The 88,517-nt window shown below is 44.5% G+C and carries 76 protein-coding genes; 37 read left to right on the forward strand and 39 right to left on the reverse strand.

Features of this window, described 5'->3' with window-relative positions; all coding sequences use genetic code 11:
• The 7 genes from LN893_RS11380 to LN893_RS11410 form a co-directional block, all read right to left on the reverse strand.
• Positions 1–92, reverse strand: a 92-nt coding sequence (locus LN893_RS11380) for a galactokinase family protein (protein WP_229970232.1), incomplete at its 3' end; no start/stop codon positions are given.
• A 198-nt stretch (positions 93–290) separates the two neighbouring features.
• On the reverse strand, positions 291–2,162 hold the full coding sequence (locus LN893_RS11385; RefSeq protein ID WP_229970022.1) for a glycoside hydrolase family 2 protein: 1,872 nt from the start codon (positions 2,160–2,162) through the stop codon (positions 291–293).
• Positions 2,163–2,451: 289 nt separating this feature from the next.
• The gene (locus LN893_RS11390) at positions 2,452–3,450 is read right to left on the reverse strand and encodes a glycoside hydrolase family 43 protein (protein ID WP_229970025.1); all 999 of its coding nucleotides are present in this window, start codon (positions 3,448–3,450) and stop codon (positions 2,452–2,454) included.
• 136 nt (positions 3,451–3,586) lie between these two features.
• Positions 3,587–4,762 (reverse strand): cellulase family glycosylhydrolase, encoded by a 1,176-nt coding sequence (locus LN893_RS11395; RefSeq protein WP_229970027.1) that lies wholly within the window; start codon positions 4,760–4,762, stop codon positions 3,587–3,589.
• A gap of 174 nt (positions 4,763–4,936) precedes the next feature.
• Positions 4,937–5,083, reverse strand: coding sequence for a hypothetical protein (locus LN893_RS11400; protein ID WP_229970029.1), 147 nt, complete (start codon positions 5,081–5,083; stop codon positions 4,937–4,939).
• Positions 5,084–5,247: 164 nt separating this feature from the next.
• A complete protein-coding gene (locus LN893_RS11405; protein WP_229970032.1) occupies positions 5,248–5,505 on the reverse strand; it encodes a hypothetical protein in 258 nt (85 codons plus the stop codon).
• Positions 5,506–5,638: 133 nt separating this feature from the next.
• Positions 5,639–6,283 (reverse strand): RNA polymerase sigma factor, encoded by a 645-nt coding sequence (locus tag LN893_RS11410; RefSeq protein WP_229970034.1) that lies wholly within the window; start codon positions 6,281–6,283, stop codon positions 5,639–5,641.
• Between the two features lie 610 nt (positions 6,284–6,893).
• On the opposite strand from LN893_RS11410, the gene LN893_RS11415 reads away from it, so the two are divergent.
• Complete coding sequence (locus LN893_RS11415) at positions 6,894–8,180, forward strand: citrate synthase (protein WP_229970037.1); 1,287 nt, start codon at positions 6,894–6,896, stop codon at positions 8,178–8,180.
• 169 nt (positions 8,181–8,349) lie between these two features.
• Here the strand turns inward: LN893_RS11415 and LN893_RS11420 are convergent, their stop codons facing one another.
• Both LN893_RS11420 and LN893_RS11425 read right to left on the reverse strand, forming a co-directional pair.
• The gene (locus LN893_RS11420) at positions 8,350–10,272 is read right to left on the reverse strand and encodes an OmpA family protein (protein ID WP_229970039.1); all 1,923 of its coding nucleotides are present in this window, start codon (positions 10,270–10,272) and stop codon (positions 8,350–8,352) included.
• Between the two features lie 5 nt (positions 10,273–10,277).
• Entirely contained in the window at positions 10,278–10,931 is a 654-nt protein-coding gene (locus LN893_RS11425) for a 7-carboxy-7-deazaguanine synthase QueE (protein ID WP_229970041.1), read from the reverse strand.
• Between the two features lie 13 nt (positions 10,932–10,944).
• Here LN893_RS11425 and LN893_RS11430 point away from each other — a divergent pair, with 13 nt between their 5' ends.
• The 5 genes from LN893_RS11430 to thrC all read left to right on the forward strand — a co-directional run bounded on the left by LN893_RS11430 (position 10,945) and on the right by thrC (position 15,096).
• Positions 10,945–11,121 carry a hypothetical protein gene (locus LN893_RS11430; RefSeq protein ID WP_229970043.1) on the forward strand — a complete coding sequence of 59 codons (177 nt, stop codon included), beginning with the start codon at positions 10,945–10,947 and terminating at the stop codon, positions 11,119–11,121.
• 43 nt (positions 11,122–11,164) lie between these two features.
• A complete protein-coding gene (locus LN893_RS20555; protein WP_255710005.1) occupies positions 11,165–11,287 on the forward strand; it encodes a hypothetical protein in 123 nt (40 codons plus the stop codon).
• A gap of 102 nt (positions 11,288–11,389) precedes the next feature.
• On the forward strand, positions 11,390–12,799 hold the full coding sequence (locus LN893_RS11435) for an aspartate kinase (protein ID WP_229970046.1): 1,410 nt from the start codon (positions 11,390–11,392) through the stop codon (positions 12,797–12,799).
• A 12-nt stretch (positions 12,800–12,811) separates the two neighbouring features.
• A complete protein-coding gene (locus tag LN893_RS11440) occupies positions 12,812–13,774 on the forward strand; it encodes a homoserine kinase (RefSeq protein WP_229970048.1) in 963 nt (320 codons plus the stop codon).
• Positions 13,771–15,096, forward strand: a complete 1,326-nt coding sequence (gene thrC / locus LN893_RS11445) for a threonine synthase (protein ID WP_229970051.1) — start codon at positions 13,771–13,773, stop codon at positions 15,094–15,096. The genes LN893_RS11440 and thrC overlap by 4 nt, the downstream gene beginning before the upstream one ends.
• A gap of 185 nt (positions 15,097–15,281) precedes the next feature.
• Here thrC and LN893_RS11450 read toward each other — a convergent pair whose 3' ends face one another.
• Both LN893_RS11450 and lepA read right to left on the reverse strand, forming a co-directional pair.
• The gene (locus LN893_RS11450; RefSeq protein ID WP_229970052.1) at positions 15,282–16,163 is read right to left on the reverse strand and encodes a bifunctional 5,10-methylenetetrahydrofolate dehydrogenase/5,10-methenyltetrahydrofolate cyclohydrolase; all 882 of its coding nucleotides are present in this window, start codon (positions 16,161–16,163) and stop codon (positions 15,282–15,284) included.
• A 126-nt stretch (positions 16,164–16,289) separates the two neighbouring features.
• Positions 16,290–18,074 (reverse strand): translation elongation factor 4, encoded by a 1,785-nt coding sequence (gene lepA, locus LN893_RS11455; protein ID WP_229970055.1) that lies wholly within the window; start codon positions 18,072–18,074, stop codon positions 16,290–16,292.
• 215 nt (positions 18,075–18,289) lie between these two features.
• Between lepA and LN893_RS20560 the strand changes: the two genes are divergently transcribed.
• The 3 genes from LN893_RS20560 (at position 18,290) to bamJ (ending at position 23,887) form a co-directional block, all read left to right on the forward strand.
• Positions 18,290–19,000 carry a LuxR C-terminal-related transcriptional regulator gene (locus LN893_RS20560; protein WP_255710009.1) on the forward strand — a complete coding sequence of 237 codons (711 nt, stop codon included), beginning with the start codon at positions 18,290–18,292 and terminating at the stop codon, positions 18,998–19,000.
• A 245-nt stretch (positions 19,001–19,245) separates the two neighbouring features.
• Positions 19,246–22,632 carry a methylmalonyl-CoA mutase family protein gene (locus tag LN893_RS11470; RefSeq protein WP_229970057.1) on the forward strand — a complete coding sequence of 1,129 codons (3,387 nt, stop codon included), beginning with the start codon at positions 19,246–19,248 and terminating at the stop codon, positions 22,630–22,632.
• A 646-nt stretch (positions 22,633–23,278) separates the two neighbouring features.
• Positions 23,279–23,887, forward strand: coding sequence for a BamJ family beta-barrel-assembly machinery protein (gene bamJ / locus LN893_RS11475; protein WP_229970059.1), 609 nt, complete (start codon positions 23,279–23,281; stop codon positions 23,885–23,887).
• 79 nt (positions 23,888–23,966) lie between these two features.
• Here the strand turns inward: bamJ and LN893_RS11480 are convergent, their stop codons facing one another.
• Complete coding sequence (locus LN893_RS11480; protein ID WP_229970062.1) at positions 23,967–24,413, reverse strand: hypothetical protein; 447 nt, start codon at positions 24,411–24,413, stop codon at positions 23,967–23,969.
• Between the two features lie 324 nt (positions 24,414–24,737).
• Here LN893_RS11480 and LN893_RS11485 point away from each other — a divergent pair, with 324 nt between their 5' ends.
• The gene (locus LN893_RS11485; RefSeq protein ID WP_229970065.1) at positions 24,738–26,162 is read left to right on the forward strand and encodes a Glu/Leu/Phe/Val family dehydrogenase; all 1,425 of its coding nucleotides are present in this window, start codon (positions 24,738–24,740) and stop codon (positions 26,160–26,162) included.
• Between the two features lie 22 nt (positions 26,163–26,184).
• Here the strand turns inward: LN893_RS11485 and LN893_RS11490 are convergent, their stop codons facing one another.
• The 3 genes from LN893_RS11490 to LN893_RS11500 all read right to left on the reverse strand — a co-directional run bounded on the left by LN893_RS11490 (position 26,185) and on the right by LN893_RS11500 (position 29,343).
• Positions 26,185–26,604 (reverse strand): hypothetical protein, encoded by a 420-nt coding sequence (locus LN893_RS11490; protein ID WP_229970069.1) that lies wholly within the window; start codon positions 26,602–26,604, stop codon positions 26,185–26,187.
• Positions 26,605–26,986: 382 nt separating this feature from the next.
• Entirely contained in the window at positions 26,987–28,798 is a 1,812-nt protein-coding gene (locus LN893_RS11495; RefSeq protein WP_229970072.1) for a M61 family metallopeptidase, read from the reverse strand.
• Positions 28,799–28,926: 128 nt separating this feature from the next.
• Positions 28,927–29,343 (reverse strand): hypothetical protein, encoded by a 417-nt coding sequence (locus tag LN893_RS11500; RefSeq protein WP_229970075.1) that lies wholly within the window; start codon positions 29,341–29,343, stop codon positions 28,927–28,929.
• Positions 29,344–29,580: 237 nt separating this feature from the next.
• Between LN893_RS11500 and LN893_RS11505 the strand changes: the two genes are divergently transcribed.
• On the forward strand, positions 29,581–30,156 hold the full coding sequence (locus LN893_RS11505; RefSeq protein ID WP_229970078.1) for a C40 family peptidase: 576 nt from the start codon (positions 29,581–29,583) through the stop codon (positions 30,154–30,156).
• A gap of 1,251 nt (positions 30,157–31,407) precedes the next feature.
• Complete coding sequence (locus LN893_RS11510) at positions 31,408–31,839, forward strand: DUF2147 domain-containing protein (RefSeq protein WP_229970081.1); 432 nt, start codon at positions 31,408–31,410, stop codon at positions 31,837–31,839.
• A gap of 104 nt (positions 31,840–31,943) precedes the next feature.
• Here the strand turns inward: LN893_RS11510 and LN893_RS11515 are convergent, their stop codons facing one another.
• A complete protein-coding gene (locus LN893_RS11515) occupies positions 31,944–32,405 on the reverse strand; it encodes a GreA/GreB family elongation factor (protein WP_229970083.1) in 462 nt (153 codons plus the stop codon).
• Positions 32,406–32,970: 565 nt separating this feature from the next.
• Between LN893_RS11515 and LN893_RS11520 the strand changes: the two genes are divergently transcribed.
• Positions 32,971–35,487, forward strand: a complete 2,517-nt coding sequence (locus tag LN893_RS11520; protein WP_229970086.1) for a T9SS type B sorting domain-containing protein — start codon at positions 32,971–32,973, stop codon at positions 35,485–35,487.
• 3 nt (positions 35,488–35,490) lie between these two features.
• On the opposite strand, the gene LN893_RS11525 is transcribed toward LN893_RS11520, so the two are convergent.
• Positions 35,491–36,117, reverse strand: coding sequence for a cytochrome c oxidase subunit 3 (locus tag LN893_RS11525; RefSeq protein WP_229970089.1), 627 nt, complete (start codon positions 36,115–36,117; stop codon positions 35,491–35,493).
• 285 nt (positions 36,118–36,402) lie between these two features.
• Here LN893_RS11525 and LN893_RS11530 point away from each other — a divergent pair, with 285 nt between their 5' ends.
• The 7 genes from LN893_RS11530 to dapA all read left to right on the forward strand — a co-directional run bounded on the left by LN893_RS11530 (position 36,403) and on the right by dapA (position 42,880).
• The gene (locus LN893_RS11530; RefSeq protein ID WP_229970091.1) at positions 36,403–36,969 is read left to right on the forward strand and encodes a YceI family protein; all 567 of its coding nucleotides are present in this window, start codon (positions 36,403–36,405) and stop codon (positions 36,967–36,969) included.
• A gap of 177 nt (positions 36,970–37,146) precedes the next feature.
• A complete protein-coding gene (locus LN893_RS11535) occupies positions 37,147–37,404 on the forward strand; it encodes a hypothetical protein (protein ID WP_229970094.1) in 258 nt (85 codons plus the stop codon).
• Positions 37,405–37,411: 7 nt separating this feature from the next.
• The gene (locus LN893_RS11540; RefSeq protein ID WP_229970097.1) at positions 37,412–37,648 is read left to right on the forward strand and encodes a DUF4920 domain-containing protein; all 237 of its coding nucleotides are present in this window, start codon (positions 37,412–37,414) and stop codon (positions 37,646–37,648) included.
• A gap of 171 nt (positions 37,649–37,819) precedes the next feature.
• Positions 37,820–39,832: an NAD-dependent DNA ligase LigA gene (gene ligA, locus LN893_RS11545; protein ID WP_229970100.1), complete on the forward strand. Its 2,013-nt coding sequence runs from the start codon at positions 37,820–37,822 to the stop codon at positions 39,830–39,832.
• 308 nt (positions 39,833–40,140) lie between these two features.
• Complete coding sequence (locus LN893_RS11550) at positions 40,141–41,166, forward strand: sensor histidine kinase (RefSeq protein ID WP_229970103.1); 1,026 nt, start codon at positions 40,141–40,143, stop codon at positions 41,164–41,166.
• A complete protein-coding gene (locus LN893_RS11555) occupies positions 41,163–41,903 on the forward strand; it encodes a LytR/AlgR family response regulator transcription factor (protein WP_229970106.1) in 741 nt (246 codons plus the stop codon). The genes LN893_RS11550 and LN893_RS11555 overlap by 4 nt, the downstream gene beginning before the upstream one ends.
• A 107-nt stretch (positions 41,904–42,010) precedes the next feature.
• Complete coding sequence (gene dapA, locus LN893_RS11560; RefSeq protein ID WP_229970108.1) at positions 42,011–42,880, forward strand: 4-hydroxy-tetrahydrodipicolinate synthase; 870 nt, start codon at positions 42,011–42,013, stop codon at positions 42,878–42,880.
• Positions 42,881–42,967: 87 nt separating this feature from the next.
• On the opposite strand, the gene arsB is transcribed toward dapA, so the two are convergent.
• The 8 genes from arsB to LN893_RS11600 form a co-directional block, all read right to left on the reverse strand.
• The gene (gene arsB / locus LN893_RS11565; RefSeq protein ID WP_229970111.1) at positions 42,968–44,059 is read right to left on the reverse strand and encodes an ACR3 family arsenite efflux transporter; all 1,092 of its coding nucleotides are present in this window, start codon (positions 44,057–44,059) and stop codon (positions 42,968–42,970) included.
• Between the two features lie 235 nt (positions 44,060–44,294).
• A complete protein-coding gene (locus LN893_RS11570; protein WP_229970114.1) occupies positions 44,295–45,071 on the reverse strand; it encodes a metallophosphoesterase family protein in 777 nt (258 codons plus the stop codon).
• 85 nt (positions 45,072–45,156) lie between these two features.
• Entirely contained in the window at positions 45,157–45,687 is a 531-nt protein-coding gene (locus LN893_RS11575) for an ArsI/CadI family heavy metal resistance metalloenzyme (protein ID WP_229970117.1), read from the reverse strand.
• Between the two features lie 36 nt (positions 45,688–45,723).
• Entirely contained in the window at positions 45,724–46,059 is a 336-nt protein-coding gene (locus tag LN893_RS11580; RefSeq protein ID WP_229970120.1) for an ArsR/SmtB family transcription factor, read from the reverse strand.
• Between the two features lie 578 nt (positions 46,060–46,637).
• Positions 46,638–49,973 carry a UTP--glucose-1-phosphate uridylyltransferase gene (locus LN893_RS11585; protein ID WP_229970124.1) on the reverse strand — a complete coding sequence of 1,112 codons (3,336 nt, stop codon included), beginning with the start codon at positions 49,971–49,973 and terminating at the stop codon, positions 46,638–46,640.
• A 163-nt stretch (positions 49,974–50,136) separates the two neighbouring features.
• Positions 50,137–51,084, reverse strand: coding sequence for a UTP--glucose-1-phosphate uridylyltransferase (locus tag LN893_RS11590; RefSeq protein ID WP_229970127.1), 948 nt, complete (start codon positions 51,082–51,084; stop codon positions 50,137–50,139).
• Between the two features lie 286 nt (positions 51,085–51,370).
• Entirely contained in the window at positions 51,371–51,979 is a 609-nt protein-coding gene (locus LN893_RS11595; RefSeq protein WP_229970129.1) for a hypothetical protein, read from the reverse strand.
• A gap of 81 nt (positions 51,980–52,060) precedes the next feature.
• Complete coding sequence (locus LN893_RS11600; protein WP_229970130.1) at positions 52,061–52,750, reverse strand: hypothetical protein; 690 nt, start codon at positions 52,748–52,750, stop codon at positions 52,061–52,063.
• A 130-nt stretch (positions 52,751–52,880) separates the two neighbouring features.
• On the opposite strand from LN893_RS11600, the gene LN893_RS11605 reads away from it, so the two are divergent.
• Together LN893_RS11605 and LN893_RS11610 are read left to right on the forward strand one after the other, a co-directional pair.
• The gene (locus LN893_RS11605; protein WP_229970133.1) at positions 52,881–53,522 is read left to right on the forward strand and encodes a hypothetical protein; all 642 of its coding nucleotides are present in this window, start codon (positions 52,881–52,883) and stop codon (positions 53,520–53,522) included.
• A gap of 149 nt (positions 53,523–53,671) precedes the next feature.
• Positions 53,672–53,911 carry a hypothetical protein gene (locus LN893_RS11610; protein ID WP_229970135.1) on the forward strand — a complete coding sequence of 80 codons (240 nt, stop codon included), beginning with the start codon at positions 53,672–53,674 and terminating at the stop codon, positions 53,909–53,911.
• 85 nt (positions 53,912–53,996) lie between these two features.
• Here the strand turns inward: LN893_RS11610 and LN893_RS11615 are convergent, their stop codons facing one another.
• Positions 53,997–54,242: a hypothetical protein gene (locus LN893_RS11615; protein ID WP_229970138.1), complete on the reverse strand. Its 246-nt coding sequence runs from the start codon at positions 54,240–54,242 to the stop codon at positions 53,997–53,999.
• A 321-nt stretch (positions 54,243–54,563) separates the two neighbouring features.
• Positions 54,564–60,401: a carboxypeptidase-like regulatory domain-containing protein gene (locus LN893_RS11620; RefSeq protein ID WP_229970140.1), complete on the reverse strand. Its 5,838-nt coding sequence runs from the start codon at positions 60,399–60,401 to the stop codon at positions 54,564–54,566.
• A 487-nt stretch (positions 60,402–60,888) separates the two neighbouring features.
• Between LN893_RS11620 and LN893_RS11625 the strand changes: the two genes are divergently transcribed.
• Both LN893_RS11625 and LN893_RS11630 read left to right on the forward strand, forming a co-directional pair.
• Positions 60,889–61,263 carry an STAS domain-containing protein gene (locus LN893_RS11625; protein WP_229970142.1) on the forward strand — a complete coding sequence of 125 codons (375 nt, stop codon included), beginning with the start codon at positions 60,889–60,891 and terminating at the stop codon, positions 61,261–61,263.
• An 82-nt stretch (positions 61,264–61,345) separates the two neighbouring features.
• Positions 61,346–62,662 carry an erythromycin esterase family protein gene (locus tag LN893_RS11630; RefSeq protein WP_229970144.1) on the forward strand — a complete coding sequence of 439 codons (1,317 nt, stop codon included), beginning with the start codon at positions 61,346–61,348 and terminating at the stop codon, positions 62,660–62,662.
• Between the two features lie 111 nt (positions 62,663–62,773).
• On the opposite strand, the gene LN893_RS11635 is transcribed toward LN893_RS11630, so the two are convergent.
• The 6 genes from LN893_RS11635 to LN893_RS11660 form a co-directional block, all read right to left on the reverse strand.
• Positions 62,774–64,024: a pyridoxal phosphate-dependent aminotransferase gene (locus LN893_RS11635; RefSeq protein ID WP_229970146.1), complete on the reverse strand. Its 1,251-nt coding sequence runs from the start codon at positions 64,022–64,024 to the stop codon at positions 62,774–62,776.
• A 278-nt stretch (positions 64,025–64,302) separates the two neighbouring features.
• A complete protein-coding gene (locus LN893_RS11640; protein WP_229970149.1) occupies positions 64,303–64,836 on the reverse strand; it encodes a DUF4142 domain-containing protein in 534 nt (177 codons plus the stop codon).
• 281 nt (positions 64,837–65,117) lie between these two features.
• Positions 65,118–65,558: an ATP-binding protein gene (locus LN893_RS11645; RefSeq protein ID WP_229970152.1), complete on the reverse strand. Its 441-nt coding sequence runs from the start codon at positions 65,556–65,558 to the stop codon at positions 65,118–65,120.
• 24 nt (positions 65,559–65,582) lie between these two features.
• Entirely contained in the window at positions 65,583–66,431 is an 849-nt protein-coding gene (locus tag LN893_RS11650; RefSeq protein ID WP_229970154.1) for an alpha/beta fold hydrolase, read from the reverse strand.
• Between the two features lie 179 nt (positions 66,432–66,610).
• Positions 66,611–67,360 carry a metallophosphoesterase family protein gene (locus LN893_RS11655; RefSeq protein WP_229970157.1) on the reverse strand — a complete coding sequence of 250 codons (750 nt, stop codon included), beginning with the start codon at positions 67,358–67,360 and terminating at the stop codon, positions 66,611–66,613.
• Positions 67,361–67,364: 4 nt separating this feature from the next.
• The gene (locus LN893_RS11660; protein ID WP_229970160.1) at positions 67,365–68,120 is read right to left on the reverse strand and encodes a nucleotidyltransferase; all 756 of its coding nucleotides are present in this window, start codon (positions 68,118–68,120) and stop codon (positions 67,365–67,367) included.
• A 426-nt stretch (positions 68,121–68,546) separates the two neighbouring features.
• Between LN893_RS11660 and LN893_RS11665 the strand changes: the two genes are divergently transcribed.
• Positions 68,547–69,401: a hypothetical protein gene (locus LN893_RS11665; RefSeq protein WP_229970162.1), complete on the forward strand. Its 855-nt coding sequence runs from the start codon at positions 68,547–68,549 to the stop codon at positions 69,399–69,401.
• A gap of 151 nt (positions 69,402–69,552) precedes the next feature.
• Here LN893_RS11665 and LN893_RS11670 read toward each other — a convergent pair whose 3' ends face one another.
• On the reverse strand, positions 69,553–70,401 hold the full coding sequence (locus LN893_RS11670) for a glycoside hydrolase family 25 protein (RefSeq protein ID WP_229970164.1): 849 nt from the start codon (positions 70,399–70,401) through the stop codon (positions 69,553–69,555).
• Between the two features lie 199 nt (positions 70,402–70,600).
• Positions 70,601–71,749, reverse strand: coding sequence for an alanine racemase (locus LN893_RS11675; RefSeq protein WP_229970167.1), 1,149 nt, complete (start codon positions 71,747–71,749; stop codon positions 70,601–70,603).
• 151 nt (positions 71,750–71,900) lie between these two features.
• Here LN893_RS11675 and LN893_RS20740 point away from each other — a divergent pair, with 151 nt between their 5' ends.
• From LN893_RS20740 to LN893_RS11690, 4 genes are all read left to right on the forward strand, one after another.
• Positions 71,901–72,605 carry a coproporphyrinogen-III oxidase family protein gene (locus LN893_RS20740; protein ID WP_369427671.1) on the forward strand — a complete coding sequence of 235 codons (705 nt, stop codon included), beginning with the start codon at positions 71,901–71,903 and terminating at the stop codon, positions 72,603–72,605.
• Between the two features lie 44 nt (positions 72,606–72,649).
• The gene (locus LN893_RS20745; RefSeq protein WP_369427672.1) at positions 72,650–73,273 is read left to right on the forward strand and encodes an oxygen-independent coproporphyrinogen III oxidase; all 624 of its coding nucleotides are present in this window, start codon (positions 72,650–72,652) and stop codon (positions 73,271–73,273) included.
• A gap of 141 nt (positions 73,274–73,414) precedes the next feature.
• Positions 73,415–73,948: a CopD family protein gene (locus tag LN893_RS11685; protein ID WP_229970168.1), complete on the forward strand. Its 534-nt coding sequence runs from the start codon at positions 73,415–73,417 to the stop codon at positions 73,946–73,948.
• Positions 73,949–74,059: 111 nt separating this feature from the next.
• A complete protein-coding gene (locus LN893_RS11690; protein ID WP_229970170.1) occupies positions 74,060–74,692 on the forward strand; it encodes a hypothetical protein in 633 nt (210 codons plus the stop codon).
• A 160-nt stretch (positions 74,693–74,852) separates the two neighbouring features.
• On the opposite strand, the gene LN893_RS11695 is transcribed toward LN893_RS11690, so the two are convergent.
• Positions 74,853–75,764, reverse strand: a complete 912-nt coding sequence (locus LN893_RS11695; protein ID WP_229970172.1) for an AEC family transporter — start codon at positions 75,762–75,764, stop codon at positions 74,853–74,855.
• A 298-nt stretch (positions 75,765–76,062) separates the two neighbouring features.
• Between LN893_RS11695 and LN893_RS11700 the strand changes: the two genes are divergently transcribed.
• The gene (locus tag LN893_RS11700) at positions 76,063–77,391 is read left to right on the forward strand and encodes a DUF6600 domain-containing protein (RefSeq protein ID WP_229970175.1); all 1,329 of its coding nucleotides are present in this window, start codon (positions 76,063–76,065) and stop codon (positions 77,389–77,391) included.
• Between the two features lie 63 nt (positions 77,392–77,454).
• Here LN893_RS11700 and LN893_RS11705 read toward each other — a convergent pair whose 3' ends face one another.
• Both LN893_RS11705 and LN893_RS11710 read right to left on the reverse strand, forming a co-directional pair.
• Positions 77,455–78,420, reverse strand: coding sequence for a carbohydrate-binding family 9-like protein (locus LN893_RS11705; protein ID WP_255710015.1), 966 nt, complete (start codon positions 78,418–78,420; stop codon positions 77,455–77,457).
• Positions 78,421–78,666: 246 nt separating this feature from the next.
• A complete protein-coding gene (locus LN893_RS11710; RefSeq protein WP_229970178.1) occupies positions 78,667–80,448 on the reverse strand; it encodes an aminopeptidase P family protein in 1,782 nt (593 codons plus the stop codon).
• A 327-nt stretch (positions 80,449–80,775) separates the two neighbouring features.
• Between LN893_RS11710 and LN893_RS11715 the strand changes: the two genes are divergently transcribed.
• From LN893_RS11715 to LN893_RS11740, 6 genes are read left to right on the forward strand one after another with little or no spacing between them, the layout of a single operon-like run.
• Positions 80,776–81,186 (forward strand): Hpt domain-containing protein, encoded by a 411-nt coding sequence (locus LN893_RS11715; protein WP_229970180.1) that lies wholly within the window; start codon positions 80,776–80,778, stop codon positions 81,184–81,186.
• A gap of 45 nt (positions 81,187–81,231) precedes the next feature.
• Positions 81,232–81,603, forward strand: coding sequence for a response regulator transcription factor (locus LN893_RS11720; protein ID WP_229970183.1), 372 nt, complete (start codon positions 81,232–81,234; stop codon positions 81,601–81,603).
• Positions 81,603–82,847 (forward strand): YaiO family outer membrane beta-barrel protein, encoded by a 1,245-nt coding sequence (locus tag LN893_RS11725; RefSeq protein WP_229970185.1) that lies wholly within the window; start codon positions 81,603–81,605, stop codon positions 82,845–82,847. The genes LN893_RS11720 and LN893_RS11725 overlap by 1 nt, the downstream gene beginning before the upstream one ends.
• Positions 82,848–82,850: 3 nt before the next feature.
• A complete protein-coding gene (locus tag LN893_RS11730; RefSeq protein WP_229970188.1) occupies positions 82,851–83,948 on the forward strand; it encodes a HEAT repeat domain-containing protein in 1,098 nt (365 codons plus the stop codon).
• A complete protein-coding gene (locus LN893_RS11735) occupies positions 83,945–85,240 on the forward strand; it encodes a glycosyltransferase family 2 protein (protein WP_229970191.1) in 1,296 nt (431 codons plus the stop codon). The genes LN893_RS11730 and LN893_RS11735 overlap by 4 nt, the downstream gene beginning before the upstream one ends.
• On the forward strand, positions 85,234–85,386 hold the full coding sequence (locus LN893_RS11740) for a hypothetical protein (protein ID WP_229970192.1): 153 nt from the start codon (positions 85,234–85,236) through the stop codon (positions 85,384–85,386). The genes LN893_RS11735 and LN893_RS11740 overlap by 7 nt, the downstream gene beginning before the upstream one ends.
• Positions 85,387–85,425: 39 nt before the next feature.
• Here LN893_RS11740 and LN893_RS11745 read toward each other — a convergent pair whose 3' ends face one another.
• The gene (locus tag LN893_RS11745) at positions 85,426–87,060 is read right to left on the reverse strand and encodes a GMC oxidoreductase (RefSeq protein ID WP_229970226.1); all 1,635 of its coding nucleotides are present in this window, start codon (positions 87,058–87,060) and stop codon (positions 85,426–85,428) included.
• 359 nt (positions 87,061–87,419) lie between these two features.
• Here LN893_RS11745 and LN893_RS11750 point away from each other — a divergent pair, with 359 nt between their 5' ends.
• Positions 87,420–88,493 (forward strand): glycoside hydrolase family 88 protein, encoded by a 1,074-nt coding sequence (locus LN893_RS11750; protein ID WP_229970229.1) that lies wholly within the window; start codon positions 87,420–87,422, stop codon positions 88,491–88,493.
• The last annotated feature ends 24 nt before the right edge of the window (positions 88,494–88,517 follow it).

An 88,517-nucleotide genomic window follows, 5' to 3' on the forward strand; every position in this document is an offset into this window, starting at 1 on the left:
TCCCCGATCAGGTTCACCCTACCAGGAGAGCGGACAACAACTGGATCTGTCTTGTAGAGGTCAGTAAATTTTGCTATTATTTCTTGTTGCATTCTGTTACCTGTTAAGTACAGTTCAAAGACAATCTTAGGATTGATATCAAAAACTTAAAGCAATAATAGTTTAATCGCAGCGGAAAGGCAACCTGATTTCATGCTCAGTTGCTATTCTACTACGACTAAACTACCACAGTATATTTATCATTGATAAAACGAATCTCCCTCAAACAAGCTCTATGTAAAAGTAGCTTCCTATCGCGCTGTCGTCGCTTTCATATCAACTAAATTGCTGTTATAAAGCTTCTCATGAACTTCTTTCAGCTTTTCGGCAGGCACTTTTATCACCTTACGGTCATAGGTAATCAGGCCGTTGGTTTCTATTTCTACGTCAGAGGTTTGAGTATAAACAGCAGCCGATAAACCTTCATTTATCAATCTCTCCAGCCTTTCTGTAAAAGCTTTGTACCGCTCAAACAGTTCGTCGGCGTTCTTGAAGGTTTGGTAGCCCCAGTTATCTTTCTGCTGCCATGTATGTCCTGTCACAGGCAGTCCTAGCCCACCAAACTCACCCAACACAATGGCTTGCTTTGAACCAAAGATATCAGGTCGTGGCATGGTAGGGTCTGGATAATTATGCAGGTCGATGATATGCCCAACAGGATGAAAGTTACCACCGCTGGCACTATTGACTAGACGTGTCGGGTCGTGCTCCATCGTCCATTTCGTCATTTCTACAGTCTTGAACTGGCCCCATGCTTCGTTGAAAGGCACCCACACCACGATGCTCGGAAAGTTGTACAGGTCATCCATAATCTCTTTCCACTCCTGGCGAAAGATGCTTTCTGATTCTGGTGTTCTGTCTTTTTCGGTGCCTCTGCCTGTTACGCCTGGTCGGCTCTCCCAACGGTTGCCCAAGTCGCCGCTTGGCATATCCTGCCAAACCAGCATACCTAATTTATCGCAATGGGCATACCAGATAGCTGGCTCCACCTTCACGTGCTTGCGGATCATGTTGAAGCCCATCTCTTTTGTTTTCTCAATATCAAAAAGCAATGCTTCTGTGGTAGGAGCTGTGTAAAGTCCGTCTGGCCACCAGCCTTGGTCTAGTGGGCCGTACTGGAAAACAAACTTATTATTAAGCATCATGCGCAGAACACCATCCGCATCTGGTGCCACGCTAATTTTACGCATCGCAAAATAGCTATCCACCTCGTCCAGCACTTTTCCATTTCGTACCACCGCCACACGCAAATCGTAAAGGTTAGGACTGCCTGGTGCCCACAGTTTAGGATTCTTTACCTGCAGCACAGCTTCGTCGCCTGCATTTACCACCTTCTCAGCTACTTTCGTTTTGCCGTCCCAAGCTAAAATCCTCAATTTATCGTTTGCCTGTCGGTTTGCTACCTGTGCTGTTACTGATACTGTCTGCTGATCTATATCTGGGGTTTGCCTGGTAGAGGCGATATACGTTTGAGGCACTCCCTCCAGCCATACTGTCTGCCAGATTCCTGTTACAGGAGTATACCAGATGCTCTCAGGTTTTTTTACTTGCTTGCCCCGTGGCTGTGGGCCATCATCCGAAGGATCCCAAACACGGATGGCAACATCCTGGTTGTTTCCTCTTTTTAGCGCTGACGTTATATCAAAAGAAAAAGGATCGTAGCCGCCCTGGTGCGTACCAACTTTGTTTCCATTAACATACACATCGCATAGCCAATCTACAGCACCAAAATGAAGTAGCACCCTTTGCTTCCGAAGCTTTGAAGGTATGCTGACAGTTTTTTTGTACCACAGCACACTATCTTTTCCTACGGTTTTGCCTACACCAGATAAAGCTGACTCAATAGGATAAGGCACCAAAATTTTACCTGCAAAAGCAGAAGGCATGTTATCCTGCTGTGCTCTGGGAGCAATAGCATAACTCCACAGTCCGTTTAGGTTTTGCCAGTTGTCGCGCACCATCTGGGGACGTGGATACTCTGGCAGCGGATTAGCAGGATTAACCTTCTCGGCCCAAGGCGAGGTAATTTTCCCTTTAACAATGCTCCATTCCTTGTTTTGAGCATCTGCTAGATTGAAGCTGAAAAGAAACACTGACAAAAGCAGGAGGTATGTTTTCTTCATATAGAAAAGAATTAGTTAGCTGTAAATTAGTTGCTAGACGAGTATAGTAAAGAGCAAGATTGATAAGCTCGTTAAATTATCAGCATTGATGGAGCGATTCTAGGCTCAGGAAAGCCTGAATAGTTTTCGATATTGGTGTTTAGACTGTCAAAATCACCTGCTTTTTGCGCAAAAGTGTTTTGCAGGAAGAACGTCAGGAAAAAGATAAACAGTACAGGCTTCTTCATACAGAACGAATTGGTGGTGTGAGTATAGCTTTATTCATACTACATACTTCAAAACGGTCCGCCTACTTATTTCTCACCTTAGGAAAGAAAAAAGTGTTTGGCTCCATGGTTAACACATCTTGCCCTTTACTTTGATTTTCTTTGAAACTGATACGAACTACTGCTGTTTTTCTTGGCCCTACAGTGGAATCGGCTTGATGGGTATGGAAGACGTAGAACATGTCTCCTTTTTTGTCTTTTACGATGTCGACATGTCCAGTACCGTTCTCACCTATATTCTGTGTGCTGATGATTGGGTTGGAAGTAGACTTAAGCCAAGGTCCTGTTGGTCTTGAACTGATAGCGTAGCCAACGGCATAGTTCGGATTTCGAAAATCGTTGGCAGAGTAGGTAAGGTAATAGGCACCTTTGTGCTTCAAAACAGTTGGCCCCTCCGCCACCGACCACTTTACATTAGCCGTGTTCTCCCAAGGTTCAGTTGCCATAATACATTCCTGCAGCGTTTGCTCTTTTATCTTGCTCAGGTCGTCTTCCAACTCAGCCACAAAAATTCTGTTCCCCTCTTGCAGACGAACATGGTAAAGATACATTTTCCCATCATCATCTATAAAAACGAAAGGATCAATCTGCTTTACTGGCGCGGCTAAAGGCTGTAAAGTCTCCTGCGTAAAAGGACCTAAAGGACTGTTGCTTGTAGCAATAGCGATGTTTTCGTTAGCCGTATAAGCCATGTAGAACTTGTTGTTGTACCTGAAAACCTGCGGTGCCCAAAAGCCCTGCGTGCCAAAGCTGTCACCTTTCCTGAGCGCAAAACCCTCTCGTGCACCTTTGGATCCTTCCCAATTCTTAAGGTCTTTGGATGTATAAACCAGAAATCCCTCACCTGAATTACCCTCTACAGTGCCGTACAGGTAGTAGGTCCCATCATGCAAAAAAACTGTCGGATCAGCCAAGTTAATTTCCTTTTGCTGCCCCGACTGCTGTATTTTAGAAGAAGAACATACCGCTAAGGAGAGTACCAGGATAACAAGTATAAAACTTAGAGTAGAGCTGGCCTGCATGTGATAGTTTTTGTGATATGTTTTGTCGTTTCAGAAAGCCTTTTTTAGATTATTGTCATCTCGACGAAAAGAGAGATTTGATGTAAAAAATGTAGCAGATCTCTCCTTTCGTCGAGATGACAACTAAAATTTAACCTTAGTTTGAGGCAGTTCCTCTCGCCGTTAGGCCTTTTATGAGGGCTACCTCTTCCTGCCTGTAGGGTGTACCATCTGCCTTAAAGATGTCGTGGAACCACACTTCTGGCGCTGCTGTATATTGTTTCGTCCAGGTGTCCCAGGCGTATTTGGTTTGCGTTTTACCATCTACCAAGCCCCAGTTATACATACCCACATTATACTTTTTGGCCAGCGGCAGAAAGCCCTGGAAGGTGCTACCATTCGGACGTGCCATGTATTCAGTACAAAGCATCGGCCTTTCGTAGCGCTGCAGCCATTTTACACGCTTCTCAAATTCTTCAGGCGAATCATAGTTATGAAAAGAGATCACATCCGATTGCTCAAGCTGTACTTTTTGTATTGGGGTAAGCCCTTCGTGTGTTGCCCATTCACCAGCCCAAACGCCAGAGGTAAGCGGCTGCGACGGATTTTGCGATCTGGCCCAAACAAAGGATTTTTCCAGGAGGGGCAAGACTAAATCTACTTTGTTAGGCAGTTCCACTGCTTCGTAAGACGGGCCTGTCCCGTTGTCTGGCTCATTCCAAACGTCCCAACCCAAAATTCGGTCATCCTGTGCAAACCTGGCTACAATGCCTTTCACGTAGCGCTCCAGGCGCGGGTACTGCGTAGAATCTTTTAGAGCGTTGGCTCCAGGACTTTGCACCCAGCCCGAATTATGCACATGCGGTTTTGGCTGGCGCTGCGTGCCCAGTGCTGGGAAAGGGTCCCAGCAGGAGTCGAAGATAACCAACAGCGGTTTAATATTATTGCGTTGCGCCAGGTCCAGGAAAGTATCTATTCTGTTCACAAATCCAGCCGAATCCTGCCCGAAAGGAAGGTCGTGTAGGTACACACGGGCCGTGTTCATGCCTATGGAAGAGGCCAACCCTAGCTCTCGGTTTATGGTGGTTGTATCAAAGGTCTCTGCCTGCCACATTTCCAGTTGGTTTATGGCGCTGCTAGGTATAAAGTTACTACCCACCAGCCACTCCTGTTGGGCATACCAATCGTTTGCTTTTTCTTTTGTCCAGATTTCTCGGGAAGTTGCTTCTTCGCTCACAACAGCAAGGTCGCCCTCTTTTTGAGGAGAGGCACAATTCTGAAGTAGCGGCAGTAATAAGGCACAAAGGCCAAAAAAGGATTTGTGGAGTTTCATACGCATAGAGTGTAGTATGGCGTGAAAGAAGTTAGTTCATCTTTGTATAAACGAACAGGATCCGCTATTCTCACCTATTTTTTTAGTAATTTATATTATAGCGTTTTAGGGTGAAAACATCTGGATCTAGACTATTATTCTTTTAAAACACCTTGCTCATAAACCCTATCCCCTTTACTCCACCTCCCGCTCATTTCCTTTACAGTTAGTTATTACCACTTTCACTACCTCCTGGCCCTGCGGTGTCATACTGGATGACTTAGATAAGTATGTACTTCCGCAGAAGAATTTGTTTAAAGTAACTACAGAATTGTCTGACATTTCCGTTTACCTCAACTAAGTTGCATGCATCTACCTAGCATAATCTTTATTTCGTTCAAGAAACAACAAGTTGTAATTAACAGGGAAAACTGCAAAACATGCGTCACTAACCTTTGATGCTGAACTAGTCAGGAATAGGAAACTTCCTCCTCGGAATACCCTGCTCAAGAATCATTTGCAGTCAACTTTCCAGGATTTATAATATTCCAAACTTCAATGAAAGCACGGTTTGCCGCTATATCGCTCTTAAACCCTAGATCTACAATTACCTCTACTGCATCCTGTATATCAGACTTTTTAGAAAGATGTTCAGCTATCCAATTTTGCCAGAAAGTATCAGTTTCTTCATCAGAATATAGCACCCACTTTTGGAAGTAAGGGTCTATGACAAAATCATAAGTTGTATAATTATCATACTTCATTTTGCCTAGTCTGTTTGTATACTAAACAGTACCTGCAAAAGTATCTCATCATGTTTAAATAATATTTAAAACAAACAACTCATACACCCTTTGTTATGATTTAAAACATTGCTTGCCCTTTAATAGCGTGGTTTTAGGTAAGGATGATTAGCAACTGCCCCCAAAAGAGAAAACAGTAGGCTCTGCTCATGTTCTTCCTGAAATTTGATAAGGCTTTAGAAACTAAATTATAAACCCCTTCCACAGATATAGACATGTGCTTACCTATTTCGTCATTTGGCAAATTTTGATAGAACTTTAAAATAATTGATTCTTTCTGCCTGTCTGTAAGCTTTTCTAGCGCATGCAGCACTCTTTGTTTTTGCGCCTCTGAAGTTTGGGCTATTATGATATTGCTCTCTTCCGAAGCAACAGCCTCATTTATCAATTCAAAATCAGTAACGGCGATGTGTTTTGATGAAAACTTATAATTATCAATCAGTTTTCTTTTTAACGATTTATAAAGGTAAAACTTGATAGAGTTGGTAGAGGAAAGCCGATCTCTGTTTTTCCATATATGAATAAACAACTCTTGAATGCAATCCTTAACCACCTCCCGCTCCTGGCACATTTTTAAGCCATAACTATAAAGAGAAAAAAAGTGACGTTGGTAGATTAAAGCATAAGCACTCTCACTTCCGTTCCTAAAATCATCCCACAGCTGTTTGTCACCCACACTTTTCTGGCTTTGTGGATGGTCCGATTCCAAACGAGAATACTCTACCTGTGAATCTGTCATGGTAAAAGTGTTTTAGTTAATAACTCAGAAATAAAATGAACTCACAACCTCAGAAAACTTTCATCATGAAAGGACACCATAGCAGTAGCCAATCAGATAGAATAAACGTTTTAGCACCTTTAAAAAGGTAACTCTTGAAATTTCAGGTTCGATTGATGAACTTGATGCTAAACAAGCAATAATAAATCAAATAAGCAAGCACTCACTATATTTTAACTATGTTAGCATTTTTTAAACTAGATTAATAAATACCTATATAGACTATGATAGAATTAGTCATTCGTAATAACCAGTAGCAATGGGCATATCACGTACGGGAACTACCTTTCTAGCTAAAATAGTTTCAACCAAAAGAAGGGAAAAGCTTAATTCATAAGCTGTGTATTGATAAACCGATCCAAATTAATAGTGACTTTAAAGCCATAACAGGTTTTGAAACAAGGAGAAAGAACATCAAACCCTTCCTTGATGCTTAAATTTTTGATGAAAATGTTAAAGATTACTAGAGTATCTGCAATTTGCTAGATTAACTAATCTCCCGTTTCTTTTTAAAACAAAAATGCCTAATTTCGCTTTATAAGAAATTAAACAGACATAAACCAATATAAACATGTCAGACTTCGCTGAGATTATTCTGGATGGCAAAACCTACCAGATGCCTATAGTAGTAGGCACTGAAGATGAAAAAGCTATTGATATATCTGCCCTTCGTGCTCAATCGGGCTATGTTACATTAGACCCAGGCTATAAGAACACAGGTGCCACGACAAGTGCTATCACTTTCTTGGATGGAGAAGAAGGTATACTTCGTTACAGAGGCTATCCTATCGAGCAACTTGCAGAAAAATCATCCTTCATTGAAGTAGCGTATCTGCTGATTTATGGTCACTTGCCTTCTGAAGAAGAACTAAACGCATTCAGCGACAGAATTAAGCGCCACACACTGGTAAACGAAGATATGCGCAAAATCTTAGATGGCTTCCCATCTACTGCGCACCCAATGGGTATTCTTTCTGCTTTGGTAAGCTCCTTAACTGCTTTTTACCCAGAGTCGCTTAATCCTAACCAGAGCAAAGAAGAGGTTGATCTGTCTATTATCAGGCTATTAGCTAAAATCTCTACTATTGCAGCCTGGTCTTATAAAAACTCTCAGGGGCACCCAGTTATCTATCCAAAGAACAAGCTGGATTACTGCTCTAATTTCCTGAACATGATGTTCGCTTACCCTACAGAAGACTATCAAATTGATCCTGTAGTTGTAAGTGCTCTAAATAAGCTACTTATTCTGCATGCCGACCATGAGCAAAACTGCTCTACCTCTACAGTACGTTTGGTAGGTTCAGCCAATGCTAGCTTGTACTCTTCTGTATCGGCAGGTATCAGTGCTTTGTGGGGCCCACTTCACGGTGGAGCAAACCAAGCCGTGATTGAAATGCTTGAAGAAATCAAAGCTGATGGTGGTGACTCTAAGAAATTCATTGAAAAAGCGAAAGATAAAAACGATCCTTTCCGCTTAATGGGCTTCGGTCACCGTGTGTACAAAAACTTCGACCCACGTGCTAAGATTATCAAAAAAGCAGCTGACGAAGTGTTAACAGCACTTGGTGTGAAAGACCCAATTCTGAACATCGCCAAAGAACTGGAAGAGGCTGCTCTAAACGACCCGTACTTTGTAGAGCGCAAACTGTATCCTAATGTAGACTTCTACTCAGGTATCATTTACCGTGCAATCGGTATCCCTACAAACATGTTTACGGTAATGTTTGCCCTTGGCCGCCTACCAGGTTGGATTGCGCAATGGAAAGAGCTGCGTGAGCAAAAGGAGCCTATTGGCCGTCCACGTCAGATTTATACTGGCGAAACAGAAAGAGATTATGTTCCGATGGAGAAACGATAATTCTCCTATCAGGTATAAAAGCAAAAGCCCCGCTACTTTAGAGTAGCGGGGCTTTTGCTTTTATACCTGGAGTCACAGACTCCACTTCGTCAAACGTCATAAATTCGGAGATAGCGCCAGCGAATAAGCCATCCTGCCACTATCCAAAAGGCGAAAACGAAGAACGACACTAAAGTACTCTCATCTCGATCCGTCTGTTCTGGCTCCTGTTCTCTTCGGTAGTGTTGGGAGCAACAGGTTTGCTTTCGCCATAACCTTTGGAGCGGAGGCGCTGGCTGTTGATGCCGTTTTGGGCTAGATACTCCACCACCGACTTTGCTCTTCGTTCTGATAACAGTTGGTTGGCTTGCTCCTGCCCTACATCGTCGGTATGTCCTTCTATCTCTAGCTTTACATCCTTGTTCAACTGTAGGAACGATATCAGCTTGTTTAGTTCTGTTTTAGATTCAGGCTTTAGCTTGTACTCATTCGTATCGAAAAAGAGGTTGCTGAGCACTACAGAAGCTCCTGCTTTTATAGGTTTAAGATATACATCCAGCGCGACAGGCGTTAAAGCATTTGAGCTGGTATAGTCAAAGCTTAAGCTATTCATCAGGTAGTTTGGGGCAGTAACATACAAGGCATATTGCTTCCCCTTTGTCAGCACCACTGTATACTCTCCCGATTGCTGATCTGCCCTCACCTGCTGTTCCAGCGAATCGCTCTTTACATTATAAAGCTGCACCACTGCTCCGATGGGCTTTTTGGTATCAGCATCAAAAACACGTCCCTGTGCGTAGGTGCTTTCCTCCCGACTACGCCATTGGGCTGGCACCACCAAACTGAACAGCTGTATTCGGTCTGCCCCTGTTTCTCCCTGACGCGAGTAATACCCTGTTTTGCTATCTGGCGTGATAAAGAGAGCCGTTTCATGGTTAAAGGTATTCAGCGGGTAACCCATATTCTGCGGCTCCGACCACTTTTGATCTTCTCCTTTTACAGCCATAAAAACATCCAATCCTCCTAAACCCACATGACCGTCGCTTACGAAGTATAAAGTAGAACCACTGGCATGCAGAAAAGGCGCCATGTCTTTACCAGCTGAATTGATGGGAGCGCCCGCGTTTGAAGGCTTTTGCCAAGTGCCATCGTCATTCTGATGCGTAATCCAAATATCTTCCTTTCCAAGGCCGCCCCCTCTGTTCGAAGTAAAATACAACGTTCTGCCATCAGCTGAGAGTGCAGGCTGAGAATCCCAGTAGCGCGAATTTACGGAACTGCCTATATTTTGTGGTTTGCTCCAGTCGTTACCAGTTCTGTAAGAAATGTAAAGGTCGCAGTCGCCGTTGCCATCGGGTCTGTTGCAGGAGGTAAACACCAAGGTTTTGCCATCGCCAGAAATAGAGGCGGCTCCTTCGTTGGCTGGTGTGTTTATATTGCTGGAGATAGAAACTGGCGCTTGCCATATACCATTCACCTGCCCGCTTATGTAAATATCCTCATCCTGCGAACGGTCCGCTCCTTTACGTGCCGTGAAAATAAGCTGCTTACCGTCGGCAGTTATAGAGGGGAAATATTGCTGAAAGAATCTATTCACCGTTTCAGGCAGTATCTCAGACTTAAACTCTATGGGGCTGCGCATGGCCTCTATTGCGTAAGCAACCGTTTTTATCTGCTGCTGTGCACGCTCTGCTTGCGCCATTTTACGCGGTTCTGCCTGCAAAAAGAAGCTATAAAATTTGCTAGCCTGCTCATAGTTACCTCTTTCGAAGTACAATTCGGCAAGTGTATAATAGTTGTTCATACGTGCCGCACTGAACGGGGCATCTGCAAGGGCTTTTTCAAGGAGCTGCAGCACAGCTTCTTTTTTACCCATCATTTGGTTCAGGTGAGCCGCTTTCAGGTAAGCCTCTGTAAAATTCGGGTCCTTCTCTACCGCATCTCGCAACAAACTAAGCGCACGATCAAAATCGCGAGCTTTTTCATAGTCAACTGCTTTGTTATAGAAATTTTCAGCTCGTTTAGAAGTGGTGCTGAGGCTACGGTTCTGCGCAACAGCAGCTACCACACTTATCACCATGAAAAGGAAAACGAAAAGCAGCTTTTTATACATATAGCTTACGGAATATCCATGTACTTGTGTGTCTGCAGCGACACACGCCATTTCGGATTATTTTTAACGTACTCTACTATTTGCGGCGTTATTTGGTTGGCTTTGCTCCACTCAGGCTGTAGGTACAGTTTCGTTTTTTCACCCACCTGTGCGGCGTGTTCTTCTGCCCAGGCAAAATCACTTTTGTTAAAGATGATAATTTTAAGCTCATCTGCGAAAGGATAGACAGAGGCATCAGGCGCTTTAAACTTCTTCGGCGACAGACAAACCCAGTCCCAGCTTCCGCTGATGGGGTATGCCCCAGAGGTCTCAATCATGGTTCTGATGCCACGCGCCTGCAGCTGCGAAGTGAGTGGGTTAAGGTTATATAATAAAGGCTCGCCACCTGTAATGACCACCTTTTTGCCTGAGTAAGCAGCAGCAGTCTCTACAATATCCTCTACTTTGGTAAGTGGGTGTAGCTCCGCATCCCACGATTCTTTTACATCGCACCAGTGGCAACCTACATCGCAACCACCCAAACGAATAAAATAGGCAGCCACGCCTGTGTTTGCGCCCTCACCTTGTATGGTGTAAAATGCCTCCATCAGCGGTAGTTCACTACCATCTTTTGGCACTGTATGGATAGAGGCTGTTGTATAAGTTTTTGTTGATTCCAATCCTTCTAAAACTATGGTGCACCTGCTTTTGCAACCGCACCTTTTATATGAAAAAGCTTTACTGCCGCTAACGCGTACAGAATCAGCAAAGGTAGCTAAAATGCAACAAGCTTCTAGCTACATTCTGTTCCATCAGTATCAAGCTTCATATGATTTAGAAGAAGCACTAACAACAAAATTTAAAAATTAGTAGCTTTACTTCTAAATAATTTCCATATTGGCACCTCAATAACATGAATAATGCTAACTACATAGAGATAACAGGGTTCCTTTTTAGAAAAGGCGGCTTCGGCATGTTTTCTATTTCCTGCATTATTTCTACCATTATCACCTTCATTACCCCTTTTGGGGTTTAATTGTACATATCGCCTCCTTTTTGCGTTGCCCCATGGGCAGGCAAAGCCTCAGCTGAGGCTATCTTTCCAATTCTTATTTTTTTAACTGTTAAACCAACCCCTATGCTGGTTTTAAAATTTGGTGGTACTTCTGTAGCCAACGCCGATGCTATGCTTCAGATAGCATCTATCTTAAAAGAAAAAAATTACCCAGGCAATATACTCGTTGTTGTTTCTGCTATGTCCAAGGTAACAGACATGCTGATTAGCTGTTTTGAAAAGGCAGCCACGCACGACGAAACGTACCAGGAGATTGTGCAGCAACTGGAGGCAAAGCATATGGAGGCCATTGAGCAGTTGGTACCTTACAGTCATCAGATAGAATTGAAAGGCCGTGTTAAAATGTTGCTGCGTGAGCTGGAAGATTTGAGCAAAGGTATTTTTCTGCTGGATGAGCTAAGCGACAGCACTAAAGCACGCTTTATGGCTTTTGGCGAGTTGCTATCCTCAGCGGTGGTGTCGGTGGCACTGCAGCATCAGGGGCTAACGAACAGGCTCATCGACAGCCGCGATTACATTGTAACTGACGGTAATTTCCTGAACGCGAAGGTAGACCTAAAGAAATCTTATGCGAAGGTAAAAGCTGAGCTGGCAAACGAGAAATTGGTGATTGCCCCTGGCTTTATAGCCCGTTCGCAAGAAGGAAAAACAACGGTATTAGGTAGAGGTGGTTCTGACTATAGCGCGTCTATTTATGCTGCCGCCCTGCAGGCCGATCTGCTAGAGATATGGTCAGATGTGGATGGCATGTATACTACTGACCCTCGCAAGGCAAAATTGGCTTACTCTATTGAAGAATTAAGTTATGAGGAAGCGATGGAACTAGCATACTTCGGAGCCAAAGTACTGTATCCACCAACTATAGCACCCTTGGTAGCTGCTAAAATTCCGCTATGCCTCAAGAACACATTCAATCCTTCGCATAAAGGTACTCTGATTTCGAACAATCCGAAGCCGAGCCAGAACGTGATTAAAGGCGTTTCCTGTATTGATAACATTGCGCTGCTCACGCTGAGCGGTAGCGGTATGGTGGGAGTGCCAGGTATAGCCATGCGTATGTTTAAAGCTGTCGCTACCTGCAACATCAATATATACTTTATTACGCAGTCTTCTTCTGAGCAAAGTATAACCGTAGGTTTGTCGATGGCCGATGAAAAAGCTGCATCACTGGCGCTTTCACAGGAGTTTGATGCGGATATAGATCAGGACGTTCTGAACCCAATCAGCTTGGAATCGCCAGTAAGCATAGTGGCTATAGTTGGAAATGGTATGATCAAGCACCCTGGTATTGCGGGTACGATGTTCTCTATACTCGGAAATAATAACATCAACATACGAGCCATTGCGCAGGGAGCCACAGAACGAAATATATCGCTTGTAGTAAAGGCTGAAGATGCGGCAACAGCCGTAAACCTTTTACACGACAGTTTTTTTAAGCCTGAGGCGGTTAAACCTGCCGCAGCGCTAGCATAGTTAAGTATAAACATGAACGATAAACAATTTATAAAGGCATTTGCCCCTGCTACTGTAGCCAATGTTTGCTGTGGTTTCGATGTGCTAGGCTTTGCTCTGGATGAACCAGGTGATGAGGTATGGGCACGCAAGAAAGATGCGCCAGGCATCACTATCTCAGCCGTTACTGGTGTTGAAGGCCTTTCTGCCGATCCAGCGGAAAACGTGATTGGTGTGGTAGCCCAGAAAATGCTGACGGAGCTAAACCTATCTCATGGACTGGAACTGCAGTTGCACAAAGGTATGCCTGTCGGCAGTGGTCTTGGTAGCAGCGCCGCTAGTTCAGCCGCCGCCGCTTTTGCGGTTAACGAAGTTTTAGGCTCTCCTTTTACAAAAGAAGAACTGGTAGTTTATGCTATGGAAGGCGAACGCAAAGCCTCTGGCTCTGCGCATGCCGACAATGTGGCGCCATCTATACTGGGTGGTTTTGCTCTTGTTCGCGATTACGATCCACTGGACGTAATTCCGCTCGGTGTACCTGTCAAACTATACTGTACCATCGTTTATCCGCAGATTGAGCTGAAAACATCCCTAGCCAGAAGTATCCTGAAGAAGGAAATACCTTTGAAAAAAGGAGTACGCCAGTGGGGTAACTTGGCAGCATTGATGGCTGGCCTGCTGAAAGGTGACTATGCCTTGATTGGACGCAGCCTACATGATGAAATATTTGAGCCAGAGCGTTCTATATTGATTCCGCTTTTTAACCAAGCCAAACAAGCCGCGAAAGAAGCAGGCGCTTTAGGCTGTGGCATTTCTGGTTCAGGTCCGTCTATTTTTGCTTTATCGGCTACGGCCGCTCAGGCCGAAGAAGTAAGAGTTGCTATGGAAAACGTTTATGCTTCCAGTGGCATCGAGTTAAAGACATATGTATCGCAAGTGCCTGAGCAGGGCGCACGACTTATAGAAGAACCTGTTTATCAACCCGCACAATCATGAGATTTTATAGCACCAACTGCCAGGCACCAGAGGTAAGTTTTAAAGAAGCTGTAATAAAAGGTCTGCCGCAGGACAAAGGTTTGTTCTACCCGCAAACTATACCTGTACTTCCTGCTTCTTTCTTTGAGGCTTTACCTGATATGGAACTGCCCGAGATAGCTTTCGAAGTTTTACGAGCTTACACTGAGCCAGACCTTTCAGCCGATCAGCTACAGGAGATATGTCAAGAGGTATTCACCTTTCCAATTCCACTGGTAAAGGTGGAAAATAATACTTACTCTCTGGAGCTGTTTCATGGACCGACTTGTGCTTTCAAGGATGTGGGGGCCCGCTTTATGTCGCGCTGCCTGCAGGCTTTCGCTCAAAAAGGCAAACCTCTAACGGTGCTGGTGGCCACCTCTGGCGACACAGGCAGTGCCGTAGCCAACGGCTTTTTAGGTGTTGAAAACATTGAGGTGGTTATTTTATACCCAAATGGCGGTGTGAGCGAGGTACAGGAAATGCAGTTCACAACGCTAGGGCAAAACATACAGGCTGTAGCCGTAGAGGGCGTTTTTGATGATTGCCAGGCGCTGGTAAAGCAGGCTTTCTCTGATGAGGAACTGGCCAAGAACATGCAATTGTCTTCAGCCAACTCTATTAACGTGGCGCGTTGGCTGCCGCAAATGGTATACTATTTCCATGCTTGGGGCCAATGGCGCAAACAAAACCCTGATCAGCAGCAGGACGAGGTAACGATAGCCGTGCCGAGCGGCAACTTCGGCAACCTGGCAGCAGGGCTTTTAGCACGAGAAATGGGTTTGCCTGTAAAATACTACATCGCCGCCACCAACCGCAACAAAGTAGTGCCTGATTACCTAGAGTCTGGCAACTATACGCCTGCACCCTCTGTCGCCACTATTGCCAATGCCATGGATGTAGGCGCACCAAACAATTTCCCGCGCATACTGGAGATGTTTCAGCAGAACCACATTTCTGTGCAGCAGGTAGTAAAAGGCTTTTGGGTAGATGATGAAAAAGTAAAGACGGTAATTCAGGAGGTGAACGATGAGCAAAATTATCTGCTAGACCCACACGGAGCCATTGCTTACCTCAGCCTAAAACAGTACCTACCATCGCTGCAGACAGCAGGCATTTTCCTGGAAACAGCTCACCCAGCCAAGTTTAAAGGAAGTATAGATGAGATTTTAGGCACTGACACGCCGCTACCAGAGCAGCTACAGGCTTTCCTAAACAAGCCGAAGCAGGTGATTAATATAAAAAATGACTTCAGTGAGCTGGCGGCTGTGTTGCAGGGAAACCTCTCTCCTAGTTTGTCTTGAGAACAGGGAAGGGAGCTTTTGAATGTCCAACTACCCCTCCTTGTCTCAGCTACCGTTTATACAGAAGTCAAGGAGGGGTGGCTATACCCGTGGTAAACTAACGTAGCCGCCTCCCTACTCCAACAAAAACAAACGGCCCCCATGAATGTACATTCATGGGGGCCGTTTGTTTTATTAGCTTCTAACTAAAAATACACTTCCTTCTTCGCAGCTCTTAAAGTATTCCTCATCAGCATGGCGATAGTCAACGGACCGACACCTCCTGGCACTGGCGTGATGAAACTGCATTTCTCGGCAACATTATCGAAATCTACATCGCCTCTTAAGCGATAACCAGACTTTCGAGTAGCATCTGGCACACGAGTAGTTCCTACGTCTATCACCACGGCACCCTCTTTCACCATGTCAGCTGTTATCAAACCTGGCTCTCCTACAGCCACAATAATAATGTCTGCCTGGCGGGTGTGGTAAGCCAAATCAGCAGTGTAGCGGTGGCAAAGGGTAACGGTGCAGTTTCCTGGGTTAGCGTTTTTCGCCATCAGTATACTCATAGGTGAACCTACAATATTGCTGCGGCCTACTACCACGCAATGTTTGCCAAACGTGTGAATCTGGTAGCGTGCCAGCAACTGCAGAATTCCAGCTGGTGTGGCTGGCAGGTAAGCTGGCAAGTTTGCCACCATACGGCCTACGTTTATCGGGTGGAAGCCGTCTACGTCTTTCTTTGGGTCAATCGCTTCGAGTACTTTTTCAGAATCGATGTGCTTTGGGAGCGGCAACTGCACTATAAATCCATCTACTTCCTCGTCCTCGTTCAATTCTTTTATCTTGTTCAGCAGTTCCTCTTCAGTAACTGTGTCTTCGTAGCGGAAAAGGGAAGAGCCGAAGCCGATACGTTCACATGTAGCTACTTTGTTTGTAACATAAGTAACAGAGCCGCCGTCGTTGCCGACAAGTATAGCAGCTAGGTGCGGGACCTTTCCACCGTTTGCTTTGATTTCAGCTACCTCAGCAGCTATTTCTTCTTGAATGGCTTCGGATGTTTTTTTTCCGTCGAGCAGGGTCATTTTGGGAAATTATTAATTAAGAATTAGTTATGGTTAGTTTTGCGACTGTAGTTAAACTATAGATGTAGCTATTCTCTGAACGAACAAGCCCCGACATGCAGAGGCACATCGGGGCTTGGGGTAAGCTTAGTCTAATTTAAGCACGGCTAAAAAGGCTTCCTGTGGAATTTCCACGTTACCTACCTGGCGCATGCGTTTCTTTCCTTTCTTCTGTTTCTCGAGTAGTTTACGCTTACGCGAAATATCACCGCCGTAACACTTAGCCAATACGTTTTTACGCAATGCTTTCACTGTTTCGCGGGCAATAATTTTCTGACCGATAGCTGCCTGAATAGCAATTTCGAACATCTGGCGAGGAAGCAGCTCGCGTAGCTTTTCACAGAGGCGCTTGCCCCAGTCATAGGCTTTATCGCGGTGCACGATGGCACTCAGAGCATCCACCTTTTCACCGTTCAGCATCACATCCAGTTTCACCATGTTAGAGGCACGGAAACCGATCAGCTCATAGTCTAGAGAGGCATAACCACGGGAAATGGTCTTCAGTTTATCGAAGAAGTCAAACACGATCTCGGCCAACGGCATCTCAAAGGCAAGCTCTACACGATCGCTAGTCAGGTAAGTCTGGTTTTTCAGGATACCACGCTTGTCCATACATAGCGTGATAATCGGGCCAACAAACTCTGATTTAGAAATGATTTGGGCTTTTATAAATGGCTCCTCAATGTGGTCGATATAGTTCGGCTCAGGCATCTCGGAAGGTGCATTCACTTTTATAACCTGCTCTTTAGTAGTATAAGCGTGGAACTGAACCGACGGCACGGTGGTAATCACCGTCATATCAAACTCACGCTCCAGGCGCTCCTGCACAATCTCCATGTGCAACATACCTAAAAAGCCGCAACGGAAACCGAAGCCAAGGGCAGCAGAAGTTTCAGGCTCCCACACCAAAGAGGCATCGTTCAACTGCAGCTTCTCCATCGCACCACGCAATTCTTCGTACTCACTGGTTTCTACAGGGTAAATACCCGCGAAAACCATTGGCTTCACATCCTCAAAACCTTGTATACCCTGAGCAGGACGATCTACGTGCGTAATGGTATCGCCTACTTTTACCTCTTTCGCATTTTTTATACCCGAAATAAGGTAGCCCACATTACCAGCGCCCATTACCTCGCGCGACTCCTGGTTCAGCTTCAGCACACCTATTTCGTCGGCCTCGTAGGTTTTGCCCGTGTTAATGAACTTTACCTTCTCCCCTTTCTTCAGAGTACCGTTAAACACGCGGAAGTACACCTCAATACCTCTGTAAGAATTAAAAACAGAGTCGAAAATCAAGGCTTGTAGCGGTGCTTCCGGATCGCCTTTTGGAGCAGGAATACGTTCGCAGATAGCATTCAAAATATCCTCTATACCAATTCCCGACTTGCCTGAAGCCAGAATAATGTCTTCCTTGTCGCAACCAATCAGATCGATAATCTGGTCCGACACCTCTTCTGGCATCGCGTGCGGCAGGTCAATTTTGTTCAGCACAGGTATTATCTCCAGGTCGTTACCTATAGCCAAATATAAGTTAGAGATAGTTTGTGCTTCTATGCCTTGCGAAGAATCAACGATTAGTAGCGCGCCCTCACAGGCTGCAATGGAACGTGATACTTCATAAGAAAAGTCTACGTGGCCTGGCGTGTCGATCAGGTTGAGTACATAGTCCTCTCCTTTATAATGGTAGTTCATCTGGATGGCGTGGCTCTTTATAGTGATGCCGCGCTCGCGCTCCAAATCCATGTTGTCGAGTAGTTGGTGTTGCATCTCTCGCTCTGCCACAGTTTGGGTAAACTCCAGAAGCCTGTCGGCTAGGGTACTTTTACCGTGGTCGATGTGCGCAATGATGCAGAAATTACGAATGTTCTTCATATAGTTGTAATACGAAAACAAAGTTAAGATATTCCAATCAAAATAGTGGAATTTTAGTCTTATAACATTCCAAATACTAAACCTGCACTTCAAAAAGCTGTACTATATTTGAAGCTGTAAATTGTCCAGTAATTTTGATGCAACGTATCATTATTACTAACTTCAACAATATTCAGCGATCATACGTTAATACCTCCCCGACTACTGACTTATACATGCAAGACCAGAAAGAGCAGAAATCCTTAGAAAAGGAACTAAAGGAGCTGAAAAAACAGCTTCAAGAGTTGCAGGCTAAATGTGCTTTTTATGAACAAGTAGTAAACCAAGTACCTGCCAATATTTACATATCTGATTTAGAGGAAGGTGTTTTGTGGTGCAACAAAACCAACGAAGAAACGCTTGGTTATACACTAGATGAGATCAAGGAAATGGGGGGCTTTGAATATCTTTACCAGATTGTGCACCCCGACGACAGAAAAGTACCTGACAATAGCGTAACACATTATCAAAACTTTACTGGAGCGGAATATGGAGGCCTTTTTCGGGCCAAACATAAAAATGAAAACGAGTACAAGTGGTTTATGGGCTGGGCAAAAGCTTTTACTAAAAACGAAGATGGCGATGTAAAAGACCTTCTTTGTGTGGATGTAGACATGAGCCCACGCATGAATACAGAGGACCAACTGGTTCAGGCGCTCAAAGATAATCTCAGAAACAAAAACAGGCTACTTATTCAAAGTCTCCGAAAAAGAGAAATTGAAATACTTAGCTTAATTTGCAAAGGCTACAGCACCAAAACTATAGCAGAAAAACTTTTTCTGAGTGTTCACACCGTTACCACCCACCGAAAGAATATTCAACGAAAACTAGGCACCGCCAATGTTGCCGATATGGTACTGCTTGCTACTGAGGCTGGCTTGGGCTAATGTTTTTTATCGATTGTTTTTGATTGCCGTTTTTTCGTGCAATTCTACCACTTGCGTTTAATTACTTCTCTTGAGGCACAAGCAGATGTTTGCGCCATCGTTACGTTCTGCCGTATACAAGCATGCACTTATAGTTACGGCAATACTTTTGGTTCAGGCTAGGTTCTTGGCAAGCACCATCAGCAAAGCCTTTCTCCCCTAAAATGACTATATTCGCATCCATTATAGATTATTGTTAATAAGATATGCAAACGCTCCAAACTACAACCTACAAACCTATTAATCATATTCGTATTGTAACCGCTGCCTCTCTTTTCGATGGTCATGACGCGGCTATCAACATCATGCGCCGCATTATACAGGCCTCTGGTGCCGAGGTAATTCACCTGGGCCACAACCGATCGGTGCAGGAAATTGTGGATTGCGCCATTCAGGAAGATGCGCAAGCCATAGCCATTACGTCTTACCAGGGCGGCCACATCGAGTACTTTAAGTACATGTACGACCTGCTGCAGGAACGCGGCTGCGGCCACATCCGTTTGTTCGGCGGTGGGGGCGGCGTTATACTCCCCTCCGAGATCGAGGAACTGCAAAGCTACGGCATCTGCCGCATCTACTCCCCTGACGATGGCCGCGCCATGGGTCTACAAGGCATGATCAACGATATGCTGGAGAAATGTGATTTCCCGACAGGCAAAAACTTGAACGGAGAAGCAAAGCATTTACGCGATAAAGACCCTAAATCCATTGCACGCCTGATTTCTGCTGCTGAGAACTTCCCTGAAGAAGCGCAAAGCATTTTGAGAGAAGTAAAAGAGCAGGCCAAAACTATAACCACTCCTGTGTTGGGCATAACAGGTACAGGCGGTGCTGGTAAATCCTCTTTGGTTGATGAACTGGTGCGCCGTTTCCTGATGGATTTCCCCGAGAAAAGGATTGCCATCATCTCAGTAGACCCATCAAAGCGTAAAACAGGTGGCGCTTTGCTTGGCGATAGAATCCGCATGAATTCCATCTCCAACGACAGAGTTTACATGCGCTCGCTGGCTACACGCCAAAGCAACTTGGCCCTGAGCAAGTATGTGCAGGATGCCGTGGATATCATAAAGGCTGCTGATTTCGATTTGATTATTCTCGAAACTTCAGGTATAGGCCAGTCGGATACCGAGATCACTGAGCATTCTGATATGAGCCTTTACGTAATGACGCCAGAATACGGTGCCGCCACGCAGCTGGAAAAAATAGACATGCTCGACTTTGCCGATGTAATTGCGCTAAACAAATTTGACAAACGCGGAGCCCTGGATGCCCTACGCGATGTGAAGAAGCAGTACAAGCGCAACCACCAACTATGGGACGTGAGCGACGATGACATCCCTGTGTTCGGAACGATCGCTTCGCAGTTCAACGATCCAGGCATGAACCAGCTGTATCGCGCCATTATGGCGAAGATTTCTGAACAAACAGGCGTAGAGTTCAACTCCAACCTGCAGACTTCTAAAGAGATGTCGGAGAAGGTGTTCATCATCCCTCCTAGCCGCACGCGTTACCTTTCTGAAATTTCGGAAACCATCCGCAGTTACGATAAGTGGAGCAAAGAGCAGGCAGAAGTAGCGCAGAAACTTTACGGCATCAAAAAGTCTATTGAGGCGGTGCAAGGTATAGAAGTGGAAGATAAAGACCGCCTGATAAAGCAACTGAAGCAGGCGTATGCGGAGGTAGAACTAAACCTAGACGGCCAGAACAAGAAGATTCTGGAAAACTGGAAAGAGAAGGTCCAGGCTTACAAAAATGAGTTCTACGTCTTCAAAGTACGCGACAAGGAAATCAAGATAAAAACACATACAGAATCGCTGTCGCATTTGCAGATACCGAAGGTGGCTACGCCAAGATATGAGGCTTGGGGTGACTTGCTGAAGTGGAACCTGCAGGAGAACGTGCCTGGCGAGTTTCCTTACACAGCAGGTGTATTTCCGTTTAAGCGCGAGGGCGAAGACCCGACCCGTATGTTTGCAGGCGAAGGCGGCCCGGAGCGCACGAACCGTCGCTTCCACTATGTGAGTTTAGGCATGCCAGCCAAGCGTTTGTCTACCGCTTTCGACTCGGTTACGCTTTACGGCGAAGATCCTGATTACAGACCAGATATTTACGGCAAGATCGGTAACTCGGGTGTGAGCATCTGCTGCCTCGACGATGCCAAGAAACTATACTCTGGTTTTAACCTGGCAGATCCGAAGACATCGGTTTCCATGACCATTAACGGTCCTGCTGCAATCCTGACAGGTTTCTTTATGAACGCCGCTATCGATCAGCAATGCGAACTGTATATTAAAGAGAACGGGCTGGAAGAAGAGACCAACCAGAAGATTGAAGCTATTTATAAAGAGAAAGGTGCTGAGCGACCAAAGTATCAGGGCAAATTGCCAGAAGGAAATGATGGTTTAGGCCTGATGCTGCTGGGCGTGACAGGCGACCAGGTATTGCCTGCGGAAGTGTACGAACCTGTTAAAGCTCGTACCTTGGCATCAGTGCGTGGTACGGTGCAAGCCGATATCCTGAAGGAAGACCAGGCGCAGAACACCTGTATTTTCTCTACAGAATTTTCGTTGCGTTTGATGGGTGATGTGCAGCAGTACTTCATCGACAAAAACGTGCGCAACTTCTATTCGGTGTCTATTTCGGGCTACCATATTGCGGAGGCTGGAGCAAACCCGATTTCGCAGCTGGCCTTTACGCTGGCCAATGGCTTCACGTTTGTGGAGTATTACGTAAGCCGTGGCATGGATATCAACAAGTTTGCGCCAAACCTGAGTTTCTTCTTCTCGAACGGCATCGACCCAGAGTATGCAGTAATCGGGCGTGTGGCACGCAGAATCTGGGCGAAGGCGATGAAACAAAAATATGGTGCCGATGCCCGTTCGCAGATGCTGAAGTACCACATCCAGACTTCAGGCCGTTCGCTGCACGCACAGGAGATCGACTTCAACGACATCCGCACCACATTGCAGGCGCTTTATGCCATCTACGACAACTGCAACTCGCTGCACACGAACGCTTACGACGAGGCTATTACCACTCCTACAGAAGCTTCTGTGCGTCGTGCCATGGCCATTCAGCTGATCATAAACCGTGAACTGGGGCTGGCGAAGAACGAGAACCCTATCCAGGGATCTTTCATTATCGAAGAACTGACAGAACTGGTGGAAGAGGCGGTTCTGCGGGAGTTTGACCGCATTACAGAGCGTGGCGGTGTACTGGGTGCCATGGAAACAATGTACCAACGCGGCAAAATTCAGGAAGAGAGTTTGTATTATGAAACGCTGAAGCATACGGGCGAGTATCCGATCATCGGCGTAAACACGTTCCTTTCTTCTACTGGTTCTCCGACGGTGCTGCCTACAGAAGTTATCCGTGCTACAGAGGAGGAAAAACAATACCAGATTAACATGGTGCACGGGCTGCAGGAACGCAATGCAGGTAAAACGGAAGAAATGCTGAAGCGCATCCAGCAGGTGGCCATAAACAACGGGAACATTTTTGAGGAGATGATGGAAACGGTGAAATTCTGTTCTCTTGGTCAGATCACAAATGCCCTGTTCGAAGTTGGTGGACAGTATAGAAGAAATATGTAATATACCTAACGGATGATGGATCTGCATGAATTACTTAAAAAGCCAGGTTTAAAACCTGGCTTTTTAAGTAATTCATGCAGATCTAAGAACCTTTACAATAACATAACATCTTAGTGTTCATAATTAGAAACTAAAAGGAATTCAAAGGCGTTTAAATAACACGTTCAATTCCCTTTAAGTCTAATTATTATGAAGCGTTTCTCCACCATATCATCACTCCTGCTTCTTGGCACTACGTTCGGTTTTTTAATGAAAGGCTGGTTAACAACCAACCAACTGAATTTAGAATCTATAGAAGACGAAATTCATCTGTACTTGTAGATAATGACATACTTTAAACCAAAAGAGCCGTTCATACAAGCGGCTCTTTTGGTTTAAGAAAACACTGTTTCTGTACATTAAATGAAAGGGTAAAAGCTGCTGTATACACCAAACTAGACAAACCATAGTTAGCGAAACTAGCCACTCTCATGCACTTCACTAGTGACTTTAAAATTTTTTTTACCTCCCCATAAGCCTATTGCCTCCTGGAGAGTAACCGACGGCTTGTTTTCACGTTCTGAACAAAAAGCGTAGCTTTGCAAAAACGGCCTCACAAAAGGCTAATATTATATCCATGCACCTGCTGGTGCACAAAACAACAACTATGGCATTAAGTAATTTAAAAGACAAGATCAGCTACATTATTGGCCGCGACATGGCTACCAACCTGAAAAAGCAGGGAATAGATATTGAAGCTGAAGCTTTTACACAAGGTCTGAAAGAGGTATTGGAAGGCAAACCCTCTACCCTTTCGCAGCAGGAAGTACAACAGGCTATGATGGCCCTACAGCAGGAAATGGCACAGAAGCAAAATGCCTCTGGCGCAGAAAACCAGCAAACAGGTGAAGCATTCTTAGCAGAAAATAAAAGTAAAGAAGGCGTTAAGACATTGCCAAGTGGCCTACAGTACCAAGTGCTTCAAGAAGGAAACGGCAAATCACCATCATCATCTGATCAAGTTACTACGCACTACCACGGCACATTAATTGACGGTACTGTGTTCGATTCTAGTTACGAGCGTGGGCAACCAGCAACTTTCCCAGTAAATGGCGTAATAGCTGGCTGGACAGAAGCTTTACAAATGATGAAGGAAGGCGCTAAATGGCGTTTGTTTATCCCTTCTAACCTAGCTTATGGTTCACAAGGCGCTGGTGACGTAATTGGACCAAACACTACACTTGTTTTTGATGTGGAGCTGATTACAGTACACTAACAGCAAACCAATTTGTTATAAACAAGAAGGGTGGCCTGTTAAGCCGCCCTTCTTGTTTACCTTTTGTCTTAAAGCTTGGCTACAAGCAAAAGCTATCTAGCCAGCGCATACTTTCTTCAGGATATGAGAACTGCTCCAGTCTAAGCACATTTCCATCCACAGTAAAATATTCTTCTCCCAATCCAGCAAAAATGGCCTGGTGCGTATAAACAGGTAAAATCACAGCTGCAAAAATGCTTCTCTGCACCAGCTTCAGGGCTGCGGGCAGCAAATATCTCATTACCCACCGCTGTTCTTCTTTCTCCATAGAATTCCGCTCCTGCAAATCAAAAAGCCACTTTTGTGGTTTATAGGTGCAGAACATCTCCATGATTTTCTGATATCCGCCTAAACGTTCTACGGCATTCACCTCGCCCCACCATTTAACTACAAAAGTTTCTCTTACATCGTCGAATGCTATGTAAAGCTTTTCCCCCCAATAAACTGCGCCCGTAGGGACAACCTCTAAGTTATCTTCCTCAACCATTTCTTTGCCAGTTAGAATCTTTCAACATACATCAACATTCTGTTAAGGTGTAACGCCGCAATTACATTTAAATTATTTAACGATTAAATATTCTTATACTCATAAATCTTCATAAAAGTTAGGCAATTATTTCTAATAGCAATAAATATGTTAACCAATTATTAAAATATTATTATTAAAATCTTTAAACGATTTAAAAAGCAGAAAGATAAAACATAGCAAAACCAAAATATTGTTAACTTGGCAGGAGCGGTTCGTTAAACAAATCAAATCTTAAACCGTTCTAAAAAAGCAGAACATATCTTTAACTAAAAACATACTTGTATGGGAAACGAACAGAACGAAGGAAAAAAGTTCTTAGAAAGTGTACTCCAGTATTTTGATCATGCGGCAAGCTTCTCACATTTATCGCCTGGTATCATATCCCAAATCAGAGCATGCAACAGTGTTTACAAAGTGTCCTTTCCTATAGAAGTAGATGGAAAAGTAGAGGTTGTTGAAGGCATTAGAGTACAACACAGTCACCACAAGCTACCTTCTAAAGGAGGCATCCGTTTTAGTATGCAAGTAGATGAAGATGAGGTGAAGGCGCTGGCTACACTTATGACGTTTAAATGCGCTGTAGTAGATGTGCCTTTTGGCGGAGCAAAGGGAGGTGTTAAAATTAACCCACGCACTAGTTCAGTTAAAACCTTAGAAAAAGTAACCCGACGTTATGCAGCCGAGCTGATAAAGAAAAACCTTATCGGGCCAGGCATGGACGTACCTGCCCCTGATTACGGAACAGGAAGCCGAGAAATGGCTTGGATTGCCGACACATACCAAGCCTTGAAGTATGGTGAAACAAATGCGCTAGGTTGCGTTACAGGTAAGCCTGTGGGGCAGGGCGGTATACGCGGAAGAGCCGAAGCCACAGGTTTGGGTGTATATTATGGCATCAGAGAGTTACTCTCGGATACCGAGCTGCTGAAGGGCAGAGGTATTGAAGCGGGTTCTATGGAAGGCAGAAGCATTATTGTGCAAGGCCTTGGTAACGTTGGTTATCACGCAGCCTATTTCTGCCAGCAGGACGGTGCTCTGATTACGGGCATTGCTGAGCGCGAAGGCGGTATTTATGATCCGAATGGCATAGATGTACAAGATGCATTCAAGCATCGTAGCGAGACAGGCTCTATTCTTAACTACAAGAATGCAAAGAACATCGAGAACTCTGTCGACCTACTGGAGGAAGAGTGCGATGTACTAATCCCAGCCGCTTTGGAAAACCAGATCCACAGTGGCAACGCAGCAAACATAAAAGCAAAAATTGTTGCAGAAGGTGCTAACGGACCAGTAACAAAAGATGCTGAGCAGATTCTACTGGAGAAAGGCATTATTATTCTGCCAGACCTTTACCTAAATGCAGGTGGGGTTACAGTTTCCTACTTCGAGTGGCTCAAGAACCTTTCTAACGTTCGATTTGGCCGTATGGGAAAACGAGCGGAGGAGTCGCACTTCAGACGTATAGTAAACGCTATAGAATCTACTTCTGGCAAAACCATGTCAGCAAACGAAAGAGCATTGCTGATACACGGTTCTGATGAGATAGACTTAGTACGTTCTGGTTTGGAAGACACTATGATAAATGCCTACCACGAAATACGGGATGTGATGGATAAGAAAGGGATTCCTGATTTAAGGACAGCTGCCTTCTTAACCGCCATTGAAAAAATTGGTGTAAGCTACGAGGCTTTAGGAATTTTCCCTTGATATACTAATATAGCTACTAAACTTACAAAAGGTCAGGGTGCAGCAGTCCAGCATCCTGGCCTTTTTGCACATTATGCAGCCAGTGCAAAGCTTCGTCTGCATCAGTAAAGTAATTAATTTTTAAGTACTCATGTATAACCTGCACACGCTCTAGCTGGTAATGGCTTACGATAGCCTTGAAGTGACCTTCAGAAAACACAACTGCTAGAAAAAAATCAGCATACAACAATTTGTACACTTTTGGATAATATTCATAAACCAACCAAGCTTCCTGCTCTCGGCTTAATGCTCCAATCAAAGTAAGATCTGTACAAAAACAAATTAGACTCTCATGACGAGTAAGGAAAGCAAGTATTTCTAAATTAGCTTCTTTAAAAGCCTTGAATCCAGGTTTTGACTTCCACCTAGTTTGCACAATCTGCAAACCTTCATAAAACGACACACAAACTATTGGTGTCTCAAATATCACCATACACTCAAAAATTGGATATTTAAAATGTACCGAAATGTATGTACTTTTAAATAAATTATCAAATAACTATATATAAAAAGCTTAGAAAAATTAAAAAACACACTTAAAACAAGTAATTACTCTAACCCTTCAATTCAGCAATACTTTATTGCACCAAATATTCATACTTTTCATAAAGCCATAATCTCACTTCTTGCACTTAACGTTTAAACAAACATTTACATCATTTCCCATTGATTGATATTAATCTAAGAAGCATTGAAACAACTCACGTTCCGCAATTAGGTAAAATCAAAAGCGCCAACACTTTCAGGTGTTGGCGCTTTTGATTTTCTTTATGGATTGGGAATTACTACACAGACTCTGTGTTTAGCCACTTCCTAAGTATTTTGTTTTGCTGCTCTGTAGGGTTACTTACTCGTTGGAACTGGTAACGCACACTTTGGTCTTTCACCATTGGCACCTCTAGTACCAGTAGCTTACCGTCACGAGCAACTACTACTTCAAGCTTCTCACCTATGGCTCTGCCGCTAAGTAAATTTTTGATGTTGTTGTTATCTACTCGGAAACCATCGATAGCTACTAGTTCATCATTTACATTGATGCCGCCTTCCCAGGCACTGCTATTGCGCGAAACGCCTCTCACCATAACTTTGCCATCTGTATCAGATGTTGATGCACCCCAGTCTATGGCAACCATGTTCTCGTTTACGTTCACCAGTTGTAGGCCAGCAGCGCTAAAGTACTCGTTGTAGTTAGGAGATTTTGTACCGTTGATGTAATTCTGGAAGAAAGCATCCATACTTTTGCCAGCTACGGCCTCAATGCCTTCTTTCATCTCTTTCTCGGTGTAGCCTCTGCCTAACTTTTTGTAGTACCGCTCATACATATAGCGCATTACATCATCCAGGCTTTTCTCTCCTGCTGTAGTTCTCATAATTTCCATGTTCAGCAAGTGTCCTATTACGCCACCCTTTGTATAATATGATACCTCCGCATTGTTTGAGTTCTCGTTGCGTCTGTAGTACTTAATCCAAGCATCAAAGCTTGATTCTGCCACTGTCTGTATTTTGTTTCCAGGAGTGTTCTCAACAGAATTGATACTTCCTGCCACTATGTTCAGGTAATTATCAGGAGAAACAAATCCTGCTCTGCGAACAATCAAATCGTCGTAATAGCTTGTGATACCTTCCGACACCCAAAGCAGAGAAGTATAGTTTTCTTCGTTGTAGTTGAATGGCCCTAAAGCCAAAGGTCGCAGGCGTTTCACATTCCATAAGTGAAAGTACTCGTGCGCCACTAAGCTTAAAAAGCCTCTGTAGCCACTTTCAGTACCATAGTTCCAGCGAGTTGTTTGCAGCGTAGTAGAGTTTAAGTGCTCCAGACCACCGCCACCGCGGTTCAGATTGTGCACAATAAACAAGTAGCGATCTACTGGAAGCTCTCCGATAACGGCAATGGCGTTTTCAGTTACCTTTTTCATGTCGGCCATCAGGCGCTCAGGGTCGTAGTTGCCCTCGCCGTACATAGCCACTTCGTGCGGCACACCATTCGTCGTAAACTGGTACACCTCGTGGGTACCTATCTCGAAAGGAGAGTCAGCCAAAATATCATAATTCGGGAAAGTGTAATTAAACTTTCCAGTGCTCTTAAGCCCTGTTGAAACGGTGTTCCAGCCTTCGTAAGGCTTCACAACAACGGTTCCGTCTTCTTTCTCATACCCTTCTGGGTACATAAAAATGCTGGTGCCATTTACATAGCCATGAGAGGCATCGAGGAAGCTTGTACGTACACTTAACTCATAAGCATATACATCGTAGCTAACCTGCACCACATCAGCACGGTTGCTGTAAACGCGCCAGGTGTTTTTGTCAATTTTCTCAGCTTGTAGCGAATTTCCGTTTTTATCTGTCGCCTTAAAGCTTTCTACATTTTTAGCAAACTCCCTTACCAGGTAAGAGCCTGGGGCCCACACTGGCATGGTAAAGTCTACGTATTTTTTCTTTGCGCCCGTTAGCTCTACGCCCACATTAAAGTAATGGGTATGAGGCTCAGGCATGGACAAGGTGTAGGTAATTTCAGCACCAAAGGCTGTAGAAGCTGTTACCACGAACAGCAGCGCAAACAGAAAGAGTGATTGTTTTAGTTGCTTTAGTTTATGCATGTTGTATGATTGGATTTAGTCAAAGCTACGGCATTTTACAATAATTATGCAGCTTTTCAAAATCCGACCATACTACAGGCGCTAACCTGTTTCACTTAAATAACAGAAGATTTGTTCTGAAGAAAGAGTTACTTAGCCAATTTCTTGCCTAGCCAATGTTCAGCCTTCTCAAGATCACAGAATGTGTTTAGGATAACAAAGGAGTTATAGGTCTTGAGCCCAAGCTTCCCTACTGCCTTCAGCAAATTTTTGTAGCAAGATTTAGAGCACACGATCGCCATATAATTCGATGGCCCTAAGGTCATCATCATCATCGGGAAAAGATGAAGCTGAATCCATGTGTTATCCTCTTCGTTTAGCTCCCCTATGTCACGTAAATCAAGCAACCATTGCTTAACCTTGTGCTCCAAAGCAAAGCGATATGCCTGCATCAACCCCTCTCTAAACTCATTGGAATTAAAGCTAGTGTGGCACTTGATAAAGTTAATTCTTTTCTCCTCATCATAAAGGGCCTCTATCGAATCTGCACCGTAAACCATTACCATTCTTAATTAATTCTTTATACTTACCACCGCTGTAGTTACTGCTACGGTTCGAATATATGTACAATGATTTCAAAAAATATAACAAAATGGTTAAAAAGGTAAACCTTTGTGTGAAAAGCTATAATATTGTGGTAAACAGCAAAATACACCAAGTTTGCTCTGTTCAGAAAAAGCATAGGGTAAAGCGAAAGGAATTATAACATCCTATCTGCCTGTTAGAAGTGAAAGCATAAGAATATGAAAAAGAAAATATGCCTGTTATTATTTCCATTTACCTTTCTCGCCTACCTCGGTTCTTCTGCTCCCGACAGTGCAGCTAAGCCCCCGAAACATACGCTAGAAGCCGCTGCTACTAACAACATAACTAGTGAAGAGCCCGCCAGTAAGGCAGAACCAGGAAATATTAGAGCTTTAATAGATTACGCCTTCACCTTTATGGGTAGCCCATATGTTTATGCTGGCATTTCTCCCGAAGGCTTCGACTGCTCTGGTTTTACCAAGTATGTATTTCAGAAATTTGGAGTAAGCTTACCACATTCTTCAGGTCTACAGGCCACAACAGGAGTTAAGGTAGATCGCCATAAAGCTCGCCTAGGTGATGTTGTGATCTTTACAGGTACGAACCCAAGTGTCAGGAAACCAGGACACGTCGGAATCGTTATTTCCTCTCCAGGCGATACCATCACCTTTATTCATGCTTCCTCAAACGGAGGTGTTAAAGTAAGCAAGGTAGAGGGCACCCGCTACAACACCAGATTTTTGGAAATAAGAAGGGTAATTGACAAAGAGTTGAAAAGTATATCAGCAAAGTAAGCTAACTAGCTCCTACCCTTTTCAAATTTGATGAACTAAGAATAGTAGATTGTTTATAACATTTAAGGCTATTTCCGTAGAAAAAGTATGTAACATTCTGCCATAAGCAGCTTAAATTTTATAGACAGACATGGTTTATCCTTTTGTAGCGAATATAATCAATGCCCTCCTACTGATTGTAGCAGGCTTCACGGTTTATTTTACAAACTCTGCCCGCCCCTATACAGATCTGATAGCACCAGCATTCTGTTCCTGGCATGCAGCTTTCAACTTCGTGAACGCAATAGATTTGTTTTTTACACTATTACAGCTCTTACACTCCTTCTAGGTTTCGTGATAATGCATCGCATAAATCCAGAGACCTTTGGTTGGGATCTGCTCCACATACTGTTGCTCCTGATGGTGATAAGCTGTTTTATAGCTTCCGTTGTTTATGTTGGCTCTTTTTTGAGGGAACGTCGCGTGGGCGGTGGCAACATCTACAAAAAGGATTTATAGACAGAAAGGGCTAGAAAGTATAAATGCCAGATGTAGCCCGTCAAGTTACATCTGGCATTTAAGAATCCTTCTTCGTCTTATTAAGCGGCACCCTGCTATTCAGTGGCACCATCTAAAAAGACCAGAGGCAAAATTTACTGCGCAAGCAGTAAGGATACTGCTTACTAAGCCAGTTCACAATTAGTGTGAACAATAATACCTCGGCTTACTAAGACGTCTGATGGATTAGACATAGCACCTCCTTTCTCTAAAGTCCGACATACACTCTGAGCATTCAACAGATTAACGAAATCTTATAGAAGCTTAAACCAGAGCCGTAGCACTCGCTACTGTTTTATAAAGATAAAATAACGCCGAATAGTTCACAAGGTTTAACACATATTTTTATACAGCCTTCTTACTTAAATCATAATTATAGTAAATCAGTAAAAGCAATAAGCCTTAAATTAAACACAATAAATTTATTATCAATTAGTTATAAAACAAATAATCAGCAGCAAGTGCATTCTTTTCTGTACAAAAAAATTTATGCCTGAAATACAAATTGCAGCTTTAGCTCATAAATTGGCTTTAAGCACACCTGTATCAAGCTTTACTCCTGAAGCTTAACATAAAATTCTCTAGAGATTCTTTCTCTAATTTGTAGTTCTAGGGCTATAATATACTGAAACTATAGCATCATTTTTTTATTGAAAATAAGTAGAACTATTTTATATTTAAACTCTTATACCAACAACTACAACTAACATAATCATGAAAAGGAATCTTTTGACTCTTGTGGTGCTTATGCTACTTTCTTCGTACGCATGGGCCCAAAGCTTATCACCCATTGGCATATGGACAAACGAGGAAGGCAAAGCTCAGTTCGAAATTTACAAGTGTGGCAATAAACTCTGCGGCAAAATTGTGTCTTTAAGAGAACCAACTAAAAACGGCAAAGCAAAAGTAGATGAAAACAACCCTGACAAAGCGAAAAGGAATGTACCGCTGCAAGGGCTGGTTTTTTTGAAAGGGTTTGAATACGATGGCGACAACAAATGGGACGAAGGCACTATCTACGATCCCGAAAGTGGCAAGACTTATTCCTGCTACATGAAGATGGAAAGTAAAGACAAAATGGAGGTTAAAGGATATATTGGCTTCTCCTTGATAGGCAGGTCCCAGACCTGGACAAGAGTTAAGTAGAAATAAAAAAGGTTAGCATAACTGCTAACCTTTTTTATTTCACCCTTTACAGATTTATAAACTATAAATAAAGGCCTAAGGTTACACCCTAAGCCACTTTTTGACTAATACACCTGCAGTATCTTATATTCTTTATCCCTAAACACAAAGCTATCGCCTGCTGATTTGCCAGCCATTGCTTTATATATTGGAGACATCCCCGATATGGCGAAAAACTCATCTCCCTCAATTTCTATTTTCCCAAGGCTCACACCAATAAAGTAATTTTGGAGTTCTGTAAACACCACAGCACCCAACGATACTTCTGTGTTTACTTTAGTGGCATTCACGCGTCGGAGCAGCCCCATAGTTGAGATGAGTTCATCCAACTGCTTCGCAAACATGTCGCGCTGAATCTGGCAAGCCTCCCTAAAAGATTCAAATTTGTCTTCCATAGCACCCTGATGCTCGTTTGCGCTCTCTTGTGCCACGTCCATAGCGTCTTTTGCAGCTTTCATCTGCATATTCAGCAGCTTATTGCTCTCCTGCAACAGCCGCTTTTTTAATTCTAGTTCTTGTGTCAGCATGGTTTGTTTTTTATACCACTATTTAAGCTGCCTGTTCCCCTACACGTGTTTGTAAACCAACAGGCACATTTCGTTAAGAAAGTTTCAATCAGAATCAACTGAATCTGTACACAGCCTGCCGAAAGAAAAAAAGGAAAAATCGAACAGGCAAAAGTAAAACCAACTAGTTGGTTAGATGTTTTAGAAGACGGCAACTAATTGCGATTAAACGTTTTATTTAATTTAATGTTAAGTCCAATCACTAAGATATTTTGCTCCTACGCTTAATATCACTACCAACTTCTACAATTGGCAGACAAACAGTTGGCCTTTTACAATCCTAAACGAGCTTAAAGTCTTACAAAATGAGCAAGTATTGAGTGACACTTTAGCAAAAAAGCGTTTCTGCGCAGTAACTACCATCCAAAGCTTATTTCCTCTTCAAAAAGACTAAGCCTTACGAGGCACTTAAGATAAATTCAAAAAAATAACTCTAAAGCAAAACTAAAAAGGACATCTAATTTTAAATCTCATGTATTTTAGATAATTTTCAACAGCGATATAAGTTTTCTTAAGCGTCTATAACATGAGGCAACGTATCTTTTTTTTTATATTTTGTATCCTTTTAAGCTTTCAAACATATGCCACCCACTTGGTTGGAGGTGAGTTTGAGCTACAACATCTGACAGGATATAACTACAGGCTGAGCTTAAACTTATATTTCGACCTTGTGAATGGTGACAGAGGCGCAAGAGACCCCTCCATTGCCGTCAGGATTTTCTCTAAAAGCAGTAATACTGTGATGTCGACGGTATACATGTCTATAAAAGATGAAACGCCTGTAAACTATACCAATATAGACTGTACTACAGGAGAACTGAAAACCAGCAAAATACTCTATTATGAACAGGTTTACCTTGACCCTAACCGATTTAACGACCCCCAGGGATATTATGTAGTTTGGGAACGCTGCTGCAGAAACAGAACTATAAATAACATTGTCGCACCCGAGGCTGCAGCGCAAACATTTTATATGGAAATCCCTCCTGTTGTAATCAATAACGCCTTTTTTAAAAATTCGTCGCCAAAGCTTTTCCCCCCTCTAAGCGACTATGCTTGCGCAAATGAGGTCTTTTACTTCGACTTTAGTGGAACCGATCCTGACGGAGACTCCCTAGTTTACGACATGGTTACACCTCTGAACGGTTACAGTACTACCCAAGTACCCGCTCCCCTTCCCCAACCTGCACCTTATACCCCTATTATGTGGAGGCCTGGGTATAACACCAACAACCAGGTGCTTGGCACACCGCCCATGAACATAGACAAGCAAACAGGAAGGCTTACTGTTATGCCACTGAGCAGGGGCTTGTATGTTTTTGGGGTTCGTTGCCAAGAGTTCAGGAATGGCGTTAAGATTGGAGAAGTCCGCCGTGACTTTCAGCTTCTGGTGAAGAGCTGCCCAACCAACGAAAAGCCTGTAGTACTTGCCCAAAAGCAAGGAACAAAAAGCTTTTATAGCCAAAACGAGGTATTAACTATTAACCCTAACGGTGATCGTTGCATAAAAATACTCTTCACAGACCCAGACCCTAACGAGCCACTGGTATTAACTGCTAGACCTGTAAATTTCACGAACAATGCATCGTACAGTTTCCAGGGCAGAACTTCTGGCACCGTGAACGCAGGTGGGGCTACAGACACCCTTACTGCCACCATTTGCTTTGAAGAGTGCTTCGACACGGATGAAAAAGTATTTCTGTTAGATTTGATTGTGCGTGATGACGGCTGCAGCTTACCTAAACAAGATACTGTGCGGGTAAGTTTTGTTATAGATCCACTAGCAGATGCACCACCAAACATTGCACTCTCTACCAACACAAGAGTTTATGAAATTGAAGAAGGTGACATTGTTAATTTTGATGTGATAGGCACAGACCCAGATCAGCAGATAATTAGCCTTACAGCCTCTGGTGTAAACTTTACCCTTGATCAACACAATATCACTTTCGATCCAAAAACAGGCATCGGCCCGCTTACCTCTACTTTTAGATGGGAAGTAGATTGCGATGCAGTAAAGCAGGATAGTTACCTGGTTGATTTTTTAGTCTCTTCCGTCGTCTGCGGAAAAACTGTTACCAGAAAAGAAACGGTAGAATTCAGATCGAAGTATGTAAATAATGTACCTGTAATCTCAACAGATCAGCAAACGCTCGTTATTAACCTGCAGCAAGGAGTTCCTTTTGAGGCTAACCTTTTCGGTAACGATATAGATTTAAACGAGCTCTCTTTGTTGGCGCAGGGATACGGCTTTAATCTTGCAGATAAAGGAATGACGTTTGATGCCACAGGTGGCGCAGGCAATGCAGCGGGTATTTTTAGATGGATACCAAGCTGTGAAGATGCAAAAGCAGGTAGTTTTAAAGTTGACTTTTTGCTGCGCGAAAACGCATGTGTTCCCTCCGCAGAACAAAAAATAACAATGGAGTTTAGAGTAGATGCTCCAAATCAGTTGCCTGTTATCTCTACTGATAAGCCTGATCTGGTGTATGAGGTTGCCCTGAACGAGCAGTTTGAGGCTAACATACTTGGAGAAGACTTTGACCTGGACCCATTAACATTAACTGCCGCAGGCGATGGTTTTAACCTTGCCGACTATGGAATGAACTTCGAAAGCACCAATGGTAATGGCACAGCTACTGGTTTGTTTACATGGCAAGCAAACTGCGAAGCTTTTGAGCAAGGTAGCCTTCGTGTCACATTCATGCTTAAAGAAGATGCTTGCGCACCGCCTTCTGAGCAAAGGCTTGTTATAGAATTTAAGGTGAAAGTGCCTGATGTTAGGGCTTATGTACCTGCCAACATCTTTACGCCGAACGAAGATGGCAAAAACGATTTCTTCGAGATGCCTTCGTTACCAATGGAGTTCTGCACAGCCACCTTTATGAACATCAAAATTTATAACAGGTGGGGTAAAGAAGTGTTTACAAGCTACAACAGTAACTTTAAGTGGGATGGCAAAGGAGTAAATGACGGAGTTTACTTTTATGTGATAGACTACAGAACAAGTAAATTTAAAGGTTCTGTTACCTTAGTAAGATAAGTACTAGGACATAAACAGGAGCACACCATATAAGCCAAGCCACAAGAAATCCATAAAGTGCCAATAGGTACACAGCAGTGTTAACTGTAGGCGGCGGTACGGGTCACGGATAAAAACGAGGCTCCTCACGCCGTCTGCATTTACATGCATTGTTTTAAAGAAAAGAAAAGACAGAAATATAATACCGCCCGATAAGTGCAGGATGTGGAGAGCCGAAATCAGGTAAAGATAGGTACCCGATGCTTTTCCTTTGAAGCTAAAGCCAGATTCCGACATTTCAGTCCAGCCAAGAAACTGAGCTGCAATAAATAATAGCCCAAGGCCAAATGTAATACCCAAGTAGCGCGCCATCTTCTTCAGCTTATCTTTTCTGTAAAGGCGCGGCACTTTGTTTATAGCGTAGCTACTGAAAAGTAGCAAGATGGTACTCACACTAAAAAATTTAGGCAATTCAAAAGCCTCATTTTGGAACCCACCTGTTCGCATAAACGCTACAACCAGAACCAAGAACAACACTCCGATACCAATCATACTCAGGTATAACAGCATACGGATCGGGTGCATCTTCTCGATCGTGCTGAAAGCTGAATGTTGCTTTGTCCCTACTTTATTTTTCTTATCCTGATCCATTTATAACTCCTTCTGATTGAGCGCCAAAAATGGGCTACAACTAATAATTGTACAACAATGTTTGTTAAGTGATGTTATACTAACTATATACACATCCGACCCTCTGATAGTTTTAGAAATCAACCAAATTAATTGTTAGTTTAACAGTAAACCTATAGATTAAATTTGCCCTATGAATGAAACAGAAATAAAATTCACTTAATAGTGCACCTTTCGTTTGCACAGTATCATCTAAAAAATCTAAAAACCGTTAATATAATTATCAGTAACGGTTCAAGATCTTTCATGGTAAAATTTATACTTCTTTCTTTTTGTGTAATTCTTATTTCAGTCTTACCAGCCAAGGCGCAATCGCGCACGCCTTTTACGAATGGTAACACCACTATTGTAACGGTAAAAGGTAACACTGCCGACTACGATTATGTTACGCCTGAGCTACTAGTGCGCTACAACAATACCACTCAAAATGTAGAGTGTGTGTTAAATGTTGCGTCTCTGCGGCCAGCAAACGCTGAAGCTCCTCCAGGTTTAGTACAGGATGTATTCTTTGTTTCTAAATACCCTGAATTTATTCTTGAATTTAAAGTGCCAGCCGAAAGTGTAGCAGCCAACAGAACGGGAGTTCAAGATTTAAATACGCGTGCCAGTATTACCTTTCAGGGAATAACGAATGAGGTGTTAATTCCTGTACATTTAAGTAGCGATAAACAATCTATAGTTTTCAGCACTAATTTCGACATGATGTTAGATAATCATCAGGGAAGCATACCAGCCAAGTACCTCCCTGTTTTGAGCGGTCGCATCGTTATTACCATACAAAACGCACGTTGGGCAAACATCACTCCCAATTAAAGAGTTAATCTTTAGACACGCATACATTTCACATTGAAAAGCAACTTGTACAGCGTTACCACTAATCACAGTTTTCGCAAGCTTTTATCATCCCTCTTACAAAAGAACCCCATCAAAATAAACTTATTTTCAAGGCATTACCTATATTTACAGTCTACAATTAAACTACGCCTAAGGATGAAGAAGACCTTTGTTTTTATACTAATAGTTGCAAGTATGTACGGCTGCAATCAGGCTCAGGAAGCCACAACTGCAACATCTTCTACAAAACTAGAAGAGCAGCGTCAGACTGCTGGTAATAGTTATGGGGCAGCATTCGCAGAAGAAAATGTGATATCGACAACGGCTTTGCAAGAGGCATTGTCAGACAAAGACTCTGTGCAGGCTACGGTTTCTGCCGAGGTGTTGGAAAGCTGCAAGTCTAAAGGCTGTTAACGTGAAGATGGCTGATAACAGCGCCATGAAAGTAACTTTCCGCGACTACGCCTTTTTCTTACCAGTAGAGGATTTGAAAGGTAGAGAAGTTGTTTTTACGGGTACAGCCAAGCGCCAGATAACCTCTGTGGCAGACCAACAGCACTATGCTAAAGATGCTGGTAAATCAGAAGAAGAAATTCAAGCTATTACGGAGCCTAAAGAGGAAATCCGTTTTGTAGCGAACGGAATTGTGCTCAAGTAAGTAAGGCAGAACTATAGCATATAAGGAAGGTCGCTCAACAGGCGACCTTTTGTTTTAAAAGAAAGCAACCTAACTCTGCTGCTGCTGCTGTAAAAACATTCAGATTGCGGCACCACAGCCATCGCTTTACCAAGTCTTTTGGTAATTTTACACAGGCACAAACTATCGTATATGGCAGCAGAGAAAGAACCTCTTTTAGAGATACAAGAACTTACACAGCGTTTAAACTACCTTAATTACCAATACTACCAGAACAGCATATCAGAGGTTCCTGATTACGAATTTGATATGATGCTGAAACGGCTGCAGGAACTGGAAGAACAGCACCCAGAACTGGCATTACCTAACTCCCCTACCACCCGTGTAGGCGGTACCATTACCAAAAACTTTAAAACGGTTTTGCACAAGTACCCGATGCTATCGTTGGGTAATACTTACTCAGAAGAAGACCTGCGGGAGTTTGATAAGCGTGTACGTAAAGCTGTTGGCGACGATGTAGAGTATGTGTGTGAGCAGAAGTTTGATGGTGTAGCCATTAGTTTAACTTACGAGAACGGTATTTTTGTACAAGGCGCAACTCGTGGCGATGGTACACGAGGAGACGACATTACTGCAAACGTACGCACCATACGCGACATTCCGCTGCAGGTACACGGGGAGAACTTTCCAGAACTGTTTGAAGTACGCGGTGAGGTTTTTATGCCGTTCTCTGTTTTTGAGCAACTGAACCAGGACCGTGAAGAAACTGGAGAACAACTGCTGGCTAACCCAAGAAACGCCGCTTCTGGCACCCTAAAACAGCAGGATTCTTCTATTGTGGCAAGCAGAAAGCTTGGTTGCTTTTCCTATGGCTTCCACTGTTCTCCTAATCCCTTTACTACGCATTCAGAGAGCCTGCAGGCAATCCAGAAGTGGGGCTTTAAAGTATCAGATACCTGGCGCAAATGTACCTCTATTGAAACAGTGCTGGAATATATTCAGGAGTGGGAGCAAAAGAGGCTGGAGCTACCTATCGCTACAGATGGTGTCGTGATTAAAGTGAGCAGCTATGCGCTGCAGGAAGAGCTCGGCTTCACGGCCAAAAGCCCCAGATGGGCTATTGCTTATAAATATCCTGCCATGAGTGCCGCCACCAAATTACAAGGCATACAGTACCAAGTAGGCCGTACTGGGGCTGTAACTCCTGTTGCTTTGCTAGAGCCAGTGCTATTGGCAGGTACGGTGGTTAAGCGCGCCTCGGTGCACAATGCCAACGAAATACATCGCCTAGACCTGCGCCTCGGCGATGTTGTGTTTGTAGAAAAAGGTGGTGAGATCATACCTAAAATAACAGGTGTAGACACCAGCAAGCGTCCTGACGATAGCCAACCTATTGAATACCCTACCCACTGCCCTGCCTGCGGTACACCTCTTATTAGAACAGAAGGAGAGGCTAACTTTTACTGCCCGAACGACGAAGGCTGTGCTCCGCAGATAAAGGCAAAACTGGAGCATTTTATCTCGCGCAAGGCCATGAACATAGATGGTTTAGGCCCCGAAACCGTTGAGCAACTATACCAACTTGGGTTAGTGCGACATGCCGCTGATTTGTACTCGCTAACATATGAGCAGCTGATTAGCTTGGAGCGCATGGGCGAGAAATCTGCCAACAACCTGCTTAGCAGCCTACAGAAGTCTAAAGAGGCACCTTTCGATCGGGTACTGTTTGCCTTGGGCATTCGCTTTGTAGGCAGCACAGTGGCTAAAAAACTTACTGAACATTTCCCTGACCTGGAGGCGCTAAGAGGCGCTACCTTAGAAGAGCTTGTTGCTGTAAATGAGATAGGAGAACGCATTGCCACTTCCATTATCGCCTACTTTAGCCAGCCAGAAAATGTGCAGATGGTAGAAAAGCTAAAAGAAGCAGGCCTGCAGTTTAAAGCCGAGAACACTGCTCCAGCTTTAGAAAGCGACAAGCTAACGGGTAAAACTTTTGTTATATCGGGTGTTTTTGAAAGTGTAAGCAGAGAAGAATTACAACAGCTCATAATTACCCATGGCGGCAAAGTGGTCAGTTCTATATCTGCTAAACTTTCTTACTTGGTGGCTGGCGATAAAATGGGGCCAGCCAAGCTCGAAAAAGCAAATAAGCTAAGAATTACCATTCTCTCAGAAGGGCAGTTTCTGGAGATGATTCAGGCATAAACAGTAGGAGCGCCAGCATTAAAGCTGGCGCTGCCGCTTCTGCTATAATCCTTCACATAAAGTTGTTTCACAACACATCTTCTTTCAACATCACTTCTTCACACAGCTACAGAATATCTATTAATTTTCTAATTTGGCAGAAGAATATAGGCGGTTAATCTATTGCTTCTCCAGTGGATTGTTAAAGTAACTGGAGATTAGGTATCTTACAGTAGCTATTGTTACCTAAACCAGTAATTTTGGTCATCCGCCTTATGTCATCCAGTTTGAGTACTATCACTTTACCAACGCCTATGCCTTATATCTCCATGAAGAAGAGATACCAGATTGCCATGCATATTTTGTGCTGGCTTATCTTTGGCTCCTGGATCTTTTATTTCCAGTCTAACAGAGGGCTTACCTTTGTGAAAGGCTTTGACGTAACCATCGGCCTGACTTTTCAGCTGATGATTTTCTACTTCAACTGGTATGTGCTGATACCGAAATACCTGGCCCGCAACCGTATATTAATGTATCTGGCCATTATGCTTACCACACTTGCTGTGGTTGCCTTGGTACGTTCGCCTCTCGACTTTTATATTTTCAGGGAGTTGAACCCTACCATGGAAACGCTTTATAGCTCAGAGAAGCTGGTACAGTACATGCTGGGGAGCTTAGTAACTATTTTTATAAGCTCAGCGCTTAAAATAACAGGCAACTACATCCGTAACGAACGGCTGAACAAGGAACTAGAGAACCAGAAACTGATGGCAGAGTTAGGTTATCTGAAATCGCAAGTGAATCCACATTTCCTGTTTAACACGCTGAACAATATTTACTCGCTGGCTTATAAACAATCGCCCGAAACTCCCGATGCGATTATGAAGCTATCGCTACTGATGCGCTATATGCTTTACGAAAGCAACGATAACCTGGTATGCCTGCAGAAGGAGGTGGACCATCTGCACAATTTCATAGACCTGCAGAAGCTGCGCCTTCGGGAGCAGACAAGTATAAAATTCGATATATCAGGTAACTTGGAAGGAAAGCAGATTGCACCCATGATGCTGATGACGTTGGTGGAGAACGCTTTTAAACACGGCCTAGTAAGTAAAAACGAGATAGGAATTATTTTTAACCTAAATGTGCAGGAAAGCTTTTTAAGTTTCAGTACTGTTAATAACATAAGTACGCATAAAAAGCGTGAATATGGCGGCATAGGCCTCGAAAACCTGAAACGCCGCCTGAACCTGCTGTACCCTAACAGGCACAAGCTGTCTTTAGAGGAAAAAGAAGGCGCCTTTTACGCCACCCTTACGATCTATTATCAAAACCCTAACCCAGAAAAACTATGACAATCCGCTGCCTTGCTGTTGACGATGAGCCACTGGCACTCGACATACTCGAAAGCTATATAAGCAAGCTGCCTTTCCTGCATCTCGTAAAAACTTGTTCTAGTGCCACCGAAGCGATGCAGGTGCTGCAGGAAGAGCAGATCGATCTGATGTTCCTGGATATTGAGATGCCCGAGTTGACAGGTATACAACTGCTGAATATCCTTAAGAACCAACCGCTTATTATTTTCACCACCGCTTACCCCGACTATGCCTTAGAGGGTTTTAACCAGGATGCTGTAGATTACCTGCTCAAGCCTATCCCCTACGACCGTTTTTTGAAAGCGGTAACTAAGGCACAGGATAGAATACAGCGAAGCGGAAAATCACAACAGGAGGTTACACCTGCTGCAACAGTTCTGCAACCTGTGCCCGAGCATGATTTCATGTTTGTGAAGGCAGACTATAAGACTATTCGCGTCGATTTTGCAGATATTCTTTGGATTGAAGGCCTTAAAGATTACATCATTATTCAGACAAAAGACCAGAAGATTATTACGCTGCTCTCTATGAACAAGATGATGGAAAAGCTGCCAGAGTCGAAGTTCTTGCGGGTGCACCGATCTTTTATAGTATCGCTTCAAAAAATAGACAGTATCGAAAAAAGCCGTATCCGTATAGGAGCTAAAGAAATACCGATTGGCGAGGTTTATAAAGAGCACTTCCTGAAGTGGGTGGAAGAGAATAACATACAATAGTAGCTCTGAAATATGAGTTTTGAGTTCTGAATTTGCAGTGCCTGATTTTGTGAACATTTGCAGAAATGGATTCATAGTTCGAACTTCGCGGCTCATATTCCAGAAAAATGGCTAGAGAGAGATTAAGAGGAACGGGTGTGGCCTTAGTTACACCTTTCACTACAGATTTAAAAGTTGACTACGAAGCACTGCCGAAACTGCTCGATTTTGTGTTGGATGGAGGTGTGAATTATTTAGTTATAAATGGCACCACAGCAGAATCTGTAACCACCAGTACAGAAGAAAAGGCTGAGATACTTCAATTTGTAAAAAAACACGTGGGTAAACGCGTGCCTTTGGTGTACGGCTTAGGCGGCAACCACACCCACCAGGTGCTGGAAACTATAAAACAAACCGATCTGGAAGGTGTGGACGCTATACTTTCTGTAAGCCCATACTATAATAAGCCGTCGCAACAAGGCATTTACCAGCATTATGTGCAGGTGGCCGATGCTTCGCCTGTACCTGTTATACTTTACAACGTGCCAGGCCGCACAGGCAGCAACGTAACCGCCGACACTACCCTAAAACTGGCATCCCACCAAAACATTATCGGTACCAAAGAAGCCTCTGGCAACCTGGAGCAGTGCATGCAGATTGCTAAAAACAAACCAGCCGACTTCCTGCTAATCAGCGGCGACGATATGCTGACGCTTCCGATGATTTCTTTTGGAGCCGATGGCATTATCTCGGTGCTGGCCAACGCTTTTCCAGAAAAGTTCAACCAAATGGTGCAACTGGCACTAGATCATAACTTTACTGAAGCGGCCCAACTGCTTTACGACTTCGTAGACCTGAACCCGCTGATGTATGAAGAAAGCAACCCTGTAGGTGTAAAGGCAGCACTGGAACACTTTGGTGTGTGCTCTGCCGCCGTAAGACTTCCGCTTTTAGAAGCCTCCGCAGGTTTGAAAGAAAGAATCCAAAAGGCATTGTAAGTCATAGCCTATAAACACAAAAGCCAAAGCTTGTTCAGCTCTGGCTTTTGTGTTTATAGGCAAAAAGTATACTAACAGCAACCTCTTTCAAAGAACTATCTTACTCTCAGCTAAATCACCTTTCCTGCTATAAAACTTATCCCGCAGCCAGAAGGCTACATTTACCAGCAGTATAAGCGCAGGCACCTCCACCAGTGGCCCCACCACACCCGCAAAGGCTTGACCTGAATTGATACCAAACACACCTATTGCCACAGCAATAGCTAGCTCGAAGTTGTTGCCAGCGGCTGTAAAGGAAATGGCAGCGTTCTGTGAGTAATCTGCTCCTACTGCTTTGCCTGCCCAGAAGCTCAAAAAGAACATAATGATAAAGTATATCACCAGCGGCAGCGCAATCCAAAGCACATCCAAAGGTATACGCACGATCATATTGCCTTTAAGGCTGAACATGACCACAATGGTAAACAGCAAAGCCATAAGGGTGATCGGACTGATGGCAGGTATGAACTTCTGCTGATACCACTCCTCTCCTTTGATTACCTTTAGCACAAGGCGCGTCAGGAACCCAGCTACGAAGGGAATACCCAAGTATATTGCCACACTCTCGGCCACTTCCCCCATGCTGATCTGTACAACTTCTCCTTTTATGCCAAAAAGCGGCGGCAGCACGGTTATGAACAGGTACGCAAACAAACTATAGAAGAACACCTGGAAAATACTATTGAAAGCGACCAGGCCTGCCGCATATTCCCTGTCTCCCTCAGCCAGTTCGTTCCAGACAATGACCATGGCAATGCAACGCGCCAGTCCGATCATGATCAGACCCACCATGTACTCTGGTCGGTCGTGAAGGAAGAGCAACGCGAGGCTGAACATCAAAATTGGCCCCACTACCCAATTCAGCACCAGCGACACCGACAGCACCTTAAAATTGCGAAAAACCTTGCCTAAATGCTCGTAGCGCACCTTTGCCAATGGCGGGTACATCATCAGAATAAGTCCAATGGCAATAGGCACGTTGGTGGTACCGCTTTGGAAAGAATTTATAAAGTTCTCTGTACCTGGCACAAAATATCCTAAACCCACACCTATAGCCATAGCTACAAATATCCAGAGCGTCAGGTAGCGGTCCAGGAATGAGAGGCGCTTGCGTTTTATAGTTGGGTTACACTGGGTCATTTTGGATTATTGATTAGAAAGGATGAATTATAAATGTGATAGGTGGTAAGTATCTTATCTTTTCATTAGAGCCGATATTTATTTTTTCTGCACTTTCGAACCACCCCTCCTTGTCGAAGGAGGGAAGCTTTTTTAACTGTTTACTCTCAGGCCTTAGAACTTGGTTAAGGCCAAAGGCATTTAAACTAATTTACTAACAGTCCTATATCTTGTGTCTTATGTCCTGCGTCTAAATCTAATAAGCTTTTCGGAGCATGTCGGCGAACTCGTTGGGTAGCGGGCTTTCTTCTACGGCTTTGGCGGCTTTTTCCACATCGTAAGCCACTCGCACGAAGTCTAATTTTATACTTGCGGCATCCGTTGATTTGCTTTGCTCGTCCAGTGTCAACAGCACGTAGCAGGCGCGGGTGTCGCCATCTTTGGGTTTGCCCACAGAACCAAGGTTTATGGCATGGCGGTAGCGGGTTTGACCGTCCTGCTCGTAAGGCAGCTGGCGGTGGTAAGGTTTGTGCGTGTGTCCGAGCAGCATGATATCAGCTTCAGATTCTTCCATCAGCCGCAGCAGGCTTTTCTCTGACCGGTCCTCAAAGAGGTACTCGTTTATCTTGCGCGGACTTCCATGCACCATCAGCAACTGGAGCTTCTCATCTTTCTGTACCTCAAAATCTAGGCGCATATGGCGAGGCAGCATCCGCAGGTAAGCTCGATTCTCAGCAGTTATAATTCTATTTGTGAAATCAATAGATTGTTCTCCCCTTCCTTTATCTTGATCGGTTTTGTAGGCACAGCCACAGTCGCCGCTGCTTAAGCCTACGCCTTCGTCGTAGTTGCCTGCCAACGTCGGGATGCGCCGCTGCCGTATCGTTTCCACAACTTCGTTGGCCCAAATATTATAACCCACTAAATCGCCCAGGCAGTACACAAAATCAGGCTGTTGTTGGTCCATATCCTGCAGCACTGCCTCTAGGGCAGGCATATTCGCATGGATATCACTAAAGAAGGCAATCTTCATCTTGTTTTTTAAATATGGCTTATCGATAACAAAGGGAAAGCATCAGGAGCCAAAGTATTAATGTTTGGCTCCTGACTTTTATAACTTAACAGCAGCCGCTACCTGGAGTGCAGCAGGCTTCCTCTTGGTTTACAAAACCGATGCTGGCAAGCTGTACCTTCGGCTTCTCTTCATGGGCAGCAGGCATGCAGCAGGCGCTGGCATCGTTCAGTTCGTAATGCGGATCGTTAAATTCTGCATCTTCATGGAAATAATATATTTCCCACTGTACGCCATCAGGATCAGTTACCCAAAATTTGTCCTGCACAGCATAACAGCAAGCGGTACCAATCTCTTCTTTCGAAACCAGCTCCTGGGCTCTAGCAACCAAAAGACGCTCCTCCAGCTCCTGCTTTGTCTCTACCTGGAAACCTAGGTGTCCGAAATTCTGCTGCATACGCTCAGGGTTCTCCACAAACGAGATAATCAGCGAAGGCTGGTCCAGCACGTACTTCGCGTATCGCGGCTTTACCTTGGCAGGCTCCTGGCCGAAAAAGGAAGTATAGAATGCGGTTGTTTTGGCGATATCGGTCACGTAAAGGCTCACGTGCATCCGAGGGAAAACTGTTGTGCTCATACTTTTACTTTTTTATCTATCTGAAAAATAGGTTTATCAGCAACCGCAGCCGCTGCAGCAGTCGCTTATGTTCCCGAAAAACTGCTCCAACGAAGCTTTTGCCTTATTAAACTCCTCCACATTGATGCAGTAGCAAACTGTCAGGCCGTCAATCTCGCCCTGAATCAGATTTGCGTTCTTCAGCTCTTGCAGGTGCTGCGATACCGTGGTACGGCTAAGCGGCAAGGCACTGGAAATATCGCCCGAGATGCAGGATTTTGCCTGCGCCAGGTGTTGCAGAATAGCAATACGTGCAGGATGCGACAGCACCTTTGCCAGTCGTGCCAGTTCCTGCTGCTCTGTATCGAATGCGGTGGCTTTAGTATAGGTCATTTTTTAGCACACTAGAAGTATGACGTAAACATACGACATAGTATAAAAGATGTCAAGTATAGCTGCCTAATTTATTTTTTATACCCGCTTTGTTCTGCTTGAATGATGTTTTTTGTGTTACAATTGCCATTTGTGTCCAAGGCTCTACTTGTATAAAAAACAAAACATGTCGCAAGTTTAGCGACAGCGTAACTTGTGGTTGTACATGAGGCTAGTTTGTAACTGGCATAGACATGCACGATTAAGTTTACCGACACGCAAGTTGAAAACTTGCCTCATGTAAAGCTCCAAGTTGAAAACTTGAAGCATGATGTTGGTATGTAGGTAAATTCTAAAGTCTATGTTCCCATAAGGTAAAGCACCTTTTAGCTTTACCTTATCCCTTGGGACAGTGACTAAGTGGACCAGCCCTAAAACAGAAAAAGCCCCTACCGTTGCAGCAGGGGCTTTCCTGTTCTATCATGATAACGTATATACCGCTGCTCTAAAGACCTCGCGGTGTTTTTACAACCCGCGAGCGTCTCGTGCCCAAAGCTGATGCCCTGTAGCAACCAAGACACTCACAGGTCTGTGCGATATTAATTGAAATTACCCAGCGCGGCTACATAATCTTTGCTGCTGTCAGTTACCCAAGCATCTAGTTGAGCAGGGTCTTTCATCTGTTGGCCTCTGTAACGCGGAACGGCAATATAACCGCACTTCAAATCTGTCAGGGCAGTCATGTCCGTCCACAGCTTTTCGATTTGGGCTACAGGATAGATGTCTTCCTGGCCATGGCCCCAACGGTACTTCACTTCTTTTATGGTTACATAAGTAGGAATACGGTGCGCTACACTTCGCACAGCTTTTGCCATCGCTGCTTCATCACCTTTTTGCAGATCTTCACGCGTTAAACCGAACAGCTGCAACAACTGGTCTATCTGAATCCAGGTGGTATTGGAGTTATAATAACTCAGCTTCAGCTCGTCTTCTTCGCGTGGCTGTGCCAAACCTTCAAGCAGGCGCAGCTGGTTGTTTACGCGTGCCAGTCCACCGCCACGATCTTCGATGCGGCGCGGGATTACTTCAAAAGTCAGCACATTGCCTGAATCCAGGTGATGGCCTAAAGCGTCAGGATGCACATCGGCACCCAAGGTATCAATGTTATGCAGCATGATGGTTTCTACCTGCGGCTGCTCCTTTAGCAGTTTGGCTAATGTACCGTTGCGCAGCAGGTTCGATACTTCGTACCAGTGGCCCAGCGGTGAAAAACGTTGTGCTGCAATGTTATCAACATAGTCAGAGCCTTCGCCTTTGCTTTTGGCCCAGTTGATCATGCTCTGGCGCACGGCATCGCGTACTTTCTGCTTGTTTTCGTCCAGGGTTTCCTGTGGCATTTCTTCCCACATAAAACGCAGGTCACGCTCCATCGGCACAAAACGCTGTCCTATCGAGCGACCAGGAGAAAGATACACACCGCCACTGTAGCCGAAGTTCTGCGTCTGCTCCAGCTTTTGGCGTATAGGCTCATGCGTAAGGTAACTCGTGGCCACGATATGCGGAATGGTGGTATTATACTTCTCCGCCACCTTTTTGGTCTTAGCCAAATGTATTTCCAGGAAACTGCGGTGCTCACCCTCAATTTCCACAAACGGGTTCAGTGCTTTTATCACACCAGCGCCTTTGGTCCAGCGGCTACCTACACCAGCGGCTAGGCTCATTACAGCCACTTTACCTGCTTTTATAGCCTCGTCTCCCCTTTTCTCTGCTTCCGTTAAAGCCTCCAACTGCACGGTATCGCCTTCCTTCACATCCTCAATAGAAGTCTCGGCTCCCAAACGGTTGCGTGACAAACCAATCAGGCCTTTCTGTATCTCTTCCCGAATATCCTCGTGCTGGATGTAGTCGAAGCCGTTTTCCTTCTTGATTTTGTCTGCCTTTTCGTTTTCGGTGTTGCGGTTGCTTTGTGAGGATGGATCAGATACCTTAAACAGGTTACTTACCACCGTGCGCAGCAGCGGGTAAGCCAGGTTGTTTTGTTCGCAGTAAGTCGTGAAATGGTCCATCTCGGCACGGCGCACATAGGCAACAGAATTAGGCTCTTTGCGCACCATTTCCGATAGGTGGATGGCATAATACTGCTCTGGCATCAGCGCCTCGTTTCCTTCGTGTATTGTGGCCCAGCTGCCTCTGTTGTTGATGCTCCAGTTATACACCACAGGCTCCATGGCAAAAGGCATAGAAGCCGAAAGTTCGTTCTTTGTTTTTCGGAGGATGTCCAGCACTGCCAGTTTATAGTCTTCGTAGTGTGCAGGGTTTACAAACATACCCATACCACCGCCCGACATACCGCCTAGCATCAGGAAGCCATAGTAATCATCACCAAACTGCTTCTTCGCTTTTGCGATAATCTGCTCGGTAAAATAAGTTGAGGCCCATGGAATGATCGTTTTAATCGGACCTTCCCAGTTCTGAGCTGTATTGGCACCCAGCTTTTGGATATCGCCTTCTTTGATGGCACCCAATATATTGTCGAAAATCTCATTCGTACGCTGCCTGGCTGCCCACTCCCTCTCACCACGCAACAGGTATTTTTCAGACACCATTTCCAATATTGGGCCTACGTTAGAAGCCATACCGCCGTGCATCAACACAAGCGATTTCGTAAGCTTCTCTTGCATTTCTGGGTGTACTTCTTCGCCCTGTAACACGCGATGGCGCGGCAATAATGTGCCGCGACTAATACCAAACTCAGGATCACCTTCCTGGGCAAATGTACCCTGAATGGCTTTTATACCTGGCCAAACGCCACCAGAGTCCTGCCAGCCGCCACCTGAGCCGCCAATCCATTCTCCAAGTATAGCTCTGGATGCCACCAAACGTCTTTCACTTTCCTCCAGCCCATCAGTCAGGCTCTTGGTCTGGCCTGTAGCCCGCATCAGTAAACTGATAATGGAGCCCAGTAAGTTGGTAGATACCGCAAAGCGGGAGCCTTTCGGAATATCGTTTACTTTGGTAACCAACTCTATACCCATGCCTGGCGCTACCACACGTTCCAGGATTTCTGGCAGAGATTGGTTTGTACCTTCAAAAGAAGGCGGAATAAGACCAGAGGCAATCACACCAGCCTTCACCAGACTCAGGTAGTCGTTACCGAAGTTGAAAAGGTCGGCTAGGTCGTGAATGTCTTTGGTAGTGTTTAAGTCTATACTTGTAAGGCGCAGCACAGGCTCAGGAATTACGCGCACATAGCTATGCAGCGGCGGCCTGATATCTTTGTCACGTCCGAAAACACCTAAGTCAATAGAAACATTAACAACTCTTGCTCCCTCAGGGTAATCCATGCCCAGGAAAAAGATATCGGACCAGCCGCTGTGGGTAAGGTCCATACGAACAGAAGTATGCTCGTGCAACACAGGGTAAAACAATGAGTTATCCTGGCGTTGTAATAGTTTCGGGTGAATACGAATCGGGTGCTCCTCCTGGTGCCCTACACGGAACATCCATTGGTTACCTTTGCTGGAACGCACGCTCTTGCGTACCTGGTCGGCCAGCGTCTGAAAAGACAGCTGGTGGTAGCTATCGGCCAGGGCGCTAAACAAGGAAGCATTTGGGCCGTGCTTGTCCAACTCCTGCAGAAAAGTGGCAATGGCATGGTCGAAGCGACGGGCCAGCATATCCTCAAAACCTGCATAGTTGATTTTGCCAACTGTAGGCACCTCTTTCGACTCCATCAGGAAAAACCGATAGCCTGCATACAGGAACAGGATTGCCCTTACTTTGTCGTATAAGTTGGAAGTTGATTTTCTGAAACCCTCCAGCTCACGCAGCGCCTGCATCAGCTCTTTGGCTGATAACTTTTGGCTGATCTCGTAAAAAGATCGATTACGTATGGCAGGATCGGTAGAGGTAATTGTTTCTATAAAAACATTCATGCTGCTTTTTTCTCTAAGCAAATGATATCAGCCACTTTAGATAAATAACTAAAGGGCGTTGATTATGATTTCTGGATAGTTTTGGGATGCAGCCGTGTTCTTAAAAGGAATCAGGGTGATTCCTATTGTAGAAGTAGGGCCTGCACCTGTTTTCTACTTAGCCTTAGTTGCTCTTGCGGGCATTGGCTTCCGCCAACAACTCTACTATGGTTGTCAACGTTTCGTCGTGCGCCTCGCCTGCCAAACCTAGGGCAATTTGGGCACTCAGTAAGCCGTGTTTACGGCTCAGGTCGTAGCGGCTCCCTTTTACTTCCAGGGCCAGGTACTTCTCGGTTCCAGCAAGCTCCTGCAGTGTTGGTGTGAGCAAAACGTTGCCTTCGCCTTCTGCCACCTTTTGCTGCAGTATATCGAAAACAGCTGGCGTAAATACGTGCATACCGAAGAAGCAGAGATAATAGCCCACACGCAGACCTGGAGTTTGGAGTTCCAATTCTGCTACACTCAGCGATGGCTTCTCAATGATCTTATCGATTTGGTACACGCCTTTTGTACCAGGCACTTGCTTACCTGTTAAGGTACCGTAGCGGCTGATCTGATGTTCTATTGTTGGGTTTACCGCCGATACAGAGCAATTTTCCTTCGAGGCCAGATCAAGCAGCTGTGCGGCACAACGCTTTTGCAAGTCGGAAACATACAGGTAATCGCCTAAAAGCAGCAGGAATGGCTCGTTATTCACGAACTCTTTAGCGCAATAAACGGCATGGCCATAGCCTAATGGTTTTTCCTGCTCTGTAAACTGTATGCGGCTAAGCAGGTGGTTTATCTTCTCAGCCTCTACTTTTGCCCAATCGGTGTTCTGAAACGACTTTACAATGTTGTCGCGCAGCGAAGTAAAGGCACTTATGTAGCGTTCGCCATCGCCTGGCGCACATACAACACAAATCTCTTCTATGCCACTGCCGAAAGCTTCCTCCGCAATAATTTGTAAAACAGGCTTGTGCAAACCATCCACGTCTATTACGGGCAACATAGCTTTCTGAATGGTGTCAGCAACTGGGTATAACCTTTCGCCGCGTGCTGCCGCGGTAATTACTGCTTTTTTGATTCTCATTGGTTAAGTAGGATCTCTGAAACAAATTCCCTTTAAATTTATAGAATAGGAACAAACGCCTATACGATAATATCTCTATAAAGATATACCTTATTTCTCAAATAATTTCTGTTCCCTGAGAACCTCTCCAAGCCTTCTTTCATCAACTTTAGAAAGAGTAAAAACATAACCACCACATTTACAACTCGCTCTGCCAGCCAAGAAAAAAGCCGTAGCTTCCGCCACGGCCTTTCTCAGATGGAAAATTTTAATACCAATGTATAAGCTCTATACATTGTTGTAAGGTTTATCGGTTATAGCCACCAAAGTGACCATAGTAGCCATTTTCTGTATGGTTTGGTCTGCCAAAACGGTCGTTACCAAACTCCCTAAACTCATCTTCGTTACCATACCCAGCATCATGTCGGAAACCGTGGTTCCCGCGACTGTCGAAGTCTCGGTACAAATCTCCCTCCGCTGGGTTATCATAGTTCGGATTATAGCCCATACTGTAGCGGTAAGGGGTACGTCTGTCGCCGTATACCCAGTCTGGGTGTGCATAATGATCAGTTTTATCTAAGTCATTCTCTGCACCGTAAGGCAAACCATAATCTACTCCCCTAGGCGTAGCATAGTAGTTAGATGTGTCGTACATCACATTATAGTAATCATTACGATAGCCATCGTCTTGGCCACGCATAGCTTGTTGCCTGCTTTGCTCATAGCGACGGCTTTCTGGCGATTGCCTTCTGGTGTTGTCACGGTCGCCTGGCCAATCCTCGCGATCTTGGCGGTACTGCGGCTGTCTGCCTCGTTCGTCGCCTCGCCCGTACTGGCGGCCATTGTTGTCGCCCTGCTCATATTGTCTGTTGTAGCTTCCGTAGCTACTATACATTCTATCTCTATCGTTATTCATAGTTGTTTTTGTTAAGACGACGGCTCAGGGTAATGCCTCGTGCCGCCATGGATTCATAAATAATTTAAAACAACCAGCTGTTTATCTTCTGTCTCCTCTGTCTTGGTCGTACCTATCGTGGCGCTGGTCGCTTCGGCCATTCCATCTTTCCATGTTGCTATAGCGGCTGTCTTCGCCATAGTGGGCCTGGTCCTGGTTGTAGTTTCTGTCAGCAAAACCACCTCTGTAATCATTGTCGTACATGTTGTTTCCATGTTCGTAACGGCGGTAAGACTCGTAGTCACCACGCGAGTAGCGGCCCATGTTTCTGTCGTCTCCGCCCCGTCTTACATCGTGACCGAACCTTTCATCCGCCAATCCCATGTGTCCCCATGGCTCAGGCATCTGGTCTCTTTCATCACGGTCTATGTTGCTGTAATCAGCGCGCGGATCGTAGTGATTGTACGAGATATCACTGTCACTCGGCACATAGCTCATTCCGTACGGGTTATCTTCGCTCTCACGACCTTGGGTATAGTCTGGGCCAGCATAATACGCTCCGCCAGACTGGAAACGCCCCTGCGGATGCATGTGCTGATGATCGGCATGAGAGTTAAAGCTTCTGTCGTCCAAGTAATGGCTATCGGCATTATCGCCATAGCCCCTGTTAAAGTTTGAGTCTATTCTATAGTTACCACGATCGGAATTTTGGCCCTGATGACGGTCGCTTAGCCAACGAGGGTCTCTATTTCTGTTATAGTCGTTTTGATTATTATCTTGTCTGTTTCTCATAGTAAAATTAGGTTTAGTTACTAATGTCAATAGTTCTTTCTACGGGATGCAGGGCTGAATGGGTTAAGCAAAACCGTAAACCTCATGGGTAAATGTGCGTTTAAAAAGTAGAACCTAATGAGATTTACCTATGGAAAGAGATAATTGGAATAATAGAAATAACCGACGCTACAACGACTCTTGGCAGGACGATAACAGGCGGGCAGATCCTGATTCTTACAGAGGAGCCTATCGCCTCGACAACAATAGCGAAGACCGCAACAAAACAACCTATAATGGCTTTGATAGCCGAGATCGTGACAGGGACGACAGCAGTGATGGCAACCACTACAGCAACCAAAACAGAAGCTACAGTGGGGATAACCGTGGTTGGAGTAGCCGCAGTCAGAATTCATACGATAACAGAAACTACGGAAACAGAGAAAGCGACAGGTACAGAGACAACCGTGGCAGCTACAGGAATGAGCAGTATCGCCCTACAAATGAAGGCTATAGTACACGCTCTGAAGGCGGTAATTTTAACGGCAACTATAGCCCCGATCGCTATGGCAACAGCGGTGGCGATAACTACGGCAATATGGCTGGCTCTCTGAGCTTCGGCTACGATGGCTACAACAACACAGACCCAGATTGGAATCGCCACTACGACCCGATGAGCGGACGCCGCCGAAGCTACCATGGAAATGACTACGACAGCCGCCGCCCTGACTTCTACAATGAACGGGACCGCAGACGCTACGATGACGACTTTAGAAACAACGACATGTTCTAATTGAGCCCTAGAAAATAGGCAAGATAACCAAAGCCTTGTTCTACCACCCTAACAGAACAAGGTGTTTAGAAACCAAAGTGAAGCACAAGTAGTACACAAGTAAACTAGTGCGATAATTTAATAAACGTAAAACTTAAACTGTACAAGCTATGAGTAAGCAAGATAAAGATATAGACAAACTGAAAAACGAGAACACAAACAATACTGTAAACGAAGGGAACTCAGTACCTAACATCAACCCTTTAGGAGTTGAAAGAGAGGTTGTAGACAACGAACAAATAATTAAAGGAGAAGTGGGAGGCGCGCCTAACCAGAAAAGCGGTAGCAGAGGAGCTTCTGATATTCAAGATGGCGGAACCACTTCAGGCAGCAGCACAGGCAGCCGCTAAGTTTTGCAAATTTATATAAACAAAGGAGCCACCTTATATGCTAAGGTGGCTCCTTTGTTTATATAGAATAGGATTAAAAAATCAACTACTGCAGTTCTTCTTGCTCCATATATTCCCACATAGCATCTTCGCTTGCGCCATGGCGTGCCGCATAAATCAGCATGGTCGTGTATACACCTATCAGCAGGAAGCTAAGAGGAATAGAGAATACGAAAGAAACGATAAGTGTTTTAATAGGATCAGGCTTCGATTTCATTTTGGTAGAGGCATACCAGAAGAAAAGAACATTGAACAAACCTGACAAAGCAATGAAGTTGATGATGTCTAACATCGGCTAAAAGTTATATGACTGTAAAGGTTTACTAATAAGTTTACCACCTCATAAGAAGAGCAATCTCTACAAATATAAAATAATAAGTGGTTACTTAGTCACTTACATTGTATTTTATTTTACAATACTTATCTATATAAGATAGTGCAATTTAGGCGGAGCAATTCTATTACACAAGTTTACCAGCAACAAAAATCTATAAAAACTTAACAACCATATATACTAGTAGTTACATTATTATAAAATTGCATTCGTTAAAGGTTTCATCATCTTAGAATATCACCTTAACTCTTTTGCTCAAAAGAGAGTTCATTATATTTTCTATTGGGCAATTTTAATTTGTCTTAGCCCCGTACGGCCATAAAATGTAGGAAAATACATGAGGGAAGCCTTTGCTGGGTTTAACGTATAGATACCATTATAGCGTGGCTGCAGTTTAATGCTATAAGTATATTTTCCTCTCTTCAGGCTGTTACTAAAAATGGCTACTTTATGGCGAAAGTATTCTCGGTGCACCTCGGCAGAGCCATATCTGAATCCAACTTTTTCCTCGTAAGAGCAGCCTGCAGGTATAGGCACTTCTATCATAATGTAATCTGCATCGGCCTTTACTTCTACCTCCACGATCATCTCTACTGCCTCTCCAGCTTTAAGAGCCGCTTCCGTACCCTTGCCTTTGAAAGAGGTATTTACTATAAAATCATTTTGCACTGCTTGCGGCGCCTGCACCCACTCCGTTTGGTAAGCCGTGAAAAACAATGGCTGATTTCCCTGCTTCTGCACCACCAGTGCTTGCGATGGCATAAAGGTGGTATCGAGCGGAAAATTAGTTGCTTCAATAGCTACCGCCCCTGCTAGTTGTAGCTTTGTTCCCCGTAGCTCTCCCTCGTTAGTCAACAAATCAGGAAGCAGCGTTTCCAGAATACGTGCCGACTCGTATGTATTGCGCCAGTAGCCTGAGCCTCGCTCATTCAAAAGGTAAGCCTGTATTTGCTGTAGCTCCCGTTCATGGCCTCCGAGTGCTTTCAATATATCATAGGCGAGTAAGGTGTTCGAGATGCTGTTGTTGAAGAGGCTATACTTCTGTTCTCCCCAATACAGGCCACCCAGCATGGTTTGCCGCTTATACTTTTGTAGCGTGTCCAGTTGCACTGGCATTTCGAGTTTTTGGCGGAGGCGTGTCAACCGCAACTGGTCTTCGAGTGTCAGCTTTTTCCACTTCTCCAGTTCCAGTACATAGCGCTTATAATCTACGTTGGCGATTAAGGCATAAAGTGTTTCCAGCGCACGCAGTTTATCAGTTGCCGCTGCCGATTCTAATCTGTATACCAGCTCCTTAACCAGTTGCTCTTCGTTGTGCTTCGGACCATAATTCTCCTGCCGTGCCATTTGCAGCGCCTCGCTTACGTGGCTGCTGATCCAGTAGTAAAAGTTGCCTCGCTCCCACCAACTCCAGCCACCAGATGCCAATTGCGTTTTCTCCAGGTGTTTCACCAGCTTTCGTACATCCCTATCGTGCTTAAACTCCTGCCCTAACTGCTCTCTTATGCGCTTTTCGTACAGCAGCGCTTTTAGTTTAGAGGCGGCTTGCTCGCTGCACCAGTATTCGTACTTATGCAGTTTGTCAATTTCGTCCAGCATCACATCCAGCAGGCTGCCCTGCACATGCATTTTTACAGGCCCTTTCTGCTGATCGAAGGAAAGTGTAAGCGTAGTGTCGTTGTGGAGTTGCAGAAATGTTCCCGTTGTTTCATAAACTCCCTTCGGATACACCTTAACGAAGCGTCGCTCGCCGTCGCTGAAGCCATTTGGCTGCTGCAGCGCATAAAGCACCTCCAGCGAATCTGGTGCCATGGCAGGAGCGGTTATGGTCAAAGTATCTACCGATACGCGATTCAATTGCTGCTGCTGTGCCCGCACCTGCTTTCCTTCCACTTCAAAACGAGTACTGATTTGACTGCTATCGGGCAGGTAGTTCATCACTTTGCCGATTACCTGCGCCTGGTCGCCTTCAATTAAAAAGCGGGGCAGGCTGACTGTCGCCATCATCGCCTTAAACGACTTGATGCTTGTACTAAAGATGCCGCTGCGCTTTTTATAGTCCATACCCAAGATGTAGGTATTCCAGCTTGTTACATCATCGGGAAACTTTGTTTTGAAGCTTGCTTTGCCGTTGCGGTCAGTTACAAGGCGCGGCTGCCAAAATGCATAATCAGAAAAGTTGCTGCGGATGCCGCTGTTGTCACCAGCAGGCAGTTCAGCCATTAGTTGGTTGTTGGCAGCTTTTTTAGTTGTGATGATTGTAACCCCTTCCGCTCCTGCCGAACCGTACAAAGAGGTTGCCTCCGCGCCTTTTAATATCTTGACAGATGCAATGTTAGATGCATCCAAATCTGTCATTTTCCCACTAAACGGAACACCATCTACTATAAGCAAAGGTGCTGCATCTGCTACCGTACTCACTCCGCGAATTTGCACACCTGCTGCTCGCCCTTGTAGTACAGTTGCTACGCTTCCTGTCACTTCTCTTCTTTCCTGTGTTCCGTAGCCCACTACCACTACCTCCTGCAAGGCCTGCGTGTCTTCTGGCAGCTTTATGTTTATCCTGTCGCGTCCGTTTATAGCCTCTTCCTCTGCTGAAAAACCAATGAAGCTAAAAACTAACATGCCGTTTGTAGGAGCATTTATGGTATAGTTTCCGTTCATATCGGTAAGTGTACCAATGTTAGTGCCCTTCAGCACCACAGATACGCCAGGCAAAGGATCTCTATCATTCTTGCTAGTTACTTGCCCCCTAACTACATGAGCATAGTAACTGCTGCCACTCGTGTAAGTATAATGCGTGGCTTGCGCTGTTCGCAGCTGTTGCATTTGCTCCAGATCTAAATTCTTTACCCGTTTGCGCTGCTGCTCTATTCTGCTTCTGATGATCTGCTGCAGTTCCAGGCTTTGCGCATCGGGCTGCTGCAGCTCTTGTGCTGTAAATAAAAGCTGTGTCTGTCCGTTTGCCTGAACTGTAAACTTTCTGGCTACATAAGTGCTATCCCCGAAAAGGAGAACTAGCTTGTAAGAATGCGGCTCTAGTCGGTGAAGGAGCCGATTGCTGCTGTTGTAAATTTTGAGAGAATCTGTCCTGCCTTCCCCGATAAGCAACAATAGCTCAGGCTGCTTTCTCAAAGAAGTATCAAGCTCCCAACCCAAACGACCATATCCTGCAGGTGTAGACCAACTATTAGAAGTATAAAGGTTTTGGAAAAGACTTTTATACTGTGCCTGCTCCCATGCCTCTGTTACACGTGCATCGGTTAGCGCCTCGTGTCTGAGGAGTTCTGGACCTAAAGGCTTTTTATCCCAAATGGGTAAAGACAACAAGTGCCCTGCTCCCAACAGACTCTGCCGCTGCCTTAGGAGCCCGTCCTCGAAAAGATAAGTGTAGCCAGGCTCCATCAGGAAGTTAGTGGTAAAGCGGCCCAGCCGATGATATTGCATAAAGCTTGGTGAAAACGGCCCCACCAGCAGACTGTTGTACCTGTAGTCCCTTTGCTGATAGCCGTATCGCCTGTTATTTTCAGGTTTAAGCAGATGAATACGCTGGCCCTGTTTCAGGTAAGTATAATCTGTGCCATAGTTTTGCTCTACTCTAAAGAAATACTTCGAAAGTGCCTGCTGCTCTAACAAGTTAAACTTCTTCTTTTCTGCTTTAAAAGCATCATCAGTTGGCTTGGTAATATCAGCACTCAGTACCAGCTTCTGGCCGTGGCGCAGGTAAATACTGTCCAGGGTAATTAGTTTATCAGTAGTGCGCAATTTAAGTGTGTGGAAGCCACTATCTGCAGCAAAAGAATAAGCAGGCAACACATCAGTTTGGGAGAAGTAAACAGGCACTTCGTCCAGGTACACCACGTGCACAGGCACTACCCTTCCCGAATCCACCACAAACGGAGAAACCTGCGTCAGGCTGTCCTTCACATAAGCATAATCCGTAAAAATGCCCTGCTTCGGATACAGGAAATTATAGCAGGCAATGCTATCAAGGCCCATGCGGCGGCTCCAGTAGTCCCAATCCATAAGCTTACTACCGCGTGGGTCAGCATCTGCTATTTCTAGCTCGCGGTAAGGTTTCTGCCCCTTGAATTTATTCCAACTTGGCAGAGAAGGCAGGTTCTGATTCTGAAATTTGGAAGTGATGGCATAGGCTGTAAGATCGGCGTTGGCTACAGGCTTGCCCTCAGCATTCGTAAGTGCCACCGTTAGTTCGGCCTCCTGCCCTGGGTACACCACCTGCGGCGCCTCCACTGCCACGTTTAAGGTATACTTATAATGCGGAGCCGACTCTTTTAGCTCCTGCATGGTTCCGCCCCACACATACCGCACGGCTACAAAATAAGGCTTCTCTCCACGCACTTTCTGCTGGTAGGCAAATGTTGCATCCTTGCCCTGACCGCGTGCCACCAGTTTTTCACCCCGATACACATAGTACCAATAAGGCAGCCGCTGCGGATTCTGCAATCCAAAATATAGTGTATCGGCGGTTCGTTCGCTGTATGTCTGAAAGGATGGCTTCTCTTCTGTCGCATCACATTCTTCTGTCAGTTCGCCAGAGGTTACTTCATAGGTTTCGGCAAAGGCATTTAGAGGCACAAGAGCAGGTAATTCTATTTGCTGATGCAGCAGTTCCTCATAGTCGGTGGAGTAAGCGGATACCGTCGCTGTTCTCGGCTTGGACTCCTTACCTTCCAGGTATTCAACCAACAGACTATCCTGCTGCAGCACAAAACGCAAGCGGCCCTGCGTGTGCAGGTAAGATGCTCTCTTTGTTTTGGAGTTGCTTTCATTACTGCTGTTCAGGAAGTTTGCATTTACTGTATAATCTACAAAGGCATTTGGCAAAGCAGTGTCTGGCAAAATGATGGTGGTTTCGCCCATGGCATAGAGCGGCTGCTCGTGCACCCACAGCGTGTCGGGTATAAAAACTTGCTGCTGCTTTATTTTGTTTACACGATTAGCCAGCACCACCAACTGCACCCTTGCATCCATCAGGTTTAAGCCGTTGGCATCGGTGCCACGCACATAAATCTGGTTTTGTACACCTTGGTAATGCTTATCATGCTCCAGACGCAAGGTGTATTTGTTTTCCTTCAGCTCATAATCCTCGTACTTGATGGTAGCCCGCACCACCTGCTGCTTTTGTTTATTCAGCCTGGATAAGCTCAGGTTATAGTTGTAGTCCAGGGTCAGGTTAAGGCTATCGTGCAGGATAAATGATCCTTCGTAGGCACCTTTTCGGTAAGGTTCCAGTTGCCCCAGCTTTTTCTCTCCGCCTCTGTAATGAGACAGTCGCAACTGCAAGTCTTCCTTCAGCGGCTTTCCATTTCGCTTTACAACAAAGGCTTTATAGCGTACTGTATCGCCTGGTTGGTACAGCGGTTTGTTTGTTGCCAAGTAGCCTCTGTATTTGTAGCCTTTGTCACGGCGGTAATCTTCGTCAAAAATGGCAAACACACTCCGTATCCAGCCCTCTGGCTGACCATGCTGGATTGTTTGCACCACTGCATTGATAGGTCTCCAGATGTATTTTATCGGAAAGGAGTTCAGCACCTTTCTTGGCCAGCTTAAGGACGAGTGGTAGCTATAGGTTTCTCTTTTCTCCAGTTCCAGGTAATAAGTAAAAGCTCCTACGCTTACAGCCAGCAGGCCTTTCTTCGACGTTTTAGAGAGGCGGTAAGTTTGGGTGGAGGCATCGTAATTCGCACGCCTCTTGTTTACCCTGACTTTAGCACTTTGCACGGGTTTGCCGGCACTATCGTGTACCGTAACAGCCAACGTAGGCTTTGTTTGCAGCAGATTTACCTGCAGGTTGGTAACCGTTTCTAAACTATATACCAGATTTGGTCCACTGGCGTGCATATATAGGTAGTGGCCCTGCGGCAATTCTTTGCTATAAGACTTTCTGATGGCAAAAGAATCGACCAGCGTATGGAAAAAGCTTTTGCTGACCACTTCGGGTCCCTGCTTGTAAATCTCAGCAGTTTCCTCGTTTGTGATTTTATAGATATAGGTATAAGGACTACGGAAATTGGTTTTGGTAAGTCGGCCTTGTGAAAAGCTCAGCAACGGCAACAGAATGAGTAGTAGCGACAGTAGTAGTTTGTTTGGCATGACGTGCGTGTTTACACATCAATATACAAATTTTTAAATATTAATGCCTTCATAAGTTATTTATCCACAGCATTAAGAGAAATGAGCCTTCGTTAAAGAAGTACCTGTTTACCAAACAATAAGCATTAGAGCTTTTAAGATTGATAATCAAAAAAGGATCTTTATACCTGATTGAAGTCAGTTCAACTATCTGTTTGCAAGTACTTAAACAGCCGTATGCTCCCTGCAAAAATCCAACTAACAATAAAGAGCTAATCGAAAGAAACAGGAGCAATTAGAACATAAAAACCGCCTCATTTGAAATTCGAGGCAATAGAGATCATTCTACTCCAAAGCTATTCCTGCTAACATCACCAAAAGGTACAATTTAATAACAGAATCACAGTAGAGTAAAACTGTAGAGACATACGTATATATTGGTATTTAAACTGAATACAGCAGCTTTATTTATTTACTTTGAATCAAGCAAATCTAAACCCTAAGCATTATGGAAATCACGAAGCATACATACCAGAACCAGCACATTACCATTGTTGAAGGATTAATCAAACGTGAAGAGTTTCAAACTATAAAGGAGACGCTAAACAAAGTACCTGACACGCTTATGCGGCAGGTTTGGATAGATTGTACGCACGTACAGAACATCAGCACGACCAAATTATGTTTTAGCGATTTCATCAGCAAGCTTTTAGAATTGCGTGCCGACAACACGGATGTATTGCTCTTCGGCCTCAATAGCAGTACGAAAACTATGTTTAAGCTTTTGAAAACGGATCATCTATTTAAGATGGTATCAACTCTGGAAGAAGCTTATCTACAGATGGGAACAAGGCAGGAACTGGAAACAGAAGCTACTGTGTAAGGCAAAAAACGGTATGTAGACCTAGCATTAAAGCGACACTCGGAGAAAGAATGTATCTAGGGTTGAAATTTAAAAGAGAGATATGAAGAAGATACAACTACTATGGGTGATGCTGTTTTTGCTATTTACAGCTTGCTCTGAAGAAGATAGTGATACCATTGGAAACGAAGCGGGCGTTGAAATACCTGCCAGTGCTATTACAAAGCTAGAGACAGCGCAGGACCTTAATATGCTGCTCCAAAACATAGGCGATGCACAATATGTGCTTTTGGGTGAAGCCTCACATGGCACCTCTGAGTTTTATACCTGGCGTGCCGAAATAACCAAACGACTGATTCAGGAGAAAGGCTTTACGCTGATAGGTGTAGAAGGCGACTGGCCTGATGCTTATGAGGTAAATAGGTATGTTAGGGGCAATAGCAACGCCAACAGCGCCAGAGAAGCCCTACAGGCTTTTAACAGATGGCCTACCTGGATGTGGGCTAATACCGAAATAGAAGACCTGACTGAATGGCTTCGGGCTTACAACACACAGAACCCTTCCGACATGGTAGGCTTTTATGGCCTGGATGTGTACAGTCTCTGGGAATCAATGGAGGAAGTGCAGCGGTACTTAAACCAAACAGACCTCAATGCAGCTCAGGCAGCTTCAGCGGCGTTGCAGTGCTTTGCGCCTTACAACCGTAACGAAAGCGCGTATGCAGCTGCTACCCTAAATTCTGGAGCCAATTGCACCGATGAACTAGAGCAGTTACTGGAGGTGGTACAGGAAAGAGTAGCCGCAAGCCCAGCCAGAGATGAGGAAGCCTTTAACGCCATTCAGAATGCAAGAGCAGCCTTAAATTCTGAACGTTACTTTAGAGCCTCTGCCCGAAGCAGCTCCAATTCTTGGAACATCCGTGACAGACACATGATGGAAACCATCAATCAGCTGGTAGAGCAGCATGGCTTAGATGCCAAAATAGTTGTGTGGGAGCATAACACCCACGTAGGCGATGCCCGCTATACCGATATGGCCGACGCAGGCATGGTGAATGTGGGGCAACTGGTTAGAGAAGAGCACGGCCAAGGAAATTCTTATATAGTAGGATTTGGTACTTACGAAGGAACTGTAATTGCCGCACAAGCCTGGGGAAGCCCCTTAATAGAAATGCGTATACCCGAAGCCCAACCTGGCAGTTGGGAAGCCATTCTGCAAAGGCATCAGCCAGAAGATAAAATAGTACTGCTGGAAGGGCTAAGGCAAGACCAGAAGTTTTTGCAAAGGCGTGGTCATAGAGCCATAGGCGTAAGCTACAACCCAAGCAACGAGCAAGGCAACTATGTGCCAACTGTTTTGCCCATGCGCTATGATGCTTTTATATTTATCGAGGAGACAACAGCTTTACATCCTCTTTAAATAATCAGAATCATATAAATTACTGTTTTCATAGTTTCTGCTAATACAAAGGGCTGGCTAATATCTTCGCCAGCCCTTTGTTTATTTCTGATGTGAAAGATAATGTGCCCCTTACACTACCGCCAGCTTTTTAGAAAAGCCCGAAGATGATGATTTTCCTTTATAATATTCCAGAAACAGGGCAAGCCTGTTAAGGGTATCATTCAGTTCCTCTAGCGCAGGCAGGTATACCACCCTAAAATGATCTGGCTTCTGCCAGTTAAAGCCGCTACCCTGCACCAGCAACACATGCTGCTCACACAAAAAATCAAGCACAAACTGCTGATCGTCCTGAATGTTAAACTTCTTTACATCAATCTTTGGAAACATGTAGAACGCACCTTTAGGTTTTGTACAGGTAATGCCAGGTATAGCCGTGAGTTTTTCATAGCATAAATCGCGCTGGCGGCGCAGCCTACCACCTGGCAAAACCAAATCGGCTATACTTTGATAACCTCCCAATGCTGTTTGTATAACAAATTGGGCAGGAGCATTGCTACATAAGCGCATGCTAGCCAGCACATTCAGTCCCTCTATATATGATTTACCCTCTGCTTTGTTGCCACTTATCACTACCCAACCAGCCCTAAAACCTGCCGCACGATAGTTTTTAGATAAGCCGCTGAATGTCAGGAAAAGCACATCTTCGGAAAGCGCGGCTGTAGAAACATGCACCGTATCATCGTAGAGAATCTTATCATATATCTCATCAGAAAACACAATCAAATTGTGCTTTTCTGCCAGGCGCACAATTTTCTCAAGCACCTCTGTGGGGTAAACAGCACCAGTGGGGTTATTAGGGTTGATGACCACAATGCCTTTAGTGCGGCTCGTGATTTTACGCTCCATATCCTCCAAGTCAGGATACCAATCCGATTCTTCATCGCAGATATAATGCACGGCCTTGCCACCCGAAAGCGTAACAGCAGCGGTCCAAAGCGGATAATCAGGAGAAGGAATTAAAATTTCATCGCCATCGTCTAGTAGCGCCTGCATCGAAAGCAAAATGAGTTCACTTACGCCATTGCCTACAATTATATCATCTATCTGCACATCTCTGATGTTTTTGCTTTGGCTGTAGTGCATAATAGCTTTACGGGCCGCAAAAAGACCTTTTGACTCTGTGTAGCCTTGCGCATTGCGCAGGTTCAGAATCATGTCGTGTATTATCTCGTCAGGTGTATCGAAACCGAATGGCGCAGGATTACCGATATTAAGCTTCGTGATTTTATATCCATGACGCTCCAGTTCCTGCGCCTTCTCAAATATTGGCCCACGTATTTCGTAAAACACATTGTCTAGCCTTGAACTCCGCTGTATCATAACATTTACATTTCCCAAAAGTAGCAATTATACCTGTGCAACAAATAGCTGGCTACAGAATGTTGTGTTTAGAGCATGGTTTTTATTCCTGCTACCAATTCCCCGCCAATGAACCTGACTTCCCTTTTTTCGATCTGCAATACGAAATTAATACAAGTTCTTTTTCTTGCAGGTTTAGAGTTGCGGCTCTATAGGTCTTACACATAACCACAAAAAAAATGAACCCGCCAGACTTTGGCGGGTTCCTTTTTTTTGTGGGAAATCTAAATTTTATTTTATTAGTCCTCTAACTCATCACGAAGGTTTTCGGCCTGCTCCAGGTGCATCTGTAAAACAGGAAGCACTCTTTGTGCAAACGCTCTCAAATCTGTGTCAGTCAACTCTTCGACTGCTTCTTCATATAACTCTATAGCATCTTGATGTGCATTTACCTGCACTTCGGCAAAATCGCGATCAAACTCAAGTCCTGTCTTAGTGTTTAACCTGTTAACAACAGCCTGTTTATCTTCAGGTAAAGTGGTTGGTGTGGCTATATTTTTTTGCTGTGCCATCTGCATTAGCTCATTGCTAGTCTCGGTGTGGTCTTCTACAAGCATTTGTCCGAAATCCATTATCATTTGATTCTCGGAGCGCTCCATAGCCTGCTGACCAGTTGTTATCTCAAACATGTCGGAGGCTGCTGCACGTTGCACAAACTCGGCAGGTGTCATTCTATCGATATCAACAATATCATCATCGTCGTTATCGCAAGCCGTAACAGCAATAACAGACACTAGTAGCGCCATAATTCTCCAACTTCTAATAGCCATCATTTTCATAGTCTTTCTTTTTATTTAGTGATATTATTCAAATATTAGGAAAAGGAAAATCACATCATGCACATGATTACCTTATACCCTATATCTTTAACGACCTTACCACCTACTCGTTTAGGGATAAATACCGATTTAAACTAGGTATAAATACAGAATAGTTTTATCAAAATTAGAAACTATAGAATACTTTAATATAGGTCAAAAACATTCATTCAGTCACAAAAACGCAGTTTTAAAGGATATTCGGCATTTTCTTTGACTCTTAAGCAGGCAGTACTTCAAAAGCTCCCTTTTGCTGTATACGTACTATTTTGCTGTATACGTACTATATAAAGTGCATCGAAGCCTTCGGACACAGAAGGCTTTTCCAGCCTTTTGGCCGTTCCGTATATTCCTTTCTCGGGCACAAGCCAACGGCCTGTGCGGCTACTGTTTCGCTCTACCGCTTCCCTTGCTGTCGTTTCAAAATAGTACCCGATTACTTCATACTTCGCTTCTCTTGCCAGTTCAATGTACTTGCTACGCTCTGCTATGGTGGGGTTTGTATTATCTACCACAAAGCGCATTTTTGTTTGCAGGCAGCCTCTAAGGAAAAGGGTTTCACGGTGGCGTGTACGCAGCAGATCCAAGCTAATGCGCATGTGCGTGTTAAAGAAGTTCTCTTTGTAGAAAGTAGATTTGCCGCTGGACTGTATGCCACAGAAGATGATGGCCTGCATAAGCAGTTTTGTTAGGTTGAAGATTTATACAATAAATTGGTAGATGGCATTGTTTACCTGCTCTGGCCGTTCGTGGTGCAGCCAGTGGGTGGTACCTTCTAAAAGCAACAACTGCCCGTTTACACATTTTCTGATGCTTTCAGAGGCCATTTCAGCACCTAAAAACTTGTCTCTCTTTCCCCAGAGCATAAGAGTTGGCACTTGCACATCTGCTGCCAAATTTAACTTAGAGTATTTATAAGCCCTGTACCAGTTAATCATGCTGTTTAAAGCACCAAGTTGCTCCCATGCCCTTTTGTAGTGCCCCAGTTCCCCTTCAGAAAAAGCATTTTTAAGCGCTGTGCCAGCCATGCTTTTCTCCAACAAACTGTAGTGAAAGGCACTACAGCATAACTCAGGCAATAGGGGCATTTGAAAAAAGCCAGCGTACCAACTGCGCAGCATCTGCTTTGGGTTCTTTTGCAGGTTGCGCTTCATTACCTTGGGGTGCGGCATATTCAGGATAATTAGTTTTTCTAGTAGCTTAGGGTAAAGTATTGCCACAGCCCAAGCCACTGCCCCACCCCAATCGTGGCCAACTAGGTAAACTTTCTCATTTGCGGTCTGCTGTATAAGCGCTACAACATCTGCAACCAGGTGCTCTAGCGTATACGCTTTTACACCTGTTGGCTTACTGCTGCTGTTGTAGCCCCTTTGGTCTGGCACTATAACACGAAATCCCTTTTCAGCAAAAAACTGAATCTGCTTACGCCAGCCGTACCAGAATTCTGGAAAGCCGTGCAAGAAAAGCAATACTTTTCCTGCTGGAGCACCTGCCTCTACTACATGCAGACGGATATTGTTTACAAAACAGTCTTTTTCAACTATAGTCATTTTATAAGTTCTTATCCTACTCCTTCTACAGATTCTTACGGGAGTTTAGGTGGCATATGGCATTAAACTGAAGATGCTGTTGCGCTCTTAAATGTGATCATCATTAAAAAAAACAAAGAGAGCGCCTGACCTACAATAAAGATCTGGTGCTCTCTTTTATGTTCTTTTGTAAAGTTTGTTTATACCTCCAGCAGATAAAAAGGTAGCTCGTACCCTTCTTTCTGAAGTATAGGCTTGGACACATTAAAGACTTTCACGCCTCTGGTTGTTTTACCCTCTAGTGTGCCAATATGCGCATGCCCATGAAAAGCAGCCAACACGCCTCTTCTATTTATAGGGTCAGCTAAGCGGGAAGAGCCCAGAAAAGGAAAGATCTGCTCTGGCTCTCCTACCACTGTTTCTTTTATAGGAGCATAATGCAAGACCGCTATCTTCTTGATGTCTTCATTCTCGGCATCTAACCGGGCCAGAGCACCGTCTAGCTTCAGCGCTTCGTCTACTGCTTCCTGCACAAACGATTTAAGCGCTTTCTCGCCAAACATGCCCAACATCCCCCTGTCGAAGCCGCCACCAAAACCTTTTACTCCTGCAAAACCAATTCCTTCTATCACCACACACTCGCCATCTAGCATATGTACTTTTTCCTGTACCAGTAGCCTGCGAATTTCGTCCTGCTCATCGTGCTCCCAATCGTGGTTGCCCAGTACAGCCACTACAGGTATGGTACATCCTTTCAGTTCTTTCACCAGCACCTCTGCCTCGGTTACGCGTCCTGTATCGGTTAAATCTCCACAAAGCAGCAGCACATCTGCCTTCTCAGACACTTGCTTAAAGTACTCCTCCCATTTACCTTGGTCGCTTTCGCGTACGTGGATGTCGCCTACTGCTGCAATTCTGGTTATAGTTGTGTTGCTTTGTGTTATTGTCATAAATTTAAACTGATCTCATTGTTACTACTTTATACTGCCATTCGGTAATATCGATGGCGTATTGCGTTTGGTCTATCAGAGGGCCTCTGCATATTTTCTCAATAGGTGTGGGCATATCATACTGCTCCCTTGCTCGCGTCAGAAGCTCGTCAAAAAGCCACTTAGGCACTAAATCTCTGTCGGATGGATATACGAACTGAAAGGATAGTATTTGGGCCAGCAGCAGGTGCCAGTGCGTTTCCATGTGCATCCAAATCCATTTCCAATCCATCTTTTCGCCGTAGCGCAGTATCAGGTGGTTAATATCAGAGCCATCGTAGCGTTCACGATTCTGCACGTATAGCTTCGACCACACAAGGCTCTCCGCTGGGATAACTCTTACATTTACGCCCAACAGCTCGCTTTTCGCTGCTCTTTTATACCATTCATCATCCACAGCACAGTGATTGCCTGGGTTGTTAAAGATAATATCCACAAAATGCTCCCCTAGCTTTACCTTGGCCAACCATCTTGGATCTGTTAACTCAGTTTCGAAACCTTGATCTGAGAAGCTCTTTAAGATACGCGGGCAGTCGCCTGATTTGCAGAATAGATCCAAATCTTTCGTGTCCCGCATAATATCTGTGTACAAGCGTAGGGCAAACCCTCCACCAACCATATATTCTACTTTACTCTCCTCTAGTATATGAAGGGCCTGCTGATAAAAATCATGCGCTCCTTGCATATTTATGCCTTCTTGTATTTCAATTACTTTAGCCATACTCCTTTGTGGTCACTCAATTTATTTTGTCTCTCTATACAGTTGTTGGCCAAGGGAACTACCATTTTATTTACCTATAGGTAATCCCAAACATTGTTCTTCGCCAATTTGTCAGGAGTAGAAATATTTACTTAATAACAGATGGTTTGGTTGTACTATTATGATTCATCCATCAACAAAACTGCCCTCCCTTTATAAAAACATTGAACTACCGCTACGCAATTTGAATATTTTAAATATGTGGTAAGTTTTATAACTTAAAATGGCCTCTGATGTCAAACCAAATGCAAAGCAGAAGCAAAAACCAGTGATAAAATACGTCTGTTTACACGATGCTTAAACTTCCTCCAATTACCCTCCTTCAGATAACCCCTACTCTTCGTCTTCGTTAAAAAAAAGAAAAACCTACTAACAAACTTATTTACCATGGAAAGATATCAGAGTGACTATCAGGAAGGAAATAACCAAAGAAATCAGCAAACAAGGCGATCAGACAGATACCGTCATCCAGAGCGCGACAATGACTATCAGTTCGACGACTACGGTTCATCGGCCAGAGGTGGTTATGGCAACGAAAGCAACAGCGGCACCTGGGGCAACCAGGGAAACGAGATGGGCGGATCACGAAATGTGAGTAACCAGGATATATATGACACCTACAGCACCTCCAGAAACTACGGCAACATGGGCAGCTATGGCGGGGCACAAGGCTTTGGCACACCAAGAGGAGGCTATCCGCAGCAACGCCATTACGACTCTGACACCAACTTTAATTTTGACAGCGGCATGGGTTCGCCTCGCGAAGCACGTAATAGCCACTACAGCCCAGGCGGCTACCGCGCATACCAAGGCGACGAGGTTTATGGTAGCGACCGTGGCATGGGCAACACCGACAACAGAGAACTTTACGGCTCCGATACATCCAGAAGGTTTCAGGGCGACAGCCAGAACCGCTACGACTTTGACCGCGACAACAACCGACGCAACTCATCAAACTATGGCGGAGCTGAAGGCAACTATATGGGCAGCGGCTACGACCGCAGCTCCAGAAGCGAGTACAGCCGGGACAGAGACAACTACGGATCCAGAGATCGTTACAACCGCGATGCCCGACACAGTGGCTACAACGACACTCCTTACGGCACCAATGGCTACTACAGTGGCGGCCACGGTAACTCCAACTCTGACAGCGACTACTTTAAGAGCGACAACAGATACCGCACCTTCGACTGGGACAGAATCCGTGACAAGAGACGACAAAACAATTCTGATCAGTACTAATGCTTAGCTTTACCCTATAAAAGCAGCAGGGGATTGGCAAATGCCAATCCCCTGCTGCTTTTATAGGGTAAAGCTAATTTTTCACTCAAGCACTTACTGTATTACTGTACATTAGGACGTTACTCTTATATCGATATAAAGATCCTCAAGCCTACTTAATACATACCTCTTTTAAATCGCGCATGCTACCGTAGAACACGTTGCAGTCTACAATACCGTTGATGCCATCGATATAGCCACCATCGGTATGCTGCCAGAAGGCCAGTTTTACCTTATCACTTTTTTCTAGCCTGAGTTTAGGCACTTTATAATGAGCAATCCAGAGATGATGGTTATCGAAATGTCCCTCCAGGTAATCTTTGTAAAATTTATAGCCTGTATAAATAATTGGTTTTACACCTTGCTTTTCCTCCACCTGGCTTAACCACACTTTCAGATCAGCACGAAATTGTTTGATGGGCTTCTTTCCCCTCAGTTCCACATCCAGCACAGGTGGCAGATCGCCTTTGGATAACTCTACAGTAGAGTTGAAATTTATGGCTTGTAACTCAGCGGAAACATGCGGTACAAAAAAGTGATAGGCTCCTCTTATCACTCCTGCCTCTGCTGCCCCCTCCCAGTTATCCTGAAAGCGCTTGTCTTTAAGTTTGGCTCCTTCTGTAGCCTTTACAAAAGCAAACAATACCTCGCTTTGCCGCACTTGTACCCAATCTACCTTTTTCTGGTAATGCGACACATCCACGCCATAAATACTATGCCCCTCTGGCCACACAGGCTTAGGTTTTACCACAAAAAATTCGACATAGACGAAGATAGCAGCCATACAGGCAATAACACCCAATCCGACCAAGAAAGGAACAGCCGACTTCTTCTGCTTTTTAGGCCTTGCCTTTGTTTGCTTCTTTTTAGGGCGCGAGCTTTTAGGAGGGCTTTTCTTAACCTTCCGAGGTTCCTTATGTTTTATAGGTTCAAGAGGATGATCTTCTAGTACTGTAGCCATGCTATACCTGACGCTAAACGCTCTGCTTCAAAATCTTCAATGATTAAGGCTATTGATGAAGACAAATATAAGATTATAACGCAAAGTTTTAAGCTGCTCTATCTAAAGTTCTTGCACACAAAGTTTATCCTTTCTAGCAGTCCCACTATCTAGCGCCTGCATTCAATCCTTGTGCAATTTAACCTCAATTGCCATAAACCTACCTTGCCAGTGCATACTGCGGCACACCCGAAAGGTGCTCCAGCCACTCCCCTTCTAGTGTAAGGTACCCTTTCATTAGATCTGATGTGAGGCAAGAATGAACTGGCAGGATGTACATTAAATCACCTATCTCATACTTAGCAAACTGTTCAGGATTCGCCTTCACAATACCATGTTCCTGCGATAGCGAAACCAGCTTTATACCTTCGAGCGGAGCCGACCAACCCTTGCCGTTCAGCTCTACTACATTTCCAAAGCATACGCTGCCGTCCTCCTGCGGCAGTACATCTTTCGAAAAATGCACACTGCCACCATAAATGATCAATTCATGCCGCTCTGGGTGCTTTGCTACCACAGGGCAGGCCATACAAACTGCAATATCATCGAAGGAGCAGGAGCCTATACGCTGCTGGGTCAGATCATAAAACACAAAATTTCCAGGCCGTATTTCATCAACGCCCGAAAGGTTTTCTACCACACTACACGATGGGGTATCACCGATAGACAACTGCAAACCAGGAAAGCGCACAAAGTAACGTTCACGCAGCATCTGCAACAGGTAAACTGTCGTGCTGTGAATAGTTTGAATCGCTTTTGTATCTGTCTGCTTATAGGTGTGGCCGTCATGCACTAAAAAGCCGCTGAACATTAAGCTGTTACTAGCTTCGATGTTATTCAGAAGGTTATCAATGGTGGTATGATCATGAGGCAGCACACCAGTTCTACGGTAGCCTGCATCTACTTTCAGCCACACATTTACAGGAAACTGCAGTTGTTGCTGCAGCACTTCTAAAGTCTCGGTATTTACCACAAGCAGGTGAAGCTTTATTCGACCCGCCAGCTCATTTATAAGGTCTATTTCCAACAAGTTGGTAGGGAAAGCTACCAGAATATCAGTCCACCCTTGGTCGGCAAAGTATTTTGCCATACGCAACGAAGAAACCGTAATTGCCTCCACTCCAGTATCTTTAAACCATTCGCCAACCTGTGCCGACTGATGTGTTTTAAAGTGCGGACGCAGCCTCACTCCATTCTGCTTCGCCTTCTTCGCCATTACTGCTATGTTTTGCAGACATTTCTGCTTATCCAGTAGCAATGTAGGTGCGGTTATCTTCATATAATCTTCCGTTTCTTCTTCAATAATCATAAAGTTAAGGCACATCTGAGAAAGAACCATACAAATGTCATTTCTTGATGCCCTTAATACTGACTTATGTCATTTCAGGCTGCAGCCAATGTTCGGACATTTGCAATGTGTAAAAGCACATTTTGTTTGTTTTGATTATAAATAAAAGAACATGGCCGCACCAGTTCATACGCATACTTCAACTGAGCTTTTAGCTAAATACGACATTCCGTCGCCACGCTATACCAGTTATCCTACTGTACCTTTTTGGGATGAAAAGCCTCTGACGCAGGAGCGTTGGTTACTGCATGTGCAACAGGCATTTACGAAAACAAATGCTTCGGCTGGCATAAGCGTTTACGTGCACCTGCCATTTTGCGAGCAACTTTGCACGTACTGTGGCTGCAACAAACGCATCACCAAAAACCATGCGGTGGAAGAGCCCTATATGCAAGCCCTGCTGCAGGAGTGGGAACAGTACTTAGCCGTTTTTGAAGAAAAACCCCGTATAGCAGAGCTGCACCTGGGCGGCGGCACACCAACATTTTTTAGCGCAGAAAATCTGAAAACCTTGCTCCAAAAACTGCTGGAGAAAGTCGAGATAACAGAAGATGCTGCTTTCAGCGTAGAAGTTCACCCAAACAACACCAACGCAGAGCAACTGCAGGTGTTATTTGATTTAGGCTTCAGAAGACTGAGTGTCGGCATTCAGGACTTCGATCCGTGCGTGCAGTTTGTCATCAATCGTATACAAACCTTTGAGCAGACGAAGTATATCTTTGATGTGGCTCGTGAAATAGGCTATACTTCTATAAACGGTGACATTATCTATGGTTTGCCGCTTCAGACAGCGTACGCCACACAGTTGAGAAGGTAAAAGAACTACGCCCTGAGCGAATCGCATTTTACAGCTATGCCCACGTGCCTTGGAAAAGCAAAGCACAGCGCCGCTACTCTGACAAAGATTTACCAGAGCCCGCTGTAAAGCGTGGTTTGTATGAGCTCGGCAGAAATTTGCTCGAAGAGGCAGGTTACGTCGAAATTGGCCTTGACCACTTTGCCTTGCCTACTGATGAACTGTATGTTGCGTCGCAGAATGGTATGCTGCACCGTAATTTTATGGGCTACACACCACACCCAACGCAGTTACTGATCGGGTTGGGTGCCTCCAGTATTTCAGATACGGGAACAGCTTTTATGCAAAACGTAAAAGAGGTTGAAGCTTACGAAGAAGCTATTCTTTCAAATACTTTACCGATCCTGAAAGGCCATGAACTGACAGATAAAGATTTGCTCATCCGCCAGCACATTCTTAACCTAATGTGCCGCTTCGAAACCACTTGGGAGGCCTCTGAGCTGCCTAATTTAGTGGATGCACTAGTGCGCTTATACCCTCTTGTAGACGACGGTTTAGTAGACTACGACCAAAGCCATATATACATTTTACCTGCTGGCAGGCCATTTGTACGCAACATAGCCATGTGCTTAGACGCCCGCCTTTGGGAGAAGACACCTACTACGCCAGTTTTCAGTCGATCGGTGTAGCAATATAAGACACAAGACGCAGGACTTAAGACACAGGATAATTCAACTTGAGTCCTACGTCTTGTGTCTTACTTGCTACTTCTCCTAATTCCTGCGGCCTTTTCGTTTTTGAGGCGTACCTTTGTGCAAAACAAATAAGAGATGGACAGCTTCTTTTACGTTAAGGCCTTACATATCATTTTTGTAGTAACCTGGTTTGCAGGCTTGTTCTACATTGTGCGTCTGTTCATCTATTTTGCCGAAGCCGAAGAAAAACCTGAGCCAGAACGTAGCATCTTACAGAAGCAGTTTTCACTTATGCAGAAGCGGCTCTGGTACGGCATCACCTGGCCCTCGGCGGTATTAACATTGATTTTTGGTGGCACCATGCTATACCTCTGGGGCTCCGTTCCGAGTTGGCTTGTCTGGAAGCTTTGCTTTGTTGCTGGGCTATACGTGTATCATTTCCTTTGCCACCGCATTTTTAAGCAACAGCAGCAAGGTGTGCTAAAGTACAACTCCACCCACCTCCGCATCTGGAACGAAGTCGCCACGCTTTTCCTCATCAGCATTGTATTCTTGGTGGTGCTCAAAAGCTCTTTAAGTATGCTTTGGGGAATTTTAGGACTGATTATCTTCTCAGCCATGCTGATGCTGGCAATCCGCATTTATAAAAGGTTAAGGGAAAAGAGTTAGAGAGTTGAGGAGTTAGAGATTTAAGAGTTGTACTACTTTGCTATAACTGACTCCAACCTTCTAACTTTTCAACCTTTTAACTTTTTAACTCATAATTCCTACCTTTGTGCTATGAAGCAACCAGAACTGAAAGCCAACGAGAGAGAACTGATTAGGCTGATTCGCTTTTTTAGCAAGCGAGCAGAGCTGCTGATGGAGGAGGGAACACTTAGTCCAGAACACGAGCAACTTATTACAGCTTGCCAGAACCTGGAAAATCAGTTGCTTTCACATGCGTCTAATCGATCTGCTATTCTGGATAAACGCGAACGTCTAGAGCAGATAATAGTAGACAATGCTCAATGCCCCAAATGTGGCAAGGCTGAGATGCTGAAGAAGAACGGCACCACTACTAACGAATACGGCTGGCGCAGCAACACCTACCGCTGTCGCCGCTGTAACCTAATCTTCACATGGAACCGCCCAAACAATCCTTGGGATATGGTGAAGTTCCTGGAGGTATACATTCAGGAGTTGGAACAAGGCCAGGAAACCCAGCAAAACGAGGAATTGCTTGCTCATACTGCAGATGCCATTGTTCAGTTAAACGATAGTCTTTCCCGCTTAAGGCCTGTACTGGAAACTTCTGATGAAGAAGTAGTGGCTTTAGATGAAAAAGAGCGAGAGATGGACAAGATGATCCACCAGTTTAAGGCTTACCTCATGATTGAAAAGATCAAAATGGATACTTTTCAGGAGGAGTAAGTTAGTTGTTTATTATTCGTTTATCGTTGTCCGTGTATTTTCTCATAGAGAACCATCAACAATATAGCTGAGGTTTCACGTATTAACTTAACACTTTACTTAGTACACGTGGAGATTTGCAACAGTAGAAATATTTTTTCCGAACAACGAATAACAAACATCAAACTCCCTGCACTAGCCAATACCAGAAAGCAAGGGTTATAAAAGAAACAGGTATACCTATTCCAATCATCATGGTGGCAAGGCGTGGTTTTAAGCCATAGGCTGCAGCAACAATAGATGGGGTAATCATTGGTGCCATGGCAGCTTCCAGTATGCTGATCTGCACCACTTCTCCCCTTCCTTTGAACAGCACAACATACAGCAGGTAAATAACAGCAGGCGCTACGAGCAATTGAAAGACGAGTCCCACCAGCAGGAACTTCCAATGCTTGCTGCGTCGCTCCACTTTTAGCAGCATTCCCACCGATACCAGCGCCAGCGGAGTTACAGTGCTTCCAAGCCGCTCAAAAACCTCATTAAAAGTATCTGAAAAATGAAGCCCTAGCACATTCATCACCAAAGCCATTACAAATACAATAAAAGGCGGAAAGGTGAAGATTTTTTGGGCTATAACACTTGCGCTGGTTTGGCCCTTAGAGAAATAAGCGGCAACTGCTATACCTACCGTAGAAAGCACCACAAACGAACCGGGTTGATCTACTAATATGGCTGTTTTCAGTCCTTCTATACCATAAAGTGCCTCAATAACAGGAAAACCTACAAAAGAAGTATTGCCAAGCCCCGACATCAAAACCATACACCCAATTAACTTTCTGGACCAGCCATATATTTTGCCAAGGCTTATAAAGATCAAAGCTGATAATGCAAAACAAATCCAGGCCACGCCCACAGGCAACAGCACCGTAGAATCCAACTGAATTTCGGGGATGAAATTCAGCGTAAGTCCAGGTAAAGAAACGTAAATGATAAACTGGTTCAGCGCTACAGGTGTGTTGGCAGGAAAAGCTTTCACCCGCCGTAGCAGCAGCCCGATAAACAAGCATCCGAACAAAAGTATAAAGCTGCTCATGCAGAAAAAGCTTTAGTAGCGCAAAATATCCACCCAAAGATAGTAAAGCTTCTGCTATACCTATAGGTAACTGAGGCAGCAGGAACTGCTAAACTTATATAAGTCTTTAGTGATGAGAGGCTAAAAAGATCCCTTTACACGTTATTATGTGAGATAGTGTGTATTACACATAATTATTTCCCCTGATTTACACTCAGCCAAATGTTTTGGCAAGGTATTTATTATAGATAAACTATATAAAAAACATTTGATCCGTCAGATGAGATAACGATACAGTCTACCTTATTTATCATGCATTATGAGAGCTTTAAAAAACCTGTGGGTTTACAGTATTGCAGCAATGCTAGCGCTCACATTGGCTATTCCTGAAAAGGCAGCCGCACAGCAAGGAGTACATATCTCCTTTCAAACTTTTTATGATGAACTGTCGCCTTATGGCCGATGGATTAATACACCTGCACATGGCTATGTGTGGCTACCAGATGCAGGGCGTGATTTCCAACCGTATGCATCCCGTGGCCATTGGGTAATGACGGAATATGGCCATACCTGGGTTTCTGATTATGACTGGGGATGGGCACCATTCCACTATGGCCGCTGGTACTACGACGATTTTTATGGATGGGCTTGGATACCTGGCACCGAATGGGGACCAGCCTGGGTTGATTGGCGCTCTGGCAACGGATATTATGGCTGGGCACCGCTGGGACCGAATATACAAGTGAACGTAGTGGTAAAGATACCGCTGGCGCACTGGGTGTTTGTGCCGCAACGCTACATCTGCAGCCCACGCATCTATACTTACTATGCTCCAAGAACACGTGTCACGAACATATACTATAATACGGTTATCATTAACAATGTGTACCGCCACAACAACCGTGTGTATGCTGCCGGACCTAGAAGAGATGAAGTAGAAAGAGTGACGCGTAGGCGTGTGGATGTTTATAAGCTGGACCACACAGATAAGCCAGGCCGTTATGAGGCCAGAAACGGCGCTTTGAGGGTTTACAATCCTGATGTACGAGACAACAGACAAAACTCGTCTCGCCCGGCACGTGTTGTAGAAGCTGGCTCAAGTAACGGAGGTAATTATTCTGGCCGACCAGACCGTAATGCAGAAGACTTTCAAAGAAGTTCGCCTGGCTACCAACAGGAGCGCAGGGCACAAAGCTACCCAGCTGATAGTAGAACAGGCTATAGCAGAGAAAGCCGAAGCGGCAGTAATGGTGAAGCCTATCCACAAAGGCCCTCCAGAACCGATAGGACATATGGCGCTCCTGATAACCGCCAACAGCAACAGGAAAGTACAGTAAACACACGTCAGCAACGACAGCCAGTGCAAGGGCCAACTTACGAAAGGCCAACGCAGCGAACTCAAGAAAGCAGAGAACCTGCAACGCCAAGACAAGCGCCTGCACGAGTACAGCCGCAGCAGCAACGGGTGGAAAGGCCAATGCCGATCCAGCGAGAACAGTCAACACCAAGCGTTCAACGTGCTCCGCGTGAGCAGCAGGTTCAAAGAGCAGAGCGCCCGCAACGCGTGCAGCCTTCGCAAGAAAGGCAATCAAGCGAGCGTCAGCAACCTGAACGCAGCAGAGAAACACGCTCGCGCAGTAAAGATTAGAGTAACATAGCAAAGTTTAGCTCCTAAAAAGCCGCATAACGTTCTGTTGTGCGGCTTTTTCTTTTATTCGCGCCATACTTTACCATCGTTTCGGATATGCCACAAGCCTTTTCCATCTGCTGTGGCTGCTGTAATTTCGTATTGGCTTTGGGTATTCATAATCTGCGGTACAAAAGTATAATCAACTATAGCTTCAGGCTTCCAGACAAGATCTGCTAATGATGTGGTGTACCTTTTGTGCTGCTGGTGATAGTGCTTCTCAGCATAGTAGAGCTTTCTTAGCTCCCACTTAATTCTCTCGTCAGTAGCAAGTACAACTTTATCAGTTTTAGTGCCAGCTACGTTGTCTGAAAACTGCACAAAGCCCCAGGTGGCAGGCAGGTGCATATCCACCACGCCCTGCGGCGACCACACCCAATTATCTTCTGGGTATGCTTTGCCTGTATCTGGATTTAGTTTTTTTACATGCTGTCCATCCTTTACCTCTGTCTGCCACTCCACCCTGGAAAAGTTCAGGCGCCATTGCTCTCCGTGCTTAGGCTTACGACCCTCTGACGCACATTCTTTCAAAATATCCCACGGAAAAGCAATTTCCACTATCCACTTCTTATCCTTATCGTCAGGGTTGTTAAGTGTACCGTTTAACTGCACCCCCACCTGTACCCCACGAATATCCCAAGCGTTAATGGCAGGCCCTCCGTCGCGATAGGTTTTAGCCAGCAACAAATCCCATACTGTGCCCAGCGCATTTACTTCAAACTCGTAGTAGTTCTGTGTATCGCCATCAGGGTCTATAAACACTTCGAAATCATTATCATAGAATATAACAGATTCCCGCTCCGTAAGCGTAGCCCAAAGTTCTGGCTCCTCCATTTCTGCGGCTACATAAAAGTAGGTATCGTCCCAAAGCATTTTAGCACGGGTTCTGAAGCGCGGGTGTGGTCTAAGTGAACCTTCTATGTCTACAAAATCTGATGTCCAGGTTGCTTTTGCCCAAGCTTCTTTCTCTAGCTTGCCATCTATATGCAGCGGCTTTCCTGTTCGATAGCAAACGTAAACTCCGGTTTAAAAGGAAGCGAAGACTCCTGTGCAAAGCTAGCCAAGGGCAGTATATTCGATAACAGACAGAGAAACCATTTTGAAAGCTTCATAGGAGCAGATGTGGTGAAGGTGGAAGTTATAAAAACTTTGCCATGATACTATGCTTGATAATAGCTAAGTGGCTAAGAGGCTAAACATATAAATAATTTCAGAGCCCCCATAACTTTCCTACTCCTAAATCGCTTTGGCTTTTTCCTTCAGCCAGGTCAACTCGTCTTCTTGCAAATGCGGGCCAAGCTTTTCGACTACTGTTTTGTTGTACTTGTTTAGCCAATCAATATGGTGCTGCTCCAGCAGCTCTTTCTTCACTGGTTTTGTATCGATAAGCGCATAAGTCAGCGTTTCGAAAGTGTAAAACACGGCAAAATCATTCACCTCATCAGTTATCGTTAGCACCAGATTTTCGATGCGGATACCATGGGAACCTGGGCGGTAAACACCTGGCTCTACCGAAGAAATCATCCCTAATTCAATATCAATCGGAGTTGGGCTAGGGTTAAGTACATGCGGCCCTTCGTGTACATTCAGGAAGAAACCAACACCATGCCCTGTTCCGTGGCCATAGTTGCGGGCATAGTCCCAGAGTGGTTTGCGTGTGATGGCATCAATCTGGTAACCACGCGTGCCTTTCGGAAAACGTGCTGTAGAACCGTCTATCGTTCCTTTCAGCACTAAGGTATAATCTATGCTTTCTTCTTCTGTCAGGTTGCCCAGCGACACAACACGTGTGATATCAGAAGTTCCTGTTTTGTATTGTCCACCTGAGTCAAGCAGGAAAAGTCCATCTGCTTTTAGCTCCACGTCGCTTTGTTCGGTAGCTCTGTAATGCGGCAAGGCACCGTGTGCCTTGTAGCCAGCTATGGTATCAAAGCTCGGCCCTACAAAATCCTCCTGCTCAGCCCTAAACTGCAACAGCTGCTCTTCAGCAGACAATTCTGTAACTTTAGTTTTACCTATATTTTCGTCCAGCCACTTAAAGAAACGTGTTACAGCCACACCATCTTTGACCATGGTTTTACGTATGTTAGCTATTTCCACCTCGTTTTTAACAGCTTTGAAGAAAGTGGTAGGGTTTGTTTCCTGCACTACACGCACCGAAGCAGGCAATAACTTGAAAAGCGCAAAACAGTTGCGTTTCGGATCGACAAGTATGGATGAGTCTTCAGGTAAGCTAGCCAGAGCAGTTTCTACAGCTTCGTACGGCTGTAGCTCCACTCCTGCCTCCTGTAGCTGGTTTCTGTCTCCTTCGTTTAACTTATCTGAATCTATAAACAATATGGCTTTATCTTGATTAACCAGTGCAAAGCAAAGCACCACAGGATTGCACTTCACGTCGCTGCCTCGCAAGTTAAACAGCCAGGCTAAATCATCTAAAGAAGAAATCAGATTGTAGTCGGAGAGATGCTTTTTGAGTGCGCCACGCAATTCTGCTAATTTTGCTGCTGTAGCTTTGCCTGTTGTTTCCTCTCCTAAAATATAAGCTGGCGCCATTGGCAAAGAAGGCCGCCCCTCCCAAATCGGGTTGAGGTAATCGCGGTCGGTAGCAAACTCAAAATTCAACGGCTTTAGCTGCTGCTCTAAAAGCTGCGCTAATCCTACAGAAATAAGTTTAGCATCGAAGGCAATAGTACCGCCGTTCTCAAATTTCTCAGCCAGCCACTCAATGTACTCTGGCGCATGCTGCACCTTCATCTTCACTAGCTCAAAGCCACTACCTTCCAGCTGCTCGTTTGCCTGCACAAAATAGCGGGCATCGGTCCAGAGGCCTGCAAAATCTTCTGTTATAACTAATGTACCTGCTGAGCCAGTAAAACCCGAGGCAAAGAAAATGCTTTTGTATCTATCTGGTACATATTCACTTATATGCGGGTCGGCAGACGGAATAAGGTAGGCGCTTACACCTTCTTCTTTCATCTGGCTACGAATTGCTGCTAGCTTCTCTGTATAGGTCATCATTAAATTCTTCGGTGAAAAAGGCAAATTATAAAAAGATGAGGAGAAATGCATGTTTCAAGAAGTATCCCACACTCTAGCCACAAGTACACCTTATAACTTAAGCACAATTACTAGAAACAACACAATATTTGTTTAGTCATAATTTATCAATAGCTTATCATACTTAAAATGTTTAAACAAACATCCAGAAAAAGACAAGCAACAGGCATACAAACAAACCTAAAAAGGCCACAATTAACTTTATAGCAAAAAAATAATGACTTTGATATAACGAGGAAACCAAATTTCCATAACTTTACACGCATAGCACATTCTTAATTAGTTTATATGCACACAGATAAAGAGAGAGAGGAACAGGACAACACTTCAGCAGCACAAGTGCAATTAAAGAACGTCTGTGATTTTGCTTATATTGACAGAATGTCGAGTGGTAACAAAGACTTTAAGAAAGAAATTATAAAGCTGTATTTGCAGCAGGTACCAGAAGAGCTACTGAAATTACAAACAGCCATTATTACAGGAGATAAGGCAGGTATAAAAGGCATTGCACACAAATTAAAGTCATCTGTTTCTTTGCTCGGGGCAGAAAGTGTGGCAACTAGGCTTAAAGCGCTGGAACTTCTGTCTGCATCAGAAACCGTGAGAACTGAAGATTTTTTACAAATATTTAAGGAGCTAGAAGAGCTGAACGATCGTGCTATAGAAGAAGAGCTGCTTCCCCTTTTGTATAATGATTAGCAGAAAAGCATAACGATTATCATTATCACCCTTAATTTACTGACCATGAGAATTCTTGTTGTTGAAGACGATGAAATGATTCTACGAACTCTGGAGTTTAGATTGAAGAAGGATGGCTACGAAGTAACTGCAGCAAGAACAGGAAAAGAGGCGCTGGAAAAGTTAAAGTCAAACACTTTTGACTTGGTAATTACAGACCTTATGTTACCTTTTGTAACGGGTATGGAAGTACTGTCTTTTGCTAAAGCCACCTTCACCGATTTACCCGTGATCGTGCTTTCTGGTTCCGATGAAGAAGGCACCATTATGGACGCTTTTAAACTAGGTGCCGATGACTTTATAGCAAAACCATTTAGCCCAGGCGAGCTTACACTCAGGGTAAAGCGCCTTTTAGTTCGCCACACAGCAAGAGGATAATGACACCCCTACGGTACTTCCTAGGTTTGTGCCTTTTGGTAGCTTGCACTGCTTTGCCAGGCACAGCTTCTGCGCAGCAGCATATCCTGAACGCAGATTCTTTGCTTGTTCAGGCACAGCAACAGGCACAGGCAGGCAAGTATAACAACAGCCGCAAAATGGCGCAGCAGGTTTTAGCTGTAGCTCCTCATTATTCCGATGCTATTGTATTGATTGGCAGAACCTATGCCTGGCAGCACAAAGCTGACTCTGCAAGAATAGTTCTATTGCCGCTTGTGCAGCAGGAACCACCCCACCAGGGAGCGCTATTGGCGCTAGCTGATGTGGAATTATGGGCAGGTGATCCTGAACAATCGCTACAGCATGCGCAACAAGGTTTAGCGGCTACACCTACTTCTGTTCCGCTACAGCTGGCAATGGCTCGTGCGCTGCGCGACCTGAAAAGGTACAAGGAAGCTAATGAACTTCTAAAATCGGTAGTAGCAGCACAACCACAGAATGAAGTGGCTTCGGCTCTTCTAGAACAAATGGTTGATGCTAACTTAACACATCGGCTGAAGGTAGAGCACCAAACAACTTTTTTTACTGATAACGCGACAGAATCTTGGCAATTAAGCCAACTAGAATACACTCATTTGGCACCTAAGGCAAAGTTTATTGCAAGGGTAAGCCGTGCACAGCGGTATTCTCAGCAAAGTCTGCAAGGTGAACTGGAAGCTTACCCACAGCTAGGCAAAAGCACTTATGCTTATATCAATGCTGGTATTTCAGATAACAACCTTTTCCCGACATACCGTACTGGTGCCGAAATCTACCAGTTACTACCTTTCAAGCTAGAAGCATCTGTTGGAGCGAGAACCTTGTTTTTTCCTTCTCAAACAGTGGTACTTTATACAGGACATTTGGGCAAGTATTTCGGCAAGCAGTGGATTGCCTTCAGACCATTTTTTCAAAAGCAGCACGACGGTTGGCAAACAACAGGCATTCTACAACTAAGGCAATATTTTAAACAGGAAGACGAGCATATCACGCTTGTACTATCTAAAGGAAGTACGCCGTTCTCGTTGGTTGGCTTTGAGGAGATAGCAAGGCTAGATGCTACCCGTGTGGGGCTGGAGAGCCAGTTTAGGTTAAGCAAGAGGTACTTAGCTGGTGCTACACTGATGTATGAACGGGAAGAATACACATCCGAAGCGCATCGCAATCGCATCACAACAGGTTTGTTTGTTCAGGCAAAATTTTAGCGTATGGATAGACTCTACAAACTACAGGACCATTTTGCAGACATACCCGAAACAGTAGAGATTATTCTACTTGTTTCGCTTTTCTTTCTGTCCGTTGCTTTCGGGCTTTTTCTGGTTATACTTTTGAGCAGGTTAAAAGATGGCTGGAAATACAGGCGAAGCAGATGGATGGGAAAAAAGTCTCAGCAGTTAATTACGGCCTATATGTTTGATGACGAGTGGCCACGGGAACGCACGATACGCTTTCGTGTAAAAAAGCTAAACAATGGCTTTAACCGACAGGTATTCCTGGAGAGTCTGATATCGCTAAGCCAAAATCTTATTGGCGAATCAGCCGAAAGACTAAGTGTTTTGTACGAGGAACTTGGCCTGCACCAACATTCTAAATACAAGCTTTACTCTAACTCCTGGGACGTAATTGCCAAAGGAATCTGCGAACTGGCCGAAATGGGCATGCAACAGGATCTTGACTTGATTCGTTCTTTCATTAACCACTCCCACCCCATTCTACGGTCAGAGGCACAAGTAGCTTTGATCAGGTTGGAGAAGGACGCACCATTCGCTTTCTTGAACCAACTTTCTGAACCGCTACTAGGATGGCAGCAAATGCAATTGGCCAGAGCTGCACATAAAGCGCATTTAGAAAACTTACCTGCTTTTGAGCAATGGTTAAGCAACGAAGAAGAAACTATCGTTGTTTTTTGCCTTCGCATGATAGTGCAATATGCCCAACACAATGCTGTACCAAAGCTTTTGGAACTACTAGACCATCCTTCAGCAGAACTTCGCAGGGAGGTACTTGTCGCCATCAGGCAGTTAGAAGCTTTTGAGGCGACAGAAAAACTGTTGGAAATCTATAGCCATGAAACTCCTGAAAACAAGATGGAGATTCTAAAGACGCTACCAGCTATAACACTAGAAGACAACTTTGCCTTTTACGAAAGAGTTTTGCTTGAAAGCGACCGAAACCTACAGCTAGCAGCTGCAAGGGCTATGATTAAAAGCGGCGGAAAAGGAAAGGCTATACTTTCTGGAATTAAAGACGATTTGCAACATGCGCTGCATTCTGTGGCTGCCTTTGCACTTGACCCAAGAATATGAGCGAGCTTATAAGGTCTTATATCGGGGAAACAGCTACTTTTTTTAACTACCTGGTGCTGTATTACGCCATTGGGATATGCGCTAGTTATGTTATACTGGCGCTAATATCGGCTTTTGCCATGGCCAACTATAAAAAGCGAAACAGCTTTGTAGATTACCGTTCCATTCTTTCTTCAAAGTTTGCTCCTTCGGTATCACTTATAGCTCCCGCCTACAACGAATCTATGACCATAGTAGACAATGTGCGCTCGCTTCTGACGCTGCACTACAATAACTGCGAGGTTATTATAGTAAACGACGGCAGCAAAGACAACACCATGCAGCTGCTTATTGAGGCGTACGAACTGGAGAAAGTAGATTATGTACTGAACGAGCAAGTAGCAACCAAACCTGTACGTGGCATTTATAAAGCTAAGAACCCAGCTCACCACAAGCTGGTAGTGGTAGACAAGGAAAATGGCGGCAAGGCTGATGCTCTGAATGTTGGCATCAATGTATCTGTGAACAAACTTATTGCCTGTATAGATGTAGATTGTGTGCTGGAACCAGATTCTTTGCTGAAACTGGTGAAGCCGTTTAAGGAAGAGGAGCGAAAAGTTATTGCTACTGGAGGCGTAATCAGGATTGCCAATTCTTGCGAAGTAGAAGATGGACGTTTGATTCGTGTGCACGTGCCAGACAAGTTTATAGCCCGTGTACAGGTACTGGAGTATTTCAGGGCTTTTCTGATGGGGCGAATGGCATGGGCTCACCTCGACGGCTTACTACTGATTTCGGGCGCGTTTGGCATGTTCGATAAGGAAACGGTGATACGCGCAGGCGGCTACAACCACAACACAGTAGGCGAAGACATGGAACTGCTCGTAAGAATGCGGCGCCTGATGTACGAAGAAAAAATGCCCTGCAAAGTTGCCTTTATACCCGATCCGCTCTGCTGGACAGAGGCCCCACAAACCTGGGACATCTTAAAGCGGCAACGTAACCGCTGGACCAGAGGCACCGCCGAAACACTTATGCTGCACCGTAAAATGATTCTGAACAAACGCTATGGTATTCTAGGTTTGGTTAGTCTGCCGTTATGGGTGCTCTTCGAGTGGCTGGCACCTCTTATAGAATTCTTCGGAATGATATTTTTTGTTTTGTCAGCTATCCTAGGTTTTGCCAACTGGCCCTTTTTCTTTTCATTTCTGGCGCTGATTTACTCTTTTGCTATCATGAACTCACTTTTCGCCATCCTATCCTTTTCGAAGAGCATTCTTACAAACAGTACAAGCGACCTAAACACATGCTAAGCCTGATTGGAACAGCGCTGCTGGAGCCGTTCCTGTACCACCCTGTCACTGTTTGGGCAGCCGTACAAGGCAACTACGATTTAATTACGGGCAAGAAAAGCTGGGGAGAAATGACTAGAACAGGGTTTGCTCAGAAGGCACAGTAAGCAGCTTAACTGAATCCAAAATAGATGCTCTACTCTCATTTAAACTTTCATAAAACATTTATTGCTGCTTGTTCTTTCGCTCATAATTGATTTTAGATGATCAGCAAGCATCAATGATTGTGCAACGACGGTTAAAGTAGGATTCGCATGGCTACTTGTAGGGAAAGTAGAAGAGCTTGCTACAAATAGGTTATCTATACCAAAAACTTTTGAATTCTTATCTACAACGCCATTTTTTGGATTGTCTGACATTTTTGTAGTTCCTATGTGGTGCGCATAAGAGTTATAATTACTTAGCAAGCCTTTTAGAAATTCCCGAAGACCTTCTTCTGTATAAACTGCTTCACCCACGCTACATTCTTTAAACCTTTTCATAAAGATATTGTGCGCGTTCACCAAAGACTCAATATCTCTATCGTTGAAAGCTATTTTTACTTTAGCTCTGTACATGCCAAAAGCATCTCGCTCTGTATCAGACAAACTGACCCTACTCTCCCTGTTTGGAGTCTGCTCAGCTTGAAACAATAATCCCCAATATGGACTATTCTTGGATGGAAGAAGACTGGGTAAACCTAAGTTATAAAAGTTACCAAACCCACGGGACATATAGTCAGCGCGCTTCGCTGCTTTCCGAAGTGAATCACGAAAACCTGTTTCAGAAACAAGAAGTTTGGCTGTATTATAGATTGAGGTAAAAGCAAAGCCTCTCTTATCTACACTTACTGGGTGCGACAAATAAAAGATTGTGTTCATAAGCCTGTTCTCCTCCTGAGCAGCCTCTGTAAACCCCCAGCGTCTGCGACAGTAAACATCTTTGTCTTTCTCAAAACCGAACATGATGTTCTCCCTGTTATAAGGATTTATTTTGGCATAAGTGCCAACAATGTGGGTCATGTAATATCTTCCTACATTATCGTGCTGGTTACCTAACCCATTCTGAAAGTACTCATTTTTAGAAGACAGCAGAAGTCTTGGATTTTCAATTCCACCAGCCGCAAGCACAAAATGGGCTGCTTCAATAGTTAACCTTTTTTTATCTGCTGCCACCTCAACATGTGTTATTCTATCGCTCCTTCCTGACATCTGGAACGACAATACATGAGCGTCTAACAAAACATGAATTGTTGAACTACGCTCTAACTCGGCTCTATATTCTTTAGCAAAGCGTGTAGGAGGACTCCATCTTTCCAACAGCGAAGAATCAATCTCACCTGTGTCGAATCCTGGTATAATTTCGTTCTGATGGTTTGGAAAAACTTGCCTGGCATTGAAGTTCAATTCTCCAATTTGGCACAAGTCACTTGCTTTAGAATAGTAAGGCTCGATTTCTTCGTATGAGATGGGCCACCCGCTTGCAGGCACCCAAAATCGATCTTTCAGATCAATAGGATCATAGGGAACGCATCTGCCTGACCAAACTGCTGAAGCACCACCAAACTGCCGCCTACGCAATTGCTCTAGCGGTTCATGAGAACCTTTAGGCACTACCACTCCCTTATGTAAATCCTGAGCAGCCCTCGTCTCTGACCAACCTCCCCCTGCAATCACTATTACTTTAAGAGAAGTTAAAGCAAGCTGCATAGCCATTGATATGGCCGCTGGACCTCCCCCAACAATACAAATGTCAGCAGACAGGTTCTGCCCATGTAAAAGATGATTTTTCGATAGAATCATATCTAGCTTATAAACTAAGATGTAAACAAGTTAGACTTGTAAATGGAAGAATTACAAAGGGCATAGTAGCACCTGTACAGCTTTAGAAATCATAATATAACACATTAGTTTCGAACACAAGCAGCTGTATATAGCACATCATAAATGTTTACAACAAAATCAAAAAGATTCTTCATATAATAGTATTTTTATAGTTGCACTCCTGCTTAAGCTTACCCAACCAAAGACTGACAGATAGACACCACCTAGCTTTTATTATTTTCGGTTAGCACCTAATTTCCCTATATTAGGCAGTCAGATGCTAGTAGGTTTTCTAATTCGTTAGCATACTTAATTTATCGCCCTACGACTTAAATAACATGTTGAAAAGACGTCTACCTATTAAAACGCTTCTGCTTGGCCTAGTTTCTTTTTATACTTCTTGCAGTAGTAGCGAACAAGCACAGCAGGATGCAATGGCTACCTCAGCAGAGGTAGTGAACCTAGCAAACAATAACTTTGAAGATGCCGCCGCACAATACAAAGTGTTAATGGCAAGGCTGCCTCAAGACCGCTTCCCAAAAACATATCATGCCGAGCAGGATGAACTCGAAATAAGCGGTTCTGACTGGTGGTGCAGCGGCTTTTACCCAGGTACACTTTTATACTTGTACGAAGAGACAAAAGATCAGGCGTTGTACGATGAGGCGATGCGTATTATGCAGGTGCTGGAAAAAGAGCAGTACAACACCTCTACCCACGACCTCGGCTTTATGATGTTCTGCAGTTTCGGCAACGCCAACCGTATCAGCCCAAAACCTGAGTATAAGCAAATACTATTAAATAGCGCCAAGTCGCTTTCTAGCCGTTATAATCCGCAAGTAAAAGCTATCCGCTCCTGGGATTCTGCTCCAGAGGATTTTTTGGTGATTATTGATAACATGATGAACCTAGAACTACTGTTCTGGGCTACCAAGGAGTCTGGAGATTCTACTTACTATGACATTGCTGTGACGCATGCCAACACCACCATGGAGCATCACTTCCGTCCTGATTATAGCACCTACCATGTTATAAACTACAATCCTAACACAGGCGCTGTAACGCAGAAGAAAACGGCACAGGGAGCAGCCGATGAATCGGCTTGGGCAAGAGGTCAGGCATGGGGACTTTATGGCTATACCGTGATGTATCGCGAAACAAAAGACGAAAAGTATTTAGAACAGGCACAGCATATAGCCGATTTCCTGCTGAACCATGAAAATATGCCCCAAGATAAAATTCCCTACTGGGATTTTAACGCCCCCAACATTCCGAACGCAAAACGTGATGCGTCTGCCGCAGCCATCATAGCCTCTGCCTTTTTAGAACTAAGCAAGTACTCGGATGAGGAAAAAAGCCAGCACTATTTCTCTACAGCCGAAACAATCCTTCAAAATTTGGTACCTCTATAAAAGTAATGATAAGTTATAGTTTGC

It is taken from the genome of Pontibacter harenae (assembly GCF_020907245.1).
GTDB lineage: Bacteria > Bacteroidota > Bacteroidia > Cytophagales > Hymenobacteraceae > Pontibacter > Pontibacter harenae.

Coding starts and splice junctions, on each gene's coding strand:
- LN893_RS11400 (WP_229970029.1), bottom strand. CDS start 5,083: ATGTCAGACAATTCTGTAGTTACTTTAAACAAATTCTTCTGCGGAAGT.
- LN893_RS11740 (WP_229970192.1), top strand. CDS start 85,234: ATGCTAAGCCTGATTGGAACAGCGCTGCTGGAGCCGTTCCTGTACCAC.
- LN893_RS11390 (WP_229970025.1), bottom strand. CDS start 3,450: ATGCAGGCCAGCTCTACTCTAAGTTTTATACTTGTTATCCTGGTACTC.
- LN893_RS11540 (WP_229970097.1), top strand. CDS start 37,412: ATGGCTGATAACAGCGCCATGAAAGTAACTTTCCGCGACTACGCCTTT.
- LN893_RS11580 (WP_229970120.1), bottom strand. CDS start 46,059: ATGACCTATACTAAAGCCACCGCATTCGATACAGAGCAGCAGGAACTG.
- LN893_RS11575 (WP_229970117.1), bottom strand. CDS start 45,687: ATGAGCACAACAGTTTTCCCTCGGATGCACGTGAGCCTTTACGTGACC.
- LN893_RS11665 (WP_229970162.1), top strand. CDS start 68,547: ATGGAAAGATATCAGAGTGACTATCAGGAAGGAAATAACCAAAGAAAT.
- LN893_RS11595 (WP_229970129.1), bottom strand. CDS start 51,979: ATGAATAACGATAGAGATAGAATGTATAGTAGCTACGGAAGCTACAAC.
- LN893_RS11640 (WP_229970149.1), bottom strand. CDS start 64,836: ATGATGGCTATTAGAAGTTGGAGAATTATGGCGCTACTAGTGTCTGTT.
- LN893_RS11630 (WP_229970144.1), top strand. CDS start 61,346: ATGAAGAAGATACAACTACTATGGGTGATGCTGTTTTTGCTATTTACA.
- LN893_RS11655 (WP_229970157.1), bottom strand. CDS start 67,360: ATGACAATAACACAAAGCAACACAACTATAACCAGAATTGCAGCAGTA.
- LN893_RS11410 (WP_229970034.1), bottom strand. CDS start 6,283: ATGACAGATTCACAGGTAGAGTATTCTCGTTTGGAATCGGACCATCCA.
- LN893_RS20555 (WP_255710005.1), top strand. CDS start 11,165: ATGAATAATGCTAACTACATAGAGATAACAGGGTTCCTTTTTAGAAAA.
- LN893_RS11570 (WP_229970114.1), bottom strand. CDS start 45,071: ATGAAGATTGCCTTCTTTAGTGATATCCATGCGAATATGCCTGCCCTA.
- lepA (WP_229970055.1), bottom strand. CDS start 18,074: ATGAAGAACATTCGTAATTTCTGCATCATTGCGCACATCGACCACGGT.
- LN893_RS11660 (WP_229970160.1), bottom strand. CDS start 68,120: ATGGCTAAAGTAATTGAAATACAAGAAGGCATAAATATGCAAGGAGCG.
- LN893_RS11585 (WP_229970124.1), bottom strand. CDS start 49,973: ATGAATGTTTTTATAGAAACAATTACCTCTACCGATCCTGCCATACGT.
- LN893_RS11430 (WP_229970043.1), top strand. CDS start 10,945: ATGGTGCACCTGCTTTTGCAACCGCACCTTTTATATGAAAAAGCTTTA.
- LN893_RS11590 (WP_229970127.1), bottom strand. CDS start 51,084: ATGAGAATCAAAAAAGCAGTAATTACCGCGGCAGCACGCGGCGAAAGG.
- LN893_RS11735 (WP_229970191.1), top strand. CDS start 83,945: ATGAGCGAGCTTATAAGGTCTTATATCGGGGAAACAGCTACTTTTTTT.
- LN893_RS11435 (WP_229970046.1), top strand. CDS start 11,390: ATGCTGGTTTTAAAATTTGGTGGTACTTCTGTAGCCAACGCCGATGCT.
- LN893_RS11690 (WP_229970170.1), top strand. CDS start 74,060: ATGAAGCAACCAGAACTGAAAGCCAACGAGAGAGAACTGATTAGGCTG.
- LN893_RS11625 (WP_229970142.1), top strand. CDS start 60,889: ATGGAAATCACGAAGCATACATACCAGAACCAGCACATTACCATTGTT.
- LN893_RS11500 (WP_229970075.1), bottom strand. CDS start 29,343: ATGGTAATGGTTTACGGTGCAGATTCGATAGAGGCCCTTTATGATGAG.
- LN893_RS11385 (WP_229970022.1), bottom strand. CDS start 2,162: ATGAAGAAAACATACCTCCTGCTTTTGTCAGTGTTTCTTTTCAGCTTC.
- LN893_RS11750 (WP_229970229.1), top strand. CDS start 87,420: ATGTTGAAAAGACGTCTACCTATTAAAACGCTTCTGCTTGGCCTAGTT.
- LN893_RS11470 (WP_229970057.1), top strand. CDS start 19,246: ATGCAAACGCTCCAAACTACAACCTACAAACCTATTAATCATATTCGT.
- ligA (WP_229970100.1), top strand. CDS start 37,820: ATGGCAGCAGAGAAAGAACCTCTTTTAGAGATACAAGAACTTACACAG.
- LN893_RS11615 (WP_229970138.1), bottom strand. CDS start 54,242: ATGTTAGACATCATCAACTTCATTGCTTTGTCAGGTTTGTTCAATGTT.
- arsB (WP_229970111.1), bottom strand. CDS start 44,059: ATGACCCAGTGTAACCCAACTATAAAACGCAAGCGCCTCTCATTCCTG.
- LN893_RS11515 (WP_229970083.1), bottom strand. CDS start 32,405: ATGCTGACACAAGAACTAGAATTAAAAAAGCGGCTGTTGCAGGAGAGC.
- LN893_RS11550 (WP_229970103.1), top strand. CDS start 40,141: ATGAAGAAGAGATACCAGATTGCCATGCATATTTTGTGCTGGCTTATC.
- LN893_RS20560 (WP_255710009.1), top strand. CDS start 18,290: ATGCAAGACCAGAAAGAGCAGAAATCCTTAGAAAAGGAACTAAAGGAG.
- LN893_RS11530 (WP_229970091.1), top strand. CDS start 36,403: ATGGTAAAATTTATACTTCTTTCTTTTTGTGTAATTCTTATTTCAGTC.
- LN893_RS11635 (WP_229970146.1), bottom strand. CDS start 64,024: ATGATACAGCGGAGTTCAAGGCTAGACAATGTGTTTTACGAAATACGT.
- LN893_RS11605 (WP_229970133.1), top strand. CDS start 52,881: ATGGAAAGAGATAATTGGAATAATAGAAATAACCGACGCTACAACGAC.
- LN893_RS11555 (WP_229970106.1), top strand. CDS start 41,163: ATGACAATCCGCTGCCTTGCTGTTGACGATGAGCCACTGGCACTCGAC.
- LN893_RS11620 (WP_229970140.1), bottom strand. CDS start 60,401: ATGCCAAACAAACTACTACTGTCGCTACTACTCATTCTGTTGCCGTTG.
- LN893_RS11650 (WP_229970154.1), bottom strand. CDS start 66,431: ATGACTATAGTTGAAAAAGACTGTTTTGTAAACAATATCCGTCTGCAT.
- LN893_RS11600 (WP_229970130.1), bottom strand. CDS start 52,750: ATGAGAAACAGACAAGATAATAATCAAAACGACTATAACAGAAATAGA.
- LN893_RS11420 (WP_229970039.1), bottom strand. CDS start 10,272: ATGTATAAAAAGCTGCTTTTCGTTTTCCTTTTCATGGTGATAAGTGTG.
- LN893_RS11505 (WP_229970078.1), top strand. CDS start 29,581: ATGAAAAAGAAAATATGCCTGTTATTATTTCCATTTACCTTTCTCGCC.
- LN893_RS11450 (WP_229970052.1), bottom strand. CDS start 16,163: ATGACCCTGCTCGACGGAAAAAAAACATCCGAAGCCATTCAAGAAGAA.
- LN893_RS11480 (WP_229970062.1), bottom strand. CDS start 24,413: ATGGTTGAGGAAGATAACTTAGAGGTTGTCCCTACGGGCGCAGTTTAT.
- LN893_RS11440 (WP_229970048.1), top strand. CDS start 12,812: ATGAACGATAAACAATTTATAAAGGCATTTGCCCCTGCTACTGTAGCC.
- LN893_RS11720 (WP_229970183.1), top strand. CDS start 81,232: ATGAGAATTCTTGTTGTTGAAGACGATGAAATGATTCTACGAACTCTG.
- LN893_RS11520 (WP_229970086.1), top strand. CDS start 32,971: ATGAGGCAACGTATCTTTTTTTTTATATTTTGTATCCTTTTAAGCTTT.
- LN893_RS11495 (WP_229970072.1), bottom strand. CDS start 28,798: ATGCATAAACTAAAGCAACTAAAACAATCACTCTTTCTGTTTGCGCTG.
- LN893_RS11535 (WP_229970094.1), top strand. CDS start 37,147: ATGAAGAAGACCTTTGTTTTTATACTAATAGTTGCAAGTATGTACGGC.
- LN893_RS11715 (WP_229970180.1), top strand. CDS start 80,776: ATGCACACAGATAAAGAGAGAGAGGAACAGGACAACACTTCAGCAGCA.
- LN893_RS20740 (WP_369427671.1), top strand. CDS start 71,901: ATGGCCGCACCAGTTCATACGCATACTTCAACTGAGCTTTTAGCTAAA.
- dapA (WP_229970108.1), top strand. CDS start 42,011: ATGGCTAGAGAGAGATTAAGAGGAACGGGTGTGGCCTTAGTTACACCT.
- LN893_RS11685 (WP_229970168.1), top strand. CDS start 73,415: ATGGACAGCTTCTTTTACGTTAAGGCCTTACATATCATTTTTGTAGTA.
- LN893_RS11405 (WP_229970032.1), bottom strand. CDS start 5,505: ATGAAGTATGATAATTATACAACTTATGATTTTGTCATAGACCCTTAC.
- bamJ (WP_229970059.1), top strand. CDS start 23,279: ATGGCATTAAGTAATTTAAAAGACAAGATCAGCTACATTATTGGCCGC.
- LN893_RS11485 (WP_229970065.1), top strand. CDS start 24,738: ATGGGAAACGAACAGAACGAAGGAAAAAAGTTCTTAGAAAGTGTACTC.
- LN893_RS11725 (WP_229970185.1), top strand. CDS start 81,603: ATGACACCCCTACGGTACTTCCTAGGTTTGTGCCTTTTGGTAGCTTGC.
- LN893_RS11695 (WP_229970172.1), bottom strand. CDS start 75,764: ATGAGCAGCTTTATACTTTTGTTCGGATGCTTGTTTATCGGGCTGCTG.
- LN893_RS11525 (WP_229970089.1), bottom strand. CDS start 36,117: ATGGATCAGGATAAGAAAAATAAAGTAGGGACAAAGCAACATTCAGCT.
- LN893_RS11745 (WP_229970226.1), bottom strand. CDS start 87,060: ATGATTCTATCGAAAAATCATCTTTTACATGGGCAGAACCTGTCTGCT.
- LN893_RS11395 (WP_229970027.1), bottom strand. CDS start 4,762: ATGAAACTCCACAAATCCTTTTTTGGCCTTTGTGCCTTATTACTGCCG.
- thrC (WP_229970051.1), top strand. CDS start 13,771: ATGAGATTTTATAGCACCAACTGCCAGGCACCAGAGGTAAGTTTTAAA.
- LN893_RS11645 (WP_229970152.1), bottom strand. CDS start 65,558: ATGCAGGCCATCATCTTCTGTGGCATACAGTCCAGCGGCAAATCTACT.
- LN893_RS11510 (WP_229970081.1), top strand. CDS start 31,408: ATGAAAAGGAATCTTTTGACTCTTGTGGTGCTTATGCTACTTTCTTCG.
- LN893_RS11730 (WP_229970188.1), top strand. CDS start 82,851: ATGGATAGACTCTACAAACTACAGGACCATTTTGCAGACATACCCGAA.
- LN893_RS11710 (WP_229970178.1), bottom strand. CDS start 80,448: ATGATGACCTATACAGAGAAGCTAGCAGCAATTCGTAGCCAGATGAAA.
- LN893_RS11675 (WP_229970167.1), bottom strand. CDS start 71,749: ATGATTATTGAAGAAGAAACGGAAGATTATATGAAGATAACCGCACCT.
- LN893_RS11700 (WP_229970175.1), top strand. CDS start 76,063: ATGAGAGCTTTAAAAAACCTGTGGGTTTACAGTATTGCAGCAATGCTA.
- LN893_RS11670 (WP_229970164.1), bottom strand. CDS start 70,401: ATGGCTACAGTACTAGAAGATCATCCTCTTGAACCTATAAAACATAAG.
- LN893_RS11415 (WP_229970037.1), top strand. CDS start 6,894: ATGTCAGACTTCGCTGAGATTATTCTGGATGGCAAAACCTACCAGATG.
- LN893_RS11610 (WP_229970135.1), top strand. CDS start 53,672: ATGAGTAAGCAAGATAAAGATATAGACAAACTGAAAAACGAGAACACA.